Source organism: Streptomyces sp. NPDC088707, assembly GCF_044752725.1.
Lineage (GTDB): Bacteria > Actinomycetota > Actinomycetes > Streptomycetales > Streptomycetaceae > Streptomyces.
Map to the genome: position 1 here is coordinate 393463 of NZ_JBIVLV010000007.1, position 91723 is coordinate 485185.

At 72.6% G+C, this 91723-nt stretch carries 85 protein-coding genes (1 of these 85 cut by a window edge); 30 read left to right on the plus strand and 55 right to left on the minus strand.

Going from position 1 to position 91723, the window contains the following annotated elements:
- Positions 1-290: the final stretch of a protein kinase gene (locus ACIP84_RS23210; RefSeq protein ID WP_401799878.1), read on the plus strand. 757 nt of this gene lie to the left of the window's left edge; 290 of the gene's 1047 nt are visible here — the last part of the coding sequence; the start codon falls outside the window, past its left edge; the stop codon is at positions 288-290.
- On the opposite strand, the gene ACIP84_RS23215 is transcribed toward ACIP84_RS23210, so the two are convergent.
- The gene (locus ACIP84_RS23215) at positions 274-1080 is read right to left on the minus strand and encodes an SGNH/GDSL hydrolase family protein (RefSeq protein ID WP_401799881.1); all 807 of its coding nucleotides are present in this window, start codon (positions 1078-1080) and stop codon (positions 274-276) included. The genes ACIP84_RS23210 and ACIP84_RS23215 overlap by 17 nt on opposite strands.
- A gap of 669 nt (positions 1081-1749) precedes the next feature.
- Here ACIP84_RS23215 and ACIP84_RS23220 point away from each other — a divergent pair.
- The 4 genes from ACIP84_RS23220 (at position 1750) to ACIP84_RS23235 (ending at position 5682) form a co-directional block, all read left to right on the plus strand.
- Positions 1750-2580, plus strand: coding sequence for a glycosyltransferase family 2 protein (locus tag ACIP84_RS23220; RefSeq protein ID WP_355959387.1), 831 nt, complete (start codon positions 1750-1752; stop codon positions 2578-2580).
- Positions 2577-3629 carry a glycosyltransferase family 2 protein gene (locus ACIP84_RS23225; RefSeq protein ID WP_401799883.1) on the plus strand — a complete coding sequence of 351 codons (1053 nt, stop codon included), beginning with the start codon at positions 2577-2579 and terminating at the stop codon, positions 3627-3629. The genes ACIP84_RS23220 and ACIP84_RS23225 overlap by 4 nt, the downstream gene beginning before the upstream one ends.
- Positions 3630-3715: 86 nt before the next feature.
- Entirely contained in the window at positions 3716-4480 is a 765-nt protein-coding gene (locus tag ACIP84_RS23230) for a polysaccharide deacetylase family protein (protein ID WP_401800044.1), read from the plus strand.
- Between the two features lie 92 nt (positions 4481-4572).
- Positions 4573-5682, plus strand: coding sequence for a DUF5925 domain-containing protein (locus ACIP84_RS23235; RefSeq protein ID WP_355959389.1), 1110 nt, complete (start codon positions 4573-4575; stop codon positions 5680-5682).
- Between the two features lie 16 nt (positions 5683-5698).
- Here the strand turns inward: ACIP84_RS23235 and ACIP84_RS23240 are convergent, their stop codons facing one another.
- Complete coding sequence (locus ACIP84_RS23240; protein WP_055599231.1) at positions 5699-6073, minus strand: GntR family transcriptional regulator; 375 nt, start codon at positions 6071-6073, stop codon at positions 5699-5701.
- Between the two features lie 73 nt (positions 6074-6146).
- On the opposite strand from ACIP84_RS23240, the gene ACIP84_RS23245 reads away from it, so the two are divergent.
- Positions 6147-7070, plus strand: coding sequence for a GNAT family N-acetyltransferase (locus ACIP84_RS23245; protein ID WP_401799887.1), 924 nt, complete (start codon positions 6147-6149; stop codon positions 7068-7070).
- Positions 7051-7530, plus strand: a complete 480-nt coding sequence (locus ACIP84_RS23250; protein ID WP_266964402.1) for a DUF402 domain-containing protein — start codon at positions 7051-7053, stop codon at positions 7528-7530. The genes ACIP84_RS23245 and ACIP84_RS23250 overlap by 20 nt, the downstream gene beginning before the upstream one ends.
- Before the next feature lie 75 nt (positions 7531-7605).
- On the opposite strand, the gene ACIP84_RS23255 is transcribed toward ACIP84_RS23250, so the two are convergent.
- The 5 genes from ACIP84_RS23255 to ACIP84_RS23275 all read right to left on the minus strand — a co-directional run bounded on the left by ACIP84_RS23255 (position 7606) and on the right by ACIP84_RS23275 (position 11696).
- Positions 7606-8136, minus strand: a complete 531-nt coding sequence (locus ACIP84_RS23255; RefSeq protein ID WP_401799890.1) for a DUF6299 family protein — start codon at positions 8134-8136, stop codon at positions 7606-7608.
- Positions 8137-8212: 76 nt separating this feature from the next.
- A complete protein-coding gene (locus tag ACIP84_RS23260) occupies positions 8213-8674 on the minus strand; it encodes a GNAT family N-acetyltransferase (RefSeq protein ID WP_401799893.1) in 462 nt (153 codons plus the stop codon).
- Positions 8671-10167 (minus strand): tripartite tricarboxylate transporter permease, encoded by a 1497-nt coding sequence (locus ACIP84_RS23265; RefSeq protein WP_401799896.1) that lies wholly within the window; start codon positions 10165-10167, stop codon positions 8671-8673. Before ACIP84_RS23265 ends, ACIP84_RS23260 begins: the two co-directional genes overlap by 4 nt.
- A gap of 3 nt (positions 10168-10170) precedes the next feature.
- Entirely contained in the window at positions 10171-10716 is a 546-nt protein-coding gene (locus ACIP84_RS23270) for a tripartite tricarboxylate transporter TctB family protein (RefSeq protein WP_401799898.1), read from the minus strand.
- Complete coding sequence (locus ACIP84_RS23275; RefSeq protein ID WP_401799900.1) at positions 10713-11696, minus strand: Bug family tripartite tricarboxylate transporter substrate binding protein; 984 nt, start codon at positions 11694-11696, stop codon at positions 10713-10715. Before ACIP84_RS23275 ends, ACIP84_RS23270 begins: the two co-directional genes overlap by 4 nt.
- 135 nt (positions 11697-11831) lie before the next feature.
- Between ACIP84_RS23275 and ACIP84_RS23280 the strand changes: the two genes are divergently transcribed.
- Positions 11832-12500: a response regulator gene (locus tag ACIP84_RS23280; protein ID WP_030315770.1), complete on the plus strand. Its 669-nt coding sequence runs from the start codon at positions 11832-11834 to the stop codon at positions 12498-12500.
- A gap of 99 nt (positions 12501-12599) precedes the next feature.
- Here the strand turns inward: ACIP84_RS23280 and ACIP84_RS23285 are convergent, their stop codons facing one another.
- Complete coding sequence (locus ACIP84_RS23285; protein ID WP_401799903.1) at positions 12600-14018, minus strand: HNH endonuclease; 1419 nt, start codon at positions 14016-14018, stop codon at positions 12600-12602.
- Positions 14019-14232: 214 nt separating this feature from the next.
- On the opposite strand from ACIP84_RS23285, the gene ACIP84_RS23290 reads away from it, so the two are divergent.
- Complete coding sequence (locus tag ACIP84_RS23290) at positions 14233-15267, plus strand: lytic polysaccharide monooxygenase (RefSeq protein WP_401799905.1); 1035 nt, start codon at positions 14233-14235, stop codon at positions 15265-15267.
- Positions 15268-15446: 179 nt separating this feature from the next.
- On the opposite strand, the gene ACIP84_RS23295 is transcribed toward ACIP84_RS23290, so the two are convergent.
- Together ACIP84_RS23295 and ACIP84_RS23300 are read right to left on the minus strand one after the other, a co-directional pair.
- Positions 15447-16316 (minus strand): alpha/beta fold hydrolase, encoded by an 870-nt coding sequence (locus ACIP84_RS23295; RefSeq protein WP_355959403.1) that lies wholly within the window; start codon positions 16314-16316, stop codon positions 15447-15449.
- A gap of 180 nt (positions 16317-16496) precedes the next feature.
- Positions 16497-17501: a DNA polymerase thumb domain-containing protein gene (locus ACIP84_RS23300; RefSeq protein WP_401799908.1), complete on the minus strand. Its 1005-nt coding sequence runs from the start codon at positions 17499-17501 to the stop codon at positions 16497-16499.
- Positions 17502-17662: 161 nt separating this feature from the next.
- Here ACIP84_RS23300 and ACIP84_RS23305 point away from each other — a divergent pair, with 161 nt between their 5' ends.
- Positions 17663-17872 carry a helix-turn-helix domain-containing protein gene (locus tag ACIP84_RS23305; protein ID WP_030315760.1) on the plus strand — a complete coding sequence of 70 codons (210 nt, stop codon included), beginning with the start codon at positions 17663-17665 and terminating at the stop codon, positions 17870-17872.
- Entirely contained in the window at positions 17872-18426 is a 555-nt protein-coding gene (locus tag ACIP84_RS23310) for a Clp protease N-terminal domain-containing protein (protein ID WP_355959406.1), read from the plus strand. Before ACIP84_RS23305 ends, ACIP84_RS23310 begins: the two co-directional genes overlap by 1 nt.
- A gap of 49 nt (positions 18427-18475) precedes the next feature.
- Here the strand turns inward: ACIP84_RS23310 and ACIP84_RS23315 are convergent, their stop codons facing one another.
- Positions 18476-22069 carry a DNA polymerase III subunit alpha gene (locus ACIP84_RS23315; protein WP_401799911.1) on the minus strand — a complete coding sequence of 1198 codons (3594 nt, stop codon included), beginning with the start codon at positions 22067-22069 and terminating at the stop codon, positions 18476-18478.
- Between the two features lie 170 nt (positions 22070-22239).
- Here ACIP84_RS23315 and ACIP84_RS23320 point away from each other — a divergent pair, with 170 nt between their 5' ends.
- Both ACIP84_RS23320 and ACIP84_RS23325 read left to right on the plus strand, forming a co-directional pair.
- Positions 22240-23289, plus strand: coding sequence for a DUF3533 domain-containing protein (locus ACIP84_RS23320; protein ID WP_401799914.1), 1050 nt, complete (start codon positions 22240-22242; stop codon positions 23287-23289).
- Between the two features lie 85 nt (positions 23290-23374).
- Complete coding sequence (locus ACIP84_RS23325) at positions 23375-24355, plus strand: GNAT family N-acetyltransferase (RefSeq protein ID WP_401799916.1); 981 nt, start codon at positions 23375-23377, stop codon at positions 24353-24355.
- 84 nt (positions 24356-24439) lie between these two features.
- Here the strand turns inward: ACIP84_RS23325 and ACIP84_RS23330 are convergent, their stop codons facing one another.
- The 9 genes from ACIP84_RS23330 to ACIP84_RS23370 all read right to left on the minus strand — a co-directional run bounded on the left by ACIP84_RS23330 (position 24440) and on the right by ACIP84_RS23370 (position 34171).
- Complete coding sequence (locus ACIP84_RS23330) at positions 24440-25339, minus strand: S1 family peptidase (RefSeq protein WP_355959413.1); 900 nt, start codon at positions 25337-25339, stop codon at positions 24440-24442.
- A 179-nt stretch (positions 25340-25518) separates the two neighbouring features.
- Entirely contained in the window at positions 25519-26343 is an 825-nt protein-coding gene (locus tag ACIP84_RS23335) for a DUF1684 domain-containing protein (protein WP_401799918.1), read from the minus strand.
- Between the two features lie 5 nt (positions 26344-26348).
- Positions 26349-27656 carry an NtaA/DmoA family FMN-dependent monooxygenase gene (locus ACIP84_RS23340; protein ID WP_401799920.1) on the minus strand — a complete coding sequence of 436 codons (1308 nt, stop codon included), beginning with the start codon at positions 27654-27656 and terminating at the stop codon, positions 26349-26351.
- Positions 27653-28729, minus strand: coding sequence for an LLM class flavin-dependent oxidoreductase (locus tag ACIP84_RS23345; RefSeq protein WP_355959417.1), 1077 nt, complete (start codon positions 28727-28729; stop codon positions 27653-27655). The genes ACIP84_RS23340 and ACIP84_RS23345 overlap by 4 nt, the downstream gene beginning before the upstream one ends.
- 37 nt (positions 28730-28766) lie before the next feature.
- A complete protein-coding gene (locus ACIP84_RS23350; protein WP_073915353.1) occupies positions 28767-29744 on the minus strand; it encodes an ABC transporter substrate-binding protein in 978 nt (325 codons plus the stop codon).
- Between the two features lie 40 nt (positions 29745-29784).
- Positions 29785-30591 (minus strand): amino acid ABC transporter ATP-binding protein, encoded by an 807-nt coding sequence (locus ACIP84_RS23355; RefSeq protein WP_355959419.1) that lies wholly within the window; start codon positions 30589-30591, stop codon positions 29785-29787.
- Positions 30588-31472 (minus strand): amino acid ABC transporter permease, encoded by an 885-nt coding sequence (locus ACIP84_RS23360; protein WP_355959421.1) that lies wholly within the window; start codon positions 31470-31472, stop codon positions 30588-30590. Before ACIP84_RS23360 ends, ACIP84_RS23355 begins: the two co-directional genes overlap by 4 nt.
- Positions 31473-31520: 48 nt before the next feature.
- Positions 31521-33326 (minus strand): FAD/NAD(P)-binding protein, encoded by a 1806-nt coding sequence (locus ACIP84_RS23365; RefSeq protein ID WP_401799924.1) that lies wholly within the window; start codon positions 33324-33326, stop codon positions 31521-31523.
- Complete coding sequence (locus ACIP84_RS23370) at positions 33323-34171, minus strand: amino acid ABC transporter permease (RefSeq protein WP_355959424.1); 849 nt, start codon at positions 34169-34171, stop codon at positions 33323-33325. The genes ACIP84_RS23365 and ACIP84_RS23370 overlap by 4 nt, the downstream gene beginning before the upstream one ends.
- 444 nt (positions 34172-34615) lie before the next feature.
- On the opposite strand from ACIP84_RS23370, the gene ACIP84_RS23375 reads away from it, so the two are divergent.
- Together ACIP84_RS23375 and ACIP84_RS23380 are read left to right on the plus strand one after the other, a co-directional pair.
- A complete protein-coding gene (locus ACIP84_RS23375; protein ID WP_401799926.1) occupies positions 34616-35095 on the plus strand; it encodes a GNAT family N-acetyltransferase in 480 nt (159 codons plus the stop codon).
- The gene (locus tag ACIP84_RS23380) at positions 35092-36069 is read left to right on the plus strand and encodes an ABC transporter substrate-binding protein (protein ID WP_401799929.1); all 978 of its coding nucleotides are present in this window, start codon (positions 35092-35094) and stop codon (positions 36067-36069) included. Before ACIP84_RS23375 ends, ACIP84_RS23380 begins: the two co-directional genes overlap by 4 nt.
- Before the next feature lie 32 nt (positions 36070-36101).
- Here ACIP84_RS23380 and ACIP84_RS23385 read toward each other — a convergent pair whose 3' ends face one another.
- A complete protein-coding gene (locus tag ACIP84_RS23385; RefSeq protein ID WP_401799932.1) occupies positions 36102-37376 on the minus strand; it encodes a DUF5685 family protein in 1275 nt (424 codons plus the stop codon).
- Between the two features lie 323 nt (positions 37377-37699).
- On the opposite strand from ACIP84_RS23385, the gene ACIP84_RS23390 reads away from it, so the two are divergent.
- Positions 37700-38134 carry a cell division protein SepF gene (locus ACIP84_RS23390; RefSeq protein WP_030221238.1) on the plus strand — a complete coding sequence of 145 codons (435 nt, stop codon included), beginning with the start codon at positions 37700-37702 and terminating at the stop codon, positions 38132-38134.
- 41 nt (positions 38135-38175) lie between these two features.
- Here ACIP84_RS23390 and ACIP84_RS23395 read toward each other — a convergent pair whose 3' ends face one another.
- The gene (locus ACIP84_RS23395) at positions 38176-39966 is read right to left on the minus strand and encodes an MFS transporter (protein ID WP_401799934.1); all 1791 of its coding nucleotides are present in this window, start codon (positions 39964-39966) and stop codon (positions 38176-38178) included.
- A 405-nt stretch (positions 39967-40371) separates the two neighbouring features.
- On the opposite strand from ACIP84_RS23395, the gene ACIP84_RS23400 reads away from it, so the two are divergent.
- Positions 40372-41289 (plus strand): phosphatase PAP2 family protein, encoded by a 918-nt coding sequence (locus ACIP84_RS23400; RefSeq protein WP_355959432.1) that lies wholly within the window; start codon positions 40372-40374, stop codon positions 41287-41289.
- A 94-nt stretch (positions 41290-41383) separates the two neighbouring features.
- Here ACIP84_RS23400 and ACIP84_RS23405 read toward each other — a convergent pair whose 3' ends face one another.
- The gene (locus ACIP84_RS23405; RefSeq protein ID WP_355959434.1) at positions 41384-41599 is read right to left on the minus strand and encodes an I78 family peptidase inhibitor; all 216 of its coding nucleotides are present in this window, start codon (positions 41597-41599) and stop codon (positions 41384-41386) included.
- A gap of 312 nt (positions 41600-41911) precedes the next feature.
- On the opposite strand from ACIP84_RS23405, the gene ctaD reads away from it, so the two are divergent.
- A complete protein-coding gene (ctaD, locus tag ACIP84_RS23410) occupies positions 41912-43624 on the plus strand; it encodes a cytochrome c oxidase subunit I (RefSeq protein ID WP_355959436.1) in 1713 nt (570 codons plus the stop codon).
- On the opposite strand, the gene ACIP84_RS23415 is transcribed toward ctaD, so the two are convergent.
- The 4 genes from ACIP84_RS23415 to ACIP84_RS23430 form a co-directional block, all read right to left on the minus strand.
- Positions 43563-44549 carry a YafY family protein gene (locus tag ACIP84_RS23415; RefSeq protein WP_355959437.1) on the minus strand — a complete coding sequence of 329 codons (987 nt, stop codon included), beginning with the start codon at positions 44547-44549 and terminating at the stop codon, positions 43563-43565. The genes ctaD and ACIP84_RS23415 overlap by 62 nt on opposite strands.
- Before the next feature lie 73 nt (positions 44550-44622).
- Positions 44623-45897, minus strand: a complete 1275-nt coding sequence (locus ACIP84_RS23420) for a glycosyltransferase (RefSeq protein WP_401799938.1) — start codon at positions 45895-45897, stop codon at positions 44623-44625.
- A gap of 90 nt (positions 45898-45987) precedes the next feature.
- The gene (locus tag ACIP84_RS23425; protein WP_401799940.1) at positions 45988-47355 is read right to left on the minus strand and encodes an ABC transporter substrate-binding protein; all 1368 of its coding nucleotides are present in this window, start codon (positions 47353-47355) and stop codon (positions 45988-45990) included.
- The gene (locus ACIP84_RS23430; RefSeq protein ID WP_401799943.1) at positions 47333-47866 is read right to left on the minus strand and encodes a hypothetical protein; all 534 of its coding nucleotides are present in this window, start codon (positions 47864-47866) and stop codon (positions 47333-47335) included. The genes ACIP84_RS23425 and ACIP84_RS23430 overlap by 23 nt, the downstream gene beginning before the upstream one ends.
- Positions 47867-47983: 117 nt before the next feature.
- Between ACIP84_RS23430 and ACIP84_RS23435 the strand changes: the two genes are divergently transcribed.
- From ACIP84_RS23435 to ACIP84_RS23445, 3 genes are read left to right on the plus strand one after another with little or no spacing between them, the layout of a single operon-like run.
- Entirely contained in the window at positions 47984-48454 is a 471-nt protein-coding gene (locus ACIP84_RS23435; protein ID WP_401799945.1) for a hypothetical protein, read from the plus strand.
- Positions 48454-51003: an ATP-binding cassette domain-containing protein gene (locus tag ACIP84_RS23440; RefSeq protein ID WP_401800047.1), complete on the plus strand. Its 2550-nt coding sequence runs from the start codon at positions 48454-48456 to the stop codon at positions 51001-51003. Before ACIP84_RS23435 ends, ACIP84_RS23440 begins: the two co-directional genes overlap by 1 nt.
- Entirely contained in the window at positions 51000-51647 is a 648-nt protein-coding gene (locus ACIP84_RS23445; protein WP_401799948.1) for an ATP-binding cassette domain-containing protein, read from the plus strand. Before ACIP84_RS23440 ends, ACIP84_RS23445 begins: the two co-directional genes overlap by 4 nt.
- A 15-nt stretch (positions 51648-51662) precedes the next feature.
- On the opposite strand, the gene ACIP84_RS23450 is transcribed toward ACIP84_RS23445, so the two are convergent.
- A complete protein-coding gene (locus tag ACIP84_RS23450) occupies positions 51663-52265 on the minus strand; it encodes a transglycosylase family protein (RefSeq protein ID WP_355959447.1) in 603 nt (200 codons plus the stop codon).
- Between the two features lie 248 nt (positions 52266-52513).
- Here ACIP84_RS23450 and ACIP84_RS23455 point away from each other — a divergent pair, with 248 nt between their 5' ends.
- Together ACIP84_RS23455 and ACIP84_RS23460 are read left to right on the plus strand one after the other, a co-directional pair.
- Complete coding sequence (locus tag ACIP84_RS23455) at positions 52514-53296, plus strand: hypothetical protein (RefSeq protein WP_266964477.1); 783 nt, start codon at positions 52514-52516, stop codon at positions 53294-53296.
- Between the two features lie 215 nt (positions 53297-53511).
- A complete protein-coding gene (locus ACIP84_RS23460) occupies positions 53512-53796 on the plus strand; it encodes a hypothetical protein (RefSeq protein WP_401799952.1) in 285 nt (94 codons plus the stop codon).
- Between the two features lie 93 nt (positions 53797-53889).
- Here ACIP84_RS23460 and der read toward each other — a convergent pair whose 3' ends face one another.
- From der to ACIP84_RS23490, 6 genes are all read right to left on the minus strand, one after another.
- Complete coding sequence (der, locus tag ACIP84_RS23465; RefSeq protein WP_355959451.1) at positions 53890-55338, minus strand: ribosome biogenesis GTPase Der; 1449 nt, start codon at positions 55336-55338, stop codon at positions 53890-53892.
- A gap of 70 nt (positions 55339-55408) precedes the next feature.
- Positions 55409-56053 carry a lysophospholipid acyltransferase family protein gene (locus ACIP84_RS23470; RefSeq protein ID WP_401799955.1) on the minus strand — a complete coding sequence of 215 codons (645 nt, stop codon included), beginning with the start codon at positions 56051-56053 and terminating at the stop codon, positions 55409-55411.
- Positions 56050-56724 (minus strand): (d)CMP kinase, encoded by a 675-nt coding sequence (gene cmk / locus ACIP84_RS23475; RefSeq protein WP_383866035.1) that lies wholly within the window; start codon positions 56722-56724, stop codon positions 56050-56052. The genes ACIP84_RS23470 and cmk overlap by 4 nt, the downstream gene beginning before the upstream one ends.
- Positions 56725-57065: 341 nt before the next feature.
- The gene (locus ACIP84_RS23480; RefSeq protein ID WP_355959454.1) at positions 57066-58154 is read right to left on the minus strand and encodes a prephenate dehydrogenase; all 1089 of its coding nucleotides are present in this window, start codon (positions 58152-58154) and stop codon (positions 57066-57068) included.
- On the minus strand, positions 58151-58513 hold the full coding sequence (gene aroH / locus ACIP84_RS23485) for a chorismate mutase (protein WP_030315684.1): 363 nt from the start codon (positions 58511-58513) through the stop codon (positions 58151-58153). The genes ACIP84_RS23480 and aroH overlap by 4 nt, the downstream gene beginning before the upstream one ends.
- Before the next feature lie 196 nt (positions 58514-58709).
- Positions 58710-59162, minus strand: a complete 453-nt coding sequence (locus ACIP84_RS23490) for a YidB family protein (protein ID WP_401799958.1) — start codon at positions 59160-59162, stop codon at positions 58710-58712.
- Positions 59163-59272: 110 nt separating this feature from the next.
- Between ACIP84_RS23490 and ACIP84_RS23495 the strand changes: the two genes are divergently transcribed.
- Genes ACIP84_RS23495 through ACIP84_RS23505 form a run of 3 tightly spaced genes read left to right on the plus strand, consistent with a single transcriptional unit; the run spans position 59273 to position 60905 of the window.
- Positions 59273-59608 carry a DUF952 domain-containing protein gene (locus tag ACIP84_RS23495; RefSeq protein WP_401799961.1) on the plus strand — a complete coding sequence of 112 codons (336 nt, stop codon included), beginning with the start codon at positions 59273-59275 and terminating at the stop codon, positions 59606-59608.
- A gap of 44 nt (positions 59609-59652) precedes the next feature.
- The gene (locus tag ACIP84_RS23500; protein WP_401799962.1) at positions 59653-60183 is read left to right on the plus strand and encodes a Rieske 2Fe-2S domain-containing protein; all 531 of its coding nucleotides are present in this window, start codon (positions 59653-59655) and stop codon (positions 60181-60183) included.
- A gap of 32 nt (positions 60184-60215) precedes the next feature.
- Positions 60216-60905, plus strand: coding sequence for a DNA polymerase beta superfamily protein (locus tag ACIP84_RS23505; RefSeq protein ID WP_355959461.1), 690 nt, complete (start codon positions 60216-60218; stop codon positions 60903-60905).
- A gap of 31 nt (positions 60906-60936) precedes the next feature.
- Here the strand turns inward: ACIP84_RS23505 and ACIP84_RS23510 are convergent, their stop codons facing one another.
- From ACIP84_RS23510 to ACIP84_RS23575, 14 genes are all read right to left on the minus strand, one after another.
- Complete coding sequence (locus ACIP84_RS23510; RefSeq protein WP_355959463.1) at positions 60937-61707, minus strand: DNA polymerase beta superfamily protein; 771 nt, start codon at positions 61705-61707, stop codon at positions 60937-60939.
- Between the two features lie 3 nt (positions 61708-61710).
- Positions 61711-62742: an ADP-ribosylglycohydrolase family protein gene (locus tag ACIP84_RS23515; protein ID WP_401799966.1), complete on the minus strand. Its 1032-nt coding sequence runs from the start codon at positions 62740-62742 to the stop codon at positions 61711-61713.
- Positions 62739-63461 carry an NUDIX domain-containing protein gene (locus ACIP84_RS23520; protein ID WP_355959465.1) on the minus strand — a complete coding sequence of 241 codons (723 nt, stop codon included), beginning with the start codon at positions 63459-63461 and terminating at the stop codon, positions 62739-62741. The genes ACIP84_RS23515 and ACIP84_RS23520 overlap by 4 nt, the downstream gene beginning before the upstream one ends.
- A 164-nt stretch (positions 63462-63625) precedes the next feature.
- Entirely contained in the window at positions 63626-64705 is a 1080-nt protein-coding gene (locus ACIP84_RS23525; protein ID WP_401799968.1) for an AAA family ATPase, read from the minus strand.
- On the minus strand, positions 64702-65355 hold the full coding sequence (gene pnuC, locus ACIP84_RS23530; protein WP_355959468.1) for a nicotinamide riboside transporter PnuC: 654 nt from the start codon (positions 65353-65355) through the stop codon (positions 64702-64704). Before pnuC ends, ACIP84_RS23525 begins: the two co-directional genes overlap by 4 nt.
- 228 nt (positions 65356-65583) lie before the next feature.
- Positions 65584-66933, minus strand: a complete 1350-nt coding sequence (locus ACIP84_RS23535) for a pseudouridine synthase (protein ID WP_355959469.1) — start codon at positions 66931-66933, stop codon at positions 65584-65586.
- Positions 66933-67538 carry an SMC-Scp complex subunit ScpB gene (scpB, locus tag ACIP84_RS23540; RefSeq protein WP_401799971.1) on the minus strand — a complete coding sequence of 202 codons (606 nt, stop codon included), beginning with the start codon at positions 67536-67538 and terminating at the stop codon, positions 66933-66935. Before scpB ends, ACIP84_RS23535 begins: the two co-directional genes overlap by 1 nt.
- Positions 67535-68770, minus strand: coding sequence for a segregation/condensation protein A (locus tag ACIP84_RS23545; protein WP_401799972.1), 1236 nt, complete (start codon positions 68768-68770; stop codon positions 67535-67537). Before ACIP84_RS23545 ends, scpB begins: the two co-directional genes overlap by 4 nt.
- 45 nt (positions 68771-68815) lie before the next feature.
- Complete coding sequence (locus tag ACIP84_RS23550) at positions 68816-69325, minus strand: hypothetical protein (protein ID WP_355959473.1); 510 nt, start codon at positions 69323-69325, stop codon at positions 68816-68818.
- Entirely contained in the window at positions 69310-70335 is a 1026-nt protein-coding gene (locus ACIP84_RS23555; RefSeq protein WP_037637819.1) for a ParA family protein, read from the minus strand. Before ACIP84_RS23555 ends, ACIP84_RS23550 begins: the two co-directional genes overlap by 16 nt.
- A gap of 449 nt (positions 70336-70784) precedes the next feature.
- A complete protein-coding gene (ald, locus tag ACIP84_RS23560) occupies positions 70785-71900 on the minus strand; it encodes an alanine dehydrogenase (RefSeq protein ID WP_401799976.1) in 1116 nt (371 codons plus the stop codon).
- A 147-nt stretch (positions 71901-72047) separates the two neighbouring features.
- The gene (locus ACIP84_RS23565) at positions 72048-74033 is read right to left on the minus strand and encodes a tetratricopeptide repeat protein (protein WP_401799979.1); all 1986 of its coding nucleotides are present in this window, start codon (positions 74031-74033) and stop codon (positions 72048-72050) included.
- A 329-nt stretch (positions 74034-74362) separates the two neighbouring features.
- Positions 74363-74989 carry an NUDIX domain-containing protein gene (locus tag ACIP84_RS23570; protein ID WP_401799982.1) on the minus strand — a complete coding sequence of 209 codons (627 nt, stop codon included), beginning with the start codon at positions 74987-74989 and terminating at the stop codon, positions 74363-74365.
- A 76-nt stretch (positions 74990-75065) separates the two neighbouring features.
- Positions 75066-76724 carry a CTP synthase gene (locus ACIP84_RS23575; RefSeq protein WP_401799984.1) on the minus strand — a complete coding sequence of 553 codons (1659 nt, stop codon included), beginning with the start codon at positions 76722-76724 and terminating at the stop codon, positions 75066-75068.
- Between the two features lie 738 nt (positions 76725-77462).
- Here ACIP84_RS23575 and ACIP84_RS23580 point away from each other — a divergent pair.
- Complete coding sequence (locus tag ACIP84_RS23580) at positions 77463-79265, plus strand: glycoside hydrolase family 15 protein (RefSeq protein ID WP_355959478.1); 1803 nt, start codon at positions 77463-77465, stop codon at positions 79263-79265.
- 74 nt (positions 79266-79339) lie between these two features.
- The gene (locus ACIP84_RS23585; protein WP_401799987.1) at positions 79340-80722 is read left to right on the plus strand and encodes an FAD-binding oxidoreductase; all 1383 of its coding nucleotides are present in this window, start codon (positions 79340-79342) and stop codon (positions 80720-80722) included.
- 6 nt (positions 80723-80728) lie between these two features.
- On the opposite strand, the gene ACIP84_RS23590 is transcribed toward ACIP84_RS23585, so the two are convergent.
- Both ACIP84_RS23590 and ACIP84_RS23595 read right to left on the minus strand, forming a co-directional pair.
- Positions 80729-82381, minus strand: coding sequence for an FAD-dependent oxidoreductase (locus ACIP84_RS23590; RefSeq protein ID WP_355959480.1), 1653 nt, complete (start codon positions 82379-82381; stop codon positions 80729-80731).
- Between the two features lie 125 nt (positions 82382-82506).
- The gene (locus ACIP84_RS23595) at positions 82507-84021 is read right to left on the minus strand and encodes an APC family permease (protein ID WP_401799990.1); all 1515 of its coding nucleotides are present in this window, start codon (positions 84019-84021) and stop codon (positions 82507-82509) included.
- A gap of 162 nt (positions 84022-84183) precedes the next feature.
- Here ACIP84_RS23595 and ACIP84_RS23600 point away from each other — a divergent pair, with 162 nt between their 5' ends.
- Entirely contained in the window at positions 84184-85812 is a 1629-nt protein-coding gene (locus tag ACIP84_RS23600) for a PucR family transcriptional regulator (protein WP_401799993.1), read from the plus strand.
- Between the two features lie 102 nt (positions 85813-85914).
- On the opposite strand, the gene ACIP84_RS23605 is transcribed toward ACIP84_RS23600, so the two are convergent.
- The 5 genes from ACIP84_RS23605 to ACIP84_RS23625 form a co-directional block, all read right to left on the minus strand.
- Entirely contained in the window at positions 85915-87006 is a 1092-nt protein-coding gene (locus tag ACIP84_RS23605; RefSeq protein ID WP_401799995.1) for a glycosyltransferase family 4 protein, read from the minus strand.
- Positions 87007-87297: 291 nt separating this feature from the next.
- Positions 87298-89040, minus strand: coding sequence for a DNA repair protein RecN (gene recN, locus ACIP84_RS23610; protein ID WP_401799998.1), 1743 nt, complete (start codon positions 89038-89040; stop codon positions 87298-87300).
- A 143-nt stretch (positions 89041-89183) separates the two neighbouring features.
- A complete protein-coding gene (locus ACIP84_RS23615; protein WP_355959487.1) occupies positions 89184-90107 on the minus strand; it encodes an NAD kinase in 924 nt (307 codons plus the stop codon).
- Entirely contained in the window at positions 90104-90919 is an 816-nt protein-coding gene (locus ACIP84_RS23620; RefSeq protein ID WP_401800000.1) for a TlyA family RNA methyltransferase, read from the minus strand. The genes ACIP84_RS23615 and ACIP84_RS23620 overlap by 4 nt, the downstream gene beginning before the upstream one ends.
- Before the next feature lie 7 nt (positions 90920-90926).
- On the minus strand, positions 90927-91226 hold the full coding sequence (locus ACIP84_RS23625) for a hypothetical protein (RefSeq protein ID WP_401800002.1): 300 nt from the start codon (positions 91224-91226) through the stop codon (positions 90927-90929).
- Between the two features lie 43 nt (positions 91227-91269).
- On the opposite strand from ACIP84_RS23625, the gene ACIP84_RS23630 reads away from it, so the two are divergent.
- Positions 91270-91617, plus strand: coding sequence for an SCP2 sterol-binding domain-containing protein (locus ACIP84_RS23630; protein ID WP_355959490.1), 348 nt, complete (start codon positions 91270-91272; stop codon positions 91615-91617).
- The last annotated feature ends 106 nt before the right edge of the window (positions 91618-91723 follow it).

Sequence of the window (91723 nt, forward strand, 5' to 3'; positions counted from 1 at the left end):
CCGGCACTCGGGAGGGAGGCGAGCCGGGCGGGCGGATCGGGACCACTCGCGTCAACACCCCTGCGGAAGGCCCGGGTTCGGCCCCGGGAACCCCCCGGTCGACGTCGCCCCGTCGCACCCGCGTCCTGCTCGCCGGACTGATCGGCGCGCTGCTCATCGCGGGAGCCCTGGCGTATCACCTGGTCCGGGACGACGAGGGTGGCGCCGGGCCCGGGCCGGGCGGTGTCACGAGCACCGCTCCGGCCGGCCCCGGCGCCACGGACGGCGGTCCGGTTACACCGCGTTCCTGAAGCTGGGCAGGTAACCGCCGGACTGACCGGCGGCCGTCGGGTGGTACGACTCCCCGATGTTGAGCCAGTTGACGCTGTGCAGCCAGGCGGAGCCGGAGCAGATCTCGTGTCCGGTGAACGCCGGGACGACGCTGGAGAAGGTGTAGCCGTGGTCGGCCGCGCGCTTGGCCACGGCGGCGTTGAGGTAGTCGGAGGCTCCGTTGATGGCGCGGCGTTCGTTCTCGCTCAGGCCCGCGACGCAGTTGCCGCCCAGCTGGTAGAAGCGCGGGTAGCCGAGGACGACGACGCGGGCGGCGGGCGCCTTGTTCCTGATCGCCGTGTAGACGGAGTCGAGCTTGCCGGGCAGCGTCGTGTCGACGTAGCTCTTGGCCTGATTCACTCGGCCGATACAGGTGGCTTCGGACTGCAGCACACAGGTCGTCATGACGTCGGCGAAACCGGCGTCATTTCCCCCGATCGTGATCGAGACCAGGTCGGTGGCGGACGAGAGCGGACCGAGCTGATTGGCGGTCACATCACCCGTTCGGGCGCCCGAGCAGGCGGTGAACGCGAAGGAGGAGGGGGCGTTCGCGTTCTTCCACAGCACCGGGTACGCCTTCGTGGAGCGCTTGCAGTCGCCGCTGGCGCTGTCGTAGCTCCCCGAGCCGACACCGGAGGAGTACGAGTCGCCAAGGGCCACATAGTCGACTGCGGCGGTCTCGGCGGCCTGGGCGGCGCCCGCCCCGGTGAGGGCGAGGACGGCACCGAGCAGGAGCGAGGACGAAACGGCGGCAAAACGGGACAGTCTCATGGAACCTCCCTTTAGCAGGATCTCTGCGCTACCAGGTAGTAGCATCGGATCCGCCGCGCCGGAAGTGTTCATGTCAAAACTGGGGCCGAACGTCACCCGACCCTCCGTCAACGACCGTCGAGTTCCAGCCATGAGCGACGGGCCGCCGACAGGCGATCGGAACAGGACAGGAAGCGGAGGCTCCGGTACCGCTGAATGATCGAACGAGAACGCGACACATTCACACAACAAAGCACAGAGGCCTGATCCCGCATCACTGTTCTCTGCATGCAAACGGATTGACCGGATCCGACCGGGACGGTTGCACATCTGACCGTCGAAGCTTCGCCAAACTACGGAAAAGCGGGCCACAGATCCGGGACTTGCCATACAGTCCCATTCATCAATACCGTCGTACATCTCACCCGCACCGATCCATCACGCAAAGCGGCTCAGGGGAGGGCTCTAGCGTCGCTGATGGTCCCGGGGCGGGGCGCGGTAGGGGGGTGCCGTGCTCGGTGTTCGAACGTGCGCCGAGTCGCGGGTACCGCGCGGCCAGACATGCCAACTCGCCGATCCCGCAAGGTGATCGTTCTGTGCGGGATGGCGAGAACCCCCCTTTCGAACCGGACACACCATCGGACCGCCCAAGGGGTGGGCGGCCCACCGGACGAGAGGGAAACCAGACCCATGAGCTCGTTCCTGCGCCCATCCGTCTCGGGCCAAGAAATGACCGAGCCGAGTCGAATAGCCGCCCAATACCGGGCGATCACCTCACATCTGGCGATCACTCCGCCGGTGAGTGTTGTCATTCCCGCGATGAACGAAGCCGAAAATCTTCCGTACGTGTTCAAGACACTGCCGGAATGGATTCACGAAGTCGTCCTCGTCGACGGAAATTCCACGGACAACACGGTGGACGTCGCCCGCGAACTCCGGCCGGACGTCAAGGTGGTCAAGCAGGTCGGCAAGGGCAAGGGCGACGCGCTGATCAGCGGATTCGCGGCCTGCACCGGCGACATCATCGTCATGGTCGACGCGGACGGTTCGGCCGACGGCCAGGAGATCGTCTCGTACGTCTCCGCCCTCGTCGGCGGTGCCGATTTCGCCAAGGGCTCCCGTTTCGCCAACGGCGGCGGCACGGACGACATGACGACCATTCGCAGACTGGGCAACTGGGCTCTCTGCTCGCTCGTCAACCGCAAGTTCGGCGCCCGGTACACCGATCTCTGCTACGGCTACAACGCCTTCTGGCGGCACTGCCTCGACAAGATCACCCTCGACTGCACCGGCTTCGAGATCGAGACCCTCATCAACATCAGGGTCGTCACGGCGGGCCTCAAGGTGCAGGAGGTTCCGAGCCACGAATACAACCGCATCCACGGTGTCAGCAACCTCAACGCCGTGCGCGACGGCATCCGGGTCCTGAAGGTCATCCTCAAGGAGAAGGCCGTCAGCAAGGCCGCCCGTCGCCGGCCGGCCCCGTTCTCGGTGAACGTCCCCCGGGGAGAGGCGTCTTGAACGACCGCACGACCCCGCACGGCTTCTCGGTGGTGATCTGCGTCTACACGGAGGAGCGGTGGGAGGACATCCTCGCCGCCGTCGACTCCGTACGGAAGCAGTCCCTGCCCGCCCTGGAGACACTGCTCGTGGTCGACCACAACGAGCGGCTCCTCTCCCGGCTGACCGAGGAGTACGCGGAACAGCGGCTCACCGAGGAGGTGCGGGTGCTCGCGAACGCGGGCCCCCGCGGCCTCTCCGCCGGCCGCAACACCGGAATCGTCGCCGCCCGCGGCGAGTTCGTGGCCTTCCTCGACGACGACGCCGTCGCCGAGCGGGACTGGCTCCACCACTTCTCGGCGGCCTACGACGATCCGCGCGTCATGGCCGTCGGCGGCCGGACGCTGCCCTCCTGGGCCTCCGGCCGCCGCCCGGCCTGGTTCCCCGAGGAGTTCGACTGGGTCGTCGGCTGTACGTACCTGGGGCTGCCCCCGGGCCGCGTCCCGGTGCGCAACGTGCTCGGCGGCAACGCCTCCTTCCGCCGTACGGCCTTCGACGCGGCCGGCGGATTCGCCACCGGAATCGGCCGGGACGGTGACCGGCGGCCCCTCGGCGGCGAGGAGACCGAGCTCTGCATCCGGCTCTCCAAGGCACTGCCCGAGGCGATCCTGCTCATCGACGACCGGGCCGTCATCCACCACAAGGTGCCAGCCGCGCGCGAGCGCTTCGGCTACTTCCGCACCCGGGTCTACGCCGAGGGGCTGTCGAAGGCGCTCGTCGCCCGCAGCGTCGGCGCGCAGAAGGGTCTGGAGTCGGAACGGCGCTACACGACACGGGTGTTGCCCGCAGGAGTCCTGCGCGGAATGCGCGACGCACTGCGCGGACGCCCCGGCGGGGCGGGCCGCGCCGGCGCCATCGTCACCGGCGTGACGGTCGCGGCCGGCGGCTACGCGCTGGGGACACTGCGGGCCCGGAGGAACGGAACGACGTTCTCCTGGGGTCCGATCGAACGTCACGACGCCGCGGCGCCCGAGGCCGAGGCCCTGGCCGCCGAGGGAGGGCCCAGGTGACCGAAAGCACCGCCGGCACCGACGGCAGCGCCGGCCCCGAGAACGCGGAGAACACCGACAGGACCGCCGCTCCCGTCCCCATCCTCATGTACCACGCCGTCGACCCCGACCCCGCCCCCGCGACCCTCGGCCTCTCCGTCACCCCCGAGGCCTTCGCCGCGCAGATGGACGTGGTCGCCGAGCGGGGATTCACCCCGCTGACCACCGCCGCGCTCGCCGCCGCCTGGCGCACCGGCGGCCCGCTGCCCGCGCGGCCGCTCCTCGTCACCTTCGACGACGGCTACGAGGGCGTCCACCGGCACGCCCTCCCCGTGCTCGCCGAGCACTCCTTCGCGAGCACCGTCTTCGTCTCCACCGGCTGGCTGCGCGGCAGGCACGACACGGGTGGCGCGCTCGACACCATGCTCGACTGGGCGCAGGTGCGGGAACTCGCCGACGCGGGCACGGAGATCGGCGGGCACAGCCACACCCACCCGCAGCTCGACCAACTCGACCCGGGACGGCTCCGGTTCGAGACGGTGCGCTGCCGGGAGATCGTCGGCGAGGAGCTCGGGACGGCGCCGGTCTCCTTCGCATACCCGTACGGATACTCCAGCCGCCGGGTCCGCCGTACGGTCCGGGAGGCCGGATTCACCCAGGCGCTCGCCGTGGGCAACGCGCTGGCCAGACGCCGCCAGGGGCCGTACGCCCTGGAGCGGGTGACCGTGCGCCGGTCCACCGGCGTGGAGGAGTTCACCCGGCTCGTGGAGGGGCGGGCGGTCGCCCGTACCTTCGCGGTGGACCGCGCCATGACGAAGGGGTACGCGCTCGCGCGGCGCGCCCGGGGCGCGGCGCGGGGTCACTGGATCTGAGCCCCAGGTCCGGCTCCGGGAGCCGGGCGTCCGCGGAATCGTCCCGTTCAAAACCCGGTGCACGGAATGCCCGGTTGCCCGATCATGGGCCCATGGCTGACACCCCACCGGTACCGTCCGAGCCGCAGCGGTCGCTGCCGATCCGGCTCACCCTCGACGACAGCGACTCGCCCGCGGACGTCGTGGACGCACTGTTCCTCGGCCGCTTCGCGACCGGGGAGCAGCCGCACTCGCACAGCACCACCGTGGACCGGGTCAGGCCCGAGGCGACCCTCCTTCCCGCCGGCGCCACCGTGCTGCGGGCCGCGAAGGACGACGACCGCAGCGCCGTGCTCGCCGAGGGCGAGGGGTGGACGCTGCTGATCTCCCGCTGGAACCGGGGCGCCGACGTCACCGTCACGGCCGCCGACTCCGACCTCGCCGAGCGGATCCTGAAGGAGGCGACCGACGGGGCCAAGGACGACCCGGAACCCCAGCCGGAGAACGTGACGATGGGGTTCTGGTACGTGTCCCCCCGGCGCGGCCCGCACCGGACGACCCGGCAGATCAGCGCCGGGACCTGGGACGAGGTCCGGCCCAACTACTCGGCGCCGGTGGCCGAGTCGATGGACCGGCTGATGCAGGTGACGCCCGAGTCGATCTCCGGCCGCCTCCTGCTGCTGCACGGCCCGCCCGGCACGGGCAAGACGTCCGCGCTGCGCACCCTGGCCCGGTCCTGGCGGGACTGGTGCCAGGTGGACTGCGTCCTCGATCCGGAGCGGCTCTTCAACGACGTCGGCTATCTGATGGACATCGCCATCGGGGAGGACGAGGGCACGGCGAAGGGGCGCTGGCGCCTGCTGCTCCTGGAGGACTGCGACGAGCTGATCCGGGGCGAGGCGAAGCACACGGCGGGTCAGGCGCTTTCCCGGCTGCTCAACCTGACGGACGGTCTGCTCGGCCAGGGGCGCAACGTCCTCGTCGGCGTCACCACCAACGAGGACCTGGAGCGGCTCCACCCGGCCGTGGTCCGGCCGGGCCGCTGCCTGGCCCGGATCGAGGTGGGACCGCTGACCCGGGCCGAGTCCGTGGAGTGGCTCGGGCGCGCGGAGGACGTACCGCGCGAGGGCGCGACGCTGGCGGAGCTGTTCGCCCTGCGGCGCGGCACGCCCCCGGCGGAACTCCCGGAACCCCGCACGGCGGGGGCGGGCCTGTACCTGTAGGTCCTGTGCGTCGGTGTCAGCTGTCGTAGGCCGCGCGCAGGGCCTCGTTCATCGCGGCCTCCGCGGCCTCGCGGCTGAGACCGAGACGGCGGGCCTCCTCCGCGTACTGAGCGGCGGCGGTCGCGGCCCGGCGGGTGGCCGCGTCGCCTGCGGCGGCGACGAAGGTGCCGTGACGGCCGCGCGTCTCGATCACCCCGTCCGCCTCCAGCGCCTTGTACGCCTTGGCGACCGTGTTCGCGGCGAGGCCCAGCTGTTCCGCGAGTCCTCGTACCGTCGGCAGCTTGTATCCGACCGGCAGTCTGCCCGACCGGGCCCGCTCCGAGATCTGGGCACGGAGTTGTTCGTACGGAGCGGTGGTGGATTCGTGGTCCACGGCGATGGTGAGTGTCACCCGCCGATTCTGCCCCCACCCCACCGGAAAATGGGAGGCGGCGGTGCGTCCCCTGGCCGTAGCGTGCGACCCCATGACTGTGATCGTCCGTGATGTGCACGCCGAGGACGCCGAGGGTTTCGCCCGGGTGCGCCGGGCGGCCCTGCCCTACATGCTGTCCACCGCCGAGCAGCTCGTCTTCGACTGGGCGCACGCCCACCCCGACAGCCACTACCGCCCGCTCGTCGCCGTGACCGAGTCCGGCGGGATCGTCGCGACGGCCCAGGTCGGCATCGCGCACGACGCGGCGGAGCCCGGGATCGGCTACGCCAACGTGTACGTGGACCCCGCCCACCTCGGACAGGGCGCGGGGACGCTGCTGCTGCGCGCCGCCGAGGAGCACCTCGCCGAGCGGGGAGCGCGGACCCTGTACAGCTGGGTCCTGGACGCGCCGGAGAACCTCGCCTGGGCCGCGCGGCGGGGGTACTCCCCCCGTCGTTCCGCCTACTTCCTCCGGCTCGACCTCACCACCGCCGAGCTGCCGCCGCTGCAGGCGCCGCCGGCCGGTGTCGAACTGCTCACGGGCGAGGACTTCGCGGCCGATCCCCGGCCGCTCTTCGAGCTGGACGCGCTGACGACGGCCGACGAGCCGGGCGACGTGGGCGCGGAGCTCGACGACTACGCGCACTGGCTGGCGACCACCTGGGAGCACCCGCTCCTCGACCGGGCGCTGACGACGGTCGCGGTGGTGGACGGCGTACCGGCGGCGTTCAGCGCGGCGCAGACGGACGGTCTCGGCCGGTACAACTCGGGGATGACCGGCACCGCGCCGGCGTTCCGGGGACGCGGGCTCGCGAAGCTCGCCAAGAACACGTCGCTGCACCGGGCCCGGGCTGCGGGCTGCACGGAGGCGTTCACCGGGAACGACACCGGGAACGAGCCGATGCTGGCGATCAACAAGTGGTTCGGTTACGAGGTCGGAGCGCGGGAGGTACGGCATGTCCGGACGATCGGTTGAGGTCACCCTGACGAAGGCGGGCCGGACGAAGATCCGCTACCCGGCGGAGGTGCTCACGGAGGACGGCGCCCGGCTCTCGGTGCGTGCCCCGTGGGCGGCCGAGGGGGTGCGGGACTTCGGCTTCGTGCGGTTCGAGCCGGGCGACGTCTTCGTGGAGCACTACTGGAGCGACCGCTGGTTCACGGTCAAGGAGGTGTGGTCCGCCGAGGGCGCCCTCAAGGGGTGGTACTGCGACATCACCCGGCCGGCCGTGATCGACGGCTCCGGTGTGGTGATCGAGGACCTGGACCTGGACCTGTGGGTGTCGGCGGACGGCAGCGAGGTGCTGCGGCTCGACGAGGACGAGTTCGCGGCGAGCGGGCTCACCGCCTCCGATCCGGAGGCGGCGGCGTGCGCCGTGGTCGCCCTCGACGAGCTGGAGGTCCTGGGGCGCGAGGGCCTGATCGAGCTGCTGCGCTAGCGCGGCGGCGCGGCCCGGCGGCCGGAGTCCGGCCGCCGTCGACGGCGAATCCGCCGGCCGTACGCCCGGGTGTCGTCAGCGGAGTTCGACGGCCGCGTCCTCGGCGGCGAGGAAGCCGGGCGCCGGCAGGCCCGTCTCGCCGGCCGTGAGCTGCATGAGGGTGGCGCGCACCCTGGCGGCGCCCGGCCGGTAGGCGGGGTCCTTCACGACGGAGGTGTTGACCCACTCGTGGAGGTGTCCGTCGCAGACGGCCTGGGTGCCGCCGATCCCGGCGGAACGGTTCCCCTGGACGAGGGTGGAGCTGACGAAGACGGGGCCTGCGCTGTCGTCGAGGCAGCGGTACATGCCGGAGAGCGTCACCGTGCTGTCGGCGCCGACGGTTCCGTATCCGTAGACGGAGAGGTCGTCGGCCCCGCGGCTGCCGAGGCCCTGGGCGTTGGGGACGGAGCCGTTGAGGACGGGGCCGTTGAGGACCGGGCCGTTCAGGAGGGGGCCGTCGAGGGCGGGCCCGGCGGAGAGGCCGTCGGCCCCTCCCGCGTGGGCGAGAGGGGCGACGGCGGCGGCGGCCAGCAGGACGCCTGCGGCGAGGACGAGTCGGACGCGCATGAGCGGGGTCCCTTCGAGGTGGGGGGAAGGTACTGCCCGCCAGGCATACCGGATCAGGCCTCCATGCGGCTGAAACTCACCCAACTGGGGGCGCGTTGAGCAGCTTTCGGTAGTGAATACGGTCGTATGGTCCGTCCACGCGCCGCTCGACGACCTCATAGCCGTACCGCTCGTAGAGCTTCTGGTTCTCCCACATCATCGCGTTGGTCAGCAGCCTGACCTCGGGAAGCCCGAGCTCACGCGCCCGGGACTCCACGAATGCCAGCAGCCGCCTCCCCAGTCCGGTGCCCTGGGCGTCGGGGTGGACGGCGATGTTGTCGAGGTAGAGGTGGTCGGTCTCGGTCCTGAGGACCACCAGGCCGACCACCGGGTCACCGGCGACGAACACCCTCCCGGCGGCCACGTCCGCCGCGTGGTCCGCCTCCATCGGGGCCGGTACGAGACCGATGCGGTCGATGTAGTGGTGATAGGCGGCGTCGGTCACGGCCTTCACCCTCGGCACGTCGGTGCTCGTCGCGAGACGCGTGTCCTCTGTCATGCCGCCACGTTACGGCGCCGGACCACCACCTTCCTCAGCAGCGGCCAGGTGAGCAGGAGGACGACGACCGCGTACACGGTGATCGAGAACGGCGTGTTCACCAGACCGGTCACCGAACCGTCGCTGATCTGCAGGGCGCGGCGCAGCTGCTGTTCGGCGGCCGGGCCGAGGATGACCCCGATGACGGCCGGCAGGACCGGGAGTCCGTACCTCCGCATGCCGAGTCCGATCAGGCCGATGACCAGCAGGATGACCAGGTCGAGGGCCTCGCCGCCGACCGCGTACGCACCGACGGCGGCGAAGAAGAGGATGCCGGCGTAGAGGTACGGGCGGGGGATGCGCAGCAGCTTGGCCCAGACGGGGGCGAGCGGCAGGTTGAGCGCCAGCAGCAGCACCATGCCGACGAACAGCGAGGCGATGAGCCCCCACACCAGCTCGGGCTCCCGCTCGAAGAGCAGCGGGCCGGGCTGGATGCCGTACTGCTGGAACGCGGCCAGCATCACGGCGGCGACGGCCGTCGTCGGCAGCCCGAGGGTCAGCATCGAGACGAGCGTCCCGGCCGCCGAGGCCGAGGCCGCCGACTCGGGTCCCGCGACGCCCTCGATCGCCCCCTTGCCGAACTGATCCCTGTGCTTCGAGAGACGCTTCTCCGTCACGTACGACAGGAAGGTCGGGATCTCCGCGCCGCCGGCCGGGATCGCGCCGAACGGGAAACCGATGAACGGGCCGCGCAGCCAGGACTTCCAGGTGCGCTTCACATCGTCCCCACCCAGCCAGGGACGGCCGACCGGGATGGCCTCCCCCGCCGTGCGGCGCAGGTGCGCCGCGACCCACAGGGCCTCGCCGATCGCGAAGAGCCCGACCGCCACGATGACGACGTCGACGCCGTCGGCGAGCTGGAGCGAACCGAAGGTGAGGCGCTGCTGCCCGGTCATCTGGTCCAGGCCGACCAGACCGATCGTGAGGCCGATGAGGAGGGAGGCGAGACCGCGGATGCGGGAGGACCCGAGGACCGAGGTCACCGCGATGAAGGCGAGGACCATCAGGGCGAGGTAGTCGGGGGCGCCGATGTCGACGGCGAGCGCGGCGACCGTCGGGGCGAGGACGACGAGCAGGATCGTGCCGATCATGCCGCCGGCGAAGTGGCCGATGGCGGCCGCGGCGAGCGCCTGCGCGCCCCGGCCCGCCTTGGCCATCGGATTGCCCTCGATGGCGGCGACGACGGCCGCGCTCTCCCCGGGGGTGTTGAGGAGGATCGAGGTGGTGGAGCCGCCGAACATCGCGCCGTAGTAGATGCCGGCGAACATGATGAACGCGCCGGTCGGTTCGAGGCCGTACGTCACCGGGAGCAGCAGGGCCACGGCCATGGCGGGGCCGATGCCGGGCAGGACGCCGATGGCGGTGCCGAGGAGCACGCCGATGGCGGCCCACAGCAGGTTCATCGGGGTGAGGGCGGTGCCGAAGCCGTCGATGAGGGAGTTCAGGGAATCCATGGGTCAGATCACTCCCATCAGCGGACCGCCGGGCAGCGGGACGCCGAGCAGCTTGTCGAAGACGGCGTAGGTCAGGAGCGAGAGGGCGGCCGCGATCAGCGGGTCGCGGTGGAAGTGGCGGCTGCCGAGGGCGTACGCCGCGCCCCAGAAGAGGAGCGCTCCGGCGACGGGGAAGCCGACGGGGCCGATGAGGACGGCGAAGGCGAGGAAGACACCGGCGAGGAGCAGGACCGTGCGCCAGTCGGCGGGCTCCGTCAGGTCGACGTCCTCACCGGCCTCGGCCTCGCCGCGGCCGCCGCGCAGGACGTCGACGGAGAGGAGGACGGCGACGACGAGCAGTCCGCAGCCGACGACGAGGGGGACCGTGGCGGGGCCGACGGGGCCGCGGCCGGCGAGATCGGCGTCGAGGGTGAGGGCGTCGGTGAGGACGAGGACGCCCAGGATGAACAGCAGGACGCCGACGCCGAGTTCGGACCGCTCGCGCCACCAGGAGGCGAGGTTGCCGCTCTTGCCGTTCACCGTCGGGGTGGTCTCGGATTCGGTGCTCACAGTCCGAGCTCCTTCAGTACGGAGCCGACGCGGCGGTCCTGCTCGGCGAGGAAGGTGCCGAACTCGTCGCCGGGCAGGAAGGCGTCGTTCCAGCCGTGGGTCTTCAGCGACTCGCGCCACTGCGGGGAGTCGTGCAGCTCGGTCACCAGGGTGACGAGCTTCTCGCGCTCGGCGTCGGAGAGGCCGGGCGGGGCGACGATGCCGCGCCAGTTGGTGAACTCGGTGTCGAGACCGGCCTCGCGGAGGGTGGGGGCGTCGAGGCCGGGGACGCGCTTCGGGCCGGTCACGGCGAGGAGCCGCAGCTCCCCGGCCTTGATCTGGTCGAGGTACTCGCCGACGCCCGAGACGCCGAAGGCGACCTTGTCGCCGAGGATGGACGCGAGGAGCTCGCCGCCGCCGTCGAAGGGGACGTAGTTGACGTCCCTGGGGGCGATGCCGGCGGCCTGGGCCATCAGCATCGGGGCGAGGTGGTCGGGGCCGCCGGGCGAGGAGCCGCCGCCGACGGGGAGCTTGCCGGGGTTGTTCTTCCAGGCCGTGAGCAGCTCGTCGATGGTCTTGTACGGGGAGTCCTTGCCGACCACGACGATGTCCTGCTCCTCGGTGAGCCGGGCGATCGGGGTGGTGTCGGCGAGGGTCCTGGGGGTCTCGTTGGTGTGGACGGCGCCGACGACGCCGAGCCCCATGGACATGGCGAGGCGGCCGTTGCCGCGTTCGCCGACGAGGCGGGTGAGGCCGACGGTGCCGCCCGCGCCGGGCAGGTTGAAGACCTCGATGTCGCCGGTGAGGTCCGCCTCCTCGGCGTTCTTGGCGGCGGTGCGGGCGGTGATGTCGTAACCGCCGCCGGGAGTGTTGGGGACCATGAAACGCAGGCCGGGTATCCGGGTGCCGGTGTCGGAACCGCTGCCGGGACTGAGCAGCGGCGGACCCACCAGCACCAGGAGCGCGGCCCCGAGGAGGGCGAAGGGGGTGCGCAACCGCACGTGTGCCGCCTCTCAGCTGTAGGGGAAAAGGGGATGTGAGGTGGCCCACATGTTGCCCTCGCGTTAAGAAGCTGTCTCTCTTCCGCAACCAACGGACGTTGTGGTCGTTGTGGTCGGGACCTAGCGTGGGTCGTCGTGACGAACGTGCTGGTGGTGGACGACGACTTCATGGTCGCCAAGCTGCACTGCCGCTATGTGTCGGCGGTGGCGGGCTTCACGGTGTCCGGGGTCGCGCACAACGGCGCCGACGCCCTGCGCGCGGCCGAGCGGCTCAGGCCCGACCTGGTGCTCCTCGACGTGTTCCTGCCGGACATGGACGGCATCCAGGTACTGCGGGAGCTGCGCGCGGCGGGCCTGGGCATGGACGCGCTGTTCATCACGGCGGCCCGGGACGTGGGCACGATCCGCGAGGCGCTGCGGGCGGGGGCGCTGCACTATCTGATCAAGCCGTTCAGCCAGGCGGCGCTGCACGAGCAGCTCCGCCACGTGGCCTCGCTGCGCAGCCGCCTCGACGAACTCGACGAGGCCCGCCAGGAGGACGTCGACCAGATCTTCGGCACCCGCCCCCGCGGCTCCCGGGAACTCCCCAAGGGCCTGGCCGCCCACACGGCCGACCTGGTCGACTCCGTCCTCCGCGCCCACCCGGAAGGCCTCTCGGCCACGGAATGCGCGGAAGCCGGCTCCCTGTCCCGCGTGAGCGCCCGCCGCTACCTGGAGTACTTCGCGGAAACGGGCCGAGCGGAGATCACCCTGCGCTACGGCGGCACGGGCCGCCCGGAACGCCGCTACCGCCGCCTGGGCTGACGCCCTCGGCTCTGGCGCTGAGCGAGCCGAAGCCCGTTCAGATGCGTCACGAGACCGCCGACGGACGCCAGGGGACGGCGGCGCTCATGGCCGCAGTTGCTAGCGCCGCGCCTCTCCCCCGGAGAGAGCGTCATGCAGCTCGCGCGCGCGGCGAAGGAGCTTTCGGCTGAGCTCGCGTCTCCCACTGCCGCGAGTCTTGAGCGCATGGCAGTTGGGGCAGAGAGCAATCATGATGTCAGGCGTGTCAGCGCCACCGTCGCTGAGCTGGGTGACGTGATCGACTTCCAGCAGGGGGGCTCCCTTGTCGGTCCGTTCCAGCGGATGTCCCAGGCACTCCGGGTTCTCGCAGTGCCCGTCGCTCCGCAGTATCACTGCATCTCGGGCGTGCACCGATCGCAAGTGACGTTCCACCGTGGTCAGCTTCGTTCGTTCCACCCGCGTCGCAGCCGTACGTCGTGCCGCTGCTGAAAGCTTCCGGTAGCGCTCCATCTTGCTCGGGGCTCCGGTGGATTCATCGGTCTCGACATCAGAGGGTTCGAGGTCGAGGTCGTCCCGCACCGTGAGGTCGTCAGCATGCAGGGCGTCCACCACCTCGGCAGGCCACGTCTCGCGCAGCGGAGACGCAACGGGAGCGAGGATCCAGACGTACTCTCGCCTGCGCCGGCCGTCCACGCCGATGCCCCAGCGCCTACGGCACTGGACGATGACGGCCCAGGTCTCAAACGTGAAGTCACCGCCGTGCGGCTTGTGCCAGTACCGCAAGGCTCGCTGCTCGGCCTGGTACGCGGCCATCGACTTATTGCCTGCGGTCATGCTCTGATCGCCACTCAAGCCGTCCCCGGTGTAGGCGATCCAGTCCATGCCGGGAATGCGGCTGTCGTCGTACGGGCCCTTGTCGTCCGAGAAGACACTCAGAAGCCTGTCCTCAAGAGGCGTGATGCCAGCCACCTTGTTGCCCCCGTAGACCGCCGCGATGGCCGTTCTGTTCTTGTACAGCTCGCCCACTCTGGGGCGCAGAGCACCATCAATGCCACCGGCCAGGAGCTTCTCCAGGCCCGCGGCCTGTGCCACTTCTTCCATGGCCTGCGGGAAGAAGCGCAGCAACAGGCTGCCGGCGACCCGTGCCGTCAGGGCCCAGTCCTGCGTCAGCAGGTCATGGTCGACCTTCGGCAACCCGGCCGTGGGGTTTGCTTCGTTCAAGGCCGTCAGCGTCGGGCGCCTCCCTCCGCTGGTGAGCGGGAGGCCCTCTCCCTCTTCCACCTCCCAGAGGCCGTTGTTCCGAAGGGCCCAGAAGGGGTAGATGACGGCTTGGCTCCCCTTCCCGTCCGCATAGGTGGCCAGCAAAGGCATCACGGAATCACGTATCTGCGTCCACGACTGGTGGCGCGGCTTTCCGTCCACCGCTTGACCCAACGCCCACAGCAACAGCAGCGGCCGATGGAGGCTGGGACCCCCCGCGCGCTGCGCCGGTGCAAGGTTCCGCACACGGCGGACCAGATCCGCTTCTGCCTCTGTCACATCTGCCTCCTCAGCATCGTGTGCCCCATCGCTCATCCCATCACAAGGCACTGACAGGCTCCCGAGAACAACGTTCCTCAGGCGCTTCTTTCCTCTGCCTTAAAGGGGTCCTAAGGATCGCCACTTCCCGGTCTCCAGCGGCTTCTTCGCTGTTCGGGGCGGCTAGTTTTCTGGGCGTCCCCCCACCTCACCCTCGTGAAGGAGCTGTCCCCCCATGACTTCTCGCCGTACCGCCGCCGTCACCGCCACCGCGGTGCTGGCTCTCTCCGGGCTCGCCTCCGCGCCCGCGTTCGCGCATGGGTCGATGACCGATCCGGTGAGCCGGGTCTCGGCCTGTTATGCGGAGGGGCCCGAGTCGCCGAAGTCGGCGGCCTGCAAGGCGGCCGTGGCGGCGAGTGGGACGCAGGCGTTCTACGACTGGAACGCGGTGAACATCGCCAACGCCGCCGGGAAGCACCGTGAGCTGATCCCGGACGGCAAGCTGTGCAGCGCGGGGAACGACAAGTACCGGGGGCTCGACCTCGCTCGGGCCGACTGGCCGGCGAGTCCGATGGACTCCGGGGCGCACACCTTCCGTTACAAGGGGACCGCGCCGCACCGGGGTTCGTTCGAGCTGTACGTGACGAAGGACGGGTACGACCCGTCGAAGCCGCTGAAGTGGTCGGACCTGGAGGCCAAGCCGTTCGCCACGGTGACCGACCCGCGGATGGAGAGCGGCGACTACGTGTTCCAGGGCACGGTGCCGCAGAAGTCCGGCCGCCACCTGATCTACTCGGTCTGGCAGCGCTCCGACTCCCCCGAGGCCTTCTACACCTGCTCGGACGTGGTGTTCGGGAAGGACAGCGGCGGCGGCACGGCGCCGGCGCCGACCGCCTCCGCGCCGAGCGACGAGCAGATCGAGGACGGTCAGGACGAGTCCTCGGTCGAGCACGGCGGGCACGGGGACGGTGACGCCTCCACGGGTCCGGAGGAGACCGCGGCCGCCCCCGAGCCGAGCCAGGAGCCGAGCCAGGAGCCGAGCCACGGGGCGGGGCACGAGACGCCGACCGCTCCGGCGGACGAGGCCTCCTCCGCCGCGCCCAACGCGCCTGCTCCCGCCGCCGGTTCGGGCTCCGGCTCCGGTGAGGTGCTCGCCGAGACCGGTGGCGACGCCACCACCCCGTATCTCGCGGTCGGTGGCGCCGCCGTGCTCGCGATCGGCGCGGCCGTGCTCTTCGGTTCGGCGCGCCGGCGGCGTACCCAGGGCTAGGCCCTGTCGTCAGACTCCCGTCGTCGCCCGAAGGGCGGCCCCGCGGCGTCAGGTGCGTGCTCTCGGCGTGCCGGGCGCAAGTCCTCGTACTGGACGTACTCGGGCTTGTGCCCGGTGCGGCGAGAGCGCGTGCGTGGCGTCGCGGGGCAGACGGGAGTCTGACGACAGGGCTAGCGGGACTAGCCGATCACCGAGAGGCAGGTGGTCGGGGTGGCGTGGGCCGGGTCGAGTGCGTTCTCCACCTCGTGGAAGGTGACCCGGTCCACCGTGCCGATCGCTACGTGCTCCGACAGGTCGAGTGCGCACTTGTCCTGGATCAGGACGTTGGTGACGTTCGGGCCGCTCAGGAACTGCGAGCGGTAGGGGGTGACCACCTCGTCGTACTGGGTCGCGATGACGTGGTAGCGGACCCCGGGCACGGTGTCGCCGCCCTGGTTGAGCTTGGTGATGAACGGCGAGCCGGCGATCTGGTCGGCGAGCCCCGGGGTGTTGGCCTTGATCAGGTCCTCGGCGCCGGGGAAGTACGGCAGGAGCCTGGTGAGGCCGAGCAGGGTGGTGCCGTGGTTGTCGGGGGCGATCCCGACGAGCGCGTTCACCTTCGCGGCCCCGCCGAGGAACTTGAGGTACCAGCGCGGCATCATGCCGCCCTGCGAGTGTCCGACGATGTCCACCTCGGGGGCGCCGGTGGCGGCGAGGACGCGGTCGACGTAGGTGTCGAGCTGTCCGGCGGAGGCCTCGATGGGGCCGAGGCCGTGGAAGAACGGCACGTTCGGCAGCTGGCCGTAGTCGAGCGAGAAGACGCAGTAACCGCGGTTGACCAGGTAGGGCGCGAGGACGAGCCAGTTGTCGACGGAGTTCCCGAGGGTTCCGTGGACCAGGACGACGGGTCGCGGGTGCGCGGCGGAGGGCTTGCAGGAGTAGTCGTTCCAGCCCCGACTGGTGGTGGCGGTCTCGGCTCGGGCCGAGGCGGCGGTGGTGGGTGCGAGGGTGGCGGCGGCGGCCAGCAGTAGGACGGACAGTGCTCTGAGGGCGTGTTTCCAGGGCAGCATCGGGCGATCTCCTTGCGGCTCAAGGGGATGGTGGGGGTGCTACGCCCTGCGGTCCGGACCACAAGTGGGGATGCGCGGTGGGGATGCGCTTCAGCCAAGCTACGCACGGGTAGCCATGGCTGGGAAGTTACGCGTCGGTAAAAAGTGATGTGTCGTCACAGGAGCGTGAGAGAAGGGCCTTCAGGCCGCCAGCGATCCCGGCAGTACCGCCCGCGGACCGAATTTCGCCCGTGCCTTGTCCGCCACCGCCTCGATCCGCCGGGCCTTCTCGTCCGCCGGGTCCAGGGACAGCTGGTGTGCCGCGCCCTCCGCCCCCGCGAGCCCCTCGGCGCGCAGGGCGATGCCCCGCACCCGGGCCCGCTGGAGGCCGAAGGAGCCGTGGACGGCGTACGCGAGGGTGGTGAGCGCCGCCGAGTGGGCGGTGGGTTCGGGCAGCGTACGGCTCCGGGTGGTCGTGGTCCGGTCCGCGTACCGCACGGTGACGGCGAGCGCGCGGCACACCTGCCCCTCCGTGCGCAGCCGGGCGCCCAGTTCTTCGGCGAGCGAGAGGAGGGCCCGGCGCTGCTGCGTCCGGTCGGTCTCGTCGCGCGGGAAGAAGCGTTCGGCCGCGACCGACCGGGAGGCCGCGTTCGGGACGACGGGGGTGCGGTCGATGCCCCGGGCCCGTTCCCACAGCTCACGGCCGGCCTTCGCGCCGACGAGCCGCTGGAGCACGGCGAGCGGCGCGTCCGCGACGCGGCCGGCGGAGTCGAGTCCGTAGCCGCAGAGGGTACGGGCGGTGGCGCGGCCGACGCCGTCGAGCGCGACGACCGGCCGGTCCCGCAGGAAGGCGGTGGGGTCGTCGACGACCAGGGTGGCGCCGGGCCGTGCCTCGCTCGCGGCCATCCGGGCCAGCATCGGGTTGGGGCCGGCGCCGATGACGCAGTCGACGCCGTACAGGGCGAGGGCCCTGACCCGGATCACCGAGGCGAGCTCGGCCGGGCTCCGGTCGAAGTAGCGCAGCGCACCCCGTACGTCGGCGAGCGCCTCGTAGGGCGGGGCGGCCTCGACGACGGGGGTGAACTCGGTGAGCAGGTCGATCAGCGGGGGGAGCAGGGTCTCGGCCCCTCCCCTTCCGGAAGCGCCGGAAGCGGGGGCGGCTCCGGAATCAGGGGTCTCCAGCCGGAACCGTACACAGAGGATCATGTCGCGCTCCTCCGTCTCGTGTCCCTGTTCAACCCTGGGGGGTTTGTCCGTGAACATCCCTTCCCGTTCTCCCAGCCTAGAGCATGTTCGAATGTTTGTGCGAGTCGTTTGAGTGTCAACCGTGGTTGACGCAAGAGGGTTTGTCAACGTAAGTTGACGTCATGACCGATGCGACCGATCTCGCCGCACGGGCCGGCGACCGCGACCCACGGGTCGGACTGCGGGCCGTCTCCGCCCTGCGGCGACTGCTCGAACAGCTGGAAGCCGTCCAGGTGCGCAGTGCGCGCAACCAGGGGTGGTCGTGGCAGGAGATCGCGACCGAACTGGGTGTCAGCCGACAGGCCGTCCACAAGAAGTACGGGAGGCAGTGATGTTCGAACGGTTCACGAAGGCCGCGCGCACCGTGGTGAAGGGCGCGGCCGAGCACGCGGAGAGGGGCGGCGCGGCGGTCGTCACCCCGGAGCACCTGCTCCTCGCCCTGCTCGACGGGGAGGGCACCCGGGCGGCGGGCGCGCTGCGCACGCTGTGCCCGCCGGACCGCCGGCCGTCCCTGGTGGCCGCGCTGACCGACGCCCGGCGCCGGGCGGGACTCTCCCGCGCGGACGAGGAGGCCTTGGCGGACCTCGGCATCGATGTCGGCGCGATCGTGGCGCGGGTGGAGGAGACCCACGGCGAGGGCGCGCTGGCGGGCGACCGCAAGGGCTCCGGGTGGTGGTCGGGTCGCCGGTCCTTCTCGCGGGAGGCCAAGACCGTCCTGGAGAAGTCCCTCCGCGTGACGCTGGCCCGCAAGGACCGGGAGATCGGCGACGAGCACATCCTGCTCGCGCTCACCACGACCGGCGGGGTCGTCGCGGAGGTCCTGGCCGACCACGGGGTGACCTACGCGTCCGTCGACACGGCGGTCTCCGGAGCGGCGACCGCCTGATCGGGGACGGCGACCGCCTGATCCGCGGCGGTCCGTCCCGTGGAGCGGCTCAGCCCGCCGAACCCGGGCTGCTGTGCCACAGCTTCCGTCCACTCGGAGTCCCTTCACCCGCCGGCTTGAGGTCGGCCCAGGGGTTCATCTCGTACCCCGTGGGCATCGTGATGCGCCGGCCGGAGTCGCCGCGCCCGCCGGCGGGGGCGGCGGCGCCGTTCCCGCCGGCCGTGGCGGGCGCGGTCGTCGGCTCGGCGGGTTCGGCGAGGCGCTCCCCCACCGCGTCCAGGCCGCCGGACGCCCGGAGTTCGACGAGTTCGGCGAGGTTCCAGGCGGCGGCGCCGACCACGCTGACGCTGCGCGGGCCGCGCCGCTGCACCACTCCCCTGACCAGCAGCAGCCAGGAGTGGAAGACGGTGTGGGCGCAGCGCTCGTGGGCGTCGTCGAAGAAGGCGAGGTCGACCAGGCCGGTGCCGTCGTCGAGGGTGGTGAAGATGACGCGCTTGCCGGAGCGGATCGGCGGGGTCTGGGTGGCGGCCTTGGCGCCCGCGACGAGGACGGTCCTGCCGTGCGGGGTCTCACGGAGCCGCTGGGCGGAGACGACGCCGAGTTCGCGGAGGAAGGCGTGGTGGTCGCCCATGAGGTGGCGGGAGGCGTCCATGCCGAGGATGCCGAGCTCGGCGCTGAGGCGTTCCGTCTCGTCGAGGTCGGGCAGGCCGACGGGGGCGGTCTTCCCGCCCTGGGCGAGCGGGAGTTGACCGCCGTGCGAGGCGGCTCCCCGCTGGATGCGCCGGAGCTCGGTGAGGTGCAGGAGGAGGTCGCGGCGGTTGGCGCCGAAGGCGTCCAACGCGCCGACCTGGGCGAGCCGTTCGGCGACGGGGGTGCGGGGGCGGGCCCGCTCCCAGAAGTCGAGGAGGGAGGCGTACGGCTGCCCGGCCTCGATCCGCGCGCCCTCGGCCTCGCTGATGCCGTGGACGTCGGTGAGGCCCAGCCGGAGCCCCCACCGCACCGTGGATTCAGACACCAGTTCGATACGGTGGGCGACCGCCGACCGGTTCACGTCCAGCGGCAGCACCGGCACACCCCGCCGCCGCGCGTCCGCGAGCAGCAGCCGCTTGGGGTACATACCGGGGTCGTGGGTGAGCAGCCCGGCGTAGAAGGCGGCCGGGTGGTGTGCCTTGAGCCAGGCGGACTGGTACGTCGGTACGGCGAAGGCCACCGCGTGCGCCTTGCAGAAGCCGTACGAGCCGAAGGCCGCCACGATCTCCCAGGTACGGGCCACGACCTCGTCCGCGTATCCGCGCGCCGAGGCCTCCCGGGCGAACCAGAGTCTGATCCGGCCCTGCGACTCCGGGTCCGAGAGCCCGCGCCGCACCTGGTCGGCCTCGTCGCGGCCGCAGCCGGTCATGATCCGTACGATCTCGATGATCTGCTCGTGGAAGACGACCACGCCGTACGTCTCCCGCAGCGTCTCCTCCAGGTCGGGGTGCGGGTAGCGGACGGGCGCGCGGCCGTGCCGGGCCTCGATGAAGGGGCGGACCATGTCGGCGGCGACCGGGCCCGGCCGGAAGAGCGAGATGTCGACGACGAGGTCGTGGAAGGTGGCGGGCTGGAGCCGGCCGACCAGGTCGCGCTGGCCCGGCGACTCGATCTGGAAGCAGCCGAGGGTCTCGGTGGAGCGGATGAGCCGGTAGGTCTCGGGGTCGCCCTCCGGGACCGCGTCGATGTCCGGGCGGGTGCCGGTGGCCCGCTCGACCTCGGCGACGGCGTGGGCCATCGCGGACTGCATGCGGACCCCGAGGACGTCGAGCTTGAGCAGCCCGAGGTCCTCCACGTCCTCCTTGTCGAACTGGGACATGGGGAAGGGGGCGCCTCCCGGGCCCCCAGGACCCAGGGGGATCTCGCCGCTGGTGGGCACCACGGGGGTGCGGGCGAGCAGCGAGGCGTCCGAGAGCAGGACCCCGCAGGGGTGCATGGCGGTGCCGCGCGGCAGCGCGTCGAGGGCCTCGACCAGCTCCCAGAGCTTTCCGAACCTCTGCCGTTCGCCGGCGAGTTCGCGCAGCTCGGGCAGTTCGTCGAGGGCGGCGAGGGCGTCGCGGGCGCGGATGTGCGGGAAGGCCTTCGCGACCCGGTCGATCTCGGCGGGATCCATGGAGAGGGCCGCGCCCACGTCCCGTACCGCGTGGCGGACCCGGTAGGTCTCGGGCATGGAGACGGCGGCGACGCGTGCGGTGCCAAAGCGGTCGATGATCGCCCGGTAGACCTCGAGCCGGCGGGCGGACTCCACGTCGATGTCGATGTCGGGCAGGACGGTGCGGCGCTTGGAGAGGAAGCGCTCCATGAGGAGGCCGTGCTCGACCGGGTCGGCGTGGGCGATGCCGAGGAGGTGGTTGACGAGGGAGCCGGCACCGGAGCCGCGGGCGGCGACCCGGATACCCATCTCCCGTACGTCGTCGACGACCTGGGCGACCGTCAGGAAGTAGGGGGCGAAGCGGTGGTGGGCGATGACGTCCAGCTCGCGGTGCATCCGGTCCCAGTAGGCGCCCCGTCTCTCGTACCCCTTGAGGATCATGCCGGCGGCGGCGCGGGAGGCGAGGACGCGCTGGGCGGTGCGGTGCTCGGCGCCGACGAGGTGGGGTTCGGGGAAGTGCGCGGAGCCGATGCCGAGGTCGTCCTCGGGGTCGACCAGGCAGGCGGCGGCGACCGTCGCGGTCTGTTCGAGGAGCCGGTGGGCGGTGTCCCGGCGGAAGCCGGCGGCCTCGACGATCCGCTCGGCGGCGGCCAGCATGTCGCCGGCTCCCTTGAGCCAGGCGGCGCCGCTGTCGAGTTCCTTGCGGGGGTCGACGGGGACGAGGCGGCGGGCGGAGTCGAGGACGTCGGCCACCGGGCCCTGGCCGGGGTCGGCGTACCGGACGGCGTTGCTGAGGACCGGCCGGACGCCCTGCTCCGCGGCGAAGCCGACGGTACGGGCGGCGAGCCGCAGGGAGCCGGGCCCGGTGCCGGAGCGCCCGTGGTCGACGGCCGCGAGGCGCAGCGCGTCGCCGTACCGGTCGCGCCAGGGCGCGAGCAGCCGGACGGCCCGGTCGGGGCGGCCGGCGGCGAGGGCCCGTCCGACGTCGGAGCCGGGGCCGAGGAGGACGAAGACGTCGTCGTCGCGCAGGGCGGACCAGGGCAGCAGGGGCCGCTCCCCTCCTCCGGCGTGGGCGGCGCTGATCATCGCGCAGAGCGAGGCCCAGCCGGCACGGGAGCGGGCGAGGAAGAGGGCGCGGGGCGCGGACTCGTCGACGAAGGCGCCGCCGCGGACGGGGACCCGCCGGATGTCCTGCGGGCCGCGGCCGGGCGCCCGTCCGGCGCCCCGGGGGCCGCCGCCGGCCGCGGACGACGGCGCGTGCCCCGCGCCTGCTCCGGGCTGTCCCGGTCCCGGCCCGGGCGCCGTCGCCTCGTAGGCGAGGTCGACGCCGAACAGGGGGCGGACCCCCTCCTTCGCGCAGGCCTTCGCGAAGCGGATCGTGCCCGCGAGGGTGTCGCGGTCGGTCAGGGCGAGCGCGTCCATGCCGCGCTCGGCGGCACGCGCGGCCAGTCGTTCGGGGTGGGAGGCGCCGTAGCGCAGGGAGTAGCCCGATGCGGTGTGCAGATGCGTGAACCCCGGCATGGCGCACCTCCCGGCTCCCGCATCGAAATCGTACGTACGTTCCCACCCCCTCGTTCCTCACCTTAGCCCATTTCGAACGTCCGTACGATAAGCGTGCCGGGTCGTCCTCCGGTCAACCATTCGGGCGCATCCCACCTGCGGAAACACCCCCTGCCCCGGAGCGTGGGGGCATGAGCCTCGTCGACGAACTGAAAAGCGCCGTCACCCCCCGAGCCGCCCTCCTCGTCATCGGCGTCTTCGCCCTCCAGCTGCTGTTCATCACCTCGTACGTCGGCGCCCTGCACCACCCCAAGCCGAGGGACGTCCCCTTCGGCGTCGTCGCACCGGACCAGGTCTCCACACAGCTCGTCGGACAGCTGGACCGGCTCCCCGGCGCCCCGCTCGCCCCCCGTACGGTCGCCGACGAGGCCACCGCGCGGAACCAGATCCTGAACCGGGACATCGACGGCGCCCTGATCGTCGATCCCACCGGCCGCACCGACACCCTGCTCGTGGCCTCCGGCGGCGGCACCGTGCTCTCCTCGGCCCTGGAGACGATCCTCACCCGGGTGGAGGCGACCCAGCAGCGCACCGTACGGACCGTCGACGTGGCCCCCGCCTCATCGGAGGACTTCGACGGGCTCTCGGCCTTCTACCTCGTCGTCGGCTGGTGCGTCGGCGGCTACATCTGCGCCGCGATCCTGGCCATCAGCGCGGGCTCCCGGCCCGCGAACCGGGAACGCGCCATCATCCGCCTCGGGGTCCTCGCGGTCTACTCGGTCCTCGGCGGGCTCGGCGGCGCGGTCATCGTCGGTCCGATCCTGGGCGCCCTGCCCGGCAGCGTCGCCGCCCTGTGGGGGCTCGGGACGCTGGTCGTCTTCGCCGTCGGCGCCGCCACCCTCGCCCTGCAGTCGGTCTTCGGGATCGTCGGCATCGGCCTGGCGATCCTGCTCATCGTGGTCGCGGGCAACCCCAGCGCGGGCGGCGCCTTCCCGCTGCCGATGCTGCCGCCGTTCTGGAACGCGATCGGCCCCGCCCTGCCACCGGGCGCCGGCACCTGGGCGGCGCGCTCGATCGCGTACTTCAAGGGCAACGACATGACGAGCTCGATGCTGGTCCTCTCGGCCTGGGCGGTCGTCGGCGTGGTCGTCACCCTGGCGATGTCCTCCCTGAAGCGCGAGCCCGAGTCGGAGCCGATCGCGGACGAGGTCGACCCCGCGAGCGGCGCGCGGATCCACTGACGCCCAAAACCCCTGGCCCGCCGGCTCATCGGCCGTTACGTTCGCGGTGCAGCACCGACCTTTCCCCGAACCGACAAGGCCCTCCGTGACTTCTGTTCGCCCCGCCCGTCCCGACGAACTCCCCGCCCTGGTCGAGCACCCCGGCGACGCCGAGCGCAACGCCGCCACCCGCGCGTACCTCACCCAGCTCCTCGACAGCGGGTGCACCCGGCCCGAGTGGTGCCTGGTCGCCGAGGACGGCGACGGCCGGCTCACCGGCAGCGTCGTGCTGTGGACCATCCCGGGGCACGAGGTCCCCCTCGCGCTGGTGCTGTTCGAGGCGCCTGAGGACGCCCCGGAGACCGCCGCCGCGCTGCTCGACGCGGCCGCCGTCAAGGCCCGGGAGCTGGGCGCGGCGGAGCTGGAGCACGTCGTCGACTCCCCGGCACAGGCCCCGCAGTTCCAGCGGAACCCGGAGCAGCGGGGCGAGCTGCTGCGGGCGTCCGGGTACGCAGTGATCCGCGACGGCCGCAGGTTCAGCCTCCGGATCCCCACCGCGACCGGAACGGGTGGCGCCGGACCTGAGCCGTCCGGCGCGCCGGACGGGCTGCCCGCCGACGACCCCCGGCTGACCTTCCGCTCGCTCGCCGAACTCGGCTCCGAGCCCTTCGTCGCGGTCCTCGCCGAGCTGCTCGCCGACACCGCCGACGCCCGCCTCGCGGCCGACGTACGGCAGCACGGCGCCCGGCGCGCGGCCGAGCTGCTCTTCGAGGAGACGGCCGAGCTGAAGCACGAGCCCACGTGGTGGGAGCTCGGCTACGACGCGGACGGCACCGTCGCCGTGATCAGCCTGCCCGCCGAGAACCCCAGCGTTCCGGTCATCGGTTTCGTCGGCGTCGCCCCCGCCCACCGGGGCAAGGGGTACGCCACCTCGGTCGTGGTCCGGGGCACGCGCGTCCTGGTCGGTGCCGGGGCCACCGAGATCCGCGGGGACTGCGACGCCGCGAACGTGGCGATGGCCAAGGCCTTCGAGCGCGCCGGGTACGTGAACTTCGCCGACCGGCTGGAGTTCACCCGCGCCCTCTGACGCGGTCAGGGTGACAGCGCGCCGCCCCGTGCCTCCTCGCACGGGGCGGCGCCGTCGTACTCCGGTGTCTTCGTCCCGGGCCGGCTAGAAGACGCTGACCCCGTACGCGCTCAGCGCCTCCGTCACGGGCTGGAAGAAGGTCGTCCCGCCCGTGGAGCAGTTGCCGCTGCCGCCCGAGGTGAGGCCGACGGCTCGGCCGCCCGAGTAGAGCGGGCCGCCGGAGTCGCCGGGCTCGGCGCAGACGTTCGTGCGGATCAGGCCGGAGACGATGTCGCCGCCGCCGTAGTTCACGGTGGCGTTGAGGCCCGTCACGGAGCCGCTGTGGATGCCGGTGGTGGAGCCGCGGCGGGTGACGGACATGCCGACGGTGGCGTTGACGGCGCTCGTGATGTCCACGTTGCCGACCGTGCCGGACTTGGTGACGGAGGCGTTGGTGTAGCGCACCAGCCCGTAGTCGTTGCCCGGGAAGCTGGACCCCGCGGTGGTACCGAGGACGGTGGTCCGGGAGGAGTTGGAGTACCAGGTGCCCGCGCCGTCGGTGCAGTGTCCGGCGGTCAGGAAGTAGTAGTTGCCCGCGCCGTCCCGGACGTTGAAGCCCAGCGAGCAGCGCCAGCTGGTGGCGTAGATCGCGTCGCCGCCGGATATCAGCTTGCTGAACTTTCCGGGGGTGCGTTCGATCCGGATGGCGTCCGCGTGGGCGCCGGCCTGGCGCTTGATCTTCGCGAGCCCGGCCTGGCTGACGGTGGAGTCGGCGGTGACGACGAGCTTGCCGGTGGCGGTGTCGGCGTACCAGGCGGTACCGGCCACGTCGGCGGCCCGGACGGCGTCGCCGGTCGCCGAGAGGGCGGCGGCGTCGAAGGTGCGGGTGCTCTGTGCGGTGTCGGCGGTGCCCGCGTTCGCGGTGGGGACGGCGAGCGCGGCCGCGGCGGCGAGGCCTGCCGCGACGGCGAGGAGCCGGACGGTTCTCGTGGGGGTGGTGCGCATGGTCCTCACTTCTGTTCCTCCCGAGGGGAATCGGGGGCCCGCCGTGGGGTGCCGGGCCCGTGAGGCGCGGCCCGGGGCCGGCGCTGTGGGGGAGTCTCGGGCCGTACGACTTCACGCCGCAAGGGCGCGATTCGGCCGTACGGCCCTCAACTTCCCGCAGATTCACCCGCGTTGAGAAGTCAGACCTCGTTCAGTCGCCGCTCCCCCGCCGCGACGGCGGTGTCGAGCGTGTTCCCCGGCGGCGGGAACGGGCAGATGAAGTGGTCGGCGAAGGCGCACGGCGGCAGCAGCGCGCGGTTGAGGTCCACCGTCACCGAGCCGTCCGCCGCCGGCGCCGCCGGGCGCAGGAAGCGGAAGCGGTAGCTGTCCCGGCCGCTGGTGGCGTCGGCGAAGACCGCCCAGAGGGAGCCGTCGTCCTCGACGGCCACCTGGAGGGTGTGCTCGCCGCCGTGCAGTTCGAAGACCAGCTCCCCGGAGAGCCCGAGGCCGCGCTCGCGGCCGTCGGCGTTCTCCACCCGTACGCTGCGCGTCCGCTCGTACGGCCGGAAGACTCCGGGCACCACCCAGCGCTCGTCGTACGGGGTGGCCTCGATGCCCCGGAAGGCGGTACGGGCCTCGGAGCCGGGGTCGAAGTCCCTGACGGCCCAGAGCCCTTCGCGCCGCAGCACCACGAGCCGCCGGCCCGCCGACCCGACGCGGGACTCGTGGATCGGACCGTGGTCGGCGGTGAGCCGGACCGTGCCGGTGAAGGGCTTGTCGTCGACGCTGATCCCGTCCTCGGCGCGGGCGCTGAGGAGCACCTCGTCGCCGTCCTCCCGCCACTCCCCCGGAACGGCCGGAATTCGCCCCTCCGGGAAGTCCGAGAGCCAGTGGGTGCCCGTGAGGGAGAGCGGACCGTACGAGGAGGAGACGGCGGCCTCCCGCTGCTCGTGCCAGTGCTGCCACTCCTGCCGGGCGTCGGCCCCCGCGTCCCTACCCGTGCCGCTGTCGTTGTCCGTGCTCATGATGCTCAACCTTTCCATACGGGCTCGGGAAGCCCGAGGTGCGACCGGAGCGTCGTGCCGGAGTACTCCGTACGGAAGACGCCCCGCTCCTGGAGCAGCGGGACGACCCGGTCGACGAAGTCGTCGAGGCCGCCGGGGGTGAGGTGGGGGACGAGGATGAAGCCGTCGGCGGCGTCCGTGGCGACGAACTCCTCCAGGGCCGCCGCGACCGTCCCCGGGCTGCCGACGAAGGACTGCCGGCCGGTGGACTCGACGACCGTCTGACGGATCGACAGGCCCTTGGCCTCGGAGAGCGCCCGCCACTTCCTGGCCACCCCGACCGGGTCGGCGACCCGCACCCGCCCCTGGACCAGGGTCGAGTCGGGATCGGGATCGACGTCCGGAAGCGGTCCGTCCGGGTCGTAACCGGACAGGTCGCGGCCCCAGATCTGCTCCAGGGCGAGGATCGCGTTCTGCGGGGAGACCTGCTGGCGGCGGATCTCACCGGCGCGCTCCTGCGCCTCGCCGTCGGTGTCGCCGAGGACGTACGTCACCCCGGGCATGATCTTCAGATCGCCGGGCTCCCTCCCGTACCGGGCGAGCCGCCCCTTGACGTCGGCGTAGAACTCCCGGCCCGCCTCCAGGGTCGAGTGCCGGGTGAAGATCACGTCGGCGGCGGAGGCCGCGAACTCCCTGCCGTCGGCGGAGTCGCCGGCCTGGATGACGACCGGGTGCCCCTGCGGGGAGCGCGGGACGGTGAACTCGCCCTCGATCCCGAACTGCGGCCCGTTGTGGACGAAGGGCCGCTGCCGGCCCTCCGGGGTCCAGGAGTCCCACAGCTCCCGGGCCGTGGCGAGGAACTCGGCGGCCCGGGTGTACCGGTCGGCCCGGTCCAGGTAGCCGCCGCGCCGGAAGTTCTCGCCGGTGAAGGCGTCCGACGAGGTGACGACGTTCCAGGCGGCCCGGCCGGCGCTGAGGTGGTCGAGCGAGGCGAGCCGGCGGGCCAGTTCGTACGGCTCGTTGAAGGTGGCGTTGACCGTACCCGCCAGGCCGAGCCGGTCGGTGACGGCGGCGAGCGCGTTCAGGACGGTGATCGACTCGGGCCGGCCGACGACGTCGAGGTCGTGGATCCGGCCGTTGTGCTCGCGCAGCCGCAGCCCCTCGGCCAGGAAGAAGAAGTCGAAGAGCCCGCGCTCCGCGGTCCTGGCGAGATGCTCGAAGGAGGAGAAGTCGATCTGCGAACCGGAGCGCGGATCGGCCCAGACGGTGGTGGAGTTGACGCCGGGGAAGTGCGCGGCGAGGTGGATCTGCTTCCGGTCCGGAGGCGTGCTCATGCGGGTGCTCCCGTCGTCACCCGTGCCTCGGTGGCGTACTGGCTGACGGGGCGGGCGAGCCCCAGGTGGTCGCGGAGGGTGGTGCCCTCGTAGGCCGTACGGAAGAGCCCCCGGTCGCGCAGCCGGGCGACGGTGCCGGCGGTGAACCGCTCCAGGTCCCGCTCGGGCACGGCCGGTACGAGGTGGAAGCCGTCGACGGCGCCGCCGCCGTGCCAGCCCGCGATCAGTTCGGCGAGCGCCCCGGGCCCGCCCTCGTACGCGTCGAGGTCGACGGTCGCCGAGAGCAGGACGCGCAGCTGTCCGGGGTCCCGGCCGTGGGCGCGGGCCCCCTGCCGCAGTTCGGCGCGGAGGGCGGCGGCCTCCTCGGCGGAGGAGGCCCTGATCAGGGCGACGTCGGCATGGTGGGCGGCGGTGTCGCGGGCGGCGGGGCGGGTGGCGTCCACGACGGTCACCGGGTTGCCCTGCGGGGGCCGGGGGACGATCGAGGGGCCCGTGACCGAGAAGGTCGCGCCCTGGAAGTCGACGTGGTGCAGCTTGCGGCGGTCGACGAACCGCCCGGTCACCACGTCCCGTATCTCGGCGTCGTCCTCCCAGCTGTCCCACAGTTTGCGGGAGACCTCGGCGACCTCGCCCGCCTCCTGCCAGAGCTCGGCGGTGGGCGGGGCCGGCCGCCGGCCGAAGAGCCTGGCCTCGGCCCCGGTCGGGGAGACCGCGATCCGCCAGCCGGCCCGCCCCCGGCTCACCCAGTCGAGGGTGGCGACGGCGGCCTGGACGTGGAAGGGCTCGGTGTGGGTGGTGGTCACGGTCGGCACGAGACCGATGGAGCGGGTCTCGGGGGCGACCCGGGCCAGGACGGCGAGCGCGTCCAGGCCGGGCCGGGTGAAGGAGTCGTCGTGGGTGAGGAAGTCGAGCCCGGCGGCCTCGGCGAGCCGGGCGAGCGCGACGGTACGTCCGCCGGTCCCGGCGACGGTGGATGCGGCGGCACGGGCGGCGGCGGAGGCGAGGGCGCCCGGGGAGTCGTGGGCGCCCGGGGCGAGTTCGGCGGCGAGGTGGAGCGTTCGGCTGCTGGTCATGCGGTCTCTCTCGAGGCGTGGAGCGGACGGAGCGCGGTCAGTTCTTGGTGCGGGGCAGCCCGGGCGGGTTGATCTCCGACTTCGTCACGGCCTCGCTGTCGAGGCCCCAGCGCTTGAGGACCTGGGCGTAGGTGCCGTTCTCGACGATGTGGTCGATCGCGGCGGCGTAGGCGGCGACGAGTCCGCTGTCCTTCTTCGTGGTGGCCGCGATCTTGCCCTGGAGTCCGGCGCCCGCGCCGGAGAACTTGCCGACGATCTCGGTCTGTCCGGCGGAGAGCACGTGGTAGGCGGCGACGGGGTTGGGCCCGAGGTAGCCGTCGATCCGGCCGGACTGGAGCGCCAGGTAGTAGTCCGAGGTGTTCTGGTAGTACTTGATGTCGACCGGCTTGCGGCCGGCCTTCTCGTTCTGCGCGGACCAGTCGACGAGGATCTTCTCCTGGTTGGTGCCGGAGCCGACGGCGATCGCCTTGCCCGCCACGTCCTCGGGGCCCTTGACCGTCCAGCCGGAGCCCTTCTTCGCCTCGAAGGCGAGGTCGTCCAGGCGGTAGGTGGCGAAGTCGTACTTGTCCTTGCGCTCCTCGGTGACGGTGACGTTGGAGAAGACGGCGTCGTACTTGCCGCTGTCGAGGCCCACGAAGAGGTTCTCCCAGGAGACCGGGTTGAACTCGGGCTTCAGACCGAGGGCGTCGGCGACCAGGGTCGCGAGGTCGACCTCGACGCCGATCAGCGTCTTGTCGTCGGTGGCGTGGAAGGCGAGCGGCGGATTGCTCGTCGCGGAGACGCCGAGGACCAGGGTGCCTCTCTTGCGGACGGCCTCGGGCAGCTTCGCGGCCAGTGCGTCGACCTTGGGGGTGTGGACGCGGTTCTGCTCGGGGCTGAGGTTGATGCCGTCGGCGGCCTTCTTCGCCTCGGGCTTGGCCGCGTCGAGGGCGGCGTCACCCGAGCCGCAGGCGGTGAGGACGCCGAGGGCGGTGAGCGAGGCGAGGGCGGCGAGGACGGTGCGGCGGGTCTTCATGGCAGTACTCCTGAACAGGAAGGGGTGGGTGGGTGGGTGGTCAGAGGACCTTGGAGAGGAAGGCGCGGGTGCGTTCATGGCGGGGGCTGTCGAGCACCTCGGCCGGCGGACCCTGCTCGACGATCCGGCCCTCGTCCATGAAGACCACGGTGTCGGCGACCTCGCGGGCGAAGCCGATCTCATGGGTGACGACGATCATGGTGGTGCCGGAGGCGGCCAGGTCCTTGATGACGTCGAGGACCTCGCCGACCAGCTCGGGGTCGAGCGCGGAGGTCGGCTCGTCGAAGAGGAGCAGGCCGGGTTCGAGGGCGAGCGCGCGGGCGATGGCGACCCGCTGCTGCTGTCCGCCGGAGAGCTGCTTGGGGTACGCCTCCGCCTTGTCGGCGAGTCCCACGCGTTCGAGCAGCGTCCGGGCCGCGGCCTCGGCCTCCCTGCGGGGGCGCTTCAGGGCCGAGACGGGGGCCTCGACGATGTTCTCTAGGACGGTGAGGTGCGGGAAGAGGTGGAAGTTCTGGAAGACGAAGCCGATCCTGGTGCGCTGCTTGAGGATGTCCCGCTCGCGCAGCTCGTAGAGCTTGTTGCCGGAACGGCGGTAGCCGACGAGGGTGCCGTCGACGCTGACGGTGCCGCTGTCGACCTTCTCCAGGTGGTTGATGGTCCGCAGGAGGGTGGACTTGCCGGAGCCCGAGGGACCGAGGACGACGGTGACCTCGCCGGCGCGGACGTCGAGGTCGATGCCGCGCAGGACGTGGAGGGGGCCGAAGTTCTTGTGGACGGCCCGGATCTCGACCTTGGCGGTGGTGGCGGCCCGGGCCTCGGAGGCCGGGTCGACGGTGACGGAGCTCATCGGACGCTCCCCTTCGCGTAGTGGCGTTCGACGTAGTGCTGGACGACGGAGAGCGCGGTGGTGAGCAGGACGTACCAGGCGGTGGCGACCATCAGGAGCGGGACGACCCGTCCGTTGCGGCCGTAGACGACCTGGACCTGGTAGAAGAGCTCGCCGATCGCCATGACGGAGACGATCGAGGTGCCCTTGAAGAGCGAGATGATCTCGTTGGCGGCGTTGGGCAGGATCGAGCGCATCGCCTGCGGCAGGACGATCCGCCGCACCTGCCGCAGCCGCGGGATGCCGAGGGAGGCCGCGGCCTGCAACTGGCCCTCGTCCACGGCGAGTACACCGCCGCGGACGATCTCCGCCGCGTAGGCCGCCTGGTGCAGGGCAAGCCCGAGGACGGCGGCGCTCATCTCGCCGACCAGGCCCATCGTGTCGAAGGAGAGGAAGCTCGGCCCGAACGGGATGCCGATGCTCAGCTCCTTGTACAGATAAGCGAGGTTGAACCAGAAGAGCAGCTGCACGATGAGCGGGATCGAGCGGAAGGCCCAGATGTAGCCGAAGGCGACGGACCGCAGGAACGGGCTGGCCGACAGGCGCATGAAGGCGAGCACGATGCCGATCGCGAAGCCGAGGGCGGTGCCGTAGAAGGTGAGCTGGAGGGTGACCCAGACGGCCCGGAGGACCGTCTCGGTGGTGAAGAACGCGGCGAAGACGTCCCACTCCCAGCCGGGGTTGGTGACGAGCCCGTGGACGAACTGGACGAGCAGGACGGCGGTGACGACGACGGCCACCCAGCGCCAGGGGTGCCGCACGGGGACGACCACGAGCTCGGGGCCCACCGCGGGTTCCTTCTCGACGGCTCTGGTGGCGGGCGGATCGCTGGTGAGAGACATGGCGGTTCCTCGGAAAGGGGTCGGGCGGCGGGAGGGAGCGGGGAGGGTTCAGGCGCTCAGCGGGGCCGGGAGCCGACACGCCCGGTCGCGCAGGAACGTCAGGGCCGCCCGCGCGGTGACGTCGTTCTGCCGGAAGGCGACCCCGCCGGTACGGGGCCGGGTGAAGGCGCTGTCGGTCCGCGCGGTGGTGTGCGGACCGAGCGCGAAGCGGCGCGGGTGCGGACGTCCGTCGAAGTCGAGGACCCGGCCGTCGACGGGGTCGACGACGAGGAGGCCGCTGGCGGTGGCCCGGGCGCCCTCCTCGTGCAGGGCGCGCAGGAGCGGGCTGCTGGTGAGTTCGAGCGAGGGGTCGGGGAGCCGGGCCTCGACCAGGGCGCGTGCCTCGGTCCACTCCCCCGGCACGGCGGCGGACGCGGCCCGGAAGACGCCGCGCTCCTCGTCGGCCTCGACGGTGACCTGCGGGCCGAGGAAGCGGACGACGCCGGCGCGGGAGAGGGCGAGGAGCTGGCGCAGCCGGGGGCCGGGCGGCCCGGAGGCGAGGTAGCTGAAGAAGCCGTGCCACCAGTCGCCGGTGTCGATGCGGTTTCCGAGCCGGAGGAGTTGCCCGTAGACGGAGAGCAGGCCGGCGAAGACGGCGGCGTCGGAGCTGTGGGCCGGGTCGTGACGGCGGGTCAGGTCGTCGGTGATGTAGGCGCGCAGACCGTGCTGGAGGGCTTCCTTCGAGGCGAAGCGGATGCCCTCCAGGGGGTGGTCGAGGGCGTCCAGGTCGAGCCGGTCGGCCGGGTCGGGGACGGCCGCGGCGACGACGGCGGCGAGTTCGGCGCCGCGCGGCGGCGCCGCCGCGTAGGCCCGCTCGAAGTCGTCCCAGCCGAGCACGGTCCGCTCGGGGTGGGTGGAGAAGAGCCGGTGGTAGTGGGCCCAGCCGAGTTCCTTGTCGACCAGCGGCCACACGTCGCGCCGGAAGTCGATCGGCCCGGTCCTCCGCAGCAGGGCGTCGGTCTGCTCGGGGCCGAAGAAGCGGGGCAGCGGGGGCCGTTCGCCTTCGAGGGCGTAACCGATCTTCGAGTGGTACGGGACGCCCCGGCGCGATCCGACGTGCAGCACCGGTTCCTTGCCGGAGGGCACGTAGACCAGCGCGTCTCCCTCGCCCTCGTACCGTCCGCCGCGGCCCTCGGTGAGCAGCACCATCAGGTCGACGAAGGCGAGCCCGAAGCCGCGGACGAGGACGGTCTCGCCGGCGGGCAGGGCGGTCAGGTCGGTGTCGGCGGTGAAGTCGGGCGGCAGGTGGACGAGGTCGTGGCGGGCGGCGAAGCCGGCGAGGGCCCGCTGCTCCGGGTCGGGTTCGGCGTCCAGGTGGCCGACGGTGAGGACGACGAGGTCGGCCAGGAGGGGCGCGGCGGAGCCTTCCAGCCAGACGCGCTGGCGCCCCTCGCGCGGGCCGGCGATCCGCAGGGCGCTGGTGCGGTGCTCGTGGACGGAGACGGAGGCGGGCAGCGCGGCCCGGGCCCGCTCGAACACCCAGCGCAGGTAGGCGCCCTGCTGGGGGCGGGTGGGGAAGCTCCGGCCCTCGATGCCGGCCCACTCGGCGACGGTGGGGCCGGGGCGGACGGGGCCCACCAGATCCACGGTCTCGTCGGTGAACATGGTGACGTCCTCGGCCCGGGAGTTCATCCAGAGCAGCGGGGACTGCGCGGTGCGCCAGATGCGGCCGGGGCCCGGCGGGTGCGGGTCGACGAGGTGGAGGTCGAGGGGGCGGTCGCCGTACAGCTCGGGCAGGTTGGCGGCGAGCCGTTCGAGGAAGCCGGTCCCCCGCGGCCCGGCTCCCACGATCACGATCGAGGCGTTCGCGCTCATCGCGCACCCGCCGTACCGCGGGCGTAGTGGCGCTCGACGTAGTGCTGGCCGAGGCTGAGGACGGAGGTGACGGCGACGTACCAGAGCGTGGCCACGAGCAGCAGCGGGATGACCTCGTACGTGCGGTGGTAGATGAGCTGGGTCGAGTAGAGCAGGTCCTGGACGGCGATCACGGAGACGATCGAGGTGCCCTTGAGGGTGCCGATGAGCATGTTCCCGGCCGGCGGGACGATCGCCCGCATGGCCTGCGGCAGCACGATCCGGGAGAGCCGGCGCCACCGGCCGAGGCCGAGGGACTGGGCGGCCTCGAGCTGGCCGGGGTCGACGGAGAGGATGCCGCCGCGCACGACCTCGGCGGCGTAGGCGGCCTCGTGCAGGGTGAGGCCGATGACGGCGACGGACACGGGGCCGAGGAGGTTGACGGTGCTGACGCCGAGGATCTGCGGGTAGAGCGCGCCGATGTTGAACCAGAAGAGCAGCTGGACCAGGATCGGGGTGGACCGGAAGAACCACACGTATCCCCAGCTCACCGCGCGCAGAACGGGGTTGGCGGAGAGCCTGAGCACCGCGAGCAGGGTGCCGAGGACGAAGCCGAGCGCCATGACGAGGGCGGTCAGCCACAGGGTGAGGCCGAGTCCGCGCAGGACGGACGCGGAGGTGAAGTACTCGGCGACCACGTCCCACTGGAAGGCCTTGTTGCGGACGACCGAGACCAGGCCGAGGGCGAGCAGGACGAGGACGAGGGCCGCGGCGGTCCACTGCCCGGCGCGGCGGGCGGGGACGATGCGGGGCGGTGGTTCGGCCGGCGGGGCCGTGGAGGGGGTTTTGACCAGGGTCGCGGACATACGAAGACTCCGTGGATGCCAGAGGCGGATCGAACACGGGGTGCGCCTTCACACGCGATGAGCACGGAACCGGGCCCCTCAGCCCCGATCCGCCCTTCGAGGCTATGCGGTCAACAGGCCCCGTTGTCAAGGGTGTCCGCACTGTGAGCTGTACGTCTCATCGCAGTTGACGCGGGAACGGATGCCTGTTCCACTGTGGCCATGCATTCGCAGCAGCTGGTCACGCGCTCCCACATCGACTTCGGTCGCGTGTGGTCCTCTTCCTGTTGAGCCGACCCTCTGCTCGGTGAGCCGGCCTCCGGCTCCGCCCCGTCCGCGTGCTGTTCTCCGCGGCGCCTTCACATCCAGGCCCCTCGTGGTGCCTGAGCTCTCCCCTCCCCTCGCTCTGCCGCGCCGCCCTCCTTCGTTCTGAAGGGCTGCTCTCCTTCGTCCTGAAGGACCTTCATGACCTTCGCGTTGTCCGTGCACCGGACCACGACCACCGACCCTCTGGCGCGCCCGCTCCTCGACGAGCTGGCCTACGAGTACACGACCCGGTACGGCTCCGCGCACGACCTGAGCCGCTACCCGGCGGAGGAGTTCGCCCCGCCCCACGGCGCCTTCCTGCTCCTCCTCGAGCAGGGCCGGCCCGTGGCGGGCGGCGCCTACCGCCGCTACGACGACGACACCGCCGAACTGAAGCGGATCTGGACCCACTCGGCGCACCGCAGGCGCGGACTCGCCCGCCAGGTCCTGACCGTGCTCGAACGGGAGGCCGCCGCCCGCGGCTACTCCCGCCTCTATCTCACGACCGGACCGCGCCAGCCGGAGGCCAGGGGCCTCTATCTGGCGAGCGGCTACCGCCCGCTCTTCGACGTGTCCGCCGATCCCGAGTCGATCGGCCCGCTGCCGTTCGAGAAACTCCTGGAGAACCCGAAGCCATGACCACGCGCACGCGTCCCGGCACCGCACGCACCGCCCTCGTCTTCGCCCTGATCACCGGCGCCGCCCTCACCCTGACCGCCTGCGCGGGCGGCGATCCCGCGACGGCCCCGGCCGGTGCCTCGGGGGCACCGGGGGTCGCGAAGGGCGCGCTCCCGACGGAGGACGTGGTCTCGGCGGTGAAGAAGAACGAGGCCGCGGCGAAGCTGCTGCCCGCCGACGTACGGCAGCGGGGCAGCTTCACGATCGCCTCGTCCGTCGCCACCCCGCCCAGCTCGGCGTACCTGCCCGACGGGAAGACGGTCGTGGGGGTCGACGCCGACTTCGCCGCGGCGGTGGCGAAGGCCCTCGGCCTGGAGCTCAAGCGCGAGGTGGTCGGGTTCGAGGCGATCCTGCCGGCGCTCGGCAGCGGCAAGTACGACGTCGGCACCGGGAACTTCGGCGTGACCGAGGAGCGGCGCAAGGCCATCGACTTCGTGACCTACATCAACGACGGCCAGGGCTTCGCGAGCCGCGCGGACAGCCCGCTGAAGGCGGTCACCGACCTCACGCAGCTGTGCGGCCTGAAGGTGGCCGTGAACGCGGGCACCACCTTCGAGCGGACCCTGGAGCAGAACAAGGGCCGGTGCGCGGAGGCGGGCAAGGAGCCGTACGAGGTGAACGTCTACAGCGAGACCGGGGCGATCTGGATGTCGCTCCAGCAGGGCCGCAGCGATGTCGTGATGAACACGATCAACGGGGTGCGGTACGCGGTGACGCAGCAGAAGAACGTGAAGTTCCTCAACGAGTACCGGCGGCTCGACGTCGGCTTCGCCTTCAGGAAGGGCACGCCGCTCGCGCCCGCCTTCCAGGCCGCGGTGAACGGCCTGAAGGCGGACGGGACGTACGACAGGATCCTGCGGAAGTGGGGCGTGACGGGGTCGGGCATCGCCACGTCGCAGATCTCCCCGCCGGAGATCCCGGCGCCGAAGAAGTAGGGGACGCGGAGCCCCGGTGGGCCGACGGTCCGTCAGCAGCCGTCGCAGGGGCAGCAGCAGTCGCAGTTGCCGCAGCCGGGGTCGCAGTCGCAGTCCCGGCAGCAGCCCTCGCGCTTCTTGCGGGACCAGGGGCCCTCGTACTCCTTGGCGCAGCAGATCTGGCAGGTGCAGAAGAGCCAGGTGAACATGGCGCACCCGGCGAGGAAGCCGCGCGGCTTGGGTGCCTGCGGGGCGCCGCCGCCGAACTGCGGCGGCAGCCCACCAAATCCACCGGATCCACCAGATCCGCCGGATCCGCCGGATCCACCCGGGCCGCCGCCGTACGGGTTCCCGCCACCGCCGCCGTGGGGCTGGTACGGTCCCGGCGCCCCGCCCGCGTACGGATTGCCCGGCACCGGCCCCTGCCCGTAGGCCGACCCCTGCCCCGCCCCCGACGCCCCGTGCGCGCAGGTCGTCGTGCCGAAGGCGCGGTCCACCGAGGTGCGGAGCTCGTGGGCGAGCAGGACGTGCGCCAGCTTGTCGTCGGCGAACTCGGCGTCCTTCAGCGCGAGGCGGATGCCGTGCAGGGCGTCGTCGGCGAGCCGGCGGGCCTCCTCGCGGGAGGTGCCGGTCGCGGTGAGCGGGTTCCAGGCGCCCTTCTCCGCGTCGGCGGTCTGGTCCTCGACGGCGTCGAGGAGGTGCGCGAGGCGCCCGAAGAGCCGGCCCGCCTCGGCGAGCGGCTCCGCGTTCCCGGGCCGTCCGGCGAGGACGGCGGTGTGCGCGAAGGCGGCCGCGGTGGCGGTCTCGGTCGGTTCGGTGACGGTGAGCAGGGAGGTGCCGGGTCCGGCGAGGGCCTCGATCCCGGTCTGGCGGTCGACGGCGTCGACGAGGACGGCGGTGTCGAAGCCGAGGGCGCGGCCCGTCCTGGCTCCCGCCTTGTCCCAGGAGCGGGCGACGCGGCGGGCCGCGGCGGCGGCGGGCCGACGGGCCAACAGCCCGTCCCGGTCGGCGACGTGGTCCCGCACCTTCGCCGAGGCGAGGACCAGCGAGACGGCGGCGGCGAGCCGGGCGCCCTCGCCCCTGGCCACGGGCGCGGTCCGCATGGCGCGCAGCGCGCAGGGTCCTGCCGTGCGACGGCCCGCCTCCGTGACGCCGGTCTGAGCCTCCGTCAGGACCGAGACGATGAGCCCGTCGTAGTTGGTGACGACCCGGGCGAACTGGCCGTGGTCGGCGCGAAGTGCCAGGCAGAGGCCGCAGAGATGGGCCATCCACTCGGTCTTGAGCCCGTCGGTGAGCCGATGGGTGCAGGGTCTGACGATTCCGAACATGGACTCCCCCGTGAGTCGTGAATCTGGGCCGGGCTATGGACCGCCGGACGGCCTCGCGGCATCGTAGCGAGCGGGTCCGTTCACCCGTACGCGCCCATCGTCACCCTTGTGGCCCGACTTTCATATTTTCAGCTACATGGCCCTCCCTCAGGCCCCGCATACCGCACGTTTCCTGACGTATCGCCAGGAAACGGTGCTCACGTTCTGCACCAGTACCGTCACGAATCCCCTGCGCGCCGACTATCCACTTGGCGCGCGATCCGCATCATGAAGGACGATAGGGAAATGCGGAACCACAAGTGACCGCGTGAAAGGAGGCGTCCATGGGATCGGTGCGCAAGGCGAGTGCCTGGCTGGGACTCGTCGAGGACAACGACGAGCGTTACTACGACGACGAGTACGCCGACGGTGCCGAGGGCGGCGACGCCTGGGTGACGGACCCCCGGGTCCGGGTGGCCACGGACACCGCCGAGGACCGGGGCCGACGCATCGCCACCGTCTCCCCCGACGGCTTCCGGGACGCCAGGGGCATCGGCGAGCTCTTCCGGGACGGTGTTCCGGTCATCGTGAACCTGACCGCGATGGAGCCGAACGACGCCAAGCGCGTGGTCGACTTCGCCGCCGGTCTCGCCTTCGGTCTGCGCGGTTCGATCGAGCGCGTGGCGACGCGGGTCTTCCTGCTGACCCCCGCCGACACCCAGATCGTCACCGGCGAGACGGGCCGGCGCCGGCAGGACGGTTTCTTCAACCAGAGCTGAGCGAGTCCGCCGGCCGGCCGGGCACCCCCCGAGGGATCGGGTCAGTGCGCCGGACGCCCCGAGCCGGCGGGCTCGATCGCTTCCCGGGTCGCGGGCACCCGCGGCTCGGACGCTTCGGCGAGCTCCCGTGCCTCGGACGACTCCGGGGACCGCGCGGCCCCCGTGGGCCTCGACGGCGCCGGCGCGGACCGGACGGGCTCGGACCCGGCCGTCTCCGAAGGAGCCGGCTTCGGCAGGACCGGCCGCTCCGCCTCCGGGACACCGTCGGACATCGTCTCCTCCGGATCCACCGGGCACTCCATCACCCGGGGCAGGCGCCGGGCCATCGCCGCGCCGATCAGCAGCAGTCCCGCGCTCACGAAGAGCGTGATGTGCAGCCCGTCCACGAAGGCGTGCCGGGCGGCCTGGTGCAGTGCGCCGCCGGCCGCGCCGCCGAGCTGGTGGGCGACCTGGTAGGCCTCGCCGAGCGAGTTCGCGGCGGCCCGGCTCGCCTCCGCGGGCACCCCGGGCACGGCGGCGAGCCCGGGGGCGTACGCCGCGTTCATCACGCTGCCGAGCAGGGCCGTGCCCATGCCCGCGCCGAGCTGGTACGAGGTCTCGCCGATCGAGGCAGCGGCGCCCGCGCTCCGCTGCGGGGCCTCGCTGAGCATCGACTCGTACGCCGAGAAGAGCGTGGTCTGCAGGCCGAAGCCGAGCAGCACGAAGCCCACCGTGAGCAGCAGCGGCCGGTCGTGCTGCCCCATGAAGGTGAGCAGCAGCACGGCGGCGGCGGTGAGGACGAAGCCCCAGCCGACCATCCGGCGCGGTCCGATCCTGCGCAGGGTGTACGAGCCGGTGGCGCCGGCGGCCATGGCGGCGAAGGTGAGCGGCAGCAGCCGCAGCCCGGTCTCCAGCGGGCTGAGGCCGAGGACCAGCTGGAGGTACTGCACGGCGATGAGCTGCAGGCCGACCAGGGCCAGCATCGCGAGCACGATGCAGCCGACCGAGGTGGTGAAGGCGGCCCGGGAGAAGAGCCGCATGTCGATCAGCGGGTGGGGCCGTCGCCTCTGGCGCCGTACGAAGAGCACGAGGAGCGCGGCGCCGAGCAGCAGCGGCCCGGCGGTCGGGAGTGCGAGGAGGGGTTCGCCGGCACCGGCGCGCTTGACCCCGAGGACGCAGCCGAGCACACCGGCGGCGGCCATCAGCGCCCCGAGGACGTCCCAGGGTCCGTCGGCGGCTCCCCGGGACTCGGGGAGCAGGCGGCGGCCGAGCGGCAGGATGAGCGCCATCAGCGGAATGTTGATGAGGAAGACGGAGCCCCACCAGTAGTGCTCGACGAGGAAGCCGCCGAGCACCGGCCCGGTGGCGGCACCTATCGCGGCGACCGCCGTCCAGATCCCGATGGCGGTGGCGCGCTCCCGCCGGTCGGGGAAGACCGCCCGGAGGATGGAGAGCGTGGCGGGCATGATCATGGCGCCGCCGACGCCGAGGAGCACCCGGGCCCCGATGAGGACCGAGGGTTCGGTGGCGAGCGCGGCGACCGCCGAGGCGATACCGAACAGCGCGTATCCGAGGAGCAGGATTCTGCGCCGGCCGACCCGGTCCCCGAGAGTGCCGAAGAGGATCAGGAGCGAGGCGCAGATCAGCGGGTAGGCGTCGACGATCCAGAGCAGCGAGGTGGAGCTGGGGCGCAGCTCCTCGGTGAGCGAGGGGATCGCGACATGGAGGATGGTCGCGTCGAGGGCGACCACGAGAAGGCTGACGCAGAGGACGACGAGGACGACCCAGCGGTTGGCTCCGCCGCCGGCTGCGGCGGCGCGGGGTCGTGCTGGGGCCGTGTTCGTCTGCGACATGTACGTACCTCCCAGTGAAGCTCTCGCGCTCGGCGGGCCCCGACCAGGGCTTATGCCCCTGGGGCGGCCCGGCATCGACGGGCGAGTGAGCCGTCAGCGTACGCGAGTTCAAGGCCCGAGCGCGTGGTGCAGCTCTCACCCCGGCGGGCCGCGCGGTGTGGCGTACGCCACTCGGGGCGCCTCGCGCGTCGCATGGAATTCCGTACGGACACGTGTTTGAAGCAATTTCCCGGCGTTCAAACACTCTTCCGGAAACGGCTCGGTGACAATAGGGCGGAAGGTCATCGGATTTCCCGACGGACGCCGGGAATAGGTCACCGACTGAGACCCACTCCACATCACATCAACATCACGAACAGACCGGAACGACCGGGTCTGCTTCTCACTCCCTGTAACGTCGATTGGGTGCGTACCGACATCTTTGCCCGGCTGGACCGGGAGCCGGAACCGCCGAAGATAGAGGTCCCGCGGATGACCCGCACGCGTCTCGCCCTCTTCGGCGGGACGTCGGCGTTCTATCTCGCCATGGTCGTCGCCGTGCTGCTCTCGACGTGGCTGGTGACCCTCGACTGGAAGATCATGCTCTTCCGGCCCTACCAGCAGTGGCCGGAGATCCACGGCTTCCTCGACTACTACGTCGTCCTCGGCCAGCGCGGCCCCACGGCCGTCATGGTGGCCGCCTGGCTGGGCTGGCGCTCCTGGCGCCAGCACACCCTGCGGCCCCTGCTCTGCCTCGGCGCCGCCCTCCTGCTGCTCAACGTCACGGTCGGCGCGGTCAAGCTCGGGCTCGGCCGTCTCGGACCCCACTACGCGACCGAGGTCGGCTCCGCCGAGCTCTTCGCGGGCGGCGACATATTTCCCTCGGGGCACACCGCCAACGCGGTCGTGACCTGGGGCATCCTCGCCTATCTGGCGACCACCCCGAGGGCCAGGCGCTATCTCTCGGCGCTCTCCGCCGTGGTCGCGCTCGGCGTCGGACTCACCACGGTCTACCTGGGTACGCACTGGCTGAGCGACGTCCTCCTCGGCTGGGCCGCCGGACTGCTGATCCTGCTCGCCCTGCCCTGGTGCGAGCCGGTGCTCGCCGTGGCGGAGTCGTGGATCCTCGCCCTGCGCGACCGGGTACGGGACCGGCTTCGGGACCGTCGCCGCCTGGTCCCCTCGCTCCCCGTGGCCTCGGGAGGTCCCCGCCCGGGGTACTTCCCGCAGCGTCCGCCCGGGTCCGAGGAACCGGCCCGCGGGCCGGCCGGAGTGGCCGGCGGCCGCGCCCCGGCGACCCGCGCGGGAGTAGCCGGCGGCCGCGCCCCTGCGACCCGCGGCTGACCGCGGGCAACCGCCCCACGCAGACGGAAGGGCCCCGGCCGACGGATCGGCCGGGGCCCTTCCGCGTGCCGGGGCCCTACCGTGCGCCGGTCTCTCAGCCGAGCCAGCAGCGGGTGACCTTGCCGCCCTCGACCTCGAAGTTGATGCGTCCTGCGAGGTACTCCATCGTGATGATCGAGCCGGGCGGGAGCGACCTCACGGTGCTCCAGCCCCGCGTCCTGGCGAGCCGTGCGGCGCCGTCCGCGTCGAGGCCCACATAGGACTCGGGGGCGTCGCGGGGCGGTTCGGGAGTGCGCGATGTGGGTGCCATGGCCCTCACGTTAGTCCCTTGGCGGTCACGCTTGTGTCACAAGTTCTCGACATATGTTCGGCACGATCCAGGTCACTCCGCGACACGGATTCCGGCCGTTTCTCCAGTAATTCCGAAGGGCATCAGGCAGTTCGCACCAAGAGCCCTGAAGTACCGATAGGACGCCGGTAATTCAGCTCTTCCCGCTCCGTCCGTCCCGAATTGCCTCGGCGACGCGCACGCGAGGCGCTCACTCTTCCCTTACACAATGCTTACGCTGTCCGAACGCCCGGAGACGCGGAGCCGGGGGCGACCGCGAAGCGGAGGCAGCGGATGGGCAACGGGACAGCGATCGCGACCGTCGAATCGAGCCGCGAGCGGCACGGCCGGATCCTGATCGACTGGCTCACCACCACCGACCACAAGAAGATCGGCCACCTCTATCTGGTGACCGCGTTCGTCTTGTTCCTCATCGCCGGGCTGATGGCCATGCTCATGCGGGCCGAGCTGGCGCGCCCGGGACTCCAGCTGGTCACGAACCAGGAGTTCAACCAGGCCTTCACCCTGCACGGCACGATCATGCTGCTGCTCTTCGCCACACCGACCTTCGCCGGCTTCGCCAACGAGCTGGTGCCGCTGCAGATCGGCTCGCCCGACGTCGCCTTCCCGCGGCTCAACATGTTCTCGTACTGGCTGTTCCTCTTCGGCAGCCTGATGGTGGTCGGCTCGCTGCTCACCCCGACCGGCCCGGCCGCCTTCGGCTGGACCGCCTACGCGCCGCTCAACAGCCTGGAGCGGTCCCCCGGCATCGGCGTCGACCTGTGGATCGTGGGGCTCGCGCTCTCCGGCTTCGGCACCATCCTGACCTCGGTGAACTTCCTCGCGACCGTCGTCGGGATGCGGGCGCCCGGCATGACCATGTTCCGGATGCCGATCTTCACCTGGAACGTGCTGTTCACCGCGGTCCTGGTGATCGTCGCCTTCCCCGTGCTCGCCGCGGCCCTGCTCGTCCTGGAGGCGGACCGGCGCCTCGGCTCGGTGGTCTTCCAGCCCGAGAACGGCGGCGCGCTGCTCTGGCAGCACCTCTTCTGGTTCTTCGGCCACCCCGAGGTCTACATCATCGCGCTGCCGTTCTTCGGGATCGTCAGCGAGATCATCCCCGTCTTCGCCCGCAAGCCGATCTTCGGCTACACCACGCTGATCGCCGCCACCATGACGATCACCGGCCTCTCGGTGGTCGTCTGGGCCCACCACATGTTCGCGACCGGCGCGGTGCTGCTGCCGTTCTTCTCGCTGCTGTCGTTCCTCATCGCGGTGCCCACCGGGGTGAAGTTCTTCAACTGGACCGGGACCATGCTGCGGGGCTCGCTCTCCTTCGAGACCCCGATGCTGTGGTGCGTCGGCTTCCTGGTGTCGTTCCTCTTCGGCGGCCTCACCGGGGTCATCCTCGCCTCGCCGCCGATGGACTTCCAGGTCACCGACTCGTACTTCGTGGTCGCCCACTTCCACTACACGGTCTTCGGCACGGTCGTCTTCGCGACCTTCGCCGGCTTCACCTTCTGGTGGCCCAAGTTCACCGGCCGGATGCTCGACGAGCGGCTCGGGAAGATCCACTTCTGGACCCTCTTCACCGGCTTCCACCTGACCTTCCTGGTGCAGCACTGGCTCGGCGCGGAGGGCATGCCCCGGCGGTACGCCGACTACCTGGAGGCGGACGGCTTCACCGCCCTCAACACCGTCTCCACCATCGGCGCCTTCCTGCTCGGCGCGTCCACCCTGCCGTTCCTCTACAACGTGTGGCGGACCACGCTGTACGCGCCGAAGGTCGAGGTCGACGACCCGTGGGGCTTCGGCCGCTCCCTCGAGTGGGCCACCTCGTGCCCGCCGCCCCGGCACAACTTCGACGCCGTCCCCCGGATCCGCTCCGAGGCGCCGGCCTTCGACCTGCACCACCCCGAATTCGCGGCCTACGAGCGGATGCGGCTCACGAGCCCTCCGCCGGAGCGGAGGCCGACCGGTCGAGGGACCGGGACAGCAGGTCCCTGAGCGCCCGCACCCGGTCGACCAGCTCCGGCGGGTCGAGCACCTCGAACTCGAAGCCGATCAGCGACACGTGGATCACCATCACGTCGAGGCTGTGCGCCCCGGTCCTGAGCAGGCAGGCATCGTCCCCGTCCGCCGACAGGACCCCGTCGGCCGCGCCGACCGCCGCGGCCGCCTCGGCGAGCGGCACATGCAGCCGGATCGTCGCCTCGGTCGCGTACGCCGCCGTGGACACCCCCTTCGCCACATAGGCGGCCAGATCCTCGGCGGGCGGCTCGCGGGGCGGGAATCGGGGCCCGTGCGGCGGCGTCGGCACGATCCGGTCGGCGCGGAAGGTGCGCCAGTCGGACCGGTCCACGTCCCAGGCGACGAGGTACCAGCGGCGCTCGCTGCAGACCAGGCGGTGCGGCTCGACGTTCCTGCGGGTGGTGGCCCCGCCGTGGTCCCGGTACTCGAAGCGCAGCCGCTCGGTGTCCCGGCAGGCGTTGGCGAGTTCGGTGAGGACGGCCGGGTCGATCCGCTCGCGCGGAGTGCGCAGCATGGGGACGGTGAAGGCGTTCAGGGCGCTCACGCGGCGCCGCAGCCGCCCCGGAAGCACCTGCTCCAGCTTGGCCAGGGCGCGTACGGAACTCTCGCCGATGCCCTCGACGCCCTGCCCGGCGGCGGCGCGCAGGCCGACGGCGACCGCCACGGCCTCCTCGTCGTCGAGGAGCAGCGGCGGCAGCTCGGCCCCGGCACCCAGCTGGTACCCGCCGCCGGTGCCGGGGCTCGCGTTGACCGGGTAGCCGAGTTCGCGGAGCCGGTCCACGTCCCGCCGTACGGTGCGGGGCGTGACCCCGAGCCGGTCGGCGAGGTCGGCACCGGACCACTCGCGGTGGGCCTGGAGCAACGAGAGCAGACGCAAGAGCCGTGCTGAGGTCTCCAACATGGACCCGAGTCTGCCAGCCCTCGCGGACGACTTCTGTCCTCGATGAACGGGCGGTCCGAGAGGTTCCCGTCGGTCAGCGGAAGCGGCGGACGAGCCGGCCGACCCGCGCCTTCAGGGCGTAGACCGCGTCGATCGCCCGACCGGTCCCGGCGTGCCACGTCACCCGGCCCCGCGCGTGGGTGCGCAGGCCCGCGCCCCGCTCGACGAGCTCCGTCCACAGCGCCTCGTGCCGGGCGGCGATCCGGACCGGGTCGAACCGCTCGGACGCGTCGAGCGCCGCCCGTGCCGTCTTGGCCCGTAGCTCGTCGTCCTCGACGAGCCGGCGCAGCGCCCGTGCGAACGCCGCCGCGTCGTCGACCGGCACCAGGAATCCGTCGACCCCGTCCTCGATGATCTCGCCCGGCCCGTGCGGGCAGTCGGTGGAGACCACCGGGAGTCCGCAGCGCATCGCCTCGACGATGGTCATGCCGAAGGACTCGCGCTGCGAGGTCACCGCGGCGATCGAGCCCTTGGCCAGCTCCGGTTCCAGCGGGGTCGCCGAACCCATCAGGAAGACCTGTCCGTCGAGGCCCCGGTCCTTGATCTGCCGGGACAGCGGCCCCTTGAGGTTCTGGACGGCGTCCCCGCTGCCGTAGATCCGCAGCTTCCACCCGGGGTGGTCGGCGGCCACCTCGGCGAACGCGTCGATCAGCAGGTCGTACCGCTTGACGCGGGTGAGCCGGCCCGCCGCGACGACGGTCTTCGCCGCGGGGTCGGCGGGCGGCCCCGGGGGTGCGGGCACGCTGTTGGGCACGGACTCGACGTGCACGCCGGGCAGCCCGAGCTTCCGGTAGGCGCGGGCGTCCGCCTCCGTGACGGTGGTGACGGCGTCGAGGAGCGCGTACTCGTGGCCGATGTCCCGGCGCAGCCGGAACGGGTGGCCGTCGAGGATCAGGTGCTCCTGACCGACGAGGACCGGCCCCCGCCGGGCCTGCCGGACGAGCTGCACGTTGAGTCCGGGACGGGTGCCGACGAGGACGTCCGCCTCGACGCCGGCCAGGTGCTCCCCGATCCGGGCGTCGGTGAGCGCGCTGTACTGCTTCCAGCGTCCGTCGCCGCGCGGGAAGACCTCGGCGGGCCGGTGGAAGTCGGGGTGGTCGCCGTCGTATCCGGGGCTGTCCTTGCGCAGGTCGACGAGATGGCGCAGGGCCACCCCGGAGGGCAGGCCGAGGAGTGGGCGGTCGCGGTGGCGGAACACCGAGACGATCTCGACCTCATGACGCTTCGCCAGCTCCTCGGCGAGGGTGAACGTCGTCCGGATCGTGCCGCCGTAGTGGTAGCCGTTGTGGAGCAGAAAGGAGATACGCATCGCGCTGCCGGTTCCCCCCGGTCAGTTGATCGGTCGCCCGACTGTACTGCCGGTGGAGGGGGGCCGTTCACGCCCTGTAGCGGGGGAGGGTCAGGGGCGGTAGCCGAGCTGGGGTACGGTCGCGCAGTTCTGCGTCATCTCCCCCTGGCTCACCCAGCCCCGGCCGTCCTGCCAACGGGCCACGGACAGGCAGGTGTTCCGGGTCGCCGGCGGTCGCGCGAGATGCTCGTAGCGGACGGGGAGCAGCAGCCCCCGCGCGGTGTACCCCTCCGGGCGGTTCATGTACGCCTCCACGCACGCGCGGGTGAGCCCACCACCTGCGCCGCCACCGCCCGCCCCGCTGTCGGCGACACCGCCCGCGCCACCGCTCTCCGCGCTGTCGCCCCCGCGCCCGGTGAGGCAGGAGCGGGCCGCGTCGGTGAACCACATCGCCGCCGCCCATCCCTCCAGCTGCCACTGCGACAGCGGCCGGTCCCCCATCGCCGCCCGGAACTCCCGCACCGCCGGATGCCCGGTGTCCTGGTGGTTGCGGCTCGCGCCGGTCACCTGGAGTGCGTCCCGGCAGCCGGGCGCGCGGGCGTAGTCGCGGGCGACGGACGAGGACCAGTTCTGCACGTTGGTGACCTTGGCGTCGACCCGTACGCCCAGGGTCTCCATCGCCTCGCACAGGCGCACGTTGCCGTGGGTGTCCATGGCGTCGAAGAGGACGTCGACGTGCTGGGCCCGCAGATCGGCGGCGACCGCGCGGAAGTTGGGCAGGGCGAAGTCCACCTGCTCCTCGACGACCCGGTAGCCCTCGGCGCGCAGTCCCCGGGTGACAAGGCGGGCGTACGCGGCGGACGCGCTCTGGTTGTAGGAGACGACGGCGGCGGTCCGCGCCCCCTTCTCCTGCCTGAACCAGCGGTAGACCTCGGTCCCGCCGTACAGGACCCCGCCCCAGCCGGGCTCCTTCCCGGTGCGCGGGGCGGAGCTGCCGTAGATCCCGTACAGATGCGGATAGGTGTCGTACGCGGGGGTGAGCGGCTGGCCGCCGATGTCGGGCACCCCGGCACGGGAGACGAGAGGGGCGCCCGCGTAGTCGAGGGCGGTGGTGGCGACCAGGGCGAAGACCCCGCGCTCGTCGATCAGCCGGTGCACGCACGCGTTGTTGCCGACACCGCTGCCGCCGTCGTCGCAGGTCTCGACCTCGATCCGGCGCCCGTCCAGGCCACCGCGCGCGTTGAGGGCGTCGAAGTAGGCACGGGCTCCGTCGCGCGTGCCCGTGAAGGCCTGTCCGCCGACGGGGCTGGTGACGCTGGTGATGATCCCGACGCGGAGCGGCTCACCGCCGGAGGGGTAGGCGGTGGGCCGCGTCTCGAAGGCGCGCTCCGGGAGCCGGCTGCCGCAGGCCGTGAGGAGGAGCAGCAGCAGGCCCAGGAGCAGCGCCGCTCCCGCCTCAGCAGCCCGGAACGGTGACACCGCTCAGCTGGACCAGGCCGCACAGCGTCTTCACGGTGACCTTCCAGGTGTCGTTCTGGAGGACGGACGTGCCCTGCGAGCCGGTCAGCGCGGGGGTTCCGCCGACGAGCAGGTCGTACGTCACGTTGGCCTCGGTGGCGGAGGTGAACTCGACGCCGGTGACCTTCGCCGAGGTCATGGCGGCGTTCTTGTCGCCGCCGAAGGCGCCGAGCACCTCCCGCATCTGCTCCCCGTTCTCCAGGAGCTTCACCCGCTCGGCGGCCGGGGTCCCGGGGGCGAAGAACGCCGTCCAGTTCCTGGTGATCTCCGCCTTGGCCGCGGCGGGGTCGTCGGGTTCGTCGGCCCCGGCGGGCGGGTCGGTCGCGGTGGCGGTCTCGGTGCCGTCGGCGCGGCCCTCTCCGCCGCCGGCACCGTCGTCGGAGCAGCCCGCGACGACGGGGGTGAGCGCCAGGACGGCGGCGGCCGCGAGGGCGGCGAGCCGGGGGCGCCGGCCGAGTCGTGCGACAACCATCTGGCTCACCACCGGGTGTCCCTGCGGGCCGTACGGTCCGACGCCTCCAGGGTGGTACGTATCGGGGCATAGTGCAAGATCAGGGCATAGCGTGAGGAAGAGATGAGGGAGGTCGCCGTGCCGGCATCCCGGATCCTGTGGTGGAGCGGTCTCGTGGCGGCCGCCGGGGGCGCGGTGCTGTGCGTGCTCGGCTGGTACGGGATCTCCGGCGAGCGGTTCGCGGAGCGGCAGCTGCCCTACCTGGCCTCGTGCACGGTGCCGGGCGCGGCCCTGATCGTCGCGGGCGCGATCCTCCTGGTGGCGGCGTACGCGCTTCCCCTACGCCCTCCGGAGCCGCGAGGCCCTGGGGCGGAGGGGGCGAACGGCTCCACAGCGGCGAACGGCTCCACGGCGGCGGGCGGCCCCATGGCGGTGGACGGCCCCGCTGCGGAGGGCCCGCCCTCCTCCGACGGCCCGCCGCTCCGCGTCCCGGGCGGAACGCTCGCCCACCGCCCCGACTGCCCGCTGGTCGCGGGCAGGCCGGAGGCCACGGAGGCGGGGGACGCGGCCCTGGCCCCCTGCCCGGTGTGCGAGCCCTGGCCGCCCTGATGGCCTCCCTGACGTACGAGTTGACGCTCGCCGGCCTCGCGGTGGGCAGCGCCGCCGCACTCACCGGGATCGGACTGATCGTCACCTACCGGGCGACCGGCGTCCTGAACCTGGCGCACGGCGCGGTGGCCATGATCTGTGCGTACGTGCTCCGCCAGCTGGTGGTCGGCTGGGGCTGGCCGCTGCCGGCGGGCGCCCTCGTCACCCTTCTCGTCGTCGCCCCCGGCATCGGACTCGCCCTGGACGCCGGGGTGTTCCGGCCGCTCGCCCGGCGGGAGGCGAATCCGGCGCAGTCCCTGGTGGCCTCCATCGGCGTCTTCGTGCTGCTCGTCGGCGCGGCGGTGCTGGTGTGGGGCCCGGGGGGACGCGACGACGCGCCCGTCCTCCTCGGTGACGATCCCTGGGCCCAGCTCGGCGCGGTGGTGGCGCTCGCCTGCCTGGTGGGGGCGGTCACCCGGTGGACCCGGTTCGGACGGGAGCTGCGGGCCGTGATCGACAACCGGCCGCTCGCCGTGCTCTCCGGCATCGACGCGAACCGGGTGGCGGCGGCCGGGTGGGCCTTCGGCTCGTTCACCGCCGGGCTCACGGGGGTGCTCCTCGCCCCGTACGTACGGCTCGACCCGTACGGGATGCCGCTGCTCGTCGTCGAGGTGATCGCGGTCGCCGTCATCGCCCGGATGCGGTCCCTGCCGGTCGCCGTGCTCGCCGCGCTCGCCATCGGCGTCGCCCAGGCCCAGCTCACCCGGCTGCACCCGGAGGGATGGGCGGGGCCCCTGGTCCAGGCGGTCGGGGCGAACCTCTTCGTGGTGGCGCTCCTGGTCGCCGCGCTCGTCCTGCCGGGCATCGGCGGCAGGGGCCGGGACGCACTGCCGCCGCCGGTGCGCCCGGGGCGGGTGCCGGTGGCCTGGTGGCTCGTCGTGGGTGTGCTGTTCCTGCTCCCGCTCGGCTTCGCGGGCTCGGACCTGCACACGGCGATCCAGGTCCCGGCACTCGCGGTGATCCTGCTGTCCCTGGTCGTGGTGGCGGGGCGGGGCGGCCAGATCGCTCTCGGGCAGGCGGCGTACGCGGGCCTGGGCGCCCTGTTCACGGCGCTGCTCACGGCACGCGGGACCCCGGGCCTCCTCGCTCTCGGCCTGGCGGTGCCGCTGGTGGCGGCCGCGGGCCTGCTCACGGGCTGGCCGGCGATCCGCCGGCACGGCCTGGCGCTGGCGCTCGTGACACTGGCGACGGGAGTGGCGGTGAGCCGCTTCGTCCTCACCCAGCCGTACGCGACGGCCGGCCTGTCCCTCGGCCGCCCGGCGGGCTTCTCCGACGACCGCGCCTTCTACGCCCTCGAACTGCTCGTCCTCGCGTGCTGCCTCGCCCTGGTCGCTGCGCTCCGCCGGGGCCGTACCGGCCGGGCGCTCGCGGCGCTGCGGGACCACGAGCCGGGCGCGGAGGCGGCGGGCGTCGCGGTCCCCGGCCTGAAGCTCCTCGCGTTCGTCCTGGGCGCGGCCCTGGCGGCCCTGGGCGGCGGCCTGCTCGGCATGGGCCTGCGCGCGTTCGACCCGGTGGCGTACGACCCCGTCCGCGGCCTGCTGTGGTTCGCCGCGGTCCTGGTCCTGGGCGCGGACAGCCTGCTGACCCCGCTGGCCGCCGCGGCCCTCCTGACCACCCTGGACGCGGGCGCGTACGCGGGCACGGCCGCACTGGCCCTGGGCCTCCTCGCCACTCTGACGGGCAGAATCCCGCCGCTGACGGACCTGCTCCCGCAGAGGAACCGCGCACCCGCGGCCGCCGACGCCACCGCACACGCCACGCGCGGGCACCCCGGTCCGGCAGAGGGCCCCGGAGGCCGGACGCGCCTCCACCGGCTCGCCACCGCCCACAGCCGCGCACCCGTACCCGTTCCCGGGCCCGTCCCCCGCCTCCGCGCCCACGACGTCACCCTCACCCACCCCGGCGGGGTCACCGCCCTCGACCGCGTCACCCTGGACCTCGCCCCCTCCCGCATCACCGCCCTCGTCGGCCCCAACGGCGCCGGCAAGAGCACCCTCTTCGACTGCCTCGCCGGCACCCTCCGCCCCCGCGAGGGCCGGATCACCCTCGACGGCGCCGACATCACCCACCGCTCGGCCCACGCCCGTACCCGCCTCGGCATCGCCCGGACCTTCCAGCGCCTCGCCGTCTTCCCGTCCCTCACCGTCGAGGAGAACGTCCGCCTCGGCGGGGAGCGGGGCCGCGTCCGCGAGGACCCCGCCGCGGTCGAGCGGAGCCTCCGCCTCCTCGGCCTCGCCGGAGCCGTACGGCACGCCACGGCGGCGGACCTGCCCACCGGGACCCTGCGCCGGGTCGAGCTGGCGCGTGCGCTCGCGGGGCAGCCGCACACCCTGCTCCTCGACGAGCCCGCCGCCGGTCTCGACGCCGCCGAGACGGCCGCGCTCGCCCGGGTCCTCGCCGCGCTGGCCGCCGACGGCCTCACCGTCCTGGTCGTCGAACACGACCCGGATCTCGTCGCGGGCATCGCGCACACCGTGCACACCATGGAAGGCGGCCGGATCGTGTCATGAGCGTCGAGATCGCCCTGCGTGCCGCCCGGGTCCGCTACGGCCCCCTGGAGGCCCTGCACGGCCTGGACCTGCCCGTCCCGGCCGGCACGGTCACCGTCCTCCTGGGCCGCAACGGCTCGGGACGGACGACGGCCCTGCGCGCCCTCGCCGGCACGGTCCGGCTCTCCGCCGGCCGGGTCCTGTGGCGGGGCGCCGACGCGACCCGCCTCCCGGCGCACGAACGGGCCCGCCGCGGGCTGTGTCTCGTACCGGACCTGCAGGCGGTGTACGCGGGCCTCACCGTCGCCGAGAACCTCGCGCTCACCCGTCCCGGTGCCCCGCCCCCGTACCCCGAGCTCGTCCCCCTCCTCGACCGGACCGCCGGGAGCCTCTCCGGCGGCGAGCGCCGCATGCTGGCCCTCTCCCGAGCCCTTCTGCTCCCCCGCCACGCGCGCGTGGTGCTGGTCGACGAGCCGTCGCTCGGCCTGGCCCCGCCGGTCGCCGCCCGTACGTACCGCGCGCTGGTCGCACTCGCCGTGGAGGGCGGGGCCGCCGTGGTCCTGGCGGAGCAGCGGGTCCCGGACGGGCTGCCGCCCGGGACGCTCGTGCACGAGCTGCGGCGCGGCTCGCTCGCGTTCAGCGGGGAGCCGGCCGAGCTGGCGTGACGGCCCCCCGACCCGTCAGATCGGGGCGATCCGCAGCATCGTCCCGACGACGACCCGGTTCGGATCGGGCCCGACGAGGCTCCGGTTCGCCGCGTACAGCGCCTTCCAGCCGCCCTTGATCGCGAAGCGGCGGGCGATGGAGCTGAGGGTGTCGCCGGGCTGGACGACGTGCGCGCGCCCGCTCAGCCCGTACCGCTTGGAGCAGACCGGCCAGGCCGCCCAGCCCTGGGTGCGGAGCACCTCCTCCGCCACGGCGATCTGCTGGGGGCGGGTCGCCAGGTCGGCACGGGGCGCGTACCGCAGCCCGCCGTGCTCGACCCAGGTCGGGTGCCAGAACTGGAGGCCGCCGTAGAAGCCGTTCCCGCTGTTGATGTGCCAGTTCCCGCTGCTCTCGCACTCGGCGACGCAGCCCCACGGCCACTGGTCTTTGGCGCAGGGGTAGGCGGGCACGGCGGCGGCCGCCCGAAGCCCGTCGGCCACGTCCCGGAGCACGGCGGAAGCGTTCCGGGGCCCGGCCGGCACGTCCCGGGCCAGGGCGGGTGCCGGGGCCAGGGCGAGCAGCGCGGCGGCGGACGCCGCCACGAGCGCACCCGTCGTCCAAAATCGGATCTTCGACATCGGGGCAGGCTAGGCAGCACCCCGCCGCCCGCGGCCCGTGCCGCGCGGAACACTGTTCACACCCCACCCGGTCGGAGTCACCCCGTGTTCCGGGCCCCTCGGGGCCCCGCTCACCCGCTTCCGCACGAGCCGGCGGCAAGTTGCCTCGCTTCCACGCGTGACCCCGGCCGAGCCTGACCCGTTGAACTCGGCATGAGACGACCGGGAACGGCCCGGCGTCCCCCCGTACCGAGCCCAGGGAGCCCCCCGTGCCGCGCATGCTCGACGTCAGCGAGGACGTACGCGCCGAGATCGGCGACGAAGAAGCGGACCGGCTGCTCGCCGGCGACAACGCCCCGGGCAGCTACGACTGCACCTCCTGCCGCACGCCGGGGGACTCCGAGCAGGAGCGCACCAGCACGGTGCTGTTCGTCGGCGACGAGACCGCGGTCCTCGCGTTCGCCCACGCCAGCTGCATTCCGTCGCAGGTCGTCCGGGTCGCCGAGGAGCAGCTCCAGGGCGCCGTCGCCTCCATCACGGCCTCGGACACCGCCGACGCGCTGTCCGCCGCACACCCCGAGCAGGCCGTGCTCGGCGTCACCAGCGGTCTCGTCCTGATCCAGGGCGAGCTGCACCCGGCCCTCGTCGTGGAGCCGACCGCGCCGGTGGCCCGTCCGGGTTCGGACGGCCTCACCGACGAGTTCCTGCCGCTCCTGGCCGACCAGGGCTTCCACCAGGTCATGAACCTCGACGAGAAGCCGGCGGCGCTGCCGGGCTGGTCGGTCCTGGTCGCCATGGGGCAGCTGCACTCCGTCCTCCAGCCGGGCCCCGGCGGCGCCGGGCAGGCCGCCTGGTGGCAGGCGCACCAGCCGCTCCAGGTCACCGAGGGCTGGCGTGCGGCGGCCAACAAGTCGCACACGGTGCTGGTCTTCGCCGCCCCGGTCGGCTCGATCGGGCAGCAGCCGCGCGAAGACCTGCTGCGCGACGCACTGGAGAAGGCCGCGGCGAACGGGCGCCTGGTCGCCGCCGCGATGCCGCTGGCCGGTACCTGATGGAGGACGGCCGGCCCGGCATAGGGTGGGCGCGGGTCCACGGCGTACCGACGGGGCCGACCGGCTCCGCCGGTCCGGCGGCCCCCACCGTGCCGCGTCCCCGGCGTGCGCCCCATTCGGAGAGCCGCCCGCATCCGACGGGCGGCGGGGTCGTTGGCACCTACGTGCACGCATACGACCCCTTCCTCCAGCCGTATCCGAGTCAGATCCCTTCGATGCGCCCCGCGCAGGACGTCTCGGCGGGGGCATCGCCCACGCCGATCTACGACGCCCTGTACTCGGAGTACCGCAGGTCGTTCCGCACGCTGCCGGGTGACCGCAGCGGCGAGGAGGAGCTGACGTTCCGGGCGTTCGGTACGGCGGCGAGCACGGGCGTGTACGGGAACGGGCAGGGCCACCGGTACACGTCGGCGTATCCGACGGCGTGGTCGAACCCGTACCCGCCGGCACCCACCCACACCCAGGCGGCCCTGCCACCGGGGCCCCGCAGGGGCCTCTAGGGCAACACGGCACACCGGGGGAACGGCGGAGGGCCGGGGCGCGATCGCCCCGGCCCTCCGCCGTGTCCTCGGTCCGTCGCCGGTCCGGCCGGACTACTTCTTGCGGCCCCGCTTCTCGCGCACGCGCACCGAGATGTGGATCGGGGTGCCCTCGAAACCGAACTCCTCGCGGAGGCGGCGCTCGATGAAGCGGCGGTAGCCGGCCTCGAGGAAGCCGGAGGCGAAGAGCACGAAGCGGGGCGGCTTGGTGCCCGCCTGCGTGCCGAAGAGGATGCGGGGCTGCTTGCCGCCGCGGATCGGGTGCGGGTGGGCCGCGACGATCTCACCGAGGAAGGCGTTGAGCCGACCGGTGGGGACACGGGTCTCCCAGCCGGCGAGGGCGGTCTCGATGGCCGGGACCAGCTTCTCCATGTGGCGGCCGGTCTTGGCGGAGACGTTGACGCGGGGCGCCCAGGAGACCTGCTGCATCTCGGTCTCGATCTCGCGCTCGAGGTAGTAGCGGCGCTCCTCGTCGAGCTCGTCCCACTTGTTGTAGGCGATGACGATGGCGCGGCCCGACTCGACCGCCATCGTGATGATGCGCTGGTCCTGGACCGAGATGTTGTCGGTGGTGTCGATCAGGATGACGGCCACCTCGGCCTTCTCGACGGCGGCGGCCGTCCGCAGGGAGGCGTAGTAGTCCGCGCCCTCCTGGAGGTGGACCTTCTTGCGGATACCCGCGGTGTCGACGAACTTCCACGTCACGCCGCCGAGCTCGATCAGCTCGTCGACCGGGTCGCGGGTGGTGCCGGCCAGCTCGTTGACGACCACGCGGTCCTCGTTCGCCACCTTGTTGAGGAGCGAGGACTTGCCGACGTTCGGGCGGCCGATGAGGGCGATGCGGCGCGGTCCGCCGACGGCGTTGCCGAAGCGCTGCTCGGGGGCCTCGGGCAGCTTCCTCAGGACCTCGTCGAGGAGGTCGCCGGTGCCGCGGCCGTGCAGCGAGGAGACGGGGAACGGCTCGCCGAGGCCCAGGGACCACAGCATGGCCGCGTCGGCCTCGCCGGACTGTCCGTCGACCTTGTTGGCGGCGAGGACGACCGGCTTCCCGGCGCGGCGCAGCAGCTTCACGACGGCCTCGTCGGTGTCGGTGGCACCGACGGTGGCGTCCACGACGAAGAGACAGGCGTCGGCGGCCTCGATGGCGAACTCGGCCTGGGCGGCGACGGAGGCGTCGATGCCGAGGACGTCCTGCTCCCAGCCGCCGGTGTCGACGACCTTGAAGCGGCGCCCGGCCCATTCGGCCTCGTAGGTGACGCGGTCGCGGGTGACGCCCGGCTTGTCCTCGACGACGGCCTCACGGCGGCCGATGATGCGGTTCACCAGGGTCGACTTGCCGACGTTCGGCCGGCCGACGACGGCGAGGACGGGGAGGGGGCCGTGGCCCGCCTCCTCGATCGCACCCTCGACGTCTTCGACGTCGAAGCCTTCTTCGGAGGCGAGCTCCATGAACTCCGCGTACTCGGCGTCGCCAAGTGCCCCGTGGTCGTGCTGGTCGTTCATGAAGTCCGTTCCTTGATCATTCGTGGTCGGTGGGTCCCCGGGCCGCGGGGCCCACTACTGAAAGTCTCGCTCAGCGCCCGGTGAGGCGCCTGGCGTTTTCCAGGTGGTCGGTGAGCTTCCCCTGGATCCGTACGGTGGCCTCGTCGAGCGCCTTGCGCGTGCGGCGGCCGGAGCCGTCATCCGCCGCGAAGGCGTCACCGAAGACGACGTCGACGGGGCCGCGCAGCGGAGGCAGTGCCTTGACCAACCGTCCGCGGCGCTCGGTGCTTCCCAGCACGGCCACCGGGACGATCGGCGCGCCGCTGCGGACGGCGAAGTACGCCAGGCCCGAGCGGAGCGAGGCGAAGTCGCCGTCGCCCCTGGTGCCCTCGGGGAAGATCCCGAGGACGCCGCCCTGCTCCAGGACGCCCAGGGCGTTGCCTATCGCCGTGCGGTCGGTGCCGTCGCGGTCCACCTTGAGCTGCCCGATGCCCTCGAGGAAGCTGCCGAGCGGGCCGACGAACGCCTCCTTCTTGATGAGGAAGTGCACGGGGCGCGGTGCGGTGCCCATGAGCATGGGGCCGTCGATGTTGTGCGCGTGGTTGACGGCGAGGATGGCGGGGCCGGAGGCCGGCACCTTCCAGGCGCCGAGGACGCGCGGCTTCCAGAAGCCGTACATCAGTCCGATGCCGATGCGTCGGCCGACGGCGGCGCCCTTCTCGGAGGGCACGGTCACTTGGCGGCCGTCCTCTTCTCGTCCACCAGGGTGACGACGCACTCGATGACCTGGTCGAGGGTGAGCTCGGTGGTGTCGACCTCGACGGCGTCGTCGGCCTTGGCGAGCGGCGAGGTCTTACGGCTGGAGTCGGCCGCGTCCCGCTTGACCAGGGCTTCCTTCGTCGCCTGTACGTCGACGCCCTTGAGCTCGCCGGAACGGCGGGCGGCGCGGGCCTCGGGCGAGGCGGTGAGGAAGATCTTGAGGTCGGCGTCGGGCAGGACGGTGGTGCCGATGTCCCGGCCCTCGACGACGATGCCGTGCTCGGCGCCGCGGGCGATGGACCGCTGGAGCTCCGTGATCAGGCTCCGCACCTCGGGGACGGCGCTGACGGCGCTGACCTTGGAGGTGACCTCTTCGGTACGGATGGGACCGGCGGCGTCGGCGCCGTCGACGGTGATGGTGGGACGCGCCGGGTCGGTGCCGGAGACGATGACCGGCTTGGCGGCGGCGTTGGCGACGGCCTCGGCGTCGTGGACGTCCACACCGTTGCTGATCATCCACCAGGTGATCGCCCGGTACTGGGCGCCGGTGTCGAGGTAGCTCAGACCCAGCTTGGCGGCGACCGCCTTCGAGGTGCTGGACTTGCCCGTGCCGGAGGGCCCGTCGATGGCGACGATCACGGATTCCACGGTGGGAACACCTTCCTGGGGTGAGTGTCTGGACCCGGCGGAGATGCGGGGGACCTCCACAAGGTTACCGAGTCCCGAACCCCCATCCGGCCCCACCCGCACGGGCCCCTGCCGCCCCCTCGTCGCGGGCACTCCCGCCGCTGGGGCTGTGCCCGCCCCCCACGCCCGCCGCCCCCTCCCCGTGGGCAGTCGTTCCTCCCCCCGAGGACTTCGTCCAGGGGAGACCCCCGAGCGGGACGATTGCGCACACGGCGGTGGCGAGGGCTCAGTCCGCGATGCGGGAGGGCGGGAGGCGATCGCCCACGCGGAACGGGTGGGGGCGAGGGCGCGCCCCCAGCGCGTCAGCCGGTTCGGAGGGACCAGCCTCGTTCCTGGAGCGCCGCCGCCAGCCCCGGCGCCGCCGAAGGTTCCACCATCAGCTGGACCAGACCCGCCTGCTGTCCCGTCGCGTGCTCGATGCGGACGTCCTCGATGTTGACCCCCGCCCGACCCGCGTCGGCGAAGATCCGGGCCAGCTCGCCCGGCTGGTCGCTGATGAGGACGGCGACCGTCTCGTACGTCGTGGGCGCGGCGCCGTGCTTGCCGGGGACGCGGGAGCGGCCGGCGTTGCCGCGGCGCAGCACGTCCTCGACGCCCGAGGCGCCGTCCCGGCGCTTGTCCTCGTCGGCGGATTGCAGGGAGCGCAGCGCGCGGACGGTCTCGTCGAGGTCGGCGGCGACGCCGGAGAGGACGTCGGCCACGGGGCCGGGGTTCGCGGAGAGGATCTCGACCCACATGCGCGGATCCGATGCCGCGATCCTGGTGACGTCGCGGATGCCCTGCCCGCAGAGGCGTACGGCGGACTCGTCGGCCTCTTCGAGGCGCGCGGCGACCATCGACGACACCAGCTGCGGGGTGTGGGAGACGAGGGCGACCGCGCGGTCGTGGGCGTCGGCGTCCATGACGACGGGGACGGCCCGGCACAGCGCGACGAGTTCCAGGGCGAGGTTGAGGACCTCGGTGTCGGTGTCCCGGGTCGGGGTGAGCACCCAGGGACGTCCCTCGAAGAGGTCGGCGGTCGCGGCGAGCGGGCCCGAGCGTTCCTTGCCGGACATGGGGTGCGTACCGATGTACGAGGTGAGGTCGAGGCCCAGGGCCTCCAGCTCCCGCTTGGGGCCGCCCTTGACGCTCGCCACGTCGAGGTAGCCGCGCCCGAGCCCGTCGGTCATGGCCTCGGCGAGGGTGGCGGCCACGTGCGCCGGGGGTACGGCGACGATCACGAGGTCGACGGGCCCGTCGGGCGCCTCGTCGGTGCCGGCGCCGAGCGCGGCGGCCGTGCCGGCGCGCGCCGGGTCGTGGTCGCGGAGGTGGACGGTGACGCCCCGGCCCGCGAGGGCGATCGCGGCGGAGGTGCCGATCAGTCCGGTGCCGATGACGAGCGCTGTTCTCACTGGGCGATGTCCTTGCGCAGAGCGGCCGCGGCGCCGAGGTAGACGTGCGCGATCCGGGACTTGGGAAGTTCGGTCTCGACGTGGGCGAGGAGCCGGACGACCCTCGGCATCGCGCCCTCGATGTCGAGTTCCTGCGCGCAGATCAGGGGTACGTCGACGATGCCGATGCGGCGGGCCGCTGCGGCGGGGAAGTCGCTGTGGAGGTCGGGGGTGGCGGTGAACCAGATGCTGATGAGGTCGTCGGCGTCGAGTCCGTTGCGTTCGAGGACTGCGGTGAGCAGCTCTTCGACCTGCTCGCTCATGTGCCCGGCCTCGTCCCGCTCCAGCTGGACGGCTCCTCGGACCGCTCGTACCGCCACGTCGTGCTCCTTCGCCTGCGTCAGTGCTCCGTTCAGCCTAGTCAGGGGCGGGAGGGCGTGCCGGGGCGCCCGCCCTCCGAGACGGAGGGAGGGCATCCGCGCGAGCCTTCGGCGCACCGGAGGGTTTGGAGTCCGGTCAGCGGGATGCCGGTCCCAGCGCGTCCGGTCGCGGCGCCACCGCTCGCGGCGCGTCCGGTCAGAGCTTCTGCTCGCGGATGATGTCCTCCAGGGAGCCCTGGGGCATCGATCCGGTCGGCGTCAGCCTGTCGACGGCCTGCGGCAGCGACTGCGCGATCTGGTCGGCGGCCTCCTGCGGGCTGACGCCGGCGTCCTGGGCGACCTTCTGCAGGGTCTCGTCCGGGAGGGCCTCGGCGATCTGGGCGCCGCTGACGAGCTGGTTGTCACCGGTGCCGACCCAGGACCGGGTCTGGTCGGTCAGGCCCGACCTGGTGAGCATGTCGAGGAGTCCGCCGAGCGGGTTCGACGCGCCTCCCGCACCGCCCGCGCCGCCCGATGCGCCTCCGCCCTGGCCGCCCGCGAGCGCGCCGATCAGGGAGCCGAGGATGCCGCCCGCACCGCTGCCGCCGCTCTGTCCGCCGGCGCCTCCGAGAAGGCTCCCGAGGAGACTGCCGAGGTCGTTTCCCGCCATGGCCCTGCCTTTCGTCCGGTTCGGAACACGCCCAATGTCACCCGGACCGGGGTGCTCCGCCACTCGGGGTACAGCCGGGCCCGGAGGACCGGCAGGGTAGAACTGTCGACATGTTGCTGCACGTCGTTCCGCAGGAAGACTGGTCCGCCGCCCCCGATGCCCCGTACGCCCCGGCGTCCCTCGCCGCCGAGGGCTTCGTCCACTGCTCGCCGGACGAGGCCGCGGCGCTCGTGGTCGCCGACGCCCGCTACCGGGACGTGCCGGGCCTGCTCCTGGTGCTGGTGATCGACGAGGAGCGGCTGGCCGGGGAGGTCCGCTGGGAGGGCTCGGGAGGGACGCTGTTCCCGCATGTGTACGGGCCGGTCGAGCGGGACGCGGTGGTCTCGGTCCTGGAGGTGCGGCGGGACGCGGACGGCCGTGCGAGGGAGCTGACACCCCGGGTGTAGGCGTGTTGCGGGACCCGGCGGCCCGGCGGCGCCAAGGTGGCCGTATGACTTCACGCGTCACGAACCTGACCTCACGCGCCGCGAGCCGCCGTACCGTCCTGGTCGCCGCCGCTGCCCTGACGGCGGGCTGCGGCTCGGACGACGGAGGCGACGCCGGTACGACGACCGGCGCACCGGCCACCCCCGGCGGCACCGCGGGGACGAGCGCGTCCCCCACCCCCGGCACGAGCGCGCCGGCCACCCCGAGCGCCCCCGCCGAGACGAGCGCCTCCGCCGGCGCGCCCAGCGGCAAGGCCCTGGCCAGGACCGCGGACATCCCGGTCGGCGGCGGCACGGTCTTCAAGGCGGAGAAGGTGGTCGTCACCCAGCCCACGGCGGGTGAGTTCAAGGCGTTCTCCGCGGTCTGCACCCATCAGGGCTGTCTGGTGAACAAGGTCGCGGACGGCACCATCGACTGTCCCTGCCACGGCTCCAAGTTCCGCGTCACCGACGCCGCGGTGGTGGCGGGACCGGCTCCGCGCCCGCTGCCGGCCGAGCAGATCACCGTCTCCGGGGACTCGATCACCCTGACATAGCCCTGTCACAGCCCTGACGTAGCCTGACCGGCATGACTCCGGACGAGCTGGTGCGCGACCACACGATCTACTCCTGTGTGATGGGCTCGCGCGCCTTCGGTCTCGCGACCGAGGGCAGTGACACGGACGTCCGGGGCGTGTACCTCGCCCCGACGCCGTTGTTCTGGCACTTCGACAAGCCCCCCGCGCATGTGGAGGGGCCGGGCGAGGAGCAGTTCAGCTGGGAGCTGGAACGCTTCTGCGAGCTGGCCCTGCGCAACAACCCGAACGTCCTGGAGTGCCTCCACTCCCCCGTGGTCGAGTACGTCGACGACCTCGGCCGCGAACTGCTGTCGCTGCGCGGCGCCTTCCTCTCCCGGCAGGCCCACCAGACCTTCGTCCGGTACGCGGGCGGGCAGCGCCGCAAGCTCGACGCGGACGTGCGCCAGTACGGCCACCCGCGCTGGAAGCACGCCATGCACCTGCTGCGGCTGCTGACCAGCTGCCGTGACCTGCTGCGCTCGGGCGAGCTGCGGATCGACGTCGGCGAGGAGCGCGAGCGTCTCCTCGCGGTCAAGCGCGGCGAGGTGACCTGGCCCGAGGTCGAGTCCTGGATGAACCGGCTCCAGGAGGAGGCCGACCGGGCCCTGGACGCGACCCCGCTCCCGGCGACGCCGGACCACGCGCGCGTGCAGGACTTCCTGATCCGCGCGCGCCGCGCCTCGGTGCCGGACGCTCCGTAGAGCCCGGTCCGGCCCGCCCGGGCCCCGCGCCCTACGGGGCCGTCGACCGCGCCCGTACCACCAGATCGTGCAGCAGGTCGTGGGCCCGTACCGACGCCTCCCGCAGCCCGGACGCGGCCTGCGCCTCGTCGAGGACCCCGTGCAGGGCCTCCGTCTCCGCCCGTACGTCCTCGACCGCCACCCCCGCGAGCCCGTGCTCCGCCGCCGCCTTCGCCGCGACGAGGTCGGGCAGCCGGGCGGGCGCCTCGGCGACCTGCTCGACCAGGGTCGGCAGATGTGCCTGCACCTCGCCCGCCCGCATCAGATGGATGCCGGTGAGCAGGGCCCGGTAGGTGTAGAGCAGCGGCTTGAGCTCGCCGCTGCGCTCGAAGAGCCGCCACTGCGTGCCGGCGAACCCCCGGTAGTGGTGGGCGTGGTGGGAGGTGAGCACCTCGGGCACGAGCGAGACCAGCTCCGCGTGGGTCTCCGTGGTGTGCGCGACGAGCGGGGAGGTGAGCTGCTCCAGGACGTAGCCGTTGCGGCGCAGCATCAGCCGGGCGAACTTCCGCAGGTCGTGGGTGACCAGGTCCATCTCGACGCCGTCCCGGTCCCACATCCGGCTGCGGGTCTCCTCGGGCTCGCGCAGCCCGACCAGCGCGTCCACCGGCAGCAGGTGCGCACCGCGCAGGTCCACGTCCGAGTCGCGGGACGGGAACCCGTACAGGTGCGCGCCGGAGACGGTCGCGAAGAGCAGGGGGTCGGGCTGTTCGGCCACGACGGCGGCGAGGTCGGCGTCCAGGGCGGACTCGAGGGAGAGCGTCATCGGTCAAGCGTCCCAGAGCGCGCCGAAGGTCAGGAGGTCGCTCCGGTACTCGACGCGCTCCTCCCACTCCTTGGGCCAGGCGTCCGCGCCGAGGTGGGCCCCGGCGAAGGCGCCCGCGAGGGCGGCGATCGAGTCGGAGTCGCCCCGGGTGCAGGCGGCCCGGCGCAGCACGGTGAGGGGCTCTTCGGGGAAGAGGAGGAAGCTGAGGAGCCCGGTCGCGAGGGCCTCCTCGGCGATCCACCCGTCTCCCGTGTACGTACAGGGGTCGAGCTCGGGGTCGGCCGCGCGCTGGACGGCGTCGAGGCGCTCCAGTATCGCCAGGCACTCGTCCCAGCCGCGCTCGGCGAAGTGCCGGGCGGAGGGGTCCTGGGAGCGGGTCCAGAGGTCGCCGAGCCAGTGCTCGTGGTAGCGGGAGCGGTTCTCGTACGCGTACGAGCGGAGCTGTCCGACGAGTCCGGCCGGGTCGACGCCCTGGGCGAGGAGGTACACGGCCCGGGCGGTGAGGTCGGAGGCGGCGAGTGCGGTGGGGTGACCGTGGGTCAGGGCCGCCTGGAGCTGGGCGGCGCCGGCCCGCTGCTCCTCGCTGAGCCCGGGGACGAGCCCGATGGGGGTGACCCGCATGTTGGCGCCGCAGCCCTTGGAGCCGAGCTGGCTGGCGTCCTGCCAGAGGCGGTCGCCGTCGAGGAGCGCGCAGGCCCGCAGGCAGGTGTTGCCGGGGGCGCGGTTGTTCTCGGGCGAGTGGTACCAGTCGACGAACTCGTCCCGTACGGGCCTGGCGAGGCGCAGCGGGGCGAGCACACCGCGGTCCGTCGCGGTGCGGATGCCCCGGGCGAAGGCGAGGGCCATCTGGGTGTCGTCGGTGACGTACGCCTTGCCGTTCCGGACGGGCAGCGGCATCTCCCGCCAGGGCCCGAACGAGGCCAGGATCGACGGCACGTCCTTGAACTCGGTCGGGAAGCCCAGCGCGTCGCCGAGCGCCAGTCCGATCAGGGAGCCGGTCGCGGCCTGCTTGGTGGCGGTGCGGGTCAGGTTCACGTGGATCGTCCTTCCGGTCGCAGGAGGGGCGGGTGGAGGGCGGTGGCCTCGCCGGCCCGGTAGAGAGCGGCCGGTTTCCCCCGTCCGCCGGTGAGGCGCGGCGGTCCTTCCACGGCCTGGACGAAGCCGGGCGTGGCGAGGACCTTGCGCCGGAAGTTGGGGCGGTCGAGCTCGACGCCCCAGACCGTCTCGTAGACCTGCCGCAGCTCGCCGAGGGTGAACTCGGGCGGGCAGAAGGCGGTCGCGAGGCAGGTGTACTCCAGCTTGGCGCCGACCCGTTCGTGGGCGTCGGCGAGGATCCGGTCGTGGTCGAAGGCGAGCGGCCCGTGCGTCCCGTACGGCATCCACCGGGCCTGCGCCGCGTCTCCGCCGCCGCGCGGTTCGGGTGCGTCGGGCACGAGCGCGGCGAAGGCGACGGAGACGACCCGCATCCTCGGGTCGCGGTCCGGTTCGCTGTAGGTGCGGAGCTGTTCGAGGTGGAGTCCGGCGACGGTGGTGTCGGAGAGCCCGGTCTCCTCGGCGAGTTCGCGGCGGGCGGCCCGCTCGGCGGACTCGCGGGGCAGGACGAAGCCGCCGGGGAGGGCCCAGTGGCCGGCGTACGGCTCCTGGCCGCGCTCGACGAGCAGGACGTGGAGGCGGTCCTCGCGGAGGGTGAGGACGGCGAGGTCGACGGTGACGGCGAACGGCTCGAAGGCGTACGGGTCGTAGCCCTCGGGCACGCCGGCCGGCGCCGTCCCCGGCGTACTCTCCGGCGCTTCGTCCGGCACTCGGTCGGCGCCCTCAGGCACCCGGTCGGCACCCTCAGGCGCTCGGTCGACGCTCACCGGCGCTCGGTCGGCGCCCTCCGGCACCCGGTCGGCACCCTCAGGCACCCGGTCGGCGCTCATCGGCGCTCCGGCAGGGGGTCGGCGAGGTCCCAGCCCTCGGCGAGCAGCTCGTCGACGGCCGCGACCGCGGCCGCGAGGCGCTCCTCGTGCGGGCCCGTGAGGACGGCCGTGCGGCGTCCGCTGTGGGCGAGCTGGGTGAGGAAGCGGGCGGTCATCCACGGCCGCAGGTGCTCGCCGTCACGGAGTCCGTCGTCCTCGAAGTCGACGCCCCGGTGGTCGGTGAGCAGCCAGAGGTGCTGTCGCCCGCGAGCGGCGACCTCGCCGGTGGCGGGGCTGGTGGTGCCCATGTAGCGCTCGTGCCAGATGGTCGTGGCGAAGGCGTCGGTGTCGCAGAAGAGGACGGGTGAGCCGTCGCGGGCCGCCTCCTCCTCCAGTTCGGCCTGGCGCTGGGCGATGACGGGGAAGTCGGAGGAGTGGAAGGCGACGTCGGCCCACGCGGCGTCGGGGCGCTCGGCGCGGAGTTCGGCGAGTTTGAGCTCGCTGTACTCGCGCCCGTACTCCGGTACGTACCGGGTCCTGGCCCAGACCCCGCCGCGCCGCCGGTAGTGGTCGGCGAGGGCGAGGGCCATGGTGGTGGTGCCGGTGGACTCGGCGCCGAGGACGACGACCCGCCGGGTGAGCGCGGAGCGCACGGGCGGCTCCAGGAAGTCCCAGCAGCCGGCGGGGTCCGCGCGGACGGCGGTGCCGGAGACGGGGAAGCGGTCGCGCCCGGGGTCGACGCAGACGGACTCTGCCCCGAAGCGGCGGGCGAGCTCCTCCCCGTACGGCTCCGAGGTGAAGACGGCGTCGACGCGCTCGGGCACGGCGGCCCGGAAGACGGCCATGTGGGCGTCCCAGACGTCGGGGTCCTGGAGGTCGACGGGGATGTCGTCGACGGCTCCGACGACGAGGGCGTCGGGGTGGACCTCACGCATCCAGGCGACCCGGTCCTCCAGGGAGATGCTCTCCACGGAGGAGGCGCAGACGAGGACGGTGAGGCGCTCGCAGCGGTCGAGGGCGGTGGTGACGAGGTGGTGGTGGCCGGCGTGCGGCGGATAGAACTTGCCGAGGACCAGGCCGTGGCCGTAGCGCCTCATGCCGCCGCCTCCACCTGGAGGGCGCGGCGGGCGGCGAGGTCCTTGGTCCAGCCGCGCAGGCCGAGGACGCAGAGCGTCATGAAGCCGACGTAGAGCAGGGAGGTCAGGTACAGCTCCTTGTACGCGTACAGCGGTACGTAGACCACGTCGGCGGCGATCCACAGCCACCAGGACTCCAGACGCTTCCGGCACTGGCCGTAGGTCGCCATCAGGGAGAGCGCGGTCGTCAGGGCGTCCCAGAAGGGGACGGTCGAGTCGGTGGCGCGGTCGAGCAGCAGGGTGAGCGCGAGGGTCCCCACCACCCCCGCCGTGAGCAGCCACGTCCATTCGGTGCGCGTGGTGCGGCGCACCGGGAGGACGTCGGAGCCTGGTCCACCCCCGTGGGTCCAGGTCCACCAGCCGTACACGGCGAGGGTGATGAAGACGATCTGGAGGCCCGCGTCCGCGTACAACCCGGCCTGTGTGAAGAGCAGGACGAAGAACAGGTTGTTGGCGATGCCGATGGGCCAGTTCGCGAGGTGCTGACGGGCGACGAGCCAGACACAGAGCGCCCCGCTGCCGAATCCCAGGACCTCGGTCCAGCTGACCGGGGTGTCCAGGATCGTGAAGAGCGGCTGCTGCAACGGTTCGAGCATGCTTGCGAGGCTCACGCCCGCCTCCTTAAGAGTCATGTTGACTATAAAGCGGGACGGCCTTCGGCCACAAGCCCGAAATCGTTGGGGTCGGCCGGGAGCGGCGGGGGCCGGCGGATCCCGAGTCTCCGGGGCGCTGTCGGGGGCGCGGGAACACGGAAGCCCGCGACCGACGGACGGTCGCGGGCTTCTCGCGTACGGGCTTCTCGCCGTGGGGCAGGCCGGGGGCCTGTGGGCCTCGGAGCCTTACATGCCGACTTCCTTCATCAGCATGCCGACCTCGGTGTTGGTGAGCCGGCGCAGCCAGCCCGACTTCTGGTCGCCCAGGCCGATCGGGCCGAAGGCCGTACGGACCAGCTTCTCGACCGGGAAGCCCGCCTCGGCGAGCATGCGGCGCACGATGTGCTTGCGGCCCTCGTGCAGCGTGACCTCGACCAGGTAGTTCTTGCCGGTCTGCTCGACCACGCGGAAGTGGTCGGCGCGGGCGTAGCCGTCCTCCAGCTGGATGCCGTCCTTCAGCCGCTTGCCGACCTCACGGGGCAGCGGGCCGGTGATGGCGGCCAGGTAGGTCTTCTTCACGCCGTACTTCGGGTGCGTGAGGCGGTGGGCCAGCTCACCGTGGTTGGTGAGCAGGATGATGCCCTCGGTCTCCGTGTCGAGGCGGCCGACGTGGAAGAGACGCGTCTCACGGTTGTTGACGTAGTCGCCGAGGCACTGGCGGCCGTCCGGGTCCTCCATGGTGGAGACGACACCGGCCGGCTTGTTCAGCGCGAAGAACAGGTACGACTGGGTGGCGACGGTCAGGCCGTCCACCTTGATCTCGTCCTTCTCCGGGTCGACGCGCTTGCCCTGCTCCAGGACGATCTCGCCGTTGACCTCGACGCGGGCCTGCTCGATGAGCTCCTCACAGGCACGCCGCGAACCCATGCCGGCGCGGGCGAGGACCTTCTGCAGCCGCTCGCCCTCCTCCTCGGCGCCGGGGAAGGTCTTCGGGGTCTTGATCTCCGGCCGGTTCTCGTACCGCTCCCGGTTGCGCTGCTCGATCTTGGCGTCGAGCTCGCGCGAGCGGGCCGGGGCCTGACGCTGGCCGTGCGGGCCACGACGGGGCGGCATACCGCCCTGAGGGGCCTTGGGGCCGCCCTTGGCGCCGCCGCGGGCCGCGGAGCCGCGACCCTTCTTCGGGGCCTCGGCGGGAGGGCTCACGTCGTAGGAGCGCTCCTCGGGGCGAGGCCGGCGCGGGTTGCTCGGGCTCTTCTGGCCGTCACGGCCGCCGCCCTGGTAGCCACCGCCGCCGCCCTGGTAGCCACCGCCACCGGAGCCGCTGCCGCCGCGGTAGCCACCGCCACCGCCGCTGGAGCTGCCGCCCCGGTAACCGCCACCGCCACCGGAGCTGCCACCACGGCCGCCACCGCTGCCACCGGAGCTGCCACCGCGGCCGCCACCGCTGCCACTGCCGCCACCGGAGCCCCGGTAGCCGCCACCGCCGGCGCCGCTGCCACCACGGCCGCCACCGCTGCTGCCGCCGCGGCCGCCGCTGTTGCCACCACGGCTCCCGCCGTTGTTTCCGCTGCTGTTCCTGCCGCTGCTGCTTCGCATCAAACTTCCGTCTTGTCGTCGTCGTCCTCACGATCCGGTGCATCCGGATCGAACGACGGGACCCCTTCCAGAGAGTCCGGCTCGACCGCCTCCGCCTCGGGGAGGAAGGGCGCGAGCTCGGGGAGCTCGTCCAGGCCGCGCAGGCCCATCCGCTCCAGGAAGTAGTTCGTCGTCCTGTACAGGATCGCACCTGTTTCGGGTTCCGCGCCCGCCTCCTCCACCAGACCCCTCTGCAGGAGGGTCCTCATCACCCCGTCGCAGTTCACTCCGCGGACCGCGGAGACCCGGGAACGGCTGACCGGCTGGCGGTACGCGACGACCGCGAGGGTCTCCAGGGCCGCCTGGGTGAGCCGGGCCTGCTGGCCCTCCAGGACGAAGGCCTCGACGGCCGCGGCGTGGGCGGCGCGGGTGTAGTAGCGCCAGCCCCCGGCCACCCGCCGCAGCTCGAATCCGCGGCCCTGGACGGTGTACTCGTCGGCCAGCTCGCGCAGGGCGTCGGCCACCTCGCGGGGGGTGCGTTCCAGGACCTTGGCGAGATGGGCCTCGGTGGCGGGCTCGTCGACGACCATGAGGACGGCTTCGAGGGAGGGCTTGAGGTCGCTCATGCGGTGGTCTCCTGGTCGAACTCGTCGGTCACGGCCGCCGTGGGATCGGTCTCCCCGCCGGTCCAGGAGACCGTGAGGTCCCCCAGGGCGGTCTCCTGGTCGAGGGCGACGGCCTTCTCCCGGTAGAGCTCCAGGAGGGCGAGGAAGCGGGCGACGACGGTGAGGGTGTCGTCGCCGACGTCCTCGATGAGCTCCCGGAAGAGCGCGGTCCCGCGTTCCCGCAGCAGCGAGACGACCACGGCGGCCTGCTCGCGGACGCTGACGAGCGGGGCGTGGATGTGGTCGACGTACACCTGCGGTTCGGCCTTGGGCTGCATGGCCTTGACGGCCAGCCTGGCGAAGCCCTCGGCGCCGATGGAGATGACGACCTCGGGGAGCAGCTCGGCGTGGTGCGGTTCGAGTCCGACGGTACGGGGGTGGCGTCGGCCCTCGGCCTCCCAGCGCTCCTCGAAGATCGCCGCGATGCGCTTGTACGCGCGGTACTGGAGGAGCCGGGCGAAGAGCAGGTCCCGGGCCTCCAGGAGCGCGAGGTCGGCCTCGTCCTCGACCTCGGCGGCGGGCAGCAGCCGGGCGGCCTTGAGGTCGAGCAGCGTGGCGGCGACGACGAGGAACTCGGTGGTCTGGTCGAGGTCCCCGTCGGGCCCGAGGGCCCGCAGATGCGCCATGAACTCATCGGTGACCTGGGAGAGGGCGACCTCGGTGACGTCGAGCTTGTGCTTGGTGATCAGCTGAAGCAGCAGGTCGAAGGGCCCCTCGAAATTGGCCAGCCGCACGGTGAACCGCCCGTCCCCACCGTCGGACCCGGCCGAAGGCTCGGCCTCGGCCGCGGGTCCGGTGTCCGGCTCAGGAGCGGGACCGGCCACACGCCCGGTCTCAGGCCCGGCACCGGGCCGCGCCTCGGGCTGAGGCACGGCCTCTGCTTCGGCAGCGCGTCCGGCCCCAGGCCCAGCAGCGCGTCCGTCCCCAAGCCCGGCCTCGGGCCCGCTCTCGGCCTCGGGCCCGGCCTGCGCCTCGGGCCCGGCCTGCGCCTCGGGCCCGGGCGGTGCCTCGACCTCGGGCCCGGGCTGCGCCTCGGCCTCCGGGCCGGCCTCGGGTACGGCCACAGGCCCAGTCGCGGCCGCGTCCACCGCCTCCCCGTGGCCGTCCCGCCCCGCCCCCGCCGGGGCGTCCGGGCCGCGACCCAGGGCGCGGCGGCGGGGTGGACGGGACGTTTCGTCAGAGGCGTGGTGCATGGAGGTCCAGAAGAACGGGGAGCGGCGGCAGCCCGCAGGCTATCGTCAGCGGCCGCGCAGGCGGCGCACGAGGATGCTCGCGTCGCCGCGGGACTCCAGGTCCGCAAGGACGACCGCGACGGCCTCCCGGACGATCCGGCCCCGGTCCACGGCGAGACCGTGCTCGCCCCGGAGGACGAGCCGGGCGTGCTCCAGGTCCATCAGCTCCTCCGCGGAGACGTAGACCGTGATCTTCTCGTCGTGGCGCTCACGGCCGCTCGGCCGCCGGTTCGGGGCCCGGCCGCCGCGCCGCCGCGCCGCCGCCGGGGCGGGCACCGCGGCGGTGGGCGTCGCGGGCTTCGGCGCGGCGGCGCCCTCGGGCTCCGCCGTCCGGGCGCGCGGCTCCGACGCCTCGGAGTCCGCCGCCGTGTGCTCCGCGGAGCCCTCGGCCGCCGTCGTGTCGCTCTCGCCCGCGGGTGCCGGGACGGCCCGGCGGGGGGCGGACGCCTGGAGCGCCGTCCCCCCGGTCGTACGGAAGAGTTCGTCGGCGCCGGGCAGACTCACTCGGCGTGACACCGGGCGAGCACCTCCCTGGCGAGCTGGCGATAGGCGGCGGCGCCCACGGAGTTGGAGGCGTACGTGGTGATGGGCTCGCCGGCGACCGTGGTCTCCGGGAAGCGAACCGTCCGCCCGATGACCGTGTGGTACACGTGGTCGTCGAAGGCCTCGACGACGCGCGCGAGGACCTCACGGCTGTGCACGGTACGGGAGTCGTACATCGTGGCGAGGATGCCGTCGAGCTCCAGCTCGGGGTTGAGCCGCTCCTGGACCTTCTCGATGGTCTCGGTCAGCAGGGCCACTCCGCGGAGCGCGAAGAACTCGCATTCCAGCGGCACGATGACCTTGTGAGCCGCCGTCAGGGCGTTCACGGTCAGCAGGCCGAGCGAGGGCTGACAGTCGATCACGATGTAGTCGTAGTCGTTCATCAGCGGCTTCAGGGCGCGCTGGAGCGTCGACTCGCGCGCGACCTCGCTGACGAGCTGGACTTCGGCGGCCGAGAGGTCGATGTTGCTCGGCAGCAGGTCCATGTTGGGTACGGCGGTCTTGAGCAGGACCTCGTCCGCCGACATGCCCCGCTCCATGAGCAGGTTGTAGACGGTGAGGTCGAGCTCCATCGGGTTCACGCCGAGGCCGACCGACAGGGCTCCCTGCGGGTCGAAGTCGACGAGCAGCACCCGTCGTCCGTACTCCGCGAGCGCGGCACCCAGGTTGATGGTCGACGTGGTCTTGCCGACGCCGCCCTTCTGGTTGCACATCGCGATGATCTTCGCGGGTCCGTGGTCCGTCAGCGGACCGGGGATCGGGAAGTACGGCAGGGGCCGTCCCGTCGGGCCGATCCGCTCGCGGCGCTGACGGGCAGCGTCGGGTGCGAGGGTGGCCGCGTACTCGGGGTCGGGCTCGTACTCGGCGTCGGGGTCGTAGAAGTGCCCCTCGGGCACCTCGTCAAAGGCGGCGAAGTGGGTGGACTCTCGGCCCATCTCGTTGCCGGCCGTGGCGTTCACGTGTAGGCCGTCCATCGTCTTCATCGTGTGGGCTGTCGTCATGGGCTGGTGCGTCGCGAAGGTCCGCACCGCGACGGAGCCGATCGGAGCACCTGGCGCACCGCTCCCGGGAGTAATTGTCGACTCATTCACAAGTCGTCTTACCTCCTTGGATGTCACCAGGAACATTTATCGATAGGTCAGCGTGGCACCATGCCGACGGTTGGCGACTCTATGGCGTGTCACCGCTCCGCAGCAACACAATCCGCCGGACCCGGCCCGATGTGTCGGCAACCGAACACCTCTCTGTCAAGGGTGCGCAGGCATGCATCCACACGTTTCAGGGGTGTGCGAAACGGTTAAAGGGTTACGTTCGAGGCGAGTTGGCCGAACGTTCCGCCGGGTCCGGACACGCATCCGGCCGGACCTTGTCGAACAAGGTCCGGCCGGGTGTGTGGCATTGACGGCACGCGTTGACGGCGGTGCCGCGAGGGTCAGCCCAGGAGGGTGCTCAGCTCGACGTGCTCGAGACCGTGCGCCTCGGCGACCTCCTTGTAAACCACCTTGCCGTCATGGGTGTTGAGGCCCAGGGCGAGCGAGGCGTCGCGGCGCAGCGCCTCGGCCCAGCCGTTGTTCGCCAGCGACACGATGTAGGGCAGCGTGGCGTTGGTGAGGGCGTAGGTGGAGGTGTTCGGAACCGCGCCCGGCATGTTGGCGACGCAGTAGAAGACCGAGTTGTGGACCTGGAAGGTCGGCTCGGCGTGGGTGGTCGGGTGCGAGTCCTCGAAGCAGCCGCCCTGGTCGATCGCAATGTCGACAAGGACACTTCCGGGCTTCATCTTGGCGACGAGCTCGTTGGTGACCAGCTTCGGAGCCTTGGCGCCCGGGATGAGGACGGCGCCGATGACGAGGTCGGCCTCGACGACGGCCTTCTCCAGCTCGTAGGCGTTGGAGACGATCGTCTTCACCTTGGTGCCGAAGATCTTGTCGGCCTCGCGGAGCTTGTTGATGTCGCGGTCGAGCAGGGTCACGTGGAAGCCCATGCCGACGGCGATCTGGGTGGCGTTCCAGCCGGAGACGCCGCCGCCGATGACGACCGCCTCACCGGCGTGGGTGCCGGGGACGCCGCCGGGGAGCACGCCGCGGCCGCCGACCGAGCGCATCAGGTGGTAGGCGCCGACCTGCGGGGCCAGGCGGCCCGCGACCTCGGACATCGGGGCGAGCAGCGGGAGCGCGCGGTTGGCGGTCTCGACGGTCTCGTACGCGATGGCGGTGGTGCCGGACGCCAGGAGCGCGTCCGTGCACTCCTTGGAGGCGGCGAGGTGCAGGTAGGTGAAGAGCGTCTGGTCCTTGCGGAGGCGGTGGTACTCCTCCGCGATGGGCTCCTTGACCTTGAGCAGCAGGTCGGCGGTGGCCCAGACCTCGTCGGCGGTGGGGAGGATCTCGGCGCCGGCGGCGACGTACTCCTCGTCCGTGATCGAGGAGCCGACACCGGCGTTCTGCTCGACGAAGACCTGGTGGCCGTGGCGGACGAGCTCGTGGACACCGGCGGGGGTGATGGCCACGCGGAACTCGTTGTTCTTGACCTCGCGGGGGATGCCGACCTTCATCGTCGATCACGGTCCTTGAATCAGGGGGGATACATGGGGCACTGCGATACATACCCGGATGCACTGCGGCGCACCGGGGCAGACCACGTTCGAACGCGGCGCACCCAGTCTAATGAAGGAGTTCCCGCTGTCTAGCCTTTCAAAGTACTAATCTTCGATCAACCCACTGCGGATTTCGTAGGCAGATGATTCCGTTTCCAGCAGTCTCTCGGCCGCGGACCGGTGCAGCCGGGCCGCAGCCGGGTCGCCGAGCCGGTCGAGGGTGTCGGCGAGCCGCAGCTGGAGCGCGGCCTGGAGCCGGGTGTCCTGAGCGCGCCGGGCCCACTCGACGGCCTCCTCGCAGGTCCGGAGCGACTCCTCGGGCCGTCCCGCGTACTCCTGGACCCGGGCGGCCTCGCTCAACGCCCGTGCGTAGCCGGGGAGATCGTCGAGCCGGCGGTAGCCCGCCGCGGCGGCCCGCCAGTTCCGCAGGGCCTCGCCGTAACGGCCCGCATAGGTCTGCACGGCCCCGAGGCGGGCGTACAGCCTGGCCTGATCCGCTCGCTCGTCCCGGGCGAGGCGCTGGGCGAGCGCCCGCCCGTACCAGTCGCCGGCCCGCTGCCAGTCCCCCAGCTCCTGATACGAGCCACCTACGGATTCCATTGCGCGGCCGGTCGCGTACGGGTCATTTGCTGCGCGCCCGGCATCCAAAGCCGACCGATATCGCAGCAGAGCCTCCTTCGTCCTGCCGGTGCGGGCATCGAGGTCGGCCAGGTTCAGCAGGGCGGCGGCCCGCTCCCGGTGCAGCCCGCGCCGCTCGGCCACGTCCAGGACCAGCTGGTGGAGCCCGTACAGCTGGGGCGCGGCCGCCTCGGCGCCCCGGTGCGCGGCGAGTGCCCTGACCAGGGAGGCGACCAGCCTGCGGGCGAGGGTGTCGAGCTCCCCGTCGGCGACGGCCAGCCGGGCGGAGGCCAGCAGGAAGGACTGCCGGGAGCGCAGCCAGTCGGCCGCGGCGGCGGCGCTGGGGAAGCGCAGGGCGCGCGGCAGACCGGCCAGCTTCCGGCGGGCCGGTGAGCCCTCGGGTTCGGTGACCGCACGGCAGGACTGGAGGAGCCGTACGGTCCGCTCCAGCATCCGGGCCCGGGCGAGCTGCACCTCGGCGGGCCGGTCGCGCTCCTCCAGCTGGGCGCGAAGGAGGGGGACGAGATGGCCGGGGACCTCGTACTGCCCGTCCTCGCCGCCCGCGAGGAGCCCCAGGGCGGCGAAGTCGGCGAGGGTGGTCGCGGCGGCCGAGACGGAGCAGCCGGCCAGGGCGGAGGCCGTGTGGGCGTCGGCCCGGCCGAGGGGGGCGAGGGTGAGGTAGCGCAGTATCCGCGCGGCGGTCGCGGGCAGCGCCTCGTGGGCGAGCGAGAAGGCACGGGTCAGCGGGTCGCCGCTGAGCGCGCGCAGGCGCTTGGCGAGGTCGGCGACGGAGGCCTTGGGCCGGGTGGAGAGCCAGCCGCCGGCGAGGACGACCGCGGCGGGCAGCCCGCCGCACTCCTCGACGAGCGTCTCGGCGGCCTGCGGATCGACGGTGATCCGTACGGAGCCGGTGAAGGCGGTGAGCAGTTCGATGGCCGACTTCGGGTCGAGCCCGCCGAGGGTGCAGGGCCGTACGTCCGGGATGCCGGTGAGCGGTCCGCGGGCGACACCGATCACCAGGGAGTCGGGGTTGTCCGGGATGAGGGGATCGGCGTGCTCGGCGTCGACGGCGTCGTCGAGGACGAGGACGGCACGGCGCTCGCCGAGCGCGGTGCGCACCAGCTCGGTCAGCTCGTCCTCGGCGGCTCCGGGGGGCTCGGGGACCCCGAGCGCGGCGAGGAGTTCCTGGGCGGCGCGGGCGGTAGGGACGGGGTCGCCGCCGGGCTCGGTGAGCCGGGCCCGGAAGATCCCGTCGGGGTACTGGTCGGAGAGGCCGGCGGCGAGTTCCTCGGCGAGCGCGGTACGGCCGGAGCCGGGCTTGCCGGCGACGAGGAGGACGCGGGCGCGGGGTGCCTTGCGGCCGGTCAGGGTGTCGAGGCCGGTCCGCTCGATGTCGGCGCGCAGGGCCTTCAACTCCCGCTGCCGGCCGAAGAACTGCCGGCTGCCGGCCGCCGCCACCGCCTGATCCGTCACGGGCCACGCTCCCGTCCACCTGCGCACGAGCCGATCCCGCGGGGGGCTCCGCACGGGCGATCCCGAGCGTAGTTCAGGGCGCACACCGGACCTGGCGGAGCACGACGAACACGTCCCCCGATCGGATCAGCGGATCGTCACACCGCAAGCCCAAACGGGGAAGCACGCCACACGCGACACCGCACCGCGGTGCGGGGCGAGGGCCCGCCGGCCCGGTGGGCGCAGGCTCACGGCGAGGTGGAGGCCGCGCACGGCCGGTGGGCCCGCCGGCACAGGGGGCCTGCGCCTGCGCCGGCGGGCCCGCCGGCACAGGCCTCCGCCGCCTCCCCCTACGCCTCGAACGGTCGCGCCGGCCACTCCGCGTCCGCCGGCCGAAGCTCCCCCACACCCCCGCCCGCCCGCGCCGCCGCCAGCGACAGCACGCCCACCACCAGGCAGTTGTTGTGCAGCTCCCCCGCCAGGACCCCCCGCACCAGGTCCTCCAGCGGTACCCGCGCCAGCTCCATGTCCGCCTCCTCCTCGGAGACCTCGAACCGCTCCCCCTCCGCCTCGGAGAGCCCCCGCGCGAGGAAGATCCGTACGGCCTCGTCGCAGCCGCCCGGAGTCGTGTAGACGTCGGTCAGGACCCGCCAGTCCTCGGCCTTGACGTGCGCCTCCTCGTACAGCTCGCGCTGCGCGGCGTGCAGCGGGTTCTCGCGGGGCACGTCGAGGAGTCCCGCCGGGATCTCCCAGAGCTTCTGCCGCACCGGGTGCCGGTACTGCTTGAGCAGCAGGACCCGGTCCTGGTCGTCGAGGGCCAGGACGGCCACCGAGCCGGGATGGACCTGGTAGTCGCGGCGCGCGACCGTGCCGTCCGGCATGACCACGTCGTCCGTGCGGACACTGGTCTTGTTTCCCTGGAACGGGGTCGTCGTCGCGACGACCCGCCACTCCTCCGGGGTGTCCTGCAACTCCATCTGCGTCCTCCCACACACGAAAACCGGGGTACGGATCCGTCAGGACCCGTACCCCGGCAACGTTAACGCGCGACGACTACGTGGCGGGCTTGCCCGTCTTGCGCTCCACGGCCGCCTTCACCAGACCGGCGAAGAGCGGGTGCGGACGCGTCGGACGCGAGCGCAGCTCCGGGTGCGCCTGCGTGGCGACCAGGTAGGGGTGGATCTCGCGCGGGTACTCGACGTACTCGACGAGCTTGTTGTCCGGGGAGGTGCCGGAGAAGACGAGACCGGCCTTCTTCTCCAGCTCCGCGCGGTAGGCGTTGTTGACCTCGTAGCGGTGCCGGTGGCGCTCGTCGACGTACGGCTGGTCGTCGTAGACCTCACGGACGATCGAGCCCTCGGCGAGCTTCGCCGGGTACAGGCCGAGGCGCATCGTTCCGCCCAGGTCGCCTGCGCCCTCGACGTACGCGAGCTGCTCCTCCATCGTCGAGACGACGGGGTGCGCGGTCGCCGGGTCGAACTCGGTGGAGTTGGCCTCGGGGATGTCGGCCAGGTTCCGGGCCGCCTCGATGACGATGCACTGCAGACCGAGGCAGATGCCGAGCAGCGGCACCTTGTTCTCGCGGGCGTACTGGATCGCGCCGACCTTGCCGCTCACGCCGCGGTCGCCGAAGCCGCCGGGGATGAGGATCGCGTCGACGTCGCCGAGCTGCTTCTCGGCGTCGGCCGGGGTCTTGCAGTCGTCGGAGGTGACCCACTTGACCTTGACGCGGGCCTTGTTCGCGAAGCCGCCGGCCCGCATGGCCTCGGTGACCGAGAGGTACGCGTCGGGCAGGTCGATGTACTTGCCGACGAGCGCGACGGTGACCTCGTGGTCGGGGTTGTGGACGCGGTCGAGCAGGTCGTCCCAGGTCGACCAGTCCACGTCGCGGAAGGGCAGGTCGAGCTTGCGGACGACGTAGGCGTCCAGGCCCTCGGTGTGGAGCACCTTGGGGATGTCGTAGATCGACTTGGCGTCGATCGCGGCGACGACCGCGGCCTCGTCGACGTCGCACATCAGCGAGATCTTGCGCTTGATGGAGGTCGGGACCTCGCGGTCGGCGCGGAGCACGATCGCGTCGGGCTGGATGCCGATGTTGCGGAGCGCGGCGACGGAGTGCTGGGTCGGCTTGGTCTTCAGCTCGCCCGAGGGGCCGATGTAGGGCAGCAGCGAGATGTGCACGACGAAGACGTTGTCGCGGCCGACCTCGTGGCGGACCTGGCGGACGGTCTCCAGGAACGGCAGCGACTCGATGTCGCCGACCGTGCCGCCGACCTCGGTGATGACCACGTCGACGTCGTCGGTCGCCATGCGGCGGATCCGGGACTTGATCTCATTGGTGATGTGCGGGATGACCTGCACGGTGTCACCGAGGTACTCGCCGCGCCGCTCCTTGGCGATGACCTGCGAGTAGACCTGGCCGGTGGTGACGTTGGCCGAGCCGTCGAGGTCGACGTCGAGGAAGCGCTCGTAGTGGCCGATGTCCAGGTCGGTCTCGGCGCCGTCGTTGGTGACGAACACCTCACCGTGCTGGAAGGGGTTCATCGTGCCCGGGTCGACGTTCAGGTACGGGTCGAGCTTCTGCATCGTGACCCGCAGGCCCCTGGCCTTGAGGAGCGCCCCCAGGCTGGAGGCGGTCAGGCCCTTGCCGAGGCTGGAGGCGACACCCCCGGTGACGAAGATGTGCTTGGTCGTCGTGGTTTTGGGCGGCATCGCCAAGAGGGGGCTCCCGTGGTCGCGTTCTGGAGGTGCGTACCGGCGTCCCCTCCGGAAGAATCGGGGGGTGCCGTCGCTGCGGTTTCGGGGTTCTCGGCTGTCGCCGTTTCCCACCGGTCCACGGGGTACCAGGGTATCAGCGACATCGGGAGGCCGCTTCCGGCCACACGCGGCAGTCGGGTGTTCACGGACGGCGACGCCAGGGCGGACGGAGTCTCCCGACGGATCGGGGGAAGCGTCTCCCGACAGATCGGGGGAAGGGTCTCCCGACGGACGGGGAAGTGCCCCACCGGTGGGGGCCCGGCCTCTCACCGGCCTCTCACCGGGCAGAAGGGAGGAGCTCAACTGCGGCTCTCACTGTCTCTCACCTGCGACGCACAGGGTGTCCGCCGGATCTTCCGGCAGACGTTCCGGCGGCGCGTGCCCACACGACAGGCGGACCTTCCGCCGGCGAACCGGACTCGTTCACCTGATCGGAGCAACGCCGTTACCGACGTGATCACCGTGTCACTAGGGTGCGACGTATCCTGCTCGGACATCCCGCCGAGTCGGCCGGCCAGCGGCAGCACCACCCCGCCCTCCCCCAGAGCCGGACACCTGGGGGCCCCACCCGGCCCGAGAGCTCGTCGAAGATCCCTTGACCGCTGACACACGCAGACCCGGCTGACACACAGCCGGCGCATCTGAGCAAGCGCCCCTCGGGGCGGACGTGGCCGTTCGACTGGAGTGAAGCACGTGGCCGGGCGCATCGAGGATTACGCACTCATCGGAGACATGCAGACCGCCGCACTGGTCTGCCGCGACGGCAGCGTCGACTGGCTGTGTCTCCCCCGATTCGACTCCCACGCGATCTTCGCCGGGCTGCTCGGCACCGAGGAACACGGCTTCTGGCGGGTGGGCCCCGCCACCCCCGACGACGCCGAGCCGGCCCCGGCCGACCGGCGCCGCTACCGCGGCGACTCGCTGATCCTGGAGTCCGAGTGGGACACGCCGCGCGGCACGGTCCGGGTGACCGACTTCATGCCGCCGCGCGACGGCGCCCCGCAGCTGATCCGGATCGTGGAGGGCGTCTCCGGCCGGGTCCGGATGCGCTCCTCGCTGCGGATGCGGTTCAGCTACGGCCGGATCGTGCCGTGGGTCCACAAGGTCGGGGACCGCACGGTCGCCGTCGCGGGGCCCGACTCGGTATGGCTGGACACCGAGGCCGAGACCCACGGCAAGGACCTCACGACGTACTCCGACTTCACCGTGAACCCCGGTGACCGGATCGCGTTCACGCTCTCCTGGCAGCCCTCCCACAAGGAGCCGCCGGCGCTTCCGGACCCCGAGGGCTCCCTGGAGGCGACCGTCGACTTCTGGCGCGAATGGGTCGAGCACTGCACGTACCACGGCCCCTACCGGGAGGCCGTGATCCGTTCCCTGATCACCCTGAAGGCGCTGACGTACGCGCCGACAGGCGGCATCGTCGCCGCGCCGACCACCTCACTGCCCGAGGAGATCGGCGGCGTCCGCAACTGGGACTACCGCTACACCTGGCTGCGCGACGCGGCGATCACCCTCTCCTCCATGCTGCGCACCGGCTACCGCGAGGAGGCCCGCGCCTGGCGGGACTGGCTGCTCCGCGCGGTCGCGGGCGACCCGGAGAACCTGCAGATCATGTACGGCATCGCCGGCGAGCGGGAGCTCGGCGAGGCGGAGCTCGACTGGCTCCCGGGGTACGAGAACTCCGGCCCGGTCCGGGTCGGCAACGGCGCCGCCAACCAGCTCCAGCTGGACGTCTACGGCGAGGTCACCGAGGCCCTCCACCTCGCGCACATGACGGGCCTGTCCCGCAACGACTACGCCTCGCTCCTCCAGATCAAGCTGATCAACTACCTGGAGAAGCACTGGGACCAGCCCGACGAGGGCATCTGGGAGGTCCGCGGCCCGCGCCGGCACTTCGTCCACTCCAAGGTGATGGCCTGGGTGGCCGTGGACCGCACGATCAAGCTCATCGAGTCCGGGGACGCGGACGGCCCGCTGGAGCGCTGGCACGAGCTGCGCGACGAGATCCACCGGGACGTCTGCGAGAAGGGATACGACCCCGAGCGGAACACCTTCACGCAGTCGTACGGCTCCAAGGAGCTGGACGCCTCGCTGCTGCTCATCCCGCAGATGGGCTTCCTGCCGCCGGACGACAAGCGGGTCATCGGCACGATCGAGGCGATCCAGCGCGAGCTGTCCACGGAGGACGGTTTCGTGCTCCGCTACCCGACCTCCGGCGAGGAGGCCGGCGTCGACGGCCTGGAGGGCGACGAGGGCGCGTTCCTCGCCTGCTCGTTCTGGCTGGCCGACGACCTGGCGATGATCGGCCGGGTGGACGAGGCACGCTCGCTCTTCGAGCGGCTGCTCGCGCTCCGCAACGATCTGGGGCTGCTCGCCGAGGAGTGGGACCCGAGGCTCCAGCGGCAGGTCGGCAACTTCCCGCAGGCCTTCAGCCACGTGCCCCTGATCGACACGGCCCTGCGCCTGACGGCGAGCGGGGCGTACGGGGGCTGAGCCGGTCCCGCGCGGGGGACGGTGCCCGGACCTACGATGAGAAGGTCCCGTCCCCCGTACGAAAGGGGGCTCCCATGGGTCCCCACATCTCCGAAAGCGCCCTGTCAGGGCTGGTCGAGGACCTCGCGGGCGAGGTGATCATCCCTGGCGATCCGCGCTACGACGAGGCCCGCGCCCTCCACAACGGCATGATCGACCACCGTCCGTCGGTGATCGCCCAGTGCGCGAGTCAGGCGGACGTGTCCAACGCGATCCTCTTCGGCCGGGCCTGCGACCTCCCCGTCGCCGTGCGCGGCGGCGGCCACAGCGTCGCCGGGACCTCTGTGATCGACGGCTCGCTCGTGGTCGACCTGCGCCGCATGCACACGGTCGTCGTGGACCCGGAGGACATGACGGTCCGCGTCGGCGGCGGGACGACGATGGGGCAGATGGACCACGCCTGCCAGCCGTTCCACGTCGCGACCACCGGCGGTCGGGTGTCCACCACCGGGGTCGGCGGCTTCACACTGGGCGGCGGATCCGGCTGGCTGGAGCGGAAGTTCGGCCTCGCCAGCGACAACCTGCTGGCCGCCGACCTGATCACGGCCGAGGGGAAGCACGTCCACACGGACGCCGAGGAGCACCCCGACCTGTTCTGGGCGCTGCACGGCGGCGGCGGCAACTTCGGGGTGGCGACCTCGCTGACGCTGCGGCTGCACGAGCTGCCGCGGATGAGCGTCGTGATGCTGTTCTTCCTGCCCGACGACGCGCCCGAGGTGGTCCGCACCTTCCGGGACATCGCCGACGCCGCCCCGGACGAGGTGGGCGGCGGGGCGATCTACATGCCGGCGCCGCCCGAGCCGTTCGTGCCGCCGGAGCTGGTCGGCAGGCTGCTCTGCGGGACGCTGTTCACGTACGCCGGGCCGGTCGAGGAGCTGCGGGAGCTGGCGGCGCCGCTGTTCGCCCTGAAGCCCGCGATCGAGATCGTCACGGACATCCCGTACGCGGAGCTGCAGTCCATGCTCGACGACCCGCCCGGACTGCGGAACTACTGGTCGGCCGAGTACCTGACCGCCTTCCCCGACGAGGCCGTGGAGGTGTTCTGCGAGCGCGGGGCGGGCATCCCGCTGCCCGCCGCGACCCAGCACGTGCTGTTCGTACAGGGCGGCGCGGTGGCGGCCGGGGCCGCGCCCTACCCGCAGCCGTGGCGCGCCGCGCCCTGGGCCGTGCACCCGTTCGCGACCTGGGAGGACCCGACGATGGACGAGGCCGAGATCCAGTGGGTGCGGGACGTACGGGCCGACGTGCGGCCGTGGGCGATCGACTCCGTGTACCTGAACTTCGTCGGTGCCGAGGGCGAGCAGCGCGTGGTCTCCTCCTTCGGCGAGGAGAACTACCGCCGACTCGCCGCCGTGAAGGCCGCGTACGACCCCGACAACGTGTTCCGCTACAACCAGAACATCGCCCCGGCCGGCTGAGCCGGCTCATCGCAGGGCGGCGATCACCTCCTCGGCGGCCCGCTCGCCCTCGGTCGCTCCGCCTTCCATGAAGCCCTGGAAGTCGTAGCTGCAGTGCTCGCCGCCGATGTGGACGTTCCCCTGGGCGGTTCCCTCGTATCCGGCGTAGCGGTGCAGATAGCCGACGGGCCAACAGGAGTACGCGCCCAGCGAGTACGGGTTCCGGTGCCAGGCGGAGAGCTGGGCGCGCCCCGTGTACGCCCGTGAGGTGCCGGGGAAGAAGGCGTCGATGCCGGCCAGATGACGGCTCACGAGGCTCCGTACGTAAGGGTCGGACTCGGTGGAGAACGGTCCCGCGGGCGTGAGCGAACCGGCCAGGCTGCCGCCGCCGTACTGGAGGAGGATGCCGCCGGTCCCGCCCTGGATCTTGGTGGTGTCCCAGGTCTGCTGGACCTCGGTGTCGGTGAAGCAGTCGCCGGCCGAGACGCCCGGCCAGGCGCCGGTGCCGCGCCAGGGGCGGGTCCCGAACTGCATGTTGAGCTTGGTGCAGTGGCCCATCCGCGCGTCCCGCAGCAGGTTCCTCATCAGCGGGTCGAATCCGGCCCGGGAGAGGTCGAGCTGCTTGAGGATCGGCAGGGGGAGGCAGAGGACCGTGTGGTCGGCGGTGACGGTCCGGGTGGCACCGGCCTCGGTGAAGGTCAGTGTCTGGGTGCCGTCGGCGTTGGCGCGTACGGCGGTCAGGGACCAGCCGTGGCGCAGGGTGCCGGGGGCGAGTGCCCCGGCGACGGCGTTCGGGAGCCGGTCGTTGCCGCCGACGATGTGATACCGCTCGTTGGACAGGCCCCAGACGTTGAAGTTGCCCGGATTGGTCTGGTAGCCCATGAGCAGCACCAGGGCGAGGGCGGACTGTTCGCTGGTGTCGGCGCCGTACTCGACGTTGTAGGCGACGTCGAGGAACCGGCCGAGCGGCGAGGAGTGCCCGCCGGGGACCCGGGTCTCGATCCACTCGTACACCGACATGGTGTCGAGTGCGGTGCCGGTGGGCGTGGTCTGGTTCCAGGTCACCTCCCCCGCCTCGGAGAGGTCCCGGCGCAGGGACTGGTAGACGGCGTTGAAGTCCTCGTCGGCCTGGTGGCGGGGGTAGTAGGCGCCGTTGAACCAGAGGACCTCCTCCGCGCCGTTGGGCCCGCCCCCGAGGAAGTCCTCGGTGTCGAGGTCGAAGCGGCGGCAGAGTTCCAGGATCTTCTTGTGGCTGGTGTCGATCAGCTCGCCGCCGATCTCGGAGGTCTGCCCGTACGCCCAGTGGGCGCGCTGGGTCCACATGCGGCCGCCGACCCGCGAGGGGTTCGCCTCGTAGAGCACGGGGCTCAGGCCGGCGTCCTGGAGGGTGAGGGCGGCGGTGAGGCCGGAGATCCCGGCGCCGACGACGGCGACCCGGGCGGTGGTTCTGATGGGCCGGTCGGGGGTGGCGGCGCGGGCGGGAACGGCCCCGCCGAGGCCCGTCCCGGCGGTGAGACCGGCGGTGAGACCGGCAGCGGCGGCGTACCTGAGGAGCGAGCGACGCCCGAGGGCGTCGGCTCTCATACCTCTCAGCTCGTCGACGGGGAGTCTCAGCCGTCGGGCGTCGGCGTGCTCGGCGGCGAGGGTCTTCAGGAGGTGCATCGGGTTGGTGCGTGCCATGGGGCTCTCCTGTGGCTGGAAGGGAACTCGTCTCTGAGGTGCGGGGGGGGGCGGCGGACGGGGAGCGCGGCTCCGGGCCTGGGACGGGGGAACGCGGCTCCGGGCCCTCGGGCCGGGGGCGGGGGTCAGCTCTGGGGTACGGGAGCGGGGGCGGGAGCCTCTTCGGCGGGGCGCTCGGCGGCGTCCTCCAGCACGATCCGGCCGATGACCTCGTAGCGCTCGGGCCGCTTGGCCTTGAGGTAGCAGCCGAGGCCGAGGCCGCCGAAGAAGACCGCGCCGACGATCCAGGGGATCCCCTTGAAGAAGAGCGAGTCGGCGGCGAGGCCGGCCGCGGTCTCCATGTTCATGATCAGCAGCACGACGACGGCGATCATGCCGACACCGCCGAGGAGCGGTGCCGTGAGCGTCCTGAACCAGTGACGGTCCTCGGGGTGGTTCTTCCGGAAGTAGCCGATGACGGCGAAGGAGCACAGCGTCTGGACGATGAGGATCGCCATCGTGCCGAGGATCGCGAGCAGCGTGTAGAGGTGGATGTAGGGGTCCTTGCCGGTGAGCCAGAAGGCGCAGACGAGGAGGACGGCGATCGCGCTCTGCACGTACGAGGCGATGTACGGCGAGCCGTGTGTCGCGTGTGTCCGGCCGAGCGCCGGGTGGAGGAAGCCCTCGCGCCCGATGGCGTACAGATAGCGAGAGGCGCACTGGTGGAAGGCCATGCCGCAGGCGAAGGAGCCGGTGAGCAGCAGCCACTGGAAGGCGTCGACGGCCCAGGCGCCGATGAAGCTCTGGGTGGGCGCGAAGAACAGGTCGAGCGGCGAGGCGGAGGAGGACAGCCTCACCGATCCGGCGAGTCCGTTCCCGGCGATCGTCATCCAGGACACGTAGATGTAGAAGACGCCGACGCCGATGACGGAGATCAGGGTGGCGCGCGGGATGACCCGCTTGGGGTCGCGGGACTCCTCCCCGTACATCGCGGTCGACTCGAAGCCGACCCAGGACCAGAAGGCGAAGAAGAGGCCGAGGCCGGCGGAGGTGCCGGTGAAGGCGTTCGCGGGGTTGATCGGCTCGACGGGGATGCCGTCGGGGCCGCCGCCGGCGATCAGGACGGCGGTGGCGACCGCGAAGAGGACCGCGATCTCCGCGATGAGCATCACGCCGAGCGCCTTGGCGGTCAGGTTGATGTCGAAGTACGAGAGGACGGCCGTCACGGCCAGCATGACCGCCGCGTAGAGGATCCACGGAAGGTCGACGCCGAGCTGGTCGGCGACCGTGGTCCGGGCGAAGTACGCGAAGACGCCGACGATCGAGGCCTCGAAGACGATGTACGCGAGGACGGCGAGCATCCCGGACGCCATGCCGGCGATCCGGCCGAGGCCGTGCGAGATGTAGCCGTAGAAGGCGCCTGCGGCCGTGATCCGCTTGGCCATGGCGACATAGCCGACCGAGAAGACGGTCAGGACGAGCGTCGCGAAGAGGTATCCGGCGGGGGCGCCGGTTCCGTTGCCGAAGCCGACGGCGATGGGGAGGTTGCCGGTCATCGCGGTGATCGGGGCCGCGGTGGCGACGGCCATGAAGACGACGCCGACGAGGCCGACGGAGTTCGCCTTGAGCCGGTGGACCTCTGGAGTGGGGTTCTCTGCCATGGCGCGAGAGCATCCTCCCGGGTGACGTAGGCCACAATCGACATGCGGTCGCGCAATTCCCGCCCGGGGGCGACGAGTTGTCGCCCCCATGTACGAACTGTCCGATCCCGTGACCGTGGGGTGATGTCGCCGGAACATGGACGCGCGGTAGCGTCCGGGCCCATGGACAATCAGGGCGGGATCACCGTGCAGCGGGCGCTCGAACTCCCGGGCCTGCGCAGCGGGCTCCCGGAGGTCGTCGCCGGAGCGGACCGGCTGCACCGCACGGTGCGCTGGGTGCACGCGGGCGAGGTGCCGAACATCGCGTCGCTGCTCAAGGGCGGCGAGCTGCTGCTGACCACGGGCCTCGGGCTCGGCACCCGGCCGGCCGAGCAGCGTGCCTTCGTCCGGCGGCTCGCCGACCGGGGCATCGCGGCGCTCGTGGTGGAACTGGGGCCGCGCTTCGCCCGTCTCCCGTCGACGATAGTGGAGGCCGCGCGGGCCGCCGGTCTGCCCCTGGTGCAGCTGCACCGCGAGGTCCCCTTCGTGGCGGTGACGGAGGAGATCCACACCGAGATCGTCAACGGCCACTACGCGCTCCTGCGGCAGGCCGACGAGGTCCACCGGCAGTGCACCGAGGCACTGCTCGGCGGCGGCGGGGTCCCCCAGGTGCTGCGCATCCTCTCGGACTTCGCGGCCAACCCCGTCTTCCTGGAGACCGCCGACGGACAGCTGCTGTACGCGGCGGGCACCGAGTCCGCGCCCGCCGACCCGCTGCAGGTCTGGGACGGGCTGCGCGGCGGGCGGGCGGCCCGCGAATCGGGCCCGCCGACCGGCACGGTGCTGGTCGACGTGCCCGGCGGGGGTCCCGGCACGGCCTCGGTACGGGCCCGTCTCGTCCTGCTCTCGGTCTCCGGCGCCCTCTCGCCCGTCCACCGGATGGCGGCGGAGCGCGCGGCGGGCCTCCTCGCGGTCGTCCTCATGCAGGCGCGTCAGGAGGAGGAGCTGGCGGCGCGCGGCCGGGGCGACTTCCTGACGGACCTGGCGGAGGGCAGGATCACGGCCGAGGACGCGCCGGCGCAGGCGCGGGTCCTCGGCTTCAAGCCGGGCGACGGCCCGCTCCTGCCGGTGGTGATGCGCCTGGCGTCGGAACTCTCCCCCTCGGGCAACTGGGCTCTCCTGGCGCGCGCGGTCCTCGAGGAGCTGGCCTCCGTGGGAGTCCCGGTCCTCCTGGGTGTCCGCCCGGTCGAGGGCCGGGTGCCGCTGCTGCTCGGCCTGCGCTCGGAATCGGAGCGCACGGCGGTCGCGGACCGGGTCGCGGCGGCGCTGCGCGCGGGCGTGGAGCGCGCCGGACTCGAACGCGCCGGGGTGCATCCGCCGGTCGTCGTGGTGGGCGTCGCCGGCAGCTGGGCGGCGGCCTCGGCGGGGCTGCGGCACGCGGCGGAGACGGCGACGGCCGCGCAGGGCCTCTCGGACCTCCCCTGGTACGACGCCCGGCGCCTCGACATCGACCTGCTGCTGTGGCGGCTGCACTTCCACGGGGACACGGTCCTCGCGGCGTTCGTGGACCGCGCGATCGGCCCTCTCAGGGACCACGACCGCACGTCCCGCCCGCCGCTCCTGCCGACCCTGGAGACGTATCTGGCGCACGCGGGCCGCAAGGCGGAGACGGCCCGGGAACTCCACCTCAACCGCCAGACGCTCTACAACCGCCTGGCCCGCATCTCCGAACTCCTGGGCACCGACCTGGACGACCCCCAGACCGTCCTGGCCCTCTCCCTGGCCCTGAGGGCCCGCCGCCACACGCCGTAGCGGCCCGCGGGGCGGTGGCGCCGAACCCCCGCGCCGAACCCCTGCGCCGGACCCCCGCGGGGAACCCCCGCGCCGGACCCCGGCTGGGGCTCGTCCCGGCGACTACCGCCCCACCAGCTCGTCGTAGACGCTCAGCACGTGCGCCACCGTCTCGTCCTCCGTGGGCCAGGTCCGTGCCTGCACCCGCCCGGCCGCCGCGAGGTCCATCCGCCGCTCGACGTCGTCGAGCAGTCCGCGCACCGCACCGGCGAGCGCCTCGGCGTCCCCGTACGGCACCAGCTCCGCCGCGTCGCCGACGAGTTCCGGTACGCCGCCCACCGCCGTGGCGACCAGCGGCACGCCGAGCCGCAGCGCCTCCTGTGCGAGCAGGGACCGCGCCTCCCAGCGCGAGGGCAGCACCGCCACGTCGGCTGCCGCGAGCAGTTCGGCGACGTCCTCCCGGCGCCCGATCAACCGCACGGGCAGCCCCTCGGCCACGATCCGCCGCTGGAGGGCGGCCCGTTCGCACCCCTCCCCCGCGATGACGAGCAGCGGCTGCGGGTCGAGCTCCCGCCAGGAGCGGGCCGCGTCGAGCAGCGTCCGGTATCCCCGGCCCCGCTCCAGCGCTCCGACCGCCATCAGCAACGGCCGGTCGACCGCGCCCAGTTCGGCGCGGGCCTTGCCGTCGTGGAGGCAGACGGGCCCCCGCGCGGGCGGCACGGTGACGGGCGCGAGCCGGGCGTCCCTGGCCCCGCGGCGACGGGCCCGGTCGACGAGCTCGGAGGAGGTGGCGAGGACGACGGTCGCGGCCCGCACGGTCCTTCGCTCCAGGAGCCGCAGCACCCCGCCCCGGGCAGCCCCGTGGGCCTGGTTCCTGGTGTCCCAGGTCGTCACGAGCGGAGCGCGGTCGCCGCCCCCGCTCCCGGCGAGCGCGAGCGCGGCCCGCACGGAGGCCTCCAGGCCGTGCGCGTGGACCACGTCGGCACCGATGCAGGCGTTGCGGAGCGCGGCGACCGTCGCGGGGTCGCCGAGGCGCGGCAGCGGCACGAAGTGCGCACCGGCGCCCAGGTAGTCGTAGACGCGGTCGAGTTCGGCCGGGGCGCACACGGTCACCCGCACGCCCCTCGCCACCAGCCCCGAGGCGAGTGATCGGACGTGGGCGCTGCTGCCCGCGCTGCCGCCGCCCAGCACTTGGACCGTACGGAGCTGTGTCACGCGCCCAAGGATGCCAGCCCGTACCGCCGACCGTACGCACGTTCCGACACCGAAACGGCGTCGTTCCCCTGTACGGAAGGAGTACGGCTCCGGGACCCCCTCCACGGGTTCACCCACTCGGGTGAGCGCGCGAGACGAACTCGCACGCCCCCGGGGGCCGTCGGCCGGTCAGCGGCGGCGGCACACCCGCCGCCCCCACCCGACCGGTCACCGCCCCCACCCGACCGGTCACCGGCCCGACCCGACCCGACCGGTCACCCGGCCCCGATCACCCGGCCGGTCCGCCCGGCGTCAGCCGTCCGCCCGGGCCGTCGCCAGCAGCTCCTCCGCGTGGGCCCGTGCCGTCTCGGAGTCCTCCTGGCCCGCGAGCATCCGGGACAGCTCCCGTACGCGTTCCTCGCCCTCCAGGACCGTGACGCCGGACCGGGTCACCGAGCCGTCGTTGGTCTTCTCGACGAGCAGCTGCCGGTCGGCGAAGGCCGCGACCTGCGGCAGGTGGGTGACGACCACGACCTGCGCGGTCCTGGCGAGCTTGGCGAGCCGGCGGCCGATCTCGACCGCCGCCTTGCCGCCGACACCCGCGTCGACCTCGTCGAACAGGTACGTCGGCACCGGGTCGACCCCGGCGAACACGACCTCCACCGCGAGCATCACCCGGGACAGCTCACCGCCGGACGCGCCCTTGGCGATCGGCCGCGGCGGGGCCCCGGGGTGCGGGGCGAGCAGCAGCTCGACCTCGTCGGCTCCGGACGGGCCGTAGGCGACCCGGCGGCCGCCGACCTCGACGCCGTCGGGGTCCTCGGTCTGCCGGATGTCGAAGGACACCCGCGCGTGGGGCATGGCGAGCGAGGCGAGTTCGGCGGTGACCGCGTCGGCGAACCGGTCGGCCGCCTCCGCACGGGCGTCCGTGAGCCGCTGGGCGAGCACCGACAGGTCGTCGCGCAGCCGGTCGCGCTCGGCGGTGAGTTCCTCGATGCGGTCGTCGTCGCCGTCCAGCTCACCGAGCCGGCCGGCGCCCTCCTCCGCCCAGGCGAGGACGGCGGCGATGTCCTCCCCGTACTTCCGGGTCAGCTGCGTGAGCACCGCGCGCCGCTCCTCCACGGCCGCGAGCCGCAGCGGGTCGGCGTCCAGGTTGTCGGCGTATCCGGCGAGCTCGGTGGCCACGTCGCCGAGGAGGATGGAGATCTCCCCCATCCGGTCGGCGAGGGCGGCGAGCGCCGGGTCGTGCGACCGTACGGCCTCCAAGGCGCGCCCGGCGCCCGCGACCAGGGTCGTGGCGTCGACGGACTCGGGGTCCTCGGGAACGCCCGCGAGCGCGGCGTGCGCGAGCGCGGCGGCGGAGGCGAGGGCCTCGGCGTGCCCGAGCCGCTCCGCCTCGGCGGCGAGTTCGGCGTCCTCCCCCGCGCGCGGGGCGACGGCCTCGATCTCACCGAGCCCGAACCGCAGCAGATCGGCCTCCTGGGCCCGCTCCCGCGCCCGTGTGGTGATCTCGTCCAGTTCGCCCGTGACGGCACGCAGCCGCCGGTACGCCTCCGTGTAGGCGGCGAGCGGGCCGGAGACCGCCCCGCCCGCGTACCGGTCGAGCGCCCCCCGCTGCCGGGCCGGCTTGAGCAGGCCCTGCTGGTCGGTCTGGCCGTGGACGGCGACGAGTTCGTCGGCCAGCTCGGCGAGCAGCCCGACGGGCACCGAGCGCCCGCCCAGGTGGGCGCGTGAGCGTCCCTCGGCCGAGACGGTACGGCTGACGAGCAGCACCCCGTCCTCCAGCTCCGCCCCGGCCTCCTCGGCGCGTACGGCGGCGGGCGCGCCCGCGGGCACGCTGATCCGCCCCTCGACGACGGCCGAGGCCGCGCCGATCCGCACCAGGGCCGGGTCGGCCCTGCCGCCGAGCAGCAGGCCCAGGCTGGTCACCACCATGGTCTTGCCCGCACCGGTCTCACCGGTCACCGCGGTGAAGCCGGGCGACAGCTCGACCACCGCGTCGTCGATGACCCCGAGCGACCGTATCCGCATCTCCTCCAGCACGCCCCAGACCATACGAGGTTTCCCTGGTGCGATGCGACATCACCCCCGGGCGTAACTCTCCGGCGCGCCGATCGTTCGCCCCCGCCGGACCCGGCCGACCGGGGGCGCACACGAGCGAACGCCCGCCCGCCGGAGCCGGCGGGCGGGCCCGTACGTCAGCGGGCCCCGCCCCGCCACCCGGACACGGGCAGGGCGAACTTCGCGACGAGCCGGTCCGTGAAGGACGCGTGGTGGAGCCGGGCGAGCCGGACCGGCACGGCACCCCGCCGCACCTCGACCCGCGCCCCCGCCGGGAGTTCCACCGTCCGCCGCCCGTCGCACCACAGCACCCCGTGCGGGGTGTGCGGCTCGACCTCGACGGCGAGCACCGACTCGGGGGTGGTGATGAGCGGCTTGGCGAACAGGGCGTGCGCCCCGATCGGGACCATCAGCAGCGCCTCGACCTCGGGCCAGACGACCGGGCCGCCCGCCGAGAAGGCGTACGCGGTGGACCCGGTCGGTGTCGCGCAGATCACTCCGTCGCAGCCGAAGCCGGTCACCGGGCGCCCGTCGATCGCGAGGACGACCTCCAGCATCCGTTCCGGGGACACCTTCTGCACGGCCGCCTCGTTGAGCGCCCAGTCGCGGTGCAGGACGTCGCCGTTCTCGTACACGACGACGTCGAGGGTCATCCGCTCCTCCACCTCGTACGCCTTCGTCACGACCCGGTCGACGACCTTGTCGAGGTCGTCCCGCTCGGCCTCCGCGAGGAAGCCGACGCGGCCGAGGTTGACGCCGAGCATCGGGACGCCCGAGGCGCGGGAGAACTCGGCGCCGCGCAGCAGGGTGCCGTCGCCGCCGAGGACGACGAGGAGTTCACAGCCGTCGAGGGCGTCGGAGCAGGCCTCCTTCACCCGCTCGACGGACGGCGGAAGCGGCATGTCTGCCGCCTCCGCCTCCAGGACCCGGACGCCGATGCCGCAGCGCAGCAGTCCGAGGACGACCAGTTCGGCGCTGCGCACGGCGGCGGGCCTGCCGGTGTGCGCGAGCAGGAAGACGGTACGTGGTGCGGTCTCTGATGCTGCTGCCGTTGAGCTCAACGAGGTCCTTCCGCCACGGCGCGGTCGACATCCGCCGGATCCAGCGCGGGCGCGCCTGCCCGCAGCCACAGAAAGTACTCGACGTTGCCGGAGGGGCCGGGCAGCGGGCTCGCGGTGACGCCCAGGACGCCGAGACCGAGCTCGGCGGCACGCCGGGCGACGTTCCTCACGGCGTCGGCGCGGAGCTCGGTGCTCCGGACGACTCCGCCCGTGCCGAGCCGTTCCTTGCCCACCTCGAACTGCGGCTTCACCATCAGGACGAGGTCCGCGTCGGGCGCCGTGCAGGCCGCGAGGGCCGGCAGGACGAGGCCGAGCGGGATGAACGAGAGGTCGCCGACGACCAGGTCGACGGGCACGCCGTCGATCGCGTCGAGCGTCAACTCGCGTACGTTCGTCCGGTCCTTCACGGTGACCCGCTCGTCGCTCTGCAGCGACCAGGCGAGCTGCCCGTAGCCGACGTCGACCGCGACGACATGGGCGGCGCCGGCCCGCAGCAGCACATCGGTGAAGCCGCCGGTGGAGGCCCCGGCGTCCAGGGCGCGCCTGCCCTCGACCTTCAGCCCGAGCGGGACGAAGGCCTCGAAGGCCCCGGCGAGCTTGTGACCGCCGCGCGAGACGTAGTCGGGATCGGAGTCGTCCTGGACGACGACGATGGCCGCGGCGGTCTCGACCTGGGTGGCGGGCTTGGTGGCGACGGTCTTGCCGACGGTCACCCGGCCCGCGGCGATCAGCTGGCTGGCGTGCTCCCGCGAGCGCGCGAGCTTGCGCCGGACCAGCTCGGCGTCGAGACGGCGGCGTGCCACTCCTGCCACGTTCGGTTCAGCTCCTGTTTTCGTACGGACGAGGGGCGGGGTGCGCGTCGAGCGAGGTCAGCTCGGCACGCAGTCCACGGTGTACATCCTCGTACACCTCCAGGTGTCCGTCCGCCGGGAGGTCGTCCACCTCGGCGAGACGCGCCAGGCGGGCGTCGACCCCGGGGTGCCCGGTGCGTTCCCGTACGACCTCCAGGGGCGCGGCCGCGGCGGGCTCGGGGGCCGCGCCGCGCGGGGCCCCGGTGTCCGACGCCGCGGGTTCGGACGTCTCGTCCACGGGCTCGGGCTCGGCCATCGCGTCGTTCATGCTCCCGACGCTACCGCGAACCCCTGGGGTACGGTCGACGGCGATGGCGACGATCACGGAGTGCCGCGACGCACTCGACACACTCTCCGACAACCTCGCGCGGGCGGACGGCGACGTACGCGGCGCGGCCGCGCTCGACCGCACCCTGAGCTGCCACATCACCGACCTGGACACCACGTTCACGGGCCGTCTCGCGGACGGCCGGATCAAGGTCGAGTCCACGGTGGCGGGCCCGCCGCCGGCCAAGGCGCAGATCCGGCTCGCGATGACCGGCGACGACCTGGTGGCGATGGTGGGCGGGGACCTGAACTTCGCGAAGGCCTGGGCCTCGGGCCGGGTCAGGCTGGAAGCGGGCTTCCGCGACCTGCTCCGCCTCCGCTCCCTGCTCTAGGCCCTGTCGTGGGACACCCCGCGGCGCCCCCGCGCCCGGGGTGGGGACTCATGGTGAGGGCCCCGACGGGGGGGGCGGCGGGGGGGGGCGGCGCCCGACTGGGGCG

Coding starts and splice junctions, on each gene's coding strand:
- ACIP84_RS23215 (WP_401799881.1), bottom strand. CDS start 1,080: ATGAGACTGTCCCGTTTTGCCGCCGTTTCGTCCTCGCTCCTGCTCGGT.
- ACIP84_RS23220 (WP_355959387.1), top strand. CDS start 1,750: ATGAGCTCGTTCCTGCGCCCATCCGTCTCGGGCCAAGAAATGACCGAG.
- ACIP84_RS23230 (WP_401800044.1), top strand. CDS start 3,716: ATGTACCACGCCGTCGACCCCGACCCCGCCCCCGCGACCCTCGGCCTC.
- ACIP84_RS23235 (WP_355959389.1), top strand. CDS start 4,573: ATGGCTGACACCCCACCGGTACCGTCCGAGCCGCAGCGGTCGCTGCCG.
- ACIP84_RS23245 (WP_401799887.1), top strand. CDS start 6,147: ATGACTGTGATCGTCCGTGATGTGCACGCCGAGGACGCCGAGGGTTTC.
- ACIP84_RS23250 (WP_266964402.1), top strand. CDS start 7,051: ATGTCCGGACGATCGGTTGAGGTCACCCTGACGAAGGCGGGCCGGACG.
- ACIP84_RS23255 (WP_401799890.1), bottom strand. CDS start 8,136: ATGCGCGTCCGACTCGTCCTCGCCGCAGGCGTCCTGCTGGCCGCCGCC.
- ACIP84_RS23260 (WP_401799893.1), bottom strand. CDS start 8,674: ATGACAGAGGACACGCGTCTCGCGACGAGCACCGACGTGCCGAGGGTG.
- ACIP84_RS23265 (WP_401799896.1), bottom strand. CDS start 10,167: ATGGATTCCCTGAACTCCCTCATCGACGGCTTCGGCACCGCCCTCACC.
- ACIP84_RS23290 (WP_401799905.1), top strand. CDS start 14,233: ATGACTTCTCGCCGTACCGCCGCCGTCACCGCCACCGCGGTGCTGGCT.
- ACIP84_RS23295 (WP_355959403.1), bottom strand. CDS start 16,316: ATGCTGCCCTGGAAACACGCCCTCAGAGCACTGTCCGTCCTACTGCTG.
- ACIP84_RS23300 (WP_401799908.1), bottom strand. CDS start 17,501: ATGATCCTCTGTGTACGGTTCCGGCTGGAGACCCCTGATTCCGGAGCC.
- ACIP84_RS23305 (WP_030315760.1), top strand. CDS start 17,663: ATGACCGATGCGACCGATCTCGCCGCACGGGCCGGCGACCGCGACCCA.
- ACIP84_RS23310 (WP_355959406.1), top strand. CDS start 17,872: ATGTTCGAACGGTTCACGAAGGCCGCGCGCACCGTGGTGAAGGGCGCG.
- ACIP84_RS23315 (WP_401799911.1), bottom strand. CDS start 22,069: ATGCCGGGGTTCACGCATCTGCACACCGCATCGGGCTACTCCCTGCGC.
- ACIP84_RS23320 (WP_401799914.1), top strand. CDS start 22,240: ATGAGCCTCGTCGACGAACTGAAAAGCGCCGTCACCCCCCGAGCCGCC.
- ACIP84_RS23330 (WP_355959413.1), bottom strand. CDS start 25,339: ATGCGCACCACCCCCACGAGAACCGTCCGGCTCCTCGCCGTCGCGGCA.
- ACIP84_RS23335 (WP_401799918.1), bottom strand. CDS start 26,343: ATGAGCACGGACAACGACAGCGGCACGGGTAGGGACGCGGGGGCCGAC.
- ACIP84_RS23340 (WP_401799920.1), bottom strand. CDS start 27,656: ATGAGCACGCCTCCGGACCGGAAGCAGATCCACCTCGCCGCGCACTTC.
- ACIP84_RS23345 (WP_355959417.1), bottom strand. CDS start 28,729: ATGACCAGCAGCCGAACGCTCCACCTCGCCGCCGAACTCGCCCCGGGC.
- ACIP84_RS23350 (WP_073915353.1), bottom strand. CDS start 29,744: ATGAAGACCCGCCGCACCGTCCTCGCCGCCCTCGCCTCGCTCACCGCC.
- ACIP84_RS23355 (WP_355959419.1), bottom strand. CDS start 30,591: ATGAGCTCCGTCACCGTCGACCCGGCCTCCGAGGCCCGGGCCGCCACC.
- ACIP84_RS23360 (WP_355959421.1), bottom strand. CDS start 31,472: ATGTCTCTCACCAGCGATCCGCCCGCCACCAGAGCCGTCGAGAAGGAA.
- ACIP84_RS23365 (WP_401799924.1), bottom strand. CDS start 33,326: ATGAGCGCGAACGCCTCGATCGTGATCGTGGGAGCCGGGCCGCGGGGG.
- ACIP84_RS23370 (WP_355959424.1), bottom strand. CDS start 34,171: ATGTCCGCGACCCTGGTCAAAACCCCCTCCACGGCCCCGCCGGCCGAA.
- ACIP84_RS23375 (WP_401799926.1), top strand. CDS start 34,616: ATGACCTTCGCGTTGTCCGTGCACCGGACCACGACCACCGACCCTCTG.
- ACIP84_RS23380 (WP_401799929.1), top strand. CDS start 35,092: ATGACCACGCGCACGCGTCCCGGCACCGCACGCACCGCCCTCGTCTTC.
- ACIP84_RS23385 (WP_401799932.1), bottom strand. CDS start 37,376: ATGTTCGGAATCGTCAGACCCTGCACCCATCGGCTCACCGACGGGCTC.
- ACIP84_RS23390 (WP_030221238.1), top strand. CDS start 37,700: ATGGGATCGGTGCGCAAGGCGAGTGCCTGGCTGGGACTCGTCGAGGAC.
- ACIP84_RS23395 (WP_401799934.1), bottom strand. CDS start 39,966: ATGTCGCAGACGAACACGGCCCCAGCACGACCCCGCGCCGCCGCAGCC.
- ACIP84_RS23405 (WP_355959434.1), bottom strand. CDS start 41,599: ATGGCACCCACATCGCGCACTCCCGAACCGCCCCGCGACGCCCCCGAG.
- ctaD (WP_355959436.1), top strand. CDS start 41,912: ATGGGCAACGGGACAGCGATCGCGACCGTCGAATCGAGCCGCGAGCGG.
- ACIP84_RS23415 (WP_355959437.1), bottom strand. CDS start 44,549: ATGTTGGAGACCTCAGCACGGCTCTTGCGTCTGCTCTCGTTGCTCCAG.
- ACIP84_RS23420 (WP_401799938.1), bottom strand. CDS start 45,897: ATGCGTATCTCCTTTCTGCTCCACAACGGCTACCACTACGGCGGCACG.
- ACIP84_RS23430 (WP_401799943.1), bottom strand. CDS start 47,866: ATGGTTGTCGCACGACTCGGCCGGCGCCCCCGGCTCGCCGCCCTCGCG.
- ACIP84_RS23440 (WP_401800047.1), top strand. CDS start 48,454: ATGGCCTCCCTGACGTACGAGTTGACGCTCGCCGGCCTCGCGGTGGGC.
- ACIP84_RS23445 (WP_401799948.1), top strand. CDS start 51,000: ATGAGCGTCGAGATCGCCCTGCGTGCCGCCCGGGTCCGCTACGGCCCC.
- ACIP84_RS23450 (WP_355959447.1), bottom strand. CDS start 52,265: ATGTCGAAGATCCGATTTTGGACGACGGGTGCGCTCGTGGCGGCGTCC.
- ACIP84_RS23460 (WP_401799952.1), top strand. CDS start 53,512: ATGCGCCCCGCGCAGGACGTCTCGGCGGGGGCATCGCCCACGCCGATC.
- der (WP_355959451.1), bottom strand. CDS start 55,338: ATGAACGACCAGCACGACCACGGGGCACTTGGCGACGCCGAGTACGCG.
- ACIP84_RS23490 (WP_401799958.1), bottom strand. CDS start 59,162: ATGGCGGGAAACGACCTCGGCAGTCTCCTCGGGAGCCTTCTCGGAGGC.
- ACIP84_RS23495 (WP_401799961.1), top strand. CDS start 59,273: ATGTTGCTGCACGTCGTTCCGCAGGAAGACTGGTCCGCCGCCCCCGAT.
- ACIP84_RS23500 (WP_401799962.1), top strand. CDS start 59,653: ATGACTTCACGCGTCACGAACCTGACCTCACGCGCCGCGAGCCGCCGT.
- ACIP84_RS23505 (WP_355959461.1), top strand. CDS start 60,216: ATGACTCCGGACGAGCTGGTGCGCGACCACACGATCTACTCCTGTGTG.
- ACIP84_RS23510 (WP_355959463.1), bottom strand. CDS start 61,707: ATGACGCTCTCCCTCGAGTCCGCCCTGGACGCCGACCTCGCCGCCGTC.
- ACIP84_RS23525 (WP_401799968.1), bottom strand. CDS start 64,705: ATGAGGCGCTACGGCCACGGCCTGGTCCTCGGCAAGTTCTATCCGCCG.
- ACIP84_RS23535 (WP_355959469.1), bottom strand. CDS start 66,933: ATGCGAAGCAGCAGCGGCAGGAACAGCAGCGGAAACAACGGCGGGAGC.
- scpB (WP_401799971.1), bottom strand. CDS start 67,538: ATGAGCGACCTCAAGCCCTCCCTCGAAGCCGTCCTCATGGTCGTCGAC.
- ACIP84_RS23545 (WP_401799972.1), bottom strand. CDS start 68,770: ATGCACCACGCCTCTGACGAAACGTCCCGTCCACCCCGCCGCCGCGCC.
- ACIP84_RS23555 (WP_037637819.1), bottom strand. CDS start 70,335: ATGAAGACGATGGACGGCCTACACGTGAACGCCACGGCCGGCAACGAG.
- ald (WP_401799976.1), bottom strand. CDS start 71,900: ATGAAGGTCGGCATCCCCCGCGAGGTCAAGAACAACGAGTTCCGCGTG.
- ACIP84_RS23570 (WP_401799982.1), bottom strand. CDS start 74,989: ATGGAGTTGCAGGACACCCCGGAGGAGTGGCGGGTCGTCGCGACGACG.
- ACIP84_RS23575 (WP_401799984.1), bottom strand. CDS start 76,724: ATGCCGCCCAAAACCACGACGACCAAGCACATCTTCGTCACCGGGGGT.
- ACIP84_RS23585 (WP_401799987.1), top strand. CDS start 79,340: ATGGGTCCCCACATCTCCGAAAGCGCCCTGTCAGGGCTGGTCGAGGAC.
- ACIP84_RS23590 (WP_355959480.1), bottom strand. CDS start 82,381: ATGGCACGCACCAACCCGATGCACCTCCTGAAGACCCTCGCCGCCGAG.
- ACIP84_RS23595 (WP_401799990.1), bottom strand. CDS start 84,021: ATGGCAGAGAACCCCACTCCAGAGGTCCACCGGCTCAAGGCGAACTCC.
- ACIP84_RS23600 (WP_401799993.1), top strand. CDS start 84,184: ATGGACAATCAGGGCGGGATCACCGTGCAGCGGGCGCTCGAACTCCCG.
- recN (WP_401799998.1), bottom strand. CDS start 89,040: ATGGTCTGGGGCGTGCTGGAGGAGATGCGGATACGGTCGCTCGGGGTC.
- ACIP84_RS23625 (WP_401800002.1), bottom strand. CDS start 91,226: ATGAACGACGCGATGGCCGAGCCCGAGCCCGTGGACGAGACGTCCGAA.
- ACIP84_RS23630 (WP_355959490.1), top strand. CDS start 91,270: ATGGCGACGATCACGGAGTGCCGCGACGCACTCGACACACTCTCCGAC.